General features: G+C 50.9%; 103 protein-coding genes (2 of these 103 only partly in view). 47 read left to right on the top strand and 56 right to left on the bottom strand.

Going from position 1 to position 115,343, the window contains the following annotated elements; translation table 11 throughout:
* From FMR86_RS09010 to FMR86_RS08985, 6 genes are all read left to right on the top strand, one after another.
* On the top strand, positions 1–2,062 hold the 3' portion of the coding sequence (locus tag FMR86_RS09010) for an acyl-CoA dehydratase activase (RefSeq protein WP_163350766.1). The gene continues 1,922 nt to the left of window position 1, outside the view; 2,062 of the gene's 3,984 nt are visible here — the last part of the coding sequence; its start codon lies off the left edge, out of view; it ends in the stop codon at positions 2,060–2,062.
* A gap of 21 nt (positions 2,063–2,083) precedes the next feature.
* Positions 2,084–2,683 carry a class I SAM-dependent methyltransferase gene (locus FMR86_RS09005; RefSeq protein ID WP_163350765.1) on the top strand — a complete coding sequence of 200 codons (600 nt, stop codon included), beginning with the start codon at positions 2,084–2,086 and terminating at the stop codon, positions 2,681–2,683.
* A 14-nt stretch (positions 2,684–2,697) separates the two neighbouring features.
* Positions 2,698–3,255: a flavodoxin family protein gene (locus FMR86_RS09000; RefSeq protein ID WP_163350764.1), complete on the top strand. Its 558-nt coding sequence runs from the start codon at positions 2,698–2,700 to the stop codon at positions 3,253–3,255.
* Positions 3,256–3,447: 192 nt separating this feature from the next.
* Positions 3,448–8,778, top strand: coding sequence for a transporter substrate-binding domain-containing protein (locus FMR86_RS08995; protein WP_163350763.1), 5,331 nt, complete (start codon positions 3,448–3,450; stop codon positions 8,776–8,778).
* Between the two features lie 3 nt (positions 8,779–8,781).
* Positions 8,782–9,861, top strand: a complete 1,080-nt coding sequence (locus tag FMR86_RS08990) for an HD domain-containing phosphohydrolase (protein WP_163350762.1) — start codon at positions 8,782–8,784, stop codon at positions 9,859–9,861.
* A gap of 10 nt (positions 9,862–9,871) precedes the next feature.
* On the top strand, positions 9,872–10,927 hold the full coding sequence (locus FMR86_RS08985) for a hybrid sensor histidine kinase/response regulator (RefSeq protein WP_163350761.1): 1,056 nt from the start codon (positions 9,872–9,874) through the stop codon (positions 10,925–10,927).
* Between the two features lie 11 nt (positions 10,928–10,938).
* Here FMR86_RS08985 and FMR86_RS08980 read toward each other — a convergent pair whose 3' ends face one another.
* Complete coding sequence (locus FMR86_RS08980; RefSeq protein ID WP_163350760.1) at positions 10,939–11,322, bottom strand: response regulator; 384 nt, start codon at positions 11,320–11,322, stop codon at positions 10,939–10,941.
* Between the two features lie 115 nt (positions 11,323–11,437).
* Here FMR86_RS08980 and FMR86_RS08975 point away from each other — a divergent pair, with 115 nt between their 5' ends.
* From FMR86_RS08975 to FMR86_RS08955, 5 genes are all read left to right on the top strand, one after another.
* On the top strand, positions 11,438–12,100 hold the full coding sequence (locus tag FMR86_RS08975; protein WP_163350759.1) for an HAD family hydrolase: 663 nt from the start codon (positions 11,438–11,440) through the stop codon (positions 12,098–12,100).
* 159 nt (positions 12,101–12,259) lie between these two features.
* Complete coding sequence (locus tag FMR86_RS08970; RefSeq protein WP_163350758.1) at positions 12,260–13,477, top strand: HDOD domain-containing protein; 1,218 nt, start codon at positions 12,260–12,262, stop codon at positions 13,475–13,477.
* A 1-nt stretch (position 13,478) separates the two neighbouring features.
* On the top strand, positions 13,479–15,113 hold the full coding sequence (locus tag FMR86_RS08965; protein ID WP_163350757.1) for an ATP-binding protein: 1,635 nt from the start codon (positions 13,479–13,481) through the stop codon (positions 15,111–15,113).
* A gap of 95 nt (positions 15,114–15,208) precedes the next feature.
* The gene (locus tag FMR86_RS08960; protein ID WP_163350756.1) at positions 15,209–15,613 is read left to right on the top strand and encodes a response regulator; all 405 of its coding nucleotides are present in this window, start codon (positions 15,209–15,211) and stop codon (positions 15,611–15,613) included.
* Positions 15,606–16,553 (top strand): response regulator, encoded by a 948-nt coding sequence (locus tag FMR86_RS08955; RefSeq protein ID WP_163350755.1) that lies wholly within the window; start codon positions 15,606–15,608, stop codon positions 16,551–16,553. Before FMR86_RS08960 ends, FMR86_RS08955 begins: the two co-directional genes overlap by 8 nt.
* 76 nt (positions 16,554–16,629) lie before the next feature.
* On the opposite strand, the gene FMR86_RS08950 is transcribed toward FMR86_RS08955, so the two are convergent.
* From FMR86_RS08950 to FMR86_RS08895, 12 genes are all read right to left on the bottom strand, one after another.
* Positions 16,630–16,956, bottom strand: coding sequence for a type II toxin-antitoxin system RelE/ParE family toxin (locus FMR86_RS08950; RefSeq protein WP_163350754.1), 327 nt, complete (start codon positions 16,954–16,956; stop codon positions 16,630–16,632).
* Positions 16,944–17,225, bottom strand: a complete 282-nt coding sequence (locus tag FMR86_RS08945) for a CopG family ribbon-helix-helix protein (protein WP_163350753.1) — start codon at positions 17,223–17,225, stop codon at positions 16,944–16,946. The genes FMR86_RS08950 and FMR86_RS08945 overlap by 13 nt, the downstream gene beginning before the upstream one ends.
* Before the next feature lie 57 nt (positions 17,226–17,282).
* Positions 17,283–17,954, bottom strand: coding sequence for a D-lyxose/D-mannose family sugar isomerase (locus FMR86_RS08940; RefSeq protein ID WP_163350752.1), 672 nt, complete (start codon positions 17,952–17,954; stop codon positions 17,283–17,285).
* A gap of 22 nt (positions 17,955–17,976) precedes the next feature.
* Positions 17,977–18,861 (bottom strand): PfkB family carbohydrate kinase, encoded by an 885-nt coding sequence (locus FMR86_RS08935; protein ID WP_163350751.1) that lies wholly within the window; start codon positions 18,859–18,861, stop codon positions 17,977–17,979.
* A gap of 82 nt (positions 18,862–18,943) precedes the next feature.
* Entirely contained in the window at positions 18,944–19,780 is an 837-nt protein-coding gene (locus FMR86_RS08930) for a carbohydrate ABC transporter permease (RefSeq protein WP_163350750.1), read from the bottom strand.
* Between the two features lie 3 nt (positions 19,781–19,783).
* Positions 19,784–20,902: a carbohydrate ABC transporter permease gene (locus tag FMR86_RS08925; RefSeq protein ID WP_163350749.1), complete on the bottom strand. Its 1,119-nt coding sequence runs from the start codon at positions 20,900–20,902 to the stop codon at positions 19,784–19,786.
* 61 nt (positions 20,903–20,963) lie between these two features.
* Entirely contained in the window at positions 20,964–22,226 is a 1,263-nt protein-coding gene (locus tag FMR86_RS08920; protein ID WP_163350748.1) for an ABC transporter substrate-binding protein, read from the bottom strand.
* 246 nt (positions 22,227–22,472) lie between these two features.
* A complete protein-coding gene (locus FMR86_RS08915; RefSeq protein WP_163350747.1) occupies positions 22,473–23,570 on the bottom strand; it encodes an ABC transporter ATP-binding protein in 1,098 nt (365 codons plus the stop codon).
* Positions 23,571–23,604: 34 nt separating this feature from the next.
* Positions 23,605–24,621, bottom strand: a complete 1,017-nt coding sequence (locus tag FMR86_RS08910) for an aldose epimerase family protein (RefSeq protein WP_163350746.1) — start codon at positions 24,619–24,621, stop codon at positions 23,605–23,607.
* Complete coding sequence (locus FMR86_RS08905) at positions 24,621–25,643, bottom strand: LacI family DNA-binding transcriptional regulator (protein WP_239057187.1); 1,023 nt, start codon at positions 25,641–25,643, stop codon at positions 24,621–24,623. The genes FMR86_RS08910 and FMR86_RS08905 overlap by 1 nt, the downstream gene beginning before the upstream one ends.
* A gap of 1 nt (position 25,644) precedes the next feature.
* A complete protein-coding gene (locus FMR86_RS08900; protein WP_163350744.1) occupies positions 25,645–26,973 on the bottom strand; it encodes a galactokinase family protein in 1,329 nt (442 codons plus the stop codon).
* Between the two features lies 1 nt (position 26,974).
* Positions 26,975–28,024: a UDP-glucose--hexose-1-phosphate uridylyltransferase gene (locus FMR86_RS08895; protein ID WP_163350743.1), complete on the bottom strand. Its 1,050-nt coding sequence runs from the start codon at positions 28,022–28,024 to the stop codon at positions 26,975–26,977.
* Between the two features lie 651 nt (positions 28,025–28,675).
* Between FMR86_RS08895 and FMR86_RS08890 the strand changes: the two genes are divergently transcribed.
* The 8 genes from FMR86_RS08890 (at position 28,676) to ade (ending at position 39,571) form a co-directional block, all read left to right on the top strand.
* Entirely contained in the window at positions 28,676–29,254 is a 579-nt protein-coding gene (locus FMR86_RS08890; protein WP_163350742.1) for an RNA polymerase sigma factor, read from the top strand.
* A 78-nt stretch (positions 29,255–29,332) separates the two neighbouring features.
* The gene (locus FMR86_RS08885) at positions 29,333–29,653 is read left to right on the top strand and encodes an anti-sigma factor (protein ID WP_163350741.1); all 321 of its coding nucleotides are present in this window, start codon (positions 29,333–29,335) and stop codon (positions 29,651–29,653) included.
* A gap of 194 nt (positions 29,654–29,847) precedes the next feature.
* Positions 29,848–30,510 carry a flagellar hook assembly protein FlgD gene (locus FMR86_RS08880; protein WP_163350740.1) on the top strand — a complete coding sequence of 221 codons (663 nt, stop codon included), beginning with the start codon at positions 29,848–29,850 and terminating at the stop codon, positions 30,508–30,510.
* Between the two features lie 27 nt (positions 30,511–30,537).
* Complete coding sequence (locus tag FMR86_RS08875; RefSeq protein ID WP_163350739.1) at positions 30,538–32,127, top strand: flagellar hook protein FlgE; 1,590 nt, start codon at positions 30,538–30,540, stop codon at positions 32,125–32,127.
* A gap of 246 nt (positions 32,128–32,373) precedes the next feature.
* Positions 32,374–34,461 (top strand): flagellar hook-associated protein FlgK, encoded by a 2,088-nt coding sequence (flgK, locus tag FMR86_RS08870; protein ID WP_163350738.1) that lies wholly within the window; start codon positions 32,374–32,376, stop codon positions 34,459–34,461.
* A 66-nt stretch (positions 34,462–34,527) separates the two neighbouring features.
* On the top strand, positions 34,528–36,018 hold the full coding sequence (locus FMR86_RS08865) for a hypothetical protein (RefSeq protein WP_163350737.1): 1,491 nt from the start codon (positions 34,528–34,530) through the stop codon (positions 36,016–36,018).
* A gap of 12 nt (positions 36,019–36,030) precedes the next feature.
* Positions 36,031–37,767 (top strand): flagellar filament capping protein FliD, encoded by a 1,737-nt coding sequence (fliD, locus tag FMR86_RS08860; protein WP_163350736.1) that lies wholly within the window; start codon positions 36,031–36,033, stop codon positions 37,765–37,767.
* Between the two features lie 103 nt (positions 37,768–37,870).
* Positions 37,871–39,571, top strand: a complete 1,701-nt coding sequence (ade, locus tag FMR86_RS08855) for an adenine deaminase (RefSeq protein ID WP_163350735.1) — start codon at positions 37,871–37,873, stop codon at positions 39,569–39,571.
* Here the strand turns inward: ade and FMR86_RS08850 are convergent.
* Positions 39,568–41,511: an aldehyde ferredoxin oxidoreductase family protein gene (locus FMR86_RS08850; RefSeq protein ID WP_163350734.1), complete on the bottom strand. Its 1,944-nt coding sequence runs from the start codon at positions 41,509–41,511 to the stop codon at positions 39,568–39,570. The genes ade and FMR86_RS08850 overlap by 4 nt on opposite strands.
* A gap of 210 nt (positions 41,512–41,721) precedes the next feature.
* Between FMR86_RS08850 and nifA the strand changes: the two genes are divergently transcribed.
* Positions 41,722–43,317: a nif-specific transcriptional activator NifA gene (gene nifA / locus FMR86_RS08845; protein WP_163350733.1), complete on the top strand. Its 1,596-nt coding sequence runs from the start codon at positions 41,722–41,724 to the stop codon at positions 43,315–43,317.
* A gap of 224 nt (positions 43,318–43,541) precedes the next feature.
* Here the strand turns inward: nifA and FMR86_RS08840 are convergent, their stop codons facing one another.
* From FMR86_RS08840 to nifH, 12 genes are all read right to left on the bottom strand, one after another.
* Positions 43,542–44,405, bottom strand: coding sequence for a hypothetical protein (locus tag FMR86_RS08840; protein ID WP_163350732.1), 864 nt, complete (start codon positions 44,403–44,405; stop codon positions 43,542–43,544).
* 218 nt (positions 44,406–44,623) lie between these two features.
* On the bottom strand, positions 44,624–45,889 hold the full coding sequence (locus tag FMR86_RS08835; RefSeq protein WP_163350731.1) for a radical SAM protein: 1,266 nt from the start codon (positions 45,887–45,889) through the stop codon (positions 44,624–44,626).
* Positions 45,890–46,033: 144 nt separating this feature from the next.
* Positions 46,034–47,392 carry a nitrogenase component 1 gene (locus FMR86_RS08830; RefSeq protein WP_163350730.1) on the bottom strand — a complete coding sequence of 453 codons (1,359 nt, stop codon included), beginning with the start codon at positions 47,390–47,392 and terminating at the stop codon, positions 46,034–46,036.
* A 198-nt stretch (positions 47,393–47,590) separates the two neighbouring features.
* Positions 47,591–48,952, bottom strand: coding sequence for a nitrogenase iron-molybdenum cofactor biosynthesis protein NifE (nifE, locus tag FMR86_RS08825; RefSeq protein ID WP_163350729.1), 1,362 nt, complete (start codon positions 48,950–48,952; stop codon positions 47,591–47,593).
* Between the two features lie 15 nt (positions 48,953–48,967).
* Positions 48,968–49,435, bottom strand: coding sequence for a GNAT family N-acetyltransferase (locus FMR86_RS08820; RefSeq protein ID WP_163350728.1), 468 nt, complete (start codon positions 49,433–49,435; stop codon positions 48,968–48,970).
* Between the two features lie 64 nt (positions 49,436–49,499).
* Positions 49,500–49,802: a ferredoxin gene (locus FMR86_RS08815; protein ID WP_163350727.1), complete on the bottom strand. Its 303-nt coding sequence runs from the start codon at positions 49,800–49,802 to the stop codon at positions 49,500–49,502.
* Between the two features lie 156 nt (positions 49,803–49,958).
* A complete protein-coding gene (locus FMR86_RS08810) occupies positions 49,959–51,098 on the bottom strand; it encodes a radical SAM protein (protein ID WP_163350726.1) in 1,140 nt (379 codons plus the stop codon).
* 112 nt (positions 51,099–51,210) lie between these two features.
* Complete coding sequence (nifK, locus tag FMR86_RS08805; protein ID WP_163350725.1) at positions 51,211–52,584, bottom strand: nitrogenase molybdenum-iron protein subunit beta; 1,374 nt, start codon at positions 52,582–52,584, stop codon at positions 51,211–51,213.
* A 12-nt stretch (positions 52,585–52,596) separates the two neighbouring features.
* Positions 52,597–54,234: a nitrogenase molybdenum-iron protein alpha chain gene (gene nifD, locus FMR86_RS08800; protein ID WP_163350724.1), complete on the bottom strand. Its 1,638-nt coding sequence runs from the start codon at positions 54,232–54,234 to the stop codon at positions 52,597–52,599.
* Positions 54,235–54,252: 18 nt separating this feature from the next.
* Positions 54,253–54,627, bottom strand: a complete 375-nt coding sequence (locus FMR86_RS08795; RefSeq protein ID WP_163350723.1) for a P-II family nitrogen regulator — start codon at positions 54,625–54,627, stop codon at positions 54,253–54,255.
* 1 nt (position 54,628) lies between these two features.
* Complete coding sequence (locus tag FMR86_RS08790; protein WP_163350792.1) at positions 54,629–54,976, bottom strand: P-II family nitrogen regulator; 348 nt, start codon at positions 54,974–54,976, stop codon at positions 54,629–54,631.
* A gap of 135 nt (positions 54,977–55,111) precedes the next feature.
* Positions 55,112–55,939, bottom strand: a complete 828-nt coding sequence (gene nifH / locus FMR86_RS08785) for a nitrogenase iron protein (protein WP_163294721.1) — start codon at positions 55,937–55,939, stop codon at positions 55,112–55,114.
* 327 nt (positions 55,940–56,266) lie between these two features.
* On the opposite strand from nifH, the gene FMR86_RS08780 reads away from it, so the two are divergent.
* From FMR86_RS08780 to nagB, 3 genes are all read left to right on the top strand, one after another.
* Positions 56,267–57,373 (top strand): LeuA family protein, encoded by a 1,107-nt coding sequence (locus FMR86_RS08780; protein WP_163350722.1) that lies wholly within the window; start codon positions 56,267–56,269, stop codon positions 57,371–57,373.
* Positions 57,370–58,236, top strand: coding sequence for a hypothetical protein (locus FMR86_RS08775; RefSeq protein ID WP_163350721.1), 867 nt, complete (start codon positions 57,370–57,372; stop codon positions 58,234–58,236). The genes FMR86_RS08780 and FMR86_RS08775 overlap by 4 nt, the downstream gene beginning before the upstream one ends.
* Before the next feature lie 102 nt (positions 58,237–58,338).
* On the top strand, positions 58,339–59,139 hold the full coding sequence (nagB, locus tag FMR86_RS08770; RefSeq protein ID WP_239057186.1) for a glucosamine-6-phosphate deaminase: 801 nt from the start codon (positions 58,339–58,341) through the stop codon (positions 59,137–59,139).
* Positions 59,140–59,146: 7 nt separating this feature from the next.
* On the opposite strand, the gene FMR86_RS08765 is transcribed toward nagB, so the two are convergent.
* The 24 genes from FMR86_RS08765 to FMR86_RS08655 form a co-directional block, all read right to left on the bottom strand.
* Positions 59,147–60,307 (bottom strand): 4-coumarate--CoA ligase, encoded by a 1,161-nt coding sequence (locus tag FMR86_RS08765; protein WP_163350720.1) that lies wholly within the window; start codon positions 60,305–60,307, stop codon positions 59,147–59,149.
* 3 nt (positions 60,308–60,310) lie between these two features.
* Positions 60,311–61,210 (bottom strand): beta-ketoacyl synthase chain length factor, encoded by a 900-nt coding sequence (locus FMR86_RS08760; protein WP_163350719.1) that lies wholly within the window; start codon positions 61,208–61,210, stop codon positions 60,311–60,313.
* Entirely contained in the window at positions 61,207–62,397 is a 1,191-nt protein-coding gene (locus FMR86_RS08755; protein WP_163350718.1) for a beta-ketoacyl-[acyl-carrier-protein] synthase family protein, read from the bottom strand. The genes FMR86_RS08760 and FMR86_RS08755 overlap by 4 nt, the downstream gene beginning before the upstream one ends.
* Positions 62,398–62,401: 4 nt before the next feature.
* On the bottom strand, positions 62,402–62,680 hold the full coding sequence (locus FMR86_RS08750) for a phosphopantetheine-binding protein (protein ID WP_163350717.1): 279 nt from the start codon (positions 62,678–62,680) through the stop codon (positions 62,402–62,404).
* On the bottom strand, positions 62,671–63,567 hold the full coding sequence (locus tag FMR86_RS08745; protein ID WP_163350716.1) for an acyltransferase: 897 nt from the start codon (positions 63,565–63,567) through the stop codon (positions 62,671–62,673). Before FMR86_RS08745 ends, FMR86_RS08750 begins: the two co-directional genes overlap by 10 nt.
* A gap of 15 nt (positions 63,568–63,582) precedes the next feature.
* Positions 63,583–64,740, bottom strand: a complete 1,158-nt coding sequence (locus tag FMR86_RS08740; RefSeq protein ID WP_163350715.1) for a DUF2062 domain-containing protein — start codon at positions 64,738–64,740, stop codon at positions 63,583–63,585.
* Complete coding sequence (locus FMR86_RS08735; protein ID WP_163350714.1) at positions 64,730–66,124, bottom strand: lipid biosynthesis B12-binding/radical SAM protein; 1,395 nt, start codon at positions 66,122–66,124, stop codon at positions 64,730–64,732. Before FMR86_RS08735 ends, FMR86_RS08740 begins: the two co-directional genes overlap by 11 nt.
* Positions 66,125–66,138: 14 nt before the next feature.
* Positions 66,139–66,615: an acyl-CoA thioesterase gene (locus tag FMR86_RS08730; RefSeq protein WP_163350713.1), complete on the bottom strand. Its 477-nt coding sequence runs from the start codon at positions 66,613–66,615 to the stop codon at positions 66,139–66,141.
* Positions 66,615–67,001: a 3-hydroxyacyl-ACP dehydratase FabZ family protein gene (locus tag FMR86_RS08725; protein WP_163350712.1), complete on the bottom strand. Its 387-nt coding sequence runs from the start codon at positions 66,999–67,001 to the stop codon at positions 66,615–66,617. The genes FMR86_RS08730 and FMR86_RS08725 overlap by 1 nt, the downstream gene beginning before the upstream one ends.
* A 3-nt stretch (positions 67,002–67,004) precedes the next feature.
* Complete coding sequence (locus tag FMR86_RS08720; protein ID WP_163350711.1) at positions 67,005–67,526, bottom strand: hypothetical protein; 522 nt, start codon at positions 67,524–67,526, stop codon at positions 67,005–67,007.
* On the bottom strand, positions 67,519–69,771 hold the full coding sequence (locus FMR86_RS08715; RefSeq protein WP_239057184.1) for an MMPL family transporter: 2,253 nt from the start codon (positions 69,769–69,771) through the stop codon (positions 67,519–67,521). The genes FMR86_RS08720 and FMR86_RS08715 overlap by 8 nt, the downstream gene beginning before the upstream one ends.
* A 141-nt stretch (positions 69,772–69,912) precedes the next feature.
* Positions 69,913–70,545: an outer membrane lipoprotein carrier protein LolA gene (locus tag FMR86_RS08710; protein ID WP_163350709.1), complete on the bottom strand. Its 633-nt coding sequence runs from the start codon at positions 70,543–70,545 to the stop codon at positions 69,913–69,915.
* Positions 70,533–71,030: a 3-hydroxylacyl-ACP dehydratase gene (locus FMR86_RS08705; protein ID WP_163350708.1), complete on the bottom strand. Its 498-nt coding sequence runs from the start codon at positions 71,028–71,030 to the stop codon at positions 70,533–70,535. The genes FMR86_RS08710 and FMR86_RS08705 overlap by 13 nt, the downstream gene beginning before the upstream one ends.
* Before the next feature lie 15 nt (positions 71,031–71,045).
* Positions 71,046–72,077, bottom strand: coding sequence for a radical SAM/SPASM domain-containing protein (locus FMR86_RS08700; RefSeq protein ID WP_163350707.1), 1,032 nt, complete (start codon positions 72,075–72,077; stop codon positions 71,046–71,048).
* Between the two features lie 16 nt (positions 72,078–72,093).
* The gene (locus FMR86_RS08695) at positions 72,094–72,492 is read right to left on the bottom strand and encodes a hypothetical protein (RefSeq protein ID WP_163350706.1); all 399 of its coding nucleotides are present in this window, start codon (positions 72,490–72,492) and stop codon (positions 72,094–72,096) included.
* Between the two features lie 44 nt (positions 72,493–72,536).
* Positions 72,537–73,289, bottom strand: a complete 753-nt coding sequence (locus FMR86_RS08690) for a lysophospholipid acyltransferase family protein (protein WP_163350705.1) — start codon at positions 73,287–73,289, stop codon at positions 72,537–72,539.
* A gap of 35 nt (positions 73,290–73,324) precedes the next feature.
* On the bottom strand, positions 73,325–73,579 hold the full coding sequence (locus FMR86_RS08685; protein ID WP_163350704.1) for an acyl carrier protein: 255 nt from the start codon (positions 73,577–73,579) through the stop codon (positions 73,325–73,327).
* The gene (locus FMR86_RS08680) at positions 73,579–74,805 is read right to left on the bottom strand and encodes a beta-ketoacyl synthase (RefSeq protein ID WP_163350703.1); all 1,227 of its coding nucleotides are present in this window, start codon (positions 74,803–74,805) and stop codon (positions 73,579–73,581) included. Before FMR86_RS08680 ends, FMR86_RS08685 begins: the two co-directional genes overlap by 1 nt.
* Complete coding sequence (locus tag FMR86_RS08675) at positions 74,787–76,283, bottom strand: NAD(P)/FAD-dependent oxidoreductase (protein ID WP_163350702.1); 1,497 nt, start codon at positions 76,281–76,283, stop codon at positions 74,787–74,789. The genes FMR86_RS08680 and FMR86_RS08675 overlap by 19 nt, the downstream gene beginning before the upstream one ends.
* Positions 76,283–77,500, bottom strand: a complete 1,218-nt coding sequence (locus tag FMR86_RS08670) for a beta-ketoacyl synthase (RefSeq protein WP_373682466.1) — start codon at positions 77,498–77,500, stop codon at positions 76,283–76,285. The genes FMR86_RS08675 and FMR86_RS08670 overlap by 1 nt, the downstream gene beginning before the upstream one ends.
* Before the next feature lie 27 nt (positions 77,501–77,527).
* Positions 77,528–78,250, bottom strand: a complete 723-nt coding sequence (gene fabG, locus FMR86_RS08665; protein ID WP_163350700.1) for a 3-oxoacyl-ACP reductase FabG — start codon at positions 78,248–78,250, stop codon at positions 77,528–77,530.
* Between the two features lie 72 nt (positions 78,251–78,322).
* Positions 78,323–78,496 (bottom strand): hypothetical protein, encoded by a 174-nt coding sequence (locus FMR86_RS20390; RefSeq protein ID WP_203544825.1) that lies wholly within the window; start codon positions 78,494–78,496, stop codon positions 78,323–78,325.
* Positions 78,497–78,563: 67 nt separating this feature from the next.
* A complete protein-coding gene (locus tag FMR86_RS08660) occupies positions 78,564–80,048 on the bottom strand; it encodes a diguanylate cyclase (RefSeq protein ID WP_163350699.1) in 1,485 nt (494 codons plus the stop codon).
* A 62-nt stretch (positions 80,049–80,110) separates the two neighbouring features.
* A complete protein-coding gene (locus FMR86_RS08655) occupies positions 80,111–82,426 on the bottom strand; it encodes a PAS domain S-box protein (RefSeq protein WP_163350698.1) in 2,316 nt (771 codons plus the stop codon).
* A 260-nt stretch (positions 82,427–82,686) separates the two neighbouring features.
* On the opposite strand from FMR86_RS08655, the gene FMR86_RS08650 reads away from it, so the two are divergent.
* The 3 genes from FMR86_RS08650 to FMR86_RS08640 all read left to right on the top strand — a co-directional run bounded on the left by FMR86_RS08650 (position 82,687) and on the right by FMR86_RS08640 (position 87,554).
* The gene (locus FMR86_RS08650; protein ID WP_163350697.1) at positions 82,687–83,844 is read left to right on the top strand and encodes an efflux RND transporter periplasmic adaptor subunit; all 1,158 of its coding nucleotides are present in this window, start codon (positions 82,687–82,689) and stop codon (positions 83,842–83,844) included.
* Positions 83,844–87,080 (top strand): efflux RND transporter permease subunit, encoded by a 3,237-nt coding sequence (locus tag FMR86_RS08645; RefSeq protein ID WP_163350696.1) that lies wholly within the window; start codon positions 83,844–83,846, stop codon positions 87,078–87,080. The genes FMR86_RS08650 and FMR86_RS08645 overlap by 1 nt, the downstream gene beginning before the upstream one ends.
* Positions 87,081–87,191: 111 nt before the next feature.
* Positions 87,192–87,554 carry a cupin domain-containing protein gene (locus FMR86_RS08640; protein ID WP_163350695.1) on the top strand — a complete coding sequence of 121 codons (363 nt, stop codon included), beginning with the start codon at positions 87,192–87,194 and terminating at the stop codon, positions 87,552–87,554.
* A 58-nt stretch (positions 87,555–87,612) separates the two neighbouring features.
* Here the strand turns inward: FMR86_RS08640 and FMR86_RS08635 are convergent, their stop codons facing one another.
* The gene (locus FMR86_RS08635; protein ID WP_163350694.1) at positions 87,613–88,605 is read right to left on the bottom strand and encodes an aldo/keto reductase; all 993 of its coding nucleotides are present in this window, start codon (positions 88,603–88,605) and stop codon (positions 87,613–87,615) included.
* 106 nt (positions 88,606–88,711) lie between these two features.
* On the opposite strand from FMR86_RS08635, the gene FMR86_RS08630 reads away from it, so the two are divergent.
* The 21 genes from FMR86_RS08630 to FMR86_RS08530 all read left to right on the top strand — a co-directional run bounded on the left by FMR86_RS08630 (position 88,712) and on the right by FMR86_RS08530 (position 109,161).
* The gene (locus tag FMR86_RS08630) at positions 88,712–89,602 is read left to right on the top strand and encodes a LysR family transcriptional regulator (RefSeq protein ID WP_163350693.1); all 891 of its coding nucleotides are present in this window, start codon (positions 88,712–88,714) and stop codon (positions 89,600–89,602) included.
* Between the two features lie 82 nt (positions 89,603–89,684).
* Positions 89,685–91,022, top strand: a complete 1,338-nt coding sequence (locus FMR86_RS08625) for a hypothetical protein (RefSeq protein WP_163350692.1) — start codon at positions 89,685–89,687, stop codon at positions 91,020–91,022.
* Between the two features lie 117 nt (positions 91,023–91,139).
* Complete coding sequence (locus FMR86_RS08620) at positions 91,140–91,394, top strand: hypothetical protein (protein WP_163350691.1); 255 nt, start codon at positions 91,140–91,142, stop codon at positions 91,392–91,394.
* Positions 91,391–91,552: a hypothetical protein gene (locus FMR86_RS08615; RefSeq protein ID WP_163350690.1), complete on the top strand. Its 162-nt coding sequence runs from the start codon at positions 91,391–91,393 to the stop codon at positions 91,550–91,552. Before FMR86_RS08620 ends, FMR86_RS08615 begins: the two co-directional genes overlap by 4 nt.
* 280 nt (positions 91,553–91,832) lie before the next feature.
* A complete protein-coding gene (locus FMR86_RS08610; protein ID WP_163350689.1) occupies positions 91,833–93,233 on the top strand; it encodes a B12-binding domain-containing radical SAM protein in 1,401 nt (466 codons plus the stop codon).
* 38 nt (positions 93,234–93,271) lie between these two features.
* Complete coding sequence (locus FMR86_RS08605) at positions 93,272–94,603, top strand: surface carbohydrate biosynthesis protein (RefSeq protein WP_163350688.1); 1,332 nt, start codon at positions 93,272–93,274, stop codon at positions 94,601–94,603.
* A gap of 216 nt (positions 94,604–94,819) precedes the next feature.
* Entirely contained in the window at positions 94,820–95,515 is a 696-nt protein-coding gene (locus FMR86_RS08600) for a formyltransferase family protein (protein ID WP_163350687.1), read from the top strand.
* 60 nt (positions 95,516–95,575) lie between these two features.
* On the top strand, positions 95,576–96,109 hold the full coding sequence (locus FMR86_RS08595) for a GNAT family N-acetyltransferase (protein WP_163350686.1): 534 nt from the start codon (positions 95,576–95,578) through the stop codon (positions 96,107–96,109).
* A gap of 140 nt (positions 96,110–96,249) precedes the next feature.
* Positions 96,250–96,810, top strand: a complete 561-nt coding sequence (locus FMR86_RS08590) for a class I SAM-dependent methyltransferase (RefSeq protein ID WP_163350685.1) — start codon at positions 96,250–96,252, stop codon at positions 96,808–96,810.
* Positions 96,807–97,805 (top strand): PseG/SpsG family protein, encoded by a 999-nt coding sequence (locus FMR86_RS08585; RefSeq protein WP_163350684.1) that lies wholly within the window; start codon positions 96,807–96,809, stop codon positions 97,803–97,805. The genes FMR86_RS08590 and FMR86_RS08585 overlap by 4 nt, the downstream gene beginning before the upstream one ends.
* The gene (locus FMR86_RS08580; protein WP_163350683.1) at positions 97,805–98,656 is read left to right on the top strand and encodes an amidohydrolase family protein; all 852 of its coding nucleotides are present in this window, start codon (positions 97,805–97,807) and stop codon (positions 98,654–98,656) included. Before FMR86_RS08585 ends, FMR86_RS08580 begins: the two co-directional genes overlap by 1 nt.
* Entirely contained in the window at positions 98,653–99,444 is a 792-nt protein-coding gene (locus FMR86_RS08575) for a WbqC family protein (protein ID WP_163350682.1), read from the top strand. The genes FMR86_RS08580 and FMR86_RS08575 overlap by 4 nt, the downstream gene beginning before the upstream one ends.
* Positions 99,434–100,498 carry an N-acetylneuraminate synthase family protein gene (locus FMR86_RS08570; protein ID WP_163350681.1) on the top strand — a complete coding sequence of 355 codons (1,065 nt, stop codon included), beginning with the start codon at positions 99,434–99,436 and terminating at the stop codon, positions 100,496–100,498. Before FMR86_RS08575 ends, FMR86_RS08570 begins: the two co-directional genes overlap by 11 nt.
* Positions 100,499–100,500: 2 nt before the next feature.
* Positions 100,501–101,403 (top strand): sulfotransferase, encoded by a 903-nt coding sequence (locus FMR86_RS08565; protein ID WP_163350680.1) that lies wholly within the window; start codon positions 100,501–100,503, stop codon positions 101,401–101,403.
* Positions 101,404–101,423: 20 nt separating this feature from the next.
* Complete coding sequence (locus FMR86_RS08560; RefSeq protein WP_163350679.1) at positions 101,424–102,101, top strand: PIG-L deacetylase family protein; 678 nt, start codon at positions 101,424–101,426, stop codon at positions 102,099–102,101.
* A 42-nt stretch (positions 102,102–102,143) separates the two neighbouring features.
* Positions 102,144–102,917, top strand: a complete 774-nt coding sequence (locus tag FMR86_RS08555) for a cytidylyltransferase domain-containing protein (RefSeq protein ID WP_163350678.1) — start codon at positions 102,144–102,146, stop codon at positions 102,915–102,917.
* A 10-nt stretch (positions 102,918–102,927) separates the two neighbouring features.
* Positions 102,928–104,064 (top strand): radical SAM/SPASM domain-containing protein, encoded by a 1,137-nt coding sequence (locus FMR86_RS08550; protein ID WP_163350677.1) that lies wholly within the window; start codon positions 102,928–102,930, stop codon positions 104,062–104,064.
* 42 nt (positions 104,065–104,106) lie between these two features.
* Positions 104,107–105,090 (top strand): UDP-N-acetylglucosamine 4,6-dehydratase (inverting), encoded by a 984-nt coding sequence (pseB, locus tag FMR86_RS08545; protein WP_203544824.1) that lies wholly within the window; start codon positions 104,107–104,109, stop codon positions 105,088–105,090.
* A gap of 2 nt (positions 105,091–105,092) precedes the next feature.
* The gene (locus tag FMR86_RS08540; RefSeq protein ID WP_163350675.1) at positions 105,093–106,796 is read left to right on the top strand and encodes a cytidylyltransferase domain-containing protein; all 1,704 of its coding nucleotides are present in this window, start codon (positions 105,093–105,095) and stop codon (positions 106,794–106,796) included.
* Positions 106,797–106,805: 9 nt separating this feature from the next.
* The gene (locus tag FMR86_RS08535; RefSeq protein WP_163350674.1) at positions 106,806–108,110 is read left to right on the top strand and encodes a DegT/DnrJ/EryC1/StrS aminotransferase family protein; all 1,305 of its coding nucleotides are present in this window, start codon (positions 106,806–106,808) and stop codon (positions 108,108–108,110) included.
* Positions 108,103–109,161 (top strand): hypothetical protein, encoded by a 1,059-nt coding sequence (locus tag FMR86_RS08530; protein WP_163350572.1) that lies wholly within the window; start codon positions 108,103–108,105, stop codon positions 109,159–109,161. Before FMR86_RS08535 ends, FMR86_RS08530 begins: the two co-directional genes overlap by 8 nt.
* 62 nt (positions 109,162–109,223) lie before the next feature.
* Here the strand turns inward: FMR86_RS08530 and FMR86_RS08525 are convergent, their stop codons facing one another.
* The 5 genes in view from FMR86_RS08525 to FMR86_RS08505 are tightly spaced (at most 21 nt apart) and all read right to left on the bottom strand, a layout consistent with a single transcriptional unit that may run on beyond the window.
* Positions 109,224–110,756, bottom strand: coding sequence for an SPASM domain-containing protein (locus FMR86_RS08525; RefSeq protein ID WP_163350673.1), 1,533 nt, complete (start codon positions 110,754–110,756; stop codon positions 109,224–109,226).
* A gap of 21 nt (positions 110,757–110,777) precedes the next feature.
* On the bottom strand, positions 110,778–112,724 hold the full coding sequence (locus FMR86_RS08520) for a sugar nucleotide-binding protein (RefSeq protein WP_163350672.1): 1,947 nt from the start codon (positions 112,722–112,724) through the stop codon (positions 110,778–110,780).
* A 14-nt stretch (positions 112,725–112,738) separates the two neighbouring features.
* Positions 112,739–113,806, bottom strand: a complete 1,068-nt coding sequence (locus FMR86_RS08515; RefSeq protein WP_163350671.1) for a radical SAM protein — start codon at positions 113,804–113,806, stop codon at positions 112,739–112,741.
* 12 nt (positions 113,807–113,818) lie between these two features.
* Positions 113,819–114,478, bottom strand: a complete 660-nt coding sequence (locus FMR86_RS08510; RefSeq protein WP_163350670.1) for a class I SAM-dependent methyltransferase — start codon at positions 114,476–114,478, stop codon at positions 113,819–113,821.
* A 4-nt stretch (positions 114,479–114,482) separates the two neighbouring features.
* On the bottom strand, positions 114,483–115,343 hold the 3' portion of the coding sequence (locus FMR86_RS08505; protein WP_163350669.1) for a transketolase family protein. Its footprint extends 60 nt past the window's final position; 861 of the gene's 921 nt are visible here — the last part of the coding sequence; its start codon lies off the right edge, out of view; it ends in the stop codon at positions 114,483–114,485.

Here is a 115,343-nt window from a genome sequence, read left to right as displayed (position 1 = left end):
GTTCACCCTGTTTCATACCTTTTTTAAAGAACTGGGTATGAACGTGGTTCTCTCCGAACCCACTTCCGGTGAAACCATCAGGCTGTCACAGGAGTACTCCCTTGACGAGACCTGTTATCCGGTCAAGCTGGTCAATGGACACGCTGCGGAACTGGTTGCGCGCGGAGTGGATTACCTTTTCTTTCCTGATCTTTTCACCGCTTTCCATCCCCATTCCAGGTCCCGTCAGACTTACGGATGCGCTTACATGCAACTGGCCTTCAAAATCGTCAGCGAGGCCATGAAGCTTGATGAAAAGAACATCAAAATGCTGGCCCCGACTCTGGCTTTCAGTCAGGGGCCTGAGTTCATGCAGTCCCAGTTCATGGCTCTGGGTAAACAGTTGGGTAAAAGTCCGGAAGAGGCCGGGGCGGCCCTTAAAGCGGGGATGGCGGCCTATCAGGGCTTGCAGCAGCGCATGAAGGAGCGGGGTCGCGAAACTCTGGCCTCCCTTGATCCCAATGCCAAGGCTTTTGTGCTCATCTCCAAGATCTACGGGGTGGCCGATCCGGTACTGAACATGGGTATCCCGGACAAGCTTGCGGAGCTGGGCTACCGGACCATTCCCCTTTTCGACCTGCCGGAATCGGACATTTTTGAGGAGCATCCCAATATGTTCTGGCCCTTCGGGCAGCATATGCTGGCTGCAGCAAAGCTGGTCGCCAAGCATCCCAACCTCTATCCCATCTTCCTGACCCACCACGGTTGTGGACCGGATACGGTTTTCTCCCATTATTACGGGGAAATATTCAAGGATAAACCTTCCCTGACCATTGAGGTGGACGAGCATTCTTCCAGTGTGGGCGTGCAGACCCGTGTCGAGGCTTTTGTGAACAGCCTGAACAAAGTGCCGGAACGTGAAGCTCTTGCCGTGGAAGAGTATGTGAACATGGGCAGCTCCGATCCGGTGAACATCATGACCGACTATTCGCGGCTTGGTGCCGGGCCGTTGCTGCTGCCGGATGTTTATCCTTATTCCACCATCGGTTGCGCCATGCTCAAGGCCAAGGGAATTGATGCACGGGTCATTCCACCCAGCTCAAAGGAATCCGTGGATACCGGGCGCAGGTTTTCTTCAGGGAATGAGTATTTTTCTCTGACCGCCCTGCTGGGCGAAGTGCTTTCCGGTCTGCAGAAGTACAATGGCAACGGAACCCGGCCCTCCGTGCTTTTTCCCCAGAACGAAGGTGCCGAAGTGGACGGGCAGTATTCCCGGTTCCTGCGTTGTGTTCTTGATCAGGAAGGGCTTGAGGATGTGCAGCTGATTTCACCGTTCATGGAGGAATTGCGTCTGCTCAAAGACAGGGAAGCTGAAAAGCTGTTTCTCTGCCTGCTGGCCGGGGATCTGGTGCTGCATACCCCGCTGGCATTACGGGCCGAGACCCTTGAGTTTATGGTCCGACTGGCCTCCCGCGAGCAGTTGGATATTGAGAAGCTGGAATCCACAGCCCGCATCGTCCGGGAAACCCTTGCCCGGCAGGATCATGACGGAGCCATCATGGCCATCGGCGAACCGCTGGTCCTATTCAAATCACTGCTCAACGACAACACCTTCGGCAGGCTGGAGGAGCAGGGTCGCAGGATCATTTACGCCCCCTTAAGCGAGTACCTCTGGAACCTCTGGTACGACTACTACAACTACAACAAGATCGATGCCGATCCATCCCTGCGCAGCAATATTGCGCTTTTCAAGGAATACATGGAGCGGGTTTCCGGTTGTCTCGGCGAGTTCAGCCATTACGAACGTGATTTCGGTTCGCTGAAGAAAATAGCGGACCGGGGGCTCGGTTACTATTCCGGTGCTTTCGGCCGTTATCGCGGAGCCAAGATTATGGATGAAGTTCCCGGCGTCAAAGGGGTGATTTCCGTAACATCCATGTACGAAAACACCGGAATCAGCCTCGGCATCCTCAAGGACCGCCTTGATGACAAGCCTTATGCCCCGATTCTCTCCCTGACTTTTGACGGCAACCGCAATGAGAATAACAGGCTCAAAGTGGATTCCTTTCTCTACAACCTTTAAATCGCTGCAAAGAGGTTTTTCATGAATAAAGAACATCATCCCGGAATGCGCTGCAAAGGCGGACACCACCGCCGGGGGCCGACCAGTTACGGCATGCATGATTCCAATCTGGTTTTCAAAACCCTCGGGCTGCAAACCGGATCTATCTTCCTTGATCTTGGTTGCGGTCCCGGAGATTACTCTGTCCACGCCGCCTGCGACGTGGGGCCTTCCGGCAGGGTTTACGCCCTTGACAGCAACGGTTCCATGCTGGAGCAGGTCAAGGCGCAGGCATTGGATAACGGATTGCGTAATATCAGGACATTTCTCGGCGACATGACCGGGAGACTTCCTTTTGAGGATTCCAGTGTGCAGACCTGTTTTATGAGCACCTCCCTGCACTGCATGAGTCTTGATGAGTACGGGGAAGCAATTTTCAGTGAAATCCACCGGGTCTTGGAATCGGGCGGACAGTTGGCCGTACTGGAGTGCAAAAAGGAAAAGACCGACTTCGGTCCGCCGCTGCACATGCGCATTTCCGGGGAAGAACTCAAAGCAGTGCTGGGACCGTTGGGGTTCACTGAATCGAACTATATTGATCTTGGGTTTAATTACCTGATTTGTTTTACTAAAGATAGATAGAAAGGAAATCGTACATGAAAATACTGAATCTTTACGGTTCGCTGAACGGGCAGACCGAGAAAGTGGCCCTTGAAATTGAAAAAGAAGCTGTCCGGGCAGGGCATGAGGTTTCCACCTTCAATCTCAAAAAAGAGGGTATCCTGTTTGAACTGCTCGATTATGATCTGACCTTTATAGGCTCCGGTGTTTATACATGGCTGCCGGGCAAGGCCGTGCAGGGCTGGATTGACCGACAGCTGATGCATGCCCGTGACAATAATCTGATCCTGCCCGGTTCTCCGCGTATTCCCGGTAAATTCGCCTGCGTATACTGCACCTACGCCGGACCGCATACCGGGGAGGCCGAGGCTGTCCCGGCCATCAAGTATATGGGGCAGCTTTTCGACCATCTGGGTATCACCGTTGCTGATGAATGGGCGGTTGTGGGTTCTTTTGTTCCAAAGAAGATGCAGCATTTCAATACTTCGGGCCGCCTCGGAGATATCGAGGGGCGTCCCAATGCCGATGACCTGAAGCAGGTTCGCGGAAAGGTGGCTGGGCTGCTCGGTTCTTTGGAGCCTTGTATGGTATAATGATTTAAGTCGTCTGTTGATACGTGGATATGAAGGCCGGAGCTGTTGAAGTTCCGGCTTTTTTTGTATTGAACAGTATTATAATTCAGAATTGTTTACATAAAGCTCACTATTGGCTATCTTTCCTGATATTTACTTTCCGCTTTTCTTTTCGCTCTTTATGATCTCCGTGCTTTCCGGGAGGATGTCCTGATGGTTTTGAATAGATTGTTAATTGCTGTTCTTCTTTTACTCTCCGCGCAGTGTGCATTTGCGGCAGAGCAGGATCAGCATTCCCTCTCGGTTGTTTATTGTGAAGATTGCCAGCCCTTTGAATTCCTAAACAGTGCCGGGGAGGCAGACGGTCTGATCATGGATTACTGGAAACTCTGGTCGGAAAAGACCGGGGTGAAGCTGGATTTGAAGCCTGCCCGGTGGAAGGATACTTTGCGTATGGTCCGCGAAGGGCAGGTCGATGCCCATGCCGGACTTTTTTATAGTAAAAAGCGGGATGAGTATCTGCAATACGGTGAAGCTTTGAGCCGGGGCGATACCCAGATATTTTACCATAAAGCATTGCCTGTGGAGAGCAATGAAGATGTTTCCCCATACCGGGTCGGGATACTTGCCGGGGATCTGTCAATTGATATCATGCGCGAGAAGCAGCCGGAGACCGTTCTGGCCGAGTATCCGGACTTTGAATCCCTTATGTCGGACCTTGAAAAGGGCAGACTCAAGGTCTTTGTTGCCGAAACCCTGATCGGTCTTTCCTATCTTCGGGAATATGATCTTATTTCTAAATTTCAGTATAAAACCGGGCAGCCCCTTTACCGTAATGATTGGCTGGTGGCTGTGCCGGAAGGGCGGGAGCAGATTCTTTCCGTTATCAATGACGGAATGGATAAAATCAGCGGCAATGAAAGGCAGGCTATCAATCGTAAATGGGTGGCTGCTGCAAAAGGACGCTCGCCCGACTGCCTGACCATCGCTCTTGACCGTGACTACCCGCCTTTTTCATTGCTCGGCCCGGACGGTGCCCCCACCGGATTACTGGTGGATTTGTGGAAGGCATGGAGTGCGCAGACCGGAATCCCAGTTAATTTCATGCCCGACAGCTGGGTCGGGACCATGGAGGCCGTCAGGAACGGCAATGCCGATATTCATTCCGGGCTTTTCCGCTCAAAGGACAGGAAGGAATTTCTTGATTTTTCCTACCCCCTGTTCAGGGTGGATACGTCCCTGTTCTGTAGGGAGGACCAGAAACAGCCCGGTGGGCTGGATAAGATGAACGGAAAGAAAGTTGCCGTTTTGGATGGTTCTTTTCAGCAGAACTATCTGCAGAAGAAATTTCCGGGAGTCGAAGCTGTCCCATTCCCGAATAGCGAGGCCATGGTCCTGGCCGTTTTGAAAAACAATGTGAATGCTTTGCTGCACGAGGTGCTTCCTGTGGAGGCGGAGCTGAGCGGCTGGCAGATGAAAGGGGCTTTGACCAAGGGAAAGGAACCTGTGTTTTCCAATTCCATCCGGGCCGGGGTGCTCAAGGGTAAACCGGAGCTCATACAGAAGATAAATGCGGGGTTTGAGCGGATTCCCTATCAGGTCTATGCGGATATTGAGAAACGTTGGATTTCTGACCCTGATGAATATTACTACTCTTTGGAAGACGATACTTTTAATTTGAGTCCTGATGATCTTAAATGGCTCGATAAACATCCGCAGATCACCATCGCCATCATGAATGCCTGGCCTCCGCTTGATTATGTTAATGATCGCGGGGAACCCGAAGGACTGGGTGTTGATTATGTGAACCTGCTCAACAAACGGCTGGGCAACAGGCTCAAGATTGTGCCCGGACCGTTCAAGGAAAATCTGGAGTCGGTCAAGGAGAAGCGCATCGACGCCCTCATGGATGTGACTCCCAAGAAGGACCGCGAACCGTATGTCCATTTCTCCGATCCTTATATGGTCATTCCCCATGTGATTGTGGGTCGTACGGACGGTTACGAGTTTAGCGATGAAAAGCAGCTGAGCGATAAAACCATTGCCCTTGAGCGCGGTTTTTTCAATGTGAAATATTTCCGGGATAATTATCCCATGGCGCAGGTAAAGGAGTTTCCGGATACCCTTGCGGCACTGGAAGCCGTCGCCCATGGTGAGGTAGATGCTTACGTGGGCAACAGGGCGGTGGCCGTCTACCTTATTGAACGCAATCTGCTTACCAATCTGGAAGTGCAGGGCAAGCTGAAGACAAAAGGTTCCGTGCTGGCTATCGGGGTGCGTAAGGACTGGCCGGAACTTGCCGCTATTTTTGACCGGGCCTTAAAATCAATCAGCCGTCAGGAAGAGCGTGAAATCCTGAAAAGGTGGACCGGGGAAGGCAATCAGCGCAGGGTGGAACTGAGTCGGGAAGAACAGCTCTGGCTGCGTTCCAGCCCGGCTGTCCGCTTTTGCGTAGACCCGGACTGGCTGCCCCTTGAACGCATTGATCCCGGTTCAAAACAGTACGAGGGAATTTCCGCAGACCTGTTGCAACTTGTGGCTGAGCGCACCGGGCTTTCCCTTGAGCTGGTGCCCACGGAAAAATGGAGCGAGTCCGTTGATCTGGTCCGGAAAGGCAAGACCGACATGCTGGCTGCGGCCAGTGAGACTGAAGAGCGTAAAGAATTTCTCAATTTTTCCAGTCCCTACATAAATCTTTCAGAAGTTGTTGTTGTCCGGCAGAATATGCCTTTTATTTCCAGTGTGGAAGATCTGGCCGGCATGCGTATCGGAGTCAGTGCCGGTAATGCTGCGCACAAATATCTGGAGACAAGTTATCCGCAGCTGAAGCTAGTGCCGGTGAACGGGGCCTTGAACGGACTTAAAATGGTAGCTGAAGGGCAGGTCGACGGTTACGTGGGGACACTGGAAGTGCTCGGTTACCTGATCAACCAGAACGGATTGTACAATCTCAAGGTCGCTTTGCAACTGCCTGTCACCCGGCAGCTCTGTTTTGCCGTACGTAAAGGGATGTCGCCGTACCTTATTTCTATTCTTAACAAAGGAATCGGCTCCATTACCGAAAGGGAATCCGAGGCGGTTATCCGCAAGTGGATCAGTTTGCGGGTGGAAGGCGGTTTGAATTTGTGGATGGTGGCCAAGATTGTCCTCGGCATCGGCAGTGTGGCCGGATTGATCCTTTTTGTGGTTGTCCGGGCCAACAGGCGTCTTGCCGGGGAAGTTCAGATGCGCATGGAGGCCGAGCAGGAGATGCTCAAGGCCCGTGACAAGGCCGAAGAAGCCACAAGGGCCAAGAGTGATTTTCTGGCCCGTATGAGCCATGAGATCAGGACACCCATGAATGCCATCATCGGTATGAGCCATCTGGTCCTGCAGACGGAGCTGACCGCCAAGCAGCACGATTACCTTTCCAAAATACGGGCCGGGGCCAATAACCTGCTGGGCATCATCAATGATATCCTTGATTTTTCCAAGATCGAGGCTGGAAAAATGGATATGGAAAGCATTCCTTTCCGGCTGGATGAGACCATGGACAACCTTGCCAATGTGGTTGCGGTAAAAGCCGAGGAAAAAGGGCTGGAGGTCCTTTTTCATGTCAGTCCCGATGTTCCCAACGATTTAATAGGCGATCCTCTCCGTCTTGGTCAGGTGCTCATCAATCTTGCTAACAACGCCACCAAGTTTACTGAAGAGGGCGATATTGTCATTTCTGTGGAAAAACAGGATGAGACTGACGACAGCGTGACCTTGTTTTTCTCGGTAATTGATTCGGGTATCGGCATGACCAAAGAGCAGATGGGCAGGCTTTTCCAGTCCTTTTCACAGGCTGACGGCTCCACTACCCGTAAATACGGCGGCACCGGACTGGGGCTGGCTATCTGTAAACGGATTGTGGAAATGATGGATGGCAGTATCAGGGTAGACAGCATGCCCGGCCATGGTTCCACCTTTGCTTTCACGGTTGTACTGGGCAAAGGGGAGAAAGCCTCGGTCAGCTATATTCCCGCTGCGGACCTGCGCGGCCTGCGTGCTTTGGTGGTGGATGATAATCCCACTGCACGGGCCATCCTTTCCGAGGCATTGGAAAGCATGAGCTTCAAGGTCAGTACCGCTGCTTCCGGGCAGGATGGGCTGGATATGCTTGAGCTGGCTTCCAAAGAAGGTGAGCCTTACGAACTTGTGTTGCTGGACTGGAAAATGCCCGGTCTGGACGGCATAGAAACCGCCCGCATGATTGAAGAGTATGCCGGGCAGAAACTACCTAAAATTCTGATGGTTACTGCCTACGGGCGGGAAGAGATTATGGAGCAGGCCAAAGGTGCCGGGCTTGAAGCCTATCTGATTAAGCCGGTCAACCAGTCGGTTCTTTTTGATACTATCATGGGTGTTTTCGGCCATGATGTTGAGCGTAAGACAAAACGGACTTTGCTTTTTTCTAAAGAAACTGAAGGCTTGAGTGATATTCGAGGGGCACGGGTTCTGCTGGCTGAAGACAATGAAATCAACCAGCAGATAGCAGTTGAGCTGCTTGAGAAAGCGGACATGGTTGTTGAAGTTGTCGACAACGGGCTGGAAGCAGTGCAAAGTGTTCTGCAAAATGAATATGATCTGGTGTTTATGGATATCCAGATGCCGGAGCTTGACGGTCTGTCCGCGGTTTCCCGGATCAGGGAACACGAAATCAGCGCAGAGGAATTGCCTGTTGTGGCCATGACCGCCCACGCCATGGCCGGAGACCGGGAAAAGAGTATTAAAGCCGGGATGAATGACCATATTACTAAACCCATCGATCCTGATCTGCTCATGGCGACTTTGGTGAAGTGGATTACTCCCGGACAAAGGGATCTGCCGGAAGGATATGTTTCCACTACGGAACTTAAAGAGCGGGAGCTTGCTGAAAACAGCCTGCCTCTTGATGGTCTGCCGGGTATCAATGTCAAATCCGGGCTGGTGAAGGTTTCCGGTAACCGGGAATTATACAGGAAACTGCTCAACCAGTTCCGGGCCAAATACCTCAGCTCAGTAGATGAAATCCGCGAACAGCTGAGGATCGGTGAAATTGAAACCGCCACCCGTACAGCCCATACCGTGAAAGGGGTGGCCGCCAATCTGGGGGCGGATGATCTGGCCCATGCTGCAGGTGAGGCGGAACGCGCCTTGCGCGGCGGGGAAACAGAATTGGAAGAGTTACTAATAGACATGTCCGGCCGGATGGATATTGTTGCGCAGGCTCTGGATGAGCTTTTGCCGGAAGAGGATGAAAATATTTTACGATCCGCCACTGAAATACAACAGGCGGAAGCATCCGGCGAGGGGCCGGATCCGGATGAATTGCAGGATAAGTTGCAACGTTTTGTTGTTCTGGTAGATGAGAATGTAGCGCAGGCCATGGAATTTGCAGCAGAGATAGAGAAAATGGTTTCCGGCACAGCTATGGCGGAATCTGTTGGTAAGATAGTTCAGGCCATGGATGATTTTGAAACAGATGAAGCCCGCGATGAAGCACGGGCTCTTCTTGATTCGCTAGCTGAGGAACAGGGGTAGGCTATGAAACAGGTACTTATTGTTGATGACACCGTGGAGAACTTACAGGTTCTTATGGAGGCCCTTAAGGGCGAATATGCCGTTGTTACCGCCAAGAACGGGGAAAAGGCTCTTGAACTGGCTGTGAATAAGCCCCGGCCGGACATCATCCTGCTGGATATCATGATGCCGGGAATGAACGGCTACGAGGTCTGCGAAAGATTGAAGGCCGATGTGCGCACAAAGGATATTCCGGTCATCTTCATCACCGTGCTTATGGAAGAAGAGGACGAGGCCAGAGGTCTGGCTCTTGGGGCTGTGGATTACATTGTGAAGCCTTTTTGCCCGGATCTCGTAAAGGCAAGGGTCAAGAACCAGCTGGATCTCAAGGAGCATAAGGATCATCTTGAAAGGCTGGTTAAAGAGCGTACCAAAGAGCTTGCTCTGGTCAAGAAGGTGACCATCGAATGCCTCGCCACTTTGGCTGAATGGCGGGATCCTGAAACAGGTGGGCACATTGCCCGGACCCAGAACTATGTAAAGATTCTGGCTGAACATGCCATGAAACGGGAAGAGTTCGCTTCCGAGCTCAATGAGGAATTGATTGAAACCCTCTATCTTTCCGCTCCGCTGCATGATGTGGGCAAGGTCGGCGTTGCCGATGCCATTCTGCTCAAGCCGGGGAAGCTTACCGATGAAGAGTTTGAAGAAATGAAGAAGCATTCCCAGTACGGTTGTGATGCCTTGGCCGGGGCGGAAAATACCCTTGGCGGAAACTCATTTTTGCATCACGCCCGCGAGATTGCTTTTTACCATCATGAAAAATGGGACGGAACAGGGTATCCCAAGGGAACTTCGGGTGAGGATATCCCCCTTTCCGCGCGGATAATGGCCATTGCCGATGTATATGATGCCTTGATTTCCAAAAGGGTTTACAAAGATCCTTTTCCGCATTCAAAGGCGGTAAAGATCATTGCCGAAGGACGCGGGACCCATTTTGATCCCCGGCTGACTGATATCTTTCTGGATATTCAGGAGGAGTTCAGGGGGATCGCCCTTGAGTTTGCTGATTTCGATGAGGAACGGGAAACCCTCAAACAATAAGGGAGCGGCTATGAGCGACAAGCCCACCGTGCTGGCAGTGGATGATACCCCCGAAAACCTGCACATACTCATGGACCTGCTCAAGGATGATTACGCCATTCTCGCTGCCAAGGACGGGGAAAAGGGACTGAAGCTGGCCCGGTCCAAGGATCCGGATATCATTCTGCTTGATGTCATGATGCCGGGCATGGACGGTTACGAGGTCATCAACCGGCTTAAGGCCGAAGAAAAGACAAAGGATATTCCGGTTATTTTCGTTACTTCACTGAATGAGGCCGGGGACGAGACAAAGGGGCTTGCCCTTGGAGCCATTGATTATATCACCAAGCCTTTCAATCCGGACATCGTCAAAGCCCGGGTCAGGAACCATCTTGAACTCAGGGAAGCTGTCCGTGTGCGTGAAGACGTGGAACGCATCATGCGCCATGACCTGAAATCTCCGTTAACCAGCGTGATCAGCCTGCCTCAGTTAATCCTTATGTCCGGTGAGTATGATGAGCATGTTAAATCCATGCTCGCCCGTATTGAGGATGCCGGTTACACTCTGCTTTCCATGGTCAATATGTCTACTGCCCTGTTTAAGATGGAGCGTGGTACTTACAGTTTTGTCCCGGAATCAATGGATATGGCCGCTGTGGTGCGTAAGGTGTTTATCGGGCACGAGGACACTGCCCAGATGCGCGGGATTGAGCTTGTTCTTGAAATTGAGGGAACTCCGGCAGGACCGGAGCAGGAATTTACTGTTTCGGCAGAGGAGCTGCTTTGTTATTCCATGCTGGCTAATCTGGTGGGTAATGCTGTGGATGCCTGCCCCAAGGGTGGGGACGTCCGGGTCAGTCTGCAGCGGATGGAAGGAGCTGTGCAGATTTCAGTGCGTAATCCCGGAGAGGTGCCGGAAGATATCAAAAGTCGTTTTTTTGCAAAGTACGCCACATCCGGCAAAGACCGGGGAACCGGGCTGGGAACCTATTCGGCAAAGCTTATCGCCAAGGCCCACGGAGGCAGTATTTCCATGGAAAGCGTTGACGGTGAAGTTGTAGTAGCTGTCACCATTCCTCAGCCATAAGGCGGCTGATCTCAGCTTGAGAAGACTTCCCGCAATTTTTTTTCAAGAGTGATTGGAGTGAAAGGTTTTACAATATAGTTGGTTACACCCGCGGACACAGCTTCCACAACCAGTTCCTGTTCCGCTTCGGCGGTAACCATGATTACGGGCAGTTTTTCATATTTCGGTATGGACCTGATTTCCCGCAGAAATTCCAATCCGCTCATTCTGGACATGTTCCAGTCCAGAAGAACCAGTTCGGTGGCTGCATTTTCCTTCAGTTTATCAAGGGCCATAAGCCCGTCTTCTGCATAATGCAGGTTGAAATATCCCAGCATTCGCATAATATCCGCGACGGTACGCCGCATGGCCTGATGATCATCAACAATCAGTATGGTTGCGCTTTTTGGCAGCATGTAAGTCTCCGTTATTCTCCGGCTTTTGCTGTGTTAGTTAACCTGTTTCGGACTTGAGAGCAATCCGTTGCCTTTAATTCTTTAAGAACTTTTAAAAAATGGTTTGGTCATAAATATGGAATGTACACTTGATTTCTCCGCTGTAATTTTTGATTTGGACGGCACACTGCTGGACACTCTTGGTGATATTGCAGCTGCCGCTAATTCCGCTCTTTCGCGCATGGGTTACCCAACCCATCCGGTGGATGCCTACCGGGGATTTGTTGGCGACGGCGCAAGGACGCTCGCCATGCGTGTATTGCCTGAAGATAAACAGAATCAGGAGGATTATGAGCTCTTTGTTCCTGTCTTGCTTAAGGAATTCGAAGAGGAACTGAACAAGCATGTTCGCCCCTACGGAGGTATCCCAGAAGTGCTGCGGGAGTTCCTTTCCGCCGGGAAGAAAATTGCCATCCTGTCCAACAAGCCGCACGAGTATGCCATTGAGGCTGTTAAGATGTTTTTGCCGGGAATAGATTTTTTCGCTGTCTACGGCGGACGCAATGACGTTCCGCTCAAGCCCGAACCGGACGCTGCGCTTGATCTTGCGGAAAAAATGGGTGTTTCTCCGCATCAGACCCTGTTTGTGGGCGATACTGACGTGGATATCAGAACCGGGGTCAATGCGGGGATGATTTCAGTCGGCGCAGGTTGGGGCTTCCGAGGTGAAAAGGAACTTGTTCAGGCCGGGGCCAACATTGTTCTGGACACCCCGGCAGATCTGGTTTCGCTGCTCTAAATTTTTGCCCGTAATCTTAAAAACAGTCTGGAAAGCCCATGGTGAACACCGTGGGCTTTTATTTTGTCAAAAAATTCTGATTACCCTTTTATCTTTGCTGTTATTTTACTATGCTGCTGGTTAGATGTGTGATCTGTTCAGTCTATACGGGGTGAGTATATGAAAGTTTTTGTAGGGGACATAAAAACAGGAATGCGTCTTTCTGAGGACGTGAAAGGTGCCAACGGCAGGTTTTTGCTGGCTGCGGGCACTGTCATTGAGGAACAGCATTTGCGCATTTTTAATATCTGGGGCGTCAGCGAGGTTGATGTTGATAGTGCGGGTGCTGAACAGGATGAAGAGCTGGACCCCGTAATATTGCAGATTGCCGGAGAATATGTAGACGGTCTTTATGCGCATGCTGATATGACAGTGCCGCCTATGAGTCTTTTGCGTGATGTCAGCCTGAAGCATTTTGCCGGTGAGCTTGAGAAAAACAATGACTTACCCCAGATTATTTCTACGGGTGTACTTCCTGAGATGCCGGAGGCCCCTCTTTACCCCAATGTGGGTGCTTTTTTGAAGAACGGTATTTCTTTCGTGTCGTTCCCGGATATTTATTACAAAATAGTAGAAGCTCTCGATGATCCCGGGACGACTTCTGAAAGTCTTGCGGATATTATCTCCAAGGATTCCGGTTTGAGTGCTAAACTGATCAGTGTCGTGAACAGCCCTCTGTATGGCTTCAGTCTGCCGGTGGAGTCCTTGAGCAGGGCAGTTTCCCTTGTGGGGACAAGTGGAGTGTGTCAGTTGGCTCTCAGTGTGTCGGTCATGGAGGCTTTTAAAGGCGGAGGCAACTCTTTGCTCTCCATGGCTTCTTTCTGGAAGCATTCTTTGGCATGTGCCGTTTTCTGTCGCATTCTTGCTGCACAGATCCCCGGCGTGTCTCAGGATAAATGTTTTGTTGCCGGGATGCTGCACGATATTGGGCTGCTTATACTGCTTGAACAATATCCGGTTCAGGTGGAGCTGACTTTTGTGTTGAGCAGGGAGCTTGGTTTGACCTGCTGTGAAGCTGAATCGAGGGTTTTCGGCTTTGATCATTGTGAGCTGGCAAAAGAAATTTTCGGGCTGTGGAATATTCCTCCCTCTCTTACGGCTGCAGTGGCCGGACATCATGGAGGAGAGCTGAATGAATTTTGTATTGAATCAGCTATCTGCTCCGTTGCAGACTCAATGGCTCTGGCAATGCAATACGGGGCTGACGGTCTTGGTTTTGTAAATACCCCGTATCATGGAGCTTGGGATGCTCTCGGTCTACCTGATGGTGCGGTTGTTACCACCATATTGAAAGCAAATCGTCAGATTGCGGATATCCTCGCTATTTTCGGAGGTTAGAGTGGACGATAAACTGTTGATCAATTTTCAGCGGCAGCAGATTAAAACTCTGCAGGAGGAGAAAGCCGCGGCCATGGATGCCCTTGATCTGGCCCGTGAGCTGGGCGGGATCGGCCTTTCGCGGGAGCAGCCTTCATTAGGAAAGTTGCTGTATGATATATGTATCCGCGCCAACCAGATGATTCCGTTTAAATCCTGTGCGGTTTACCTTGTTGATAGTGAAACACAAGATTTTGTTCAGGCGCGTTCCTATCCGGAACTGTCGGATAGAGGGCTGGAAAAGGAGGTTGACTCCTTGATTGCGGATCAGTCTTTTGCTTATGCCCTGCAGTCTGACGGACCTGTCTTTTTTCTTGATTCAACAGGAAACAGCCATATCCTGCTGCACTCGCTGGCCACTCCGTACCGGGTTCGGGGAATGTTCGTGGGGGAGATGCTTCAGAGCAAGGATGAAATTCTGGACACAACCTTGAAACTATTTTCCGTGTTTCTGCTTTCTGCGGTCAATGCCCTTGAAAACTGCGAGACCCATGAGTTCATGCGCAATCACAGCCAGGAGTTGGAGCGCAAGGTTCAGCAGCGGACTCTGGAGCTTGCTGATGCATATGACCGGATGAATGTCACTCTGGACGGCATGCAGGCCGGAGTTATGGTGGTGGAAGCTGAAAACCACAGGATTGTTGATGCAAATCCCAAGGCTTTGGAAATGTTTGGGATGGAATGGGAAGAGCTGATCGGGCAGGAGTGCTTTAATGTGATCTGCACTGCGTTCAGGGGCAAATGCCCTATTGTTGATCTTGGGCTGAAGGAAAAAAACGGGGAGTATGTTATCGAACGCAAGGACGGAATTCAAATTCCGATCCAGAAAACCGTCAGCCGGGTCATGATCGACGGCAAGTTGCATATGGTTGAAAATTTTATTGATATCAGCGAGCAGAAAAAACTGCTTGACCTGAAAGAGGATGTAGAGCGCATCATGCGCCACGACCTGAAAGGGCCGCTGAACGGCATTATCGGCCTTCCGGAAGTCCTGCTCATGGATGAAGACAACCCTCCGACTGAAAGCCAGCGCGAGATTCTGGAGTATATACAGACCTCAGGTTACAAGTTGCTGAATATGATCAACCTTTCTCTTGACCTGTATAAAATGGAGACAGGTACCTATGAGTACCGCCCGGCGGTGGCGGATATATACAGCACTGTCCATTCTGTTCTCAAGGATCTGGTTGAACTGAGTAATTATAAAAAAATTGTTTTCAAAATGCAGTTTGACGGAAAGGATGTGGGCGGTGATTTTTCTTTCAATGTCCGTTGTGATGAATTTCTGACCTATTCACTTTTGTCCAATCTGTTGAAAAATGCAGTGGAGGCATCACCGGCAAATGAAGCAATTACCTTTGCTGTGAGCCGTACTGCAGGAAAAATCCTTTTACGGATTCATAATATGGGCGAAATCCCGGAAGATATACGTGATACTTTTTTTGAAAAATATGTAACAGCTGAAAAGTCCGGAGGAACCGGGCTGGGAACATATTCAGCAAGGCTTATCACCGAAACCATGGGCGGAAGCATTTATTTTGAAACCTCCCGGGAAAAAGGGACTTCAATTTTCATTGAACTGCCGCTCATGGCATAAGAGACTATTATAATCATAAGTTGTTTGAAAATAAATGGTTAACGTGATACGTTTAAAAAGTGTCTTTTCGCAATTCCAGCCTGTGAGGTCGCGTAATGAAAATTTTGGTTGCTGAGGATGATTTTGCCTCCAGAAACTTCCTGCAGCTTTTTTTAAGAAAATACGGTGAAGTTGATGTTGCTGTGAACGGCGCAGAAGCTCTGGAGGTCTTCAAAGCCGCTACGGAGGAAAATGATCCATACCAGTACGTGTTCATGGACATTATGATGCCGGAGAAAAACGGACTGGATGCGGCCCGCGAAATCAGGGAGATCGAGAGGGAGTTCAAGGTTGTTCCGGCAAAGGAAAGTGTAATAATAATGGTAACTGCTTTGTCGGATGTTAAAACCGTATTTGAAGCTTTTAATAAAAGTGAAGCTACCGATTACATAACCAAACCCCTTACTGTTGAAATCCTGACAGCAAAGCTGAAGGAAATAGGATTGATTAAAGATGAGTGAAGGATTTGAACCGGATCTGTTTCTGACTGAATTTGTACATGAGTGCCGTGAAGCTGTTGAGCTGGCGGTTCAGGACGTGCTTAATCTTGAAGAAAAGCAGGATCAGGATTCCATAGACCGTATCTTCAGGGTTTTACACAGCATTAAAGGTAATTCTTCCATGATGGGCTATATGGATTTATCCAAGTTTGTCCATAAGGTGGAGGATGCCTGTTCCGATATCCGTTCCGGTCAAAGGGAGATCGATAGGGAAGTTATCTCCGTGCTGCTTAAGAGTTTTGATCTGGTGGAAGAGGCTTTTGAAGCCATATTTGAAGAGGGGCATGATAAGATTGATTACAGCGGCGGCTACAATTTGTTCGGTGCTGCCGGGGATTCTGCCTTAAAACCGCAATCCGCTTCTTCCGAACCTGCCATACCCGAGCCTGTAGAAAAGAAACAACCCGAAGCATCTGTCCCGGAAGGGAGCGTTGCCGAACCGGTTGAGCCTGTTGCCGAGTCGGCAGTAGGTGTAATTGAGGTCAGAAAAGATCCCACCGCGCTGATCGTTGACGATGATTTTGCCAACCGTAAGATTCTGAGTACTTTTCTGTCCAAGTATATGCCCTGTTATGTGGCAAAGGACGGTGTTGAGGCTATTCAGGCTGTTTCGGAAAGTCTTTCCGGTAATGCTCCCCGTTTCGATGTGATCATGCTCGATATCATGATGCCCAATATCGACGGGTTGCAGGCATGTAAAGCCATCCGTCAGATGGAGCGCGGCAGCAATGCTGATGCCTTCGGCAAAGAATCCAAAATTTTCATCGTCAGCAGTCTGGATGACGATAAGACCATCCACAAGGCTGTCTACGAGTGTCAGGCCGACAGTTATATTGTAAAACCGGTCATGTTTGAGAATTTGAAGAAGCAGTTGGCGCGTTTTAAGTTGATTGCGCCTTAAAGAGTGTTTGGAGCTGAGATAGTCCCGGAATGACATTGTTCATCCCGGGATCATTATTTATTGAAAAATAAAGATACTACTCAGTAAAATTTTTAGACAACATATCAAGCTCAAATCCAGCTTCTTTCTGATGGCGAATTGCTAACACCACTACTGGGCCAAATCCGTCATATCTGTACAAAGCAACATAACCTGTTGAACCGAAACCAATTATTTGTTCACGGAATTCAAGTTCCATGTTTTCAACTGGTCGTCCTGATTCAGGAAGTTGGGCCAATTGCTGCAAAGACCGAGCTATAGTTTTACCTACTCTTTGCGCTGCCTCGTTGTCTTTTGTGTGCAGGAATTGCCGAATACGTTTAAGGTCTTTTGTTGCAGCGGCGGAAAATATCAACTGTGGCATTCAGGTGCCGGTCCTTCGTCTTCTGTACCCCATGATTCAAGCCAGCCAAGAACTTCTTTGGAAGTCGCGTGAAGTCCTGTTTCCTGATAGTTTTGCCACGCTTCCAGTGCTTCCTGTTTATACGTTTCCCGTCTTTCCTCTCGCTCAACATATTGTTTGATTGCTTCGCGCATTAACCAGTGTGAAGAGCGTTGTTTTGTTTCAGCAAGTTTTTTTACCCTTGCTTTTATTGAACCATCAAGCTTGATAGAAGTTGGTGAAGTTTTCATTATTGCCTCCTGTAGTAAAAGGTAATACCTTTTGCTACCAGGCGCAAGCCCTTCCCCCTACACATACCGCGCATAATCAGTGACCAGAAGGTGGATCGGTTCCTCGTCTTCGTCCACTTCGGGAAAGCGGGGCATTGGTTCGTGGAAGCGGTTGTCGATATTGTCGTCATTCACTGCGCTGACTTCGCCCACCAGCACATCCCCTTTACCTTCCTCGCCGTAAAAACAGTGGTACATGCCCGGCTCAAGGCAGATGGATTCGCCCGGTTCGAGGATGATTTTTCCGCCCGGTTCAACTGTGCGCACAAAGCCGTCCACGCTGACTTCAAGCGGCTGGTCGGACATGGATTCGTCTTCATTGGAGCCGTACAGCTCGATAACCAGATTGCCGCCCGCGCGGTTGATGATGTCTTCGCGCTTGGACCAGTGGAAGTGCATGGGGCAGACCTGTCCCTCGCGCACGATCATGATTTTTTCCGCGTACGGTTTGGGATCCCCGGTCTGGAGATTGCCGTTGCGGATGGTGAACAGGATCAGCCCCAGCTTGTCGAAATCACCTTTGCCGTAGTCGGTCAGGTCCCAGCCCAGCATGTTGCGCACGACTTCGCTTTCGCCCTTGCCCTTCCAGTCTTCCGGTCCCCAGAAAGCCCATTTGGGCAGGTTGAATTTGTGCCCGGCGTAAAATTTTTTGGCCTTAACAATAAGTGCGTTGATTTCGCTTCTTTTCATGATCTTACCCTATATTGAAAATTTATTTTATAAGCTTAAATTCAGCCGGAATGGCAGGCATGGCCCCTTTGCAGGAGCAGACATGGGCGGCCAGTCTGTTGGCGTGTTCACTGATTTCAGAAAGTGAATGACCGAGCAGCAGGCCGATGGCAACAGAAGCGGTAAACGAATCTCCGGCCCCGATGGTATCGGCAATTTTTTTGACTTCAATTCCGGGATGCTCAACCTCGCCGTTTTCTCCGATGATCAGGCTTCCTTTACTGCCCCGGGTGAGCACCGAGCATTTCAAGTCAAATTCATCATGCAGTGTTATGAGCATGTCCCGTTCACTGCCTTCAAGCCCGAACATGGGCGCGACAACCGCTATCTCATCATCGTTCAGCTTGAGCACATCGGCTAGTTCGAGAGACTCGGCTATGATTTCTTTGCTGTAAAAATTCTGGCGCAGGTTCATGTCATACACCTTCAATGCCTGAGGTGCGGCGTCCAGAAAGGTTCGAATTGCTTTCCGGCTTATCTCGCTGCGCTGGGCAAGGGTGCCGAAGCAGACCGCATTCACCTGCGTTGCAAAGCCCATGGCTGCATCGTTCAGCTGCAGGTGGTCCCAGGCAATATCGTCCGGGAAAAAGTAAGTTGCCACGCCCTGCTCATCCAGACGGGCTTCCACGTATCCGGTCTCGTGTTCGCGGTCAATACTGACCCCGGAAAGACAAAGCTCCCGGTTCATGAGTTCGCTGCTGGCCCGCCGTCCGCGTTCATCATTACCCAGCGTGGAAATGGCTGCGCCGTCCGCGCCCAATTTGTTCGCATGGTATGCAAAATTGACCGGGGCTCCGCCGATTTCTTCAGAATCAGCCAGTACGTCAAATAATATTTCACCAAGTCCCGCTATGAATAATTGTTTCATGTTTGCCTCCGGCGGCTTAAACCCTTTTGCAAAAGGGTTTAAGAATCCCAAAACCTTTTATTAGGCTTCGCCGCTTTGTTTTTTACTCTTTCACTGATCCGGCAAGCAGTCCGCGGATAAAATATCTGCCGAGGAAAATATAAATCATGAGCACGGGAAAAGCGGCCATGATTGATCCGGCCATGGGCAGGTTCCAGCTAACGGCCTGCCCGCCTGCCAGCTGGGCCAGTCCCACGGTGATGGGGTTGTCTTCGTGGCGGGTCAGGCAGATGCCCCAGAGGAATTCGTTCCAGATCTGGGTAACCTGCCAGAGACTGGTGACCACGAAACCGGGGATGGACAGCGGGAAGACTATCTTTGTGTAGATGGAAAAGAATCCGGCCCCGTCCAGCCTTGCCGATTCCACCAGCGCGGTGGGAATCTGGGAGTAAAAGTTACGGAAGATGAGCGAAGTGATGGGCAATCCGTATACTACGTGGGCAAGAATCAGCCCCGGCAGTCCGCCGTACAGGTTCATGGCCCGCAAAGTCTGGAACAGCGGGATCAGGATAACCTGATAGGGGATGAACATGCCGAACAGGAAGAGGGTGAAAATCAGTTCGCTGCCCTTGAATTTCCATTTGGAAAAAACATAGCCGTTGAGCGAACCGAGCACGGTTGAAAGGGCGGTGGCGCAGACGGTCAGCACCAGCGAGCTGGCGATGTTGGACTTGAGCAGTCCGAAGGCCTGCGGAAAACTGGCCCAGTTGATTTCATCCGGCCATTCCCATGCGGTGGGCAGGCTGATATTTGCCGGGTCTTTCAGCGCGGTTACAATTGCCATGTAAGCGGGCATGAGAAAGAACAGGGCCAGCACGAAAAGTGAGCCGTAGAGCAGGACGGAGCCGGGGGTGATTCCGGATTTCTGTGTGGTACTCATGGTTTATCCCCTTCTCCTTTGCTTGTACTGGCCTATTACATAGGGAACGATGAATGTGCCCGCCACAAGGAAGAGCACGATGGCGATGGCCGCGCCCCGGGCAAAATCGTTGGCCCGGAAGGTGGTCATGTACATGTTCAGGGCCGGGTGCCCGGTCTGGGCGTTGTCCGGTCCGGTCATGGCGAAAATAATGTCAAACATTTTCAATGAGATGTGCGAGAGGATGATCACCGCGCTGATGGTGATGGGTTTGAGCATGGGGATGGCGACATGGCGGTAGTAGTCGGTGTTGCTGGCTCCATCGAGCATAGCCGCATCGCGCAGGTCCTGAGAAATTCCGTTGAACCCTGCAAGATACAAGGCCATGGTGTAGCCTGCGTACTGCCAGACTGTGGCAATGATGATGCCCAGTGTGGCGAGGTTGAAGCCGTGCATCTCTTCCATGAATAGAGCCTGAGGCAGGAGCGACCCGCCCAGCCATGCAAACGCACCTACAACCACACCGGGGCCGAGCCAGCGTTTGACCGCTTTTTGCGGATCGTCTTTGAGCACGAACAGCCCGACCATGATCAGGATGAAGGCCGCGATGTAGATGAGTATTTGTAAAATGTTCTGCCAGTTGAATTCAAGAATGGCCTTGGTGGAAGAGGTCCACTGGAAATCAAGGGCGTCGAATCCGAAGTAGGTGGGTAGCACATTGACCCCTCCCTGCGGAGCCAGCAGCCAACGCCAGATGGTACCGGATACGATGAAGGAAAGGGACATGGGGTAGAGAAATATGGTGCGCAGGACGTCTTCGCCTTTAGGCTTCTGGTCCAGCAGGATGGCGATGAACATGCCAAGGCCGATGGCCCCGGCCAGGAGCATGACCGAGTAGTAGACCGCGTTGACAAGGTCCTGCCTGAAACCTGCTGAAAGGAACCCGTTAAACAGGTCCACGTAATTCTCCAGACCGATGAAATTTTTCTGCGGTTCAAGGGCCATTGAGCCTGTGCCGCCCCAGTCGGTCATGGAAATCCAGATGGTATTGCCGATAAATCCGTAAACAAAGACGGCGACAAGGATAATTGACGGCAGAAGGGTTAAAAACGCCTTCAGCCTGTCCCGTGATGCTTCCTTCATATGCCACAAACCCCTTTTGGGACCGCGCCGGGAAGACCCGGCGCGGTTTGATTATAAACTGCTACTTGCCAATCTGGGCTTTGTCAGCCAGCTGCTGGCAGGCCATGGCGGTTGCCTTGGCATTTTTGGTCTTCAGGAACATTTCCATAACCTGTGCGAAGCCGCCCATGAAGGTTTCATTTGCTGCTGCGCCGTGGGCAAGGGATGCGACCACACGGTCTTTACCGAAGTCCTTGGCAGCGGACTGCAGGTAACCGTTGTACTTGCTGAGGTCGGTGTCCTTACGGGCGGAGATGGAACCCTTGAGGGGGTTGAAGGTATCACTGCCTTCCTTGGAGCCGAGCACTTTCAGCCATGCGATTGCGTTATCGCGGTGGGGTGCGCCCTTGGGCAGACCGAAGGAGTCTGCGAGGAACATGAATTCACCAGTGGTGTCAGGAGAAGCGGCCCAGCCGAAGTCTTTGCCGGGAGCCATTTTTTTGGTGGTAACCATGTAACCTGCGGCCCAGTCACCCATAATGTTGAAGGCTGCGCGACCATCAATAACCATATCGGTGGCCTGCTGCCAGGAAAGGGAAGCGGCATCCTTGTTGGTGTACTGCAGTACTTTACCGAAGAGTTCCCATGCCTTGATTACTTCAGGGCTGTTGAACTTCAGCTTGCCGGACCAGAGGGCGTCCCAGTTGTCAGCACCGAGGGATGCAAGAGCGACGGATTCCCAGAGATGGTTGGCAGTCCAGTTCTGTGCAAGTGCGAGGGGCACGATGCCTTCTTTCTGGAGTTTGGGAGCGATTTTCAGGAAATCATCCCAGCTTTTAGGTGCTTCCACTCCCCATTTTTTCAGGTTGGCGGGGATGTACCACATTACGTTGGAGCGGTGGATGTTTACCGGAACGGACCAGATACCCTTGTCAGTACCGATCAGCTTGACCAGACCTTCGGGAAAAACGTCCATCCAGCCCTGCTCTTTGAAGAGCGGGGTCAGGTCTTCCATGCGGTCGGACTTAACCCATGTTCCGATGAGTTCCTGACCTGCGTGAACCTGAAAGCTGTCCGGCGGCTCGCCGCCGAGCATACGGGTTTTCAGTACGGCCTTTGCGTTAACACCGGAACCGCCGGTAACGGTAGCGTCAATGACGTTCACATTGGGGTTCTGTTTTTTGTAGATGGAGATCAGAGCCTGCAGAGCCGGACCTTCATCACCTGCCCACCATGAGAAAATTTCAAGATCGCCTTTGAGTTCTTTGGCCTGAGAGACCTGCGGAACAGCCAGCAGCATTACCGCCGCGAAAACCAAGCATAATTTGATCAGGGACTGTTTCATGTTTCCTCCTAAATGTTAAAACAATCTACGTTATCCTTAAGCCTTTATAATTCGTCGCTTTCAGGGATCCTTCCAGTAAGTTTCTCACTAAACATTACTGTCGGCACAGAATTCCCCGCAAAGCGTCTTCAACTAGTACAAAACTCATAAATTAGTTGGCGAAGCCCTATCAAAAGTTTTTGAAGAGTCCAGAAAAACTTTTTCCAAAAAGTTTCTCTGGTCCCCGAAGGGCCGCCGGAGGCATTCTTAATACAATGCTTCTTTAGTTTCAGGATCGAACAAAACCATGCGGTCGAATTCGAATCCGATGGGTACGGTTTCGCCGGGATGGGCGATAACGCGACCTTCCACTTCGGCAATGAGTTCATTTTCACCGTCAATGATGATTTCGAGCAGGGAATGGGCACCGAGGATCTCGGATACTACAACCTCGCCACTGCACCACCAGTCTTTTTGCAACCGCTCAATGTTGTCGCCCATCTTGATGGAATCCGGGCGCAGTCCGGCCAGTACCGGATCTCCGTCTTTGAGGTTCGGTCCCTGATGATCCTGTACCGGGAATCTGGTGCTGCCTTTGACTACATAACGTTTGCCGTCGATGACCTTAATGGTTCCTTCAAGGATGTTCATGGGCGGGTTGCCGATGAACTGGGCCACAAAAACGTTGTTGGGTTTTTCGAAAACCTCTACCGGAGTACCCACCTGCTGGATGTAACCGTCCTTGAGGATGACAATGCGGTCCGCAAGGGTCATGGCCTCGATCTGGTCATGGGTCACGTAGATGGTGGTGGTCTTGAGCCGCATGTGCATCTTGCGCAGCTCCATGCGCATCTGGGTGCGCAACTGGGCATCAAGGTTGGAGAGCGGTTCATCGAAAAGGAAGACGTCCGGGTTGCGGACCATGGCCCTCCCCATGGCTACACGCTGACGCTGGCCGCCGGAAAGTTCCGAAGGCTTGCGGTGCAGGTAGGGTTCCAGTTCAAGGATTTTGGCAACATCATCGACCCGCTGCTTGATCTCGTCCTTGGATTTCTTGTGCATTTTCAGCGAGAAGCCCATGTTTTCACCCACGGTCATGTGCGGGTAGAGGGCGTAGTTCTGAAAAACCATGGCCACGTTGCGGTCTTTGGGGGAAACATTGGTGACCACCCGTTCGCCGATGGAAATGTCTCCGCCGCTGATGTCCTCAAGTCCGGCCACCATGCGCAACAGGGTGGATTTGCCGCATCCCGAAGGACCGACCAGAACGATGAATTCGTTGTCTTTTACGGAAAGATCCACACCGTGGATGACTTCCACTGAGCCATAACGCTTGATGACGTTTTTAAGTTCTACGTTTGCCATGCTTCATCTCGCCTTGTTCGTTTAAATTCTGCCGTTAAATAGGGCGGAACCTGTACTCGGTTGAATGATTGTATCTTTCTCCGGGATGTAAAATCACGGAGGGAAATTCGGGTCTGTTGACCGCGTCCGGGTAACCCATGGGTTCAATGCACAAGCCGCAGCGCGGCCCGTATTGCTGTCCGTTTTTCCCTTTGGTTCCGGCTGCGATACCGTCCGCAGTGTATAGCTGTACCCCGCGCTGGTTGGTGCTGATTTCCAGCTCCAGTCCGGATTCTTTGCAGCGGACAATGGCTGCCGGGCCATCCGCTAAGCTGTTTTTATCCAGAATGAAAAAGCGGTCCTGCACGGTTTTGCCCAGCGGTGTAAAATTACTGAAATCAGCCTCGCTGCCGCAAGTTTCAATTAGTCTGCCATCGGGGATGAGAGCTTTATCGAACGTAGTCGATTTTGCAGAAAAGATCTTCAATTCATGGTTGTCTATTTCATGTCCGCCCCCGTTCAGATTGAAGTAGGGGTGGTTGGTCATATTCAGCGGGGCGGGAGTGTCGCACTGCGCACGGTGGACGATGGAAAGGGAGGTGCTGTTTAAAGTAAAAGTGGTTTCAATACGCACATTGCCGGGGTATCCACCCATGCCGTCCTTACAGTGCAGCTCAAGAGTAAGTGAAGGGGACTTTGCATCCTCATTCTGCGCCAGAACTTTCCAGTTCCTCCGGTTGAAACCGTATTTGCCGCCGTGAAGGTGATTGCTGCCCTCGTTGCGGTCCAGTTGATATTTTTGTCCGTCCAGCTCAAAAGCTGCATTTGAAATACGTCCGGCAACCCGGCCGATGGTCGCGCCGAAATAATTCCCGTCAGTCATATATTCTTCAAGGGAATCAAAGCCCAGCACCAGATCGATGTTTTTGTCACCGACAGGGATTTCCAGCCCCGTCAGAGTCGCTCCGTAGGTGGAAATACGGGCTTTGCATCCGGTGCTGTTTTCCAGAGTGAAGAGCAGAACATCCTCCCTGTATGGAGTTCGGCCCCATGGCTTACTGCTTACGGGCATCACTTGGCCTCCTTGTAGCTTGAACCGCGGATGAGCAGTTCTGTATCAAGGGTGATGGTTTCCGGTCTGAAATTTTCTTTATCCTTAAGCTGTTTGAGCAGCAGGGTGGCTGCGGTTTTACCCATTTCAAAGGCGGGCTGATCAACGGAAGTCAGTCCCGGTTCAATGAGTGCGGATTCCGGTGAACCGGAGAATCCGGCAAGGGCCACATCTTCCGGGATACGCCATCCGGCCTCGCGGAATCGGCAGAATGCTCCTACGGCCACGGGGTCGTTGATGCAGAGTACGGCGTCCGGGGGATTGTCCATTTTAAGGTATGCTTCAGCTCCGGCTCTTCCGTTGCTGCCCCGGCAACCGCCGATGTTGATGTTCAGTTCCGGGTAAAAGGGAACGTTGTGGTTCTTCAGAGCCTGCAGGTAGCCGTTGAAACGCAGCCTGTTCATAGAAATTCCTTCCCGTCCGGCAAGGAATCCGATCCGTTTGTAGCCGCGGTCGATGAGGTGGGAGGTCATCCGGTAGGAGGCCCGGAAATCGTCAATGACCACTTTCCCGGTATCAAGCTCATCCACCACCCGGTCAAACTGGACCAGCGGGATTCCCTGTCTGATCAGTGAACGCATGTGGTCGTTGTTTGTGGTTTCAAGGGAGATGGCCATGAGCACCCCGGCAACCCGGTTGGCGGCCAAGGCTTTGGTGGTCATGATTTCGCGTTGCAGGGTCTCGTTGGATTGGCAGACCATGATGATATACCCGGCTTCGTAGGCTACTTCCTCAATGCCGCTGATGACTGTTGCAAAAAAATTGTGCCGTATTTCAGGTACGATAACCCCGATGACCATGCTGCTTTGTTTTTTCAGGCTCTGGGCGATGGGATTGGGCTGGTAGCCGTATTTCTCTGACGCTTCCATGACCAGTTTTTTGGTCTTGTCGCTGATATCCGGGTGGTCGTGCAGGGCGCGTGAAACCGTTGACGCGGAGATGCCCAGTTTGCGGGCGAGATCTTTAAGGGTCATATGTGCCATGCTATTTCTCCGCCCCGGCTTCAGGTATGGTAAGAAATTCATTGCCCGGCTGGCGGATGGACAGTTCAATGACTGAATTCATTCCAAAAGCTTTTTCCATTATCTGGGAATACCGGTGAAAATCAGATTCGTGGACGTATGCCTGAATGGTTCCGGCAAATCCTCCGCCGTGAACCCTGCCTACTCCGCGAGAGCCGAGAGTCAGTTCGGTCATGGCCAGAGCCAGCGGGATGGGCTGTCTTTTGGGTGCGCTTGGGCTGTAGCAGTTCTGGAGCAGGTCGCTGGAAGAATGGCCGGATTCTGCTACTAAGCGCAGGAATCCTTCCATGTCTCCTTCGTGCAGGGCTTCGGCCTGCTGCACGGCCCGTTCATCCTCGCCGAGGAAGTGGAAGAGTCGCAGTACAGCCCGGTCGCCGGCTGCTTCCCGGATTGCGTCTATGTTTTCCAGAATTTTGTGCATGGTCAGCCTCTTGGCCTGATCCTGCCCGCAACACTTGGCCCCTTGAAACATTTCTTCGGGGATAGCGGCATAATCCGGGGTCAGGTCGGCGTGGCTGCCTCCGGTATCAATGACGCAGAGTTTATACCCGGTTCCGTAAAATCCTTCTGTACAGCTTTCCGATTTGAAGCCCGGTTCCACACGGGTTACCCCCGGATTGACCGGATCATTGAAATCAATGGACAGGATGCCCTCATAAGAGGAGGCCATCTGGTCCATGAAACCGCAGGGCTTGTTGAAATGGATATTTTCCGCCTGCTTGGCCACAGTGGCGATTTCAAGGGGGGACACGACTTTCCTGTTGAAAAGATAACTGAAAATACGGCCCAGCAGCACCTCAAAAGCAGCCGAAGAACTAAGGCCCGCTCCGGCGGGAATGGTGCTGTGTACGCATGCATTGAATCCGCCGATGTTCAGCCCCAGCTTACGGAATCCATCGGCTACTCCGCGTACAAGTGCCGCACTTGTTTCATATTCTTCTTCGCGGGGTTCTGTGTCGGAAATGTCAACAATAATGGGGTTGTAGCCTTCGGAAAGAATGGTGACAGCATTTCCTTGAGCAGGAGAAAAAGCGGCAAGGCAATCTAGGTTTACCGCGGCGGCCAGCACGTGGCCGTGGTTGTGATCGGTATGGTTGCCGCCCATTTCCGTGCGGCCCGGAGCACTGGCAAAGCAGATCTCATTGCGTCCGAAATTTTCAAGCATCTGGTGCAGAAGACTTCCCATGCGCTCCCGCGACTCATTGATTCTGGCGCAGGAGTGAATCTGTCCGAAGACCTCATCAAAGCCGCCCTGATTCAGATGTGTACGGTAAGCATCAATTGAATGCATGCTATTCTCCCCGGTCCAGATAGTGTTCTTCGGGCAGGTCGCGCAGCTGTTTGGCACTTTGTTCGGCGGTGATATCCCGCTGGGGCATGCCCAGCATTTCAAAACCGACCATGAATTTTTTCACTGTGGCCGAGCGCAGCAGGGGCGGATAGTAGTGGATATGCCAGTGCCAGTGTTTGTTGTCTTTGTTTTTGGGCGGGCGTTGGTGGATGCCCATGGAGTAGGGGAAAGATGTCTCGAAAAGATTATCAAAGCGGATGCCCATGCGGATCAGTGCCTCAGCAAGATCGTCTCGCTGGGCCGGGGTTAGATCGACCATGGCACCCATGTGGGCTTTGGGCAGGAGCATGGTTTCAAAGGGCCAGACCGCCCAGAAAGGAACAAGGGCGACGAAGGAATCATTTTCGAAAATGATCCGTTTCTTGTTCTCAAGCTCCCGTTCCACGTAGCGGCAGAGCAGGCATTTACCTTTTTCAGCCAGATATTCCCGCTGACGTTTGTCTTCTGATTCCGGGATGACCGGGGTGGAGCGGGTGGCCCAGATCTGGCCGTGGGGGTGGGGGTTGGAACAGCCCATGATGTCGCCGCGGTTTTCGAAAATCTGTACGTAACCGATATCTTCGCGTTCACCCAGTTCGCTGTACTGTTCGCACCACGCATCCACCACCTTGCGCACCGCTTCCGGCTGCATGCGTGAAAGGGTCAGGTCATGGCGCGGTGAAAAACAGACCACCCGGCAGATGCCGCTTTCCGGTTCCACCTTAAAAAGGTTGTCCTCATCACAGAAGCCGCCCACGGATTCATGGAGCAGGGCGGGGAAATCGTTGTCGAAAATAAAAACGTCTTTGTAGTCGGGGTTGGATGCGCCCTGATTGCGGGTGTTGCCCGGACAGAGATAACATTTGTCATCGTAGGCAGGCAGTGTGTTTACGGCAGGTTTTTCCTGCTTACCCTGCCACGGACGCTTGGTGCGGTGCGGGGAAACCAGTACCCATTCTCCGGTTAGCGGGTTAAACCTCTTGTGTGGGTAGTCCTCGAAATTATTGCTCATTTCTGTTGCCTGTTTATTTGATTTTTCGAGTTTCGCAAACGATTGTGCAAACGTAACCGCAAACGTTTTCGGAAATATTGCCTTAATGGTTTTATCTTGTCAATAAACCGTAACAAAAAAGTCGCTTTCTGTTTTGGTTTTGGATGTAAGTAGCTGAAAAATAGTCGCTTTTATGGGGTTGTCGTCAAGTGTGATGCCAAGCCCGCTGCGGCTTTAATGTTTCGTAATTACCGGAAAATATTGCCTATTGAGATGCTACCTAAAGTTATATAAAGTGGATCTACAACCAGCCCGGCGGAATCCTTTTTCGCCGTTTTCAAACAAGCGTGACTTTTTTGATTTCATTCAAGTTCGAATACGTATCCCGTATTTACGGCATGAACTTACTTTGAATTCAGCTAAGCAATGGATTTATTGAGTAAGGGAGATGAGTCTTTAGCCCTCGGCAAAAAAAACTTTTGTCGATAACGTATTGGTTTAGCTTGTAAAAAATTAAGAACGGTTAATTTTTATCAAGTTTTGATTAAGACGATGGGGATGTTTCAGGTTTTTCCTGCGTATACAGTTATAAGACTGCCCATGGAGGCAATCAGCCTGTAATGATGAAGGGAAAACATTAAGAAGCATTAAAAAAGACAGCGGGTGATTGTTTTGACTCTTGAACATAAGTCAGTGATCAATGTTATTATAAAGTGTGCTGAAGGTGATAAATCTTCTTGGGATACTTTCGTAGAAAAATATTCCGGGATAATATATTTTACCATCAATAATACACTGAAAAGCAAGCTTCGGTATTGCTCACAACATCATGTTGATGACATCTGCCAGAATGTTTTTCTGCGTCTTGTACAGAATGATAGAAGTCTGTTAAAGCGGTATAATCCTGAAAAATCCAAGATTACAACATGGTTGATGGTCATTGCCAGAAGCGTGACCATGGATTTTTTGCGCAAGGGGGTATACTGTTTGGCCCCTTTGGACGATTTTATTAATGAGCTTGAAGCCCCTGCGGCCCCGGTCAAGGAAGGACTGGATATCCCGGAGCAGCTTCTTTCGCCCCGCCAGAAGCTTGTGGTAAAGCTTTTTTTTGAGGACGGGCTTGATATTTCTGAAATTTCCGAGTTTATCGGAATAAAGGAGCAGTCGGTCAGAAGTGCCAAACACAAGGCCCTGACCAAACTGCGCTCCTACCACGGAGTCAGTGGGGAGACTTATGCACTGACCCGTTAATGCGGATTCAATATCCGCAACAACCATTGCTGCCGGCGCACGGACGTTCCGGCGGAAACAACAACCAAGAGGTGTTCCATGGACGGAACCAAGCGTAATCTTTGCAATCGCACGGAGAAGGATATCCCTTTCGGACCTACTCCCGGTTGCCCTGAAATCGATGAGATATGCATGTATCTCGACGGCACTGCTTCCGAAGAATTGGTAAGCAGTCTGGAAGCCCATCTGGCGGATTGCTCTCCCTGCAGGAAGGCAGTCATGGAGATGAGGCGAAACCTTAACGGAGCGGTAGTCGCCCCTTTCGGCGGACACTGCACTGATAAAGCCAAGGAGCTTGTTCAGGAAAAAGATTCAGAATCAGATAATGACCAAAACCGGGAGTACAAGGCCATGGCGTGATAGAAAGACCTCCCTAACCCACTTCCTCTCACGTCTGCACGTTTAGGATACAGTAATCCCTTCATCAACTGTAGCCTTCCCGCCTTGTTTATTGCCGACTCCCGCTTATCAGGCTGATTGCCTCCTGCGGCACATAGTCTCGGACCGCGCACTTTGCGCCGGACCAAAACTGTTGTGCAGAACAGGAGGAAATCATGATCGACGCCACTACGTATTTAAATAATGTAACTAGAAACGATAAACCCAAGACTCCCAGCAAGGAGCTTGGGAAAGACGCGTTCCTGAAGCTTTTCGTTACCCAGCTCAAGAATCAGGATCCCGTCAACCCCATGAAGGAAAAGGAACAGCTTGCTCAGCTGGCCCAGTTCTCTTCCCTCGAACGCCTCACCAACATTTCCAAAGCCATGGAAGGGTTGGCCAAGACCGTCAACACCGTAATCGGACTCACGTCCACCGGATACATCGGTAAGACAGTCATGGCCAAGGGGTTCAGTGTGTCCAAAAAAGGAGCGGAAACCACTTCCGCGTCCATCAACCTGCCCGTTGCCTGCAAATCCGTTTACGTGGATGTTTTCGACAAAAAGGGCGCACTGGTGCGCTCTGTTGAAATGGGCAGCAAGAATGCCGGAAAATTTGATTTCAAATGGGACGGCAAAGATAAAGACGGCAAAGCCGCAGACGACGGTCAATACCGGATCGTGGTCCGTGCGGAAGCTCCCTCAGGAAAAAAAGTACTCGCCAATATTGAAGTCTCCGGAAAGGTCAAAGCCATTAATACGGCTGGCGGCCAGCATGTTCTGGAGCTTGAAGACGGCCGCAAGGTGCTCCTGTCCAACGTGACAAGAGTCGTCGCTTAACCACTTTTTTACCACAAGGAGATTCTCATGGGCTTAAAAGGATCAATGTTCAACGGTATCAGCGGCATCCGTGCTCACAGTCAGGCTATGACCATCATCGGTAACAACCTTGCCAACGGCAGCACTATCGGTTTCAAGGGCGCGCGCACCTCTTTTGAAGATGCCTTCTACAGCTCGGTCAACACCGGAGCCGGGGTCGGGCAGATGGGCCATGGTGTAGGCGTAGCCTCCATTTACGGCGATTTCAAACAGGGGCCGTTCGAACCTTCTTCCGAAGCCACCAATGTGGCTATCGGCGGCAAGGGGTTCTTCACCGTCCGTCATCCGGACACCGACGCCACCTTCTACACCCGCGCCGGTAATTTTATTTTCAACAAGCAGGGCGTGCTCACCGACCCCCACGGCTACGTGGTGCAGGGCTGGAAGGTCAATCCCAACTCCGAATCAGGCAAGCCGGATATTATCGGTACACCCACGGATATCAAACTGGACCGCTTCCAGTCTCCCCCGGTGCGTACTTCCGATATCGCCATGAACGTCAACCTCAGCTCCAAGGCCGAGGATAAGTGCGAAGTGACCGGACAGCCGTTTTTCTCCCTTCATCAGACCTGGAACGGCAAGAATGATCCGCCCATTCCGGCTGACCGCTACGCCTTCCAGAACACCATCAAAACATTTGATGAAAGCGGCACTTCCCATGATCTGACCATCTATTTCGACCCGGTAAAAAATGGTCAGGTTGTTCAGGATGCAGCTGGTAACAGGGTCTATGAATTTATCGTCACTGTTCCGCCCAACGAGGACGGCAGGACTATCGGCGGTACCGCTTTAAAAACAACCTCCGCGGCCGGGCTGCTCATGACCGGAACCATGACCTTCAACCCGCGCGGTGAAATGATCGGCATGAGTTCATTTTCCCTTACCGGAACACCCGCTGGTAGCCTTAAAAGCCTTACCAACTGGACTCCGTCACCCATGTCCGATGACGGCAAGCCCATTTTCACCGCCAACTTCCTCGGCAAGGCCAACGCAAACCTCGCCACGGACCCGGATGCCAACCCCATCACCCTTGATTTCGGGCTGACCAACGGCAGCAATCCGCCCACGTGGTCCACCCCGGTTCCCGCAAATGCTGCCGCGCTCGGTTCCAACCTCTCATTGGTTCCCAACTTCACCACACCCAAGCGCGGTGCATCCTATTCCACATCCTACGACACCGGGAATGCCCGCAATTCCCAGTCCCAGAACGGTTACGGAGCAGGGTTCCTGCAGGCCGTGGAAGTGGACCGGGACGGTGTGGTCACCGGGCGTTACTCCAATGGACAGGTGCTCGACCTCTACGTGCTCACCCTCGCCAACTTCAACAATCAGTACGGGCTGCGGCGCGAAGGGGGCAACCTCTTCTCCAAAACCCGCGATTCCGGTCCGGCCCTTACCGGACGGGCCGGAACAGGACCGTTGGGCTCCATCGCCTCCAACAAATTGGAGCAATCCAATGTGGACGTGGGAGATGAAATGGTCCGCTTGATCACCACCCAGCGCGGCTTCCAGGCCAACAGCAAAGTGATCACTACTGCGGACCAGTTGCTCGGCGAATTGATCCAGTTGAAGAGATAATTGATGCGCTACGCGCGATTTTTATGATCGCATTTCGCCTCCGGCGGCTTAAACCCTTTTGCAAAAGGGTTTAAGAATCCCAAAACCTTTTGTCAGGGCTTCGCCGTCTTTTTATTCGAAGGACGTCTTGATGCGCTAAGTGCGAAGCATACTAAAAAGTTTTGAGGGGATGGGGTCTGGGGAAGGGGAACTTTTCCCAAAAGTTCCCCTTCCCCAGCCGCCGGAGGCACTCCAAGGGAGTACCTTATGCTTGGTAATTTATTTTCCATAGGCCGCAGTGCCATGCAGAACGCCCAGACCGGGCTGACTGTTCACGGCAACAACGTGTCCAATTTAAAGACCCCCGGTTACCGGCGCAGATCGGTAATTCAGGATGAGAACATGTCGATCAGGGACGGTCGCTGGTCCATCGGTACCGGGGCGTCCATTGACAGCATCAGGCGAAACTTAAGCCAGTTCCTTGAGCGGGGCGTACTGGATAAAAGTCCGGAATTCTCCCGCTGGTCCGCGCAGTCCGGTAACCTTTCCATGGTCGAGAAATTCTTTGTGGAAAGCAAAGATGCCGGGATCAGCAAATCCATGTCCGACATGTGGGCCGCGTGGCAGGCTCTGGCCAATAACCCGCAGCTGGGTGCCAACCGGGTGGCCTTAGCGGGGGCGGCGGAGAAATTTTCCGCACAGCTCAATTCGGTGGTCAGTGACCTGCGCCGCCAGCAGGGGTTGATTACCGACCATTTGAAGCAGGAAGTGGGCAAGGCCAATGACGCCATCAAGGAACTGGCCCTGCTCAATAAACGGATCATCGCCGATCCCACTGACAACACCCTGCTGGACCGCAGGGATGTGGTGCTGCGCGGACTTTCTTCGCTGGTGGATATCAGCGTGCAGGAAGAAGCTAACGGGCAGGTCATTGTTTCACTGGGCGAAGGCCAGAAGCTGGTTGAGGGCGATAAAGCTTTTGAACTTAAATTTGAAGAAGGCGGGGTGCGCAATTCGCTGGTCCCCGGTTCTGCATTTAAGGATGAAGTTCATTTCAGCGGGCAGTCCGGCGAAGAACTGACCATTCAGGTGGTCAGCGGGGGGAATGCTTCAGGTGCGGCTCCGGCGGCGCAGTTCAAGGTTTCACGGGACGGCGGCAAAACATGGATCAGCAACCCGGACGGCAGTGAAAAGCTTTTTAATGCCGGGGGGCAGAATGATGCCGTGACCGTGGGCGGGGTAAAGTTCTGGTTCGGAAAAGCCGGGCAAAGTGCCAGTGCGGCCACTACCCAGCTCAAGGACGGGGACCGTTTTATCCTGACCCCGAAAAGCGAGGTGCGCTGGTATAAGAATACCTCCACCTCCGAATCCATCAGCCCTGTTCCCGGCAATGACGGTGAACGTCGTTTAAAGGGCGGCTCCATTGCCGGACTGCTTCGGGCACGCGATGAAAAGATCGGCTCCTACATTGATAAGCTGAATGCGTTTGCCAAATCCATGGTCTGGGAAGTTAACCGCGCCCACTCGCAGGGTGCCGGACTGACCGACCACGCCAATGTTCTCGGTTCTTACGGGGTGCGCGATGCTACCGTGCCGCTCTCCAAAAGTAATCTTCCCTACGCGGATAAGATGACTGCGGGCAGCTTCAGCATGGCTTTCTACAATGCCCAGACCGGGAACAAAGTCTCGGTCTCAGCCATTGATTTTTCCTCCATTGCTCCGGGAACAAAGAACTTCGATCCATCCGTACACTCTCTTGAAAACGTACGTGACGCCATCAATGCCAGCTTTCCCGGCAAGGCTCAGGCTGTGATTACCAACGGCAAACTTTCCATCAAAGGCGTCGGGGATAACCGCTTTCAGTTTTCCAACGATTCCAGCGGAGTGCTGGCCGGGCTGGGCATGAATACCTTTTTTGAAGGCAGTGACGCCGCTTCCATTCAGCTCCATTCCTCCATCAAGGCCGATCCTTCCAAAATCGCAGCCGCCCATGTGAACGGGGCCGGAGAAGTGAACAAGGGGGACAACTCTACCGCCCGCGCTGTGGCCGCATTGGCTGGAAAGAAAAATATCGGTTTCAAGTCCGGCGGCACAGTCAGCGAAACCAGCTTCAATGATTTTTATTCTTCTCTGGTGGCAACTATTGGGTCCGACTCGGCTGATGCCAAGGCCAATATGTCCATCTCCCAGACCGTGCTCAAAGGACTGGTGGACAAGCAGGAATCCGTGGGCGGGGTCAACCTTGATGAAGAAATGCAGCAGATCATGAGCTACCAGCAGTCCTATAAATCAGCGGCACAGTTGATCAAGACCGCCAACCAGATGTTCGACGTACTGCTTTCGCTGAAGAGCTAAAGCACACGTAAAAAAAATTTTTTTACGTAAACAAACAGTTTTATGGACCCAAAGCGGGGTACTTAAATGAGAATATCAACCAATCAGATTTTCAACATGTCGCTGGGCAACCTGAATTCAGCCATGAGTCGCATGGCCGAAGCTTCCATGCGCAACTCCGCCCAGAAGCGGGTTCTGCTGCCCTCCGATGATCCGGCAGCCATGGGCGGGATTATTAACTGCCGTTCTTTCGGGCTGGAGACCAAGCAGTATATCAAGAACATCAAGACCGCCACCAGCTGGCTGAGCCTTGCTGACGGGGTTCTGCAGCAGACCAGTACTGATATCGGGCGTATCAAGACCCTCGCCGAGCAGGCTGCCACCGGAACTCTTACCGCTGAGCAGCGTCGTTCCATCGGCCAGAACCTGCGTGGAATTATGGGCAACCTGCTCAATAAATCCAATACCGAGTTCGGCGGTAAATCCATTTTTGCCGGACATAAGCTGGATACCAATGCCTATGATCTGACCCTCTCCGCTACCACAACCGACCCCGCACTGCCTGCCGGGTCTGTTGTTGCGGTGAAAGGGGCTTCTGAGAGTTCCGTTGATGTGCGTTTCACTTCCGGCGGCACAGTGGGTACCGATACCATCACTTATAAATACAGCTCCGACGGCGGTAAGACATGGAAGAACGGGACTCTCAATCCCGGCGATACAGAACTTAATCTTGGTCCGGCCACCGTGGAGATGAAAAACGGAACAGCTGTTACTGAATTCACCGATGCAGGCGGAACCCGGCTTATCGTGCGTCCGGCTCTTGAATACAAGGGCGATGACAATGACGACCTTAACGTCATCAGATACGGGGATACGCAGGTTGACACCGCGGCGGACGGTAAATTTCATAGCGATGTGCTGGTGCGTATCGATAAGAACGGGGACGTGAACACTCCGCCCATTACTTATTCCTATAGCCTTGATAACGGAGCCAGCTGGGTCCATTCCAATGTTTCCGCCGACACCCGCCTTGAAGTTCCCGGCGGTTCCCTGACCCTGTCTTCCGGTGCCGGAAACACCTTCAGCAAGGGCGATCAGTTTGTGATCCGTCCCAATACCGCCGACCTGCGTCTTGATATCTCCCAGAGCCGTTCCATCCGGGTCAACAACATCGGTAAGGACATTTTCGGGGGAATTTATACAAAGCCCGGAGCAGCTAATCCCACTCCCTCCCCGGATGACAAAAACAGCAATCTTTTTGAGACCCTCGGCAGGCTGATCGGCTTTGTTGAGACCAACGACAAAAACGGCATCGGGAATTGTGTGGCCGAGCTTAAAAAGGTCCACGAACATGTGGAGATGCATGCCGCTGAAATCGGGGCGCGCATGAACCGGGCAGCCAGCGCGGAGAAGCTGGCTGAGATCCGCAAGGATAACAATACAGCCCTGATCAGCCGTCTTGAAGACGGCGACCTCGGTGAGCTGCTCAGTGAGCTGAACCAGAGCAAATTGATTTATGAGGCTGTGGCCCGCAGTTCGCGGATGATCTCTGAAATGTCTATCCTCAGTTACATCTAAGGGAGGGCGATCATGTCAGATGTAGGAACCGTCGGGGCACAGGTCTCCGCAGCAAAAACCACCTCCAGTTACTGGTCCGGCAAAACCAAGTTTGAAAAGCTCGGTAACGGGACCGATTTCGGGAAAATTGTTGAAAATACCGTTAAGCAGCAGGGTTTCCACCAGCGCAGGCTGAAAAACTGGAAAGCCCAGTGGGTGCAGAAGCAGAAAAGCCTCAAGGAACTCAACACCCAGATGGGTGAGCTAAGTACTGCATTGAAAAAAATGGACAGTATCGGTGAGTTCATGGGCCGGAAGACCTCTTCGTCAAACGAAGATTATGTGACTGCAACCGCAGACAGCTCTGCTCCGGCTGCACCGTACAGGGTTGAAGTAAAGCAGCTGGCTTTTAACGATATCTGGACCTCCAAAACGGGGTTTGCCGCTGAAAATTCGGTTGTTTCATCTACGGATACGAAACTCAGCATCAGTTGCGGGGGCAAGACCGCCAATCTGGACGTGCCGGCAGGGACAACTGTTCAGGGTCTGGTAAAGATGCTCAATGCCACTACCGAGCTTAAAGGCAGGGTGAATGTTGAGGCTGTAAAGACTGCAAACAACGATTACAGGCTTAAGTTCAGCAGTCTCAAAATGGGTGCGGATAACTGTATAACCTTCAACAGTTCAACAACCTTGCCTTGTCTTCAGCCTGCGTCCATGACCCACCTTCAGCAGGGGCAGAATTCAAAGATAAAAATCGATGGATTTCCCGAAGGTGCAGACAAATGGATAGAGCGGGACAGCAATACAATCACGGATGCGTCCAAGGGATTGACCTTGAACATAAAAGTGCCCACTTCGCCTAAGTGGGTTATGATTAATGTTTCAACTGATGCTGAAAAGGTAATTGAGAATGTTCGCGAATTTGTGAAGCAGGTAAATGTGGTCCGCAAGGCCTTGCGCGATATTGCCAAAGTCAATAAGGAAACCAAGGAAGGGGCGGTTCTGACAGGGAACTACGGTGTTCAGCTTGCCGCGCACAGGTTTAAGGATATTACCGCAACTCAGGGAAGCGGGTTCAATAATTATGATTCATCAACCGGGGCGGGAGACAAGTATAATACTCTCAGGACTCTGGGTATTGAAACTGATACAGATCAGAGTTCCCCTAATTTCGGTCTGCTCAAGATTGATGAAGAGAAATTTCAAAAAGCCATGAAGGATGACCCGGAAGGAGTGGCGAAGCTTTTTGCCGCTGACTATGAAGCCGGAACCAGTTCGCCCAACTTTGCAGTTAAGTCGCTGATCAAAGGGGTCACCAAGGCCGGATCTTATGAGGTTTCTTATACGGTTTCCGGCGGCAGGGTCACATCCGCCTTCATTAACGGCAAGGCTGCCCGGATTTCCGGTTGGGAAATAACAGCGGACGATATGGCCGGTATGGGTATGTCTATCCGGGTGGATAACAAAAATGATGGAACATATACCGGAACTGCGGGCATCAAAACCGGGAAGACCATTGAAATGATCGAGACTCTCAAAGATATGACCAATGCCAAAACCGGCATCCTGAACATCATCAGTGAAAACTACAGCGGCATCATCAAGAATATCGACAAGAAGCTTGATTATGAAAAGGAACGGCTGGATAAATTGGAGAGAAGCCTGAAAGCAAAGTACGCCCGTCTTGATGCCGTGCTGGCTAAGTACGGCGGCAAAATGCAGATGCTGCAAAGTCAGGTTGCCAAACTGGGAGGAGGTAAAAAGTAACCTCTTTTTTACCCGGCAAGGCTGTTATCTCCGGTAGAAAGGTGTTAAAATCAAGGCAGAGTCTTCATTTTACGCCTGCTATTATATCTGCCGGAGGTTTTTTATGTCGCTGTCTCAAATGATTAATCTGGCCCGTGGTAAGGGAAAAGCTGATCTGGTTATCCGCAACTGCCGGGTGGTCAATGTACTCAGCGGTGAGATTCATGAGGCTGATGTAGGAATTGCCGGGGGAGTCTTTCTCGGGTTCGGTAATTACAAGGCTGAACGTGAATTTGATGCCAGGGGCCGCTTCCTGCTGCCGGGGCTGGTGGAAGGGCACATCCATATAGAATCCACTCTGCTGACCCCGCCCCGATTTGCGCAGGCTGTTGCCGGGCACGGCACTGCCGCTGTGGTCTGTGATCCCCATGAAATTGCCAATGTGCTGGGGCGTGCGGGTATCGAGTATATGCTCAAAGCTTCCCGCGACCTGCCCGTATCTATTTTTTTCATGTTTCCTTCCTGTGTTCCGGCCACCGGGCTGGAAGATTCCGGTGCCCGGCTGCGGGCCGTTGATGTAGAGCATTTCCGGCGCATTTATCCGGAGCGCATTCTGGGACTGGCTGAAATGATGAATTTTCCCGGCGTGCTTGCCGGGGACCCGGAGGTCCTTTCCAAGCTTGAAGTTGCAGCGCGAAGCCCCATTAACGGGCATGCCCCTTTACTTTCGGGCATGGACTTGAATGCGTATGTTCTGGCCGGGCCGCGCAGTGACCATGAATGTTCACGCGTTTCCGAGGCAATGGAAAAATTGCGTGCGGGCATGCATCTGATGATGCGTGAAGGTTCCCTTGAGCGGAATATGGAGGATCTGCTCGATTCGGTGAATGAATTTAATGCGCAGAATATTTCCATTGTCACCGATGACCGCAACGTACTTGATCTGTGCGAGAACGGACATCTAGATTACGGGTTGCGCCGTGCGGTGGCTCTTGGCATGGACCCGCTGCGGGCGGTGCAGATGGTTTCCATTAATCCGGCCCGCTATTACGGGCTGGACGGTTACGGGGCTGTTGCACCGGGGTTCCGGGCCAATTGTTTTCTGGTGGATGATCTGAAGGATTTTGCTATCAATCAGGTTTTTTTAAGCGGCCTGCCCTTGGAAGAGTATAGTTTTGAAATTGCTAACGGTTTGCCCCCGCGCAGCTCCATGAATGTTGGCTTGCAAATTGATGAATCCATGTTTGAGCCGGATAAGGGCAGCGGAAAAATCAGGGTAATCGGAGTGACTCAGGGGCAGTTGCTGACTGAAAATCTGGAACTGGAGCCGCTGCTCAATGATGGCGTCCCCGTAGCTGATCCCGCACGGGATATCTGCAAACTCACGGTTATTGAAAGGCACCGGGCCACAGGCCATCATGCCACCGGATTTGTTAGGGGGCTGGGCCTTTCCCATGGAGCCATTGCCGGGACTGTGGCCCATGATTCACATAACCTGATTGTTGCCGGGATGAATAATGCGGACATGGTACTGGCCGCTCGTGAAACCGTTGCCATGGGCGGCGGCTTTGCGGTTGTGCGTGAAGGGAAAGTTCTGGCGAAACTCCCCCTGCCCGTAGCCGGATTAATGAGTGACAGGGGACTGGATGAAGTGGCCGACGGAGTACGCGGACTTGATTCAGCAACGCAGCAATTGGGTTGTTCCTACAATCCCTTTATGCTCATTTCTTTTCTGGCCCTCCCGGTAATCCCCAGCCTGAAACTTACAGACCGGGGATTGGTGGATGTGGATAAATTTGATTTTACCGGATTGTGGGTGGATTAACTCCGTTTGCCGCCATGGGGGTAATTTTCCAGCCTCCACATGGGCGGGCCGTCCCATTCTTTGCGGGCCGGGATTTTTTTTAATCCCTGTTCCACAAATTCCAGCCTCAGTTCTTTGAGCCGCTCGGGGCTGGGGCGGCCTTGTTGGTCGTAGCCGCGCAGTTCGTAATAGCGGCTTAAGTGTTCTTCGTGCTTTTGCAGATCGGCCTGACCTTCCGCACTGTCCCGGGTTTCCGGTTTCTGGGGCATGCAGTCATCCTTGCGGCTGGTGCCTTGGCGGATATTGAAAGCATGTTCCAGCGCGTATACGCGGTCCGCTGCCTGTTCCAGTTTTTCGGCGGTGTAATTTTCGCCTGTTGCTGCGGTAAGCAGTTCGGCCAATCCTTCAAATATCGGTTTTTTCCAGACCAGCGGCATGGCACTGATCCAGTTGTTCACCGCACCCTTGCAGCGTCCGATGCAGTCGGTGAGTGTTGTCATGCGTTCGCCCACGATTACTGCCGGGGCCGGATCGTCATCCACATTTTCCAGCAGTAGCCCCTGTTCCTTTAAGATGGGGAACATATCCGGGTCCGGCTGGCTGAAGGCCCATGAGCGTCCGCGCAGATGATCGGCCCCGCGGGTGGAGGTGGCGTGGGCCAGCGAGAAGACTCCACTGGGATAGGGCCCGCGCGATAACCCCTTTACATGGTAACAATAATCCATGGCCTGCCCGCCCAGCCGTTTGGCGAGGGTGTACATGCCTTCGGCCACCAGATTGCCCAGTCCCTGCCGCATGGCGGTACGATGCAGCAGTTCAATCTGGTCCGCGTGGTTTTCCCAGCTCAGGTCCAGTCCGTCGGTGAGTTCTTCATCCAGCAGGCCGCGGCTGTACAAATCCTTGAGCATGGCCACGGTATTTCCAAGAGCCAGCACATCCATACCGTAGATATCACAGATATTTTCCATTTCCATAATCGCCACCGGATCGGTGACTCCGCAATTGGTACCGAGACAGAAAATATTTTCATATTCCATGGCCTTGCCTGTTTCCCCGGCCCGGTTTCCCGAAGGGATACGGTAGTGGTCCTTGCAGCGCACATGGCAGCCGTGACAGCCGTGGCGTCCCTGCGAATATTGCTTCCATGCTTCGGGACGTAAATCTTCCGGGACATCTTTGCCTTCCCAGAATTTTTCGTAATTGCGGAATCCCGGCTCCCACATCATCATGCCGACGTGGGTGCCGTACTGCCCGACCATTTCACGCTGGAAATCGGAATTGCGGAAGAATTCGCGGTCTTCGGCGGCAAGCTTCTTGTAAGTATCAGGGTCAGCCAGCGAAACCCGTCCGCTACCCTTGACCACGATGGCCTTAAGTTTTTTGGAACCGAGTACCGCCCCGGAGCCGCGGGCCGCAGAAGCGTATTTATCGACCATGGTGGTCGCCACCCGGACCAGATTTTCCCCGGCCTGTCCGATGCAGGCCACACTGGCGGATTTGCCGTGCTTTTCGCGCAGGATATCTGTGGTTTCCCAGACTGAAAGCCCCCAGAATTCAGCGGCATCGCGCAGCTCAGCCCGCTCATCTTCTATTAGAAGATAGCTGGGGTGCCCCGCCTGCCCACGGATCACAATCTGGTCCAGTCCGGCCCGTTTCATCATGAAGGCCATTGCGCCGCCCGCATTGCCGTCACCGAGGATTCCGGAATAGGGGGAGAGTGTGCTGACTTCTACCCGGCTGGTCAGTCCCAGCGGGGTGCCGGAAAGGGGGCCGGCACCGAGGCAGTACACATTTTCCGGGCCGAGGGGGTCAATGTGCGGTTTTATCTCATTGAACAGCACCAGCGAGTTCAGTCCGCGTCCGCCGATAAAATCCCTTGCGATGTCAGGGTCAAGTGCTTTCCTTTTGATTTTTCCGCTGTCCAGATCAACCCGTAAAACCGATCCTGCCCAACCGTGCATAGAGCCTCCGCTGTTATCAGGAAATAATTCTCACTATTTAATGTATATCATGTTCATGGAAGCGGGGGCAACTTTTCCATTAATGTTCATTGTCAGATGGTAATTTACATAAATGTGAATGGATTCAAAAATGTATTTTGTTTAAAGTCTTGAAATAAAAGGAGTTGTCCTTGGTGTGCATAATGGCACTCCCTTTGCTTAACTTCAAATATGTATCCTTCACTGCACGGACTAAAGCTATCGGCGCTACTCGCTATCTGTCAGGCTATCGAGCAGGCGCTTGATCTCGAGTCCGCCCTTGACGGAGTGCTCAGCATTCTCTCAGAGAACCTGAGCATGAAGCGGGCGACAGTGACCCTCTACGACCCGGAAACAAGGCAGCTTTCCATCAATGCTTCCTACGGTCTTTCCCTTGAGGAAAAACAGCGTGGGGTTTACCGCCTTGATGAAGGGGTCACCGGGCGCATTTTCCAGACCGGAGAGCCGTACTACGTTCCCGACATCAGTAAAGAGCCGCTCTTCCTCGACAAAACCGGGGCCCGCAAGATTGAGCGGGCCACAACCGGATTTATCGGGGTGCCGATCATCCTGCACAGCGACCCCATCGGGGTGCTCAATGTGGACCGCATCTTCGGTGATGAAGTGGCTGCGGAAGAGGATGTTGATTTTCTGAAAATTGTGGCCACCCTCATCGGACAGTTCATCAGTCTCAACGAAAAAATTATTGAGCGCGAAGCTGCCCTCAAGCGCGAGAACACTTCCCTTAAATACCAGATTTCAAAAAAATCCAAGGGCCTTTACATTGTCGGGCAGAGTTCGGCCATGGTCGAGGTGCAGCGGCAGTTGGAAAAGGTCGCCCCCACCAAGGCCACAGTGCTGCTGCTCGGTGAGTCCGGGGTAGGTAAGACGCTCATAGCTAAGATTATCCATGAGCTTTCCGATCGCGCAAAGCATCCTTTCATCAAGGTCAACTGTGCCTCCATCCCGGAAAATCTGCTTGAATCGGAACTATTCGGTCATGAAAAAGGTTCTTTTACCGGGGCGGTCTCCACCCGTCCGGGCCGCTTTGAAGAGGCTGACGGCGGGACAATTTTTCTTGATGAAATCGGCGAATTTCCCATGGCTTTGCAGGCCAAACTCCTGCGCGTGCTGCAGGAAAAAGAACTGGAGCGTATCGGATCAAACAAGACCCGCAATATCGATGTGCGTATCCTCGCCGCCACCAACCGTGATCTCGGAGTGCTGGTGGAGCGCAACGAATTCCGGCTGGATCTCTATTACCGCTTGAATATCTTTCCCATCACCGTTCCTCCGCTTAGGGACCGCAAAGAGGATATCACCGGGCTGCTCAATCATTTTATCCAGAAAATGGCTGATGATTACGGGCGCAAGATGTTCTTCACCCCGGCGGCCCTTGATTCGCTAATGATTTACGACTGGCCGGGCAATGTGCGCGAAATGCAGAACCTGCTGGAACGGCTGGTGATCATGTCCGATTCCGAATACATCACCCTTGAGTTTCTCAAGTCCTACCTCGCACCGGGGCAGCGTTCAGTGCCCGGAAGTTCCGGCAGCGAAGTCAGTGCTCCTGCAGCAAACGACGCGCTTCCTCACTGCTCCTCGCTCAAGGAAGTGGAGCGCAATGAAGTGGTTGCCGCCTTGGAGCGCAGCGGCTGGATTCAGTACAAGGCCGCCGAAACCCTCGGGCTTTCCGCCCGGCAGATGGGCTACCGGGTCAAGCGTTACAGTCTTGAGTCCATGATTGCCGAAGGACGGGCGCGTTTGCGGCGCATGAAAAGGGCTTAACAAATTTCCTGACTGGCTATGTTGTGATCATAGGGATTACAACGGAAAAGAGAAACGGTCTTTCTGCATCGGGTGGAAAGACCGTTTTTTTCAGACGTCTTATAAAGCACCATCTGCGGCGTTGCTGCAAAAAAAGCTGAAACTCACGTATGTCTATATACGCTTCGTTTCAGCTTTTTTCTTGCGCCTTGCATCTGGTACCTTCTAAGACGTCTGAATAATTTTTAGTGATGGCAGGCTTTGAATGCTTTTCCTTTGTAATTGTATTCCCATGACTCGCGGAAAAGAATCTGGCGTGCTTCGGGGAATTCTTCCTGAATTACCACATCATGCCGTCCGGCGGGATGGGTCCACATGGCACTTCCGCCGCCCCATTTTCCGGGGATTTCCATAATGATGGTGTCTTCCTCGTCGGTGGGCCGCCAGTGTTTCAGCTGCTGGCCGTCGAAAATGGCCCGTCCGTCAGGCAGGATTACCACTGAAGCACCGGAAGGAGCCTTCCATAATCCCCAGGCCCAGCAGCCGCCGATATTTCTGAAAGTACCGCTGGTTCCCTTGTTTTTTGGGGAATCGTAAGGGGTGTCTTCTTTGCTGCTGTCTTCGGGGAAATTCCATGTTTTCAGTGAATGGCGAACCAGTTGTTCGGCTTCACGGTCATCATCGGGATAACTGCCCTGAAAAATGTAATTGATTCCGTTATGGCGGCTGGCAGCCAGCAGGGATTCAACTGTTTTGCCGTTGGCCTTACCTTCATATTCACGGAAAATTGCCGGGCCGCCGGAAACATGGCCCTTGGTTTCTGTCACTTTTTTATGCAGCGGAAAACCCTGCTGTTTCAGGGCGGTTGTCCAGTTATCCAGCAGATTTTTCAGCGGAATTTTATTTCCGGGGGTGACGTAAAGTTCAACACTGGCATCCAGTGAAGGGGAGATGCACTGCTTCACTCGGTTATCCCCGCGTGCGGCCTGATTGTCGCTCCAGCCGGGCGGGCAGTTTATGCCTTTGGATACGTCCTCGGCTGTGGCCGGTGCGATACTGAGAAGGGTGAATGTAAAAAACAGAAGTATGGTCTTCGCAGCTGCTTTCATTTGAGTGCTCCAATTTTATTTTCAACAAACATAATCGGTTTTGCAAAATTTTGCCAGAGAATGAAGTCTAAGTCAGGAGAACTTTGTTCGCGTTTATCAAAGGTGAAGCCCCGGCAAGAGCAACTTTGCCGGGGCTTCGCAGTGTAATTTATAGAAACGGAGCATTTCTATAAAATTTTATTTTGTCCATAAGCAGCGATCTGCTGCGTAAATTTATCCTACCCACACTTGGTTCCCGTTCCGGTACAGCAGGCGTCAGCGATAGAGCCGCGCCGTCCCTTATGGATATCCATGTTTCCGCCGCTGTAAATAGTCGTCAGCGCGTCCTCAATGAACCCTCCGATTACATGCGGCTGCACGCCGTTTTCAGCCAGCTTTACCTGCGGGGTTTCCCCGATGGCAGCCGCAAGCACTGCGCGACAGTCACTGAGCGTTGCTGCAAGGTCGGTCCAACGCTGCGGACCGCATCCGGCTTTAGGGGCGGGACGTTTCTCAACGAGCTTGAAACCTTCTCCATCTTCGGCCCAGATGTGGAATTCCCTTGCTTCGCCAAGATGCTGGTTGACCAGCATGCCTTCGCGGGAAGCAACCGCCACATACGGGCGCGGACCTTTCACATCAATGGGTTTCAGTTCGGAGCATGATTTCAGGGTGCCGCAGAGAGCCACGGATTTATCGTCGCCCAGCAAACCGACAGCGTCAGCACGGCAGCGGCGGCAGTGGGTCATCTGTTCAATGACTGCGCCCGCTTCCTTGCGCAGGGAGTTCACAAGCTTCTTTCCCGGTTCTTCAAGTTCAGCGAAAGGAGTCTCAGCTGTAGGTTTGAGCGGGATCATGTTCTGGATGTCCGCGCCCAGTTCCGCCGCCACGCGGGCTACTTCAGCTATGTGATGATCGTTGATGCCGGGGATGACAATGGAATTGACCTTCACGGTAATGCCCCGTTCCTTCAGCCCTTTGATAGCTGCAAGCTGGCGTTCCAGCAGCACTTTCGCGCCTTTTTCGCCGCGGTAGACTACCTTGCCGTCCTTGACCCATGAATAAATTTTCGCACCGATGGTCGGGTCTACCGCGCTGATGGTGATGGTCACGTGGGATACGCCAAGCTCCTTCAGGTCATCCAGATATGGCAGGATGCCCATGCCATTGGATGACAGACAGAAGATCAGCTGCGGGTGTTTTTTATTGAGCAGTCGCATGGTTTCCAGAGTTTCCTCCGCGTTGGCAAAGGGGTCGCCGGGACCTGCGATACCGGCCACGGTGATGCGCGGTTCTTTTTCCAGCACTGCGTCCATATATTCCGCAGCCTGAAAAGGTTTGAGCACACCGCTGGTCACGCCGGGACGAGATTCGTTCACGCAATCATATTTGCGGTTGCAGTAGTTGCACTGAATGTTGCACTTGGGGGCTACCGGGAGATGTACACGTCCACAGGAGCCTGCGGTTTCTTTGTTAAAGCACGGATGTTTGGTGGTATCTTTCATGGTATATCTCCTTTAAAAGAACAACTTATCTAATATCCAGCGATGAAGCCCAACTAAAACGTTTTGGGATTCTTAAACCCTTTTGGAAAAGGGTTTAAGCCGCCGGAGGCATACTCTTTCATAAAAAGCGCGTAGCGCATCAAATCACATGTAGCCGTAACCGACCGGGTTATCGGCCTGTTTCTTTTCGAGCATGGCGTTGACGATGAGGTCGAAAAGGTACTGCGTGCCCTTGTAGCCGAGAGTGGGGATACGCTGTCCGCCGAAGCGGTCATGGACCGGGAAGCCTACCCGGATGAGCGGGATGTTCCATGCTTTAGCGTAGCGGTAGCCTTTGGAATGGCCGATGAGCAGGTCGGGTTTGAGTCCCCCGGCCCGTTCGGCGATGTCGTGGAAATCAACGCCTTCGTGGATCTCCGGGGTGGTGCGGCCCACGCCTTCAGTTACGGCTGTGATGGCTTCAGCCATACCTTTTTTCTTGGCCCCGGACCCGGCAAGGATCACATCCACGCCGATCTCAGCCAGAAATGCGCACAGCCCGGTTACGAGGTCTTCCTCGCCGTAAACAACAGCCCGCTTGCCGAAGATGTATTTGTGTCCGTCCACGTAGGCATCGATGAGCCTACCCCGTTCGCGCTGGTAACGGGCGGGCATCTCTTTGCCGGAAATAGTTTCAAGGGTTTCGAAGAGTTTGTCGCATTCGCGGATACCCATGGGCAAACCGATACGGTGGTTGGTCACCCCGAACCGCTCTTCAAGGCTGGTTCCGCCGCTCTTGGTAGGTACACAGCGGCCCAGCTCGATGGTGGCAGCCGCGCCGGACATTTTCTTGATTTCTTCCACCGGAGTTCCGCCCACCGGAATCTTCATGTAATCTTCCAGTGCCGGACCATCGAGGGTTTCGGAAATATCAGGCAGGATGGTCGCCTTCAGGCCGAAGTCCTCGCAGATATCAAATAGGTGGCGCACATCTTCACAGGAAACTAGATTTGGCAGGATGTTCACATGTCCGTCGTTTTCCGCCTTTTCAGTGCAGAGCTGTTCGACCATGGAACGCACCGCGCCGTGCCAGCCGTCCATATGGGTGCCGTTGTAACTGGGGGTTGAAACCTGCACTATGTCCGGTAGATCAAGATCTCCGAATTCTTTGTGGAATTCATTGAGATACATGGGGACGTCATCACCGATGGTTTCGGTGAGGCAGGTGGTCGCCACACCCACGATCTTCGGCTCGTACTTCTTCATTACGTTCAGGATGCCCTTTTTAAGATTCGGGCCGCCGCCGTATACAGCGTGCTTTTCACCCAGTGCGGAAGAAGCGATATCCACAGGTTCACGGAAATGGCTGATCACATAGCGGCGCATGTAAGTGGCGCAGCCCTGTGAGCCGTGCAGGAAGGGAACGGAGCCTTCCACACCTCGAAAGGCCAGTGATGCGCCGAGAGGTGTGCAGAGTTTGCAGGCATTAGTGGTCGATGTATAATTTTTGCTTTTGGTAGTCATATTTGAACTCCTGTGCCTCCGGCGGCTTAAACCCTTTTGCAAAAGGGTTTAAGAATCCCAAAACCTTTTAGTTTGGCTTCGCCAGCGGCGTTCGTGAGTTTGTGCGTGAAATTAATTTAAACCCTTAGGGTTTCCAAAGGGGATTATCCCCTTTGGCCGCCGGAGGCGAAATGCGATCATCAAAAAGCGCGAAGCGCATCAAATCTGTTTCTTCGCTCTTCGAGGAACAAAGTTCCAGACCGGGCTCATTGCTGAAGCGTGAATTTCGCGGGCGAAATTGAGCATGCCTACGAAACCTTCCAGGGCTTCCTTGCGCTCGTGGTTGTGATCGCAGAATCCGACTCCCATCTTGAAGGCGATGGGCCGTTCTTTTACGCCGCCGACGAATATGTCCACGTCCTTTTCTTTAATGAATGCGGACAATTCCAGCGGGTTGGCGTCATCAACTAAGATGGTGCCGGGATCGGAGATGCGTTCCAGTTCAGCGTAATCTTCCTTGGTTCCGGTCTGGGAACCGACCATGACTACTTTCATGCCCAAGTGGCGGAAAGCCTTGAGCAGGGAGAAAGCCTTGAAGGAACCGCCCACGTACATGGCGACTTTCTTGCCTTCGAGATCTTTGCGCATGCGGGCCAGTTCGGGCATGAGCTTGGAGAGTTCGTCGCGGACGAGATCTTCCGTGCGTTTGACAATGTCCGGGTCGACATCCTTGAAGAAATCAGCAACCTGATAGAGGGAATCGGCCATGTCTTCGATGCCGAGGTAGGATACGCGCATAAAGGGCGTGCCGTATTCCTCTTTCATCATTTTTGCCAAGTCCAATGTCGCACCCGAACACTGTACAAGATTCAGGGCCGCCCCGTGGCTGCGCCCGATATCCTTCACACGTCCGTCACCGGTAATGTTGGCAACGACTTCCACCCCCATCTTTCTGAAATATTCGCGGATGATCCAGATTTCCCCGGCAAGGTTGAAGTCGCCCAAGATGTTTACGGAAAGAGGGGAAATGTCGGACGTTTCTTCGGTGCCCACCAGTTTGAACATGGCTTTGCAGGCGGCGAGGTAGCCCTCGCGCTTGCTGCCCTTGAAACCTTCGGACATGACCGGAAGTACGGGAATTCCTTTCTTCTCGCTCATCTTTCTACAGACCGCTTCAAGGTCATCGCCGATGATGCCCACAATGCAGGTGGAGTAAACGAATGCGGCCTTGGGACTGTGGCGGTCGATGAGTTCATCAAGGGCCGCTTCAAGCTTTTTCTCTCCGCCGAAGATTACGTCGGTTTCCTGCAGGTCGGTGGAGAATGAGAGGCGGTGCAGTTCCGGGCCGCTGGAGAGCGCGCCGCGGATATCCCAGGTATAAACTGCACAGCCGATAGGACCGTGGACCAGATGCAGGGCGTCTGCGATGGGGTATAGCACCACCCGCGAACCGCAGAAAACACAGGCTCTCTGGCTTACTGCCCCGGCGAGTGATTCCCGGTTGCAGGCCATGTCCAGTGCTCCCTCGCCCGTGCGGTGGATCTGGTCTTTGCGTTCTTCTAAAATTGTATATTCATTCATTGCTTTGCTCCGTTGCTATGCGTTCATCTTGCGAAGACAGATCAGGTTGGTTTCAGACCAGCCGATCTTTTCGTAGAATTTCAGGGCCGAGGTGTTTTCGCAGTCTGCCAGTAGTTGCAGCCGTGTTGCTCTTTGTTCTTCTGCGAATCCGAGAATGGCTTCCATAAGCATGGTGCCGATCCCCTTTCCCCGATGATCGCTGCGCACAACCACATCCTCCACTAGGATGGACGGGCCGCCTTCAGCAGTTGAGATTACAATCTGACCGGTGCACATGCCGACCACTTCACCCATATTTTTGTCCATATCTTCTGCAACAAGGATGCGTGCCCGGGGATTGCCCAGCAGCATCCTTAAACCCTGCATCTGTCTGCTTCCATCCACTAAAAAGTCCTTCTCGACGGAGAAAAGAGATTTCAGCAGATCGGTCATCGGAACCAGATCAGCGGAGTTGGCGTTACGGATATGAACTGTGGCCGGCATATGCTCCCTCTATGTTTTCCAAAATTCAGAAGCGTGAATTTTGAAATTTGAAGTATTAAGTTAATTAATCCAGCAGGTAATCTGCGCAGGGTTCTCCGTCTTCAAGGCCGTCGAGGATTTCGTCGATCTTTTCCTCTGAGTCCACACCCTTGAACCACCAGTTTTCCGGCTGGATCACGAGGATGGGACCGTTGTCACACTGCTTCAGACAGCTAGTGGCCACCACCAGAGCGTCGAGACCTCGGTCGATGGTTTCTTCTTCGATGTATTGCAGGAATCCATCGGTCTGCTTGTGGCAGATGCCTTTGGGGTCGCCCGCAGCGCGGAAACTCTGACAACAGATGATCATTCTTTCGGGGGTAGCCATATTTTTATCTCCTCAGATTATTTGATGCGCTTCGCGCTTTTTCTTGAAAAATTTGCCTTCGGCGACCCTGCCGGGGGCCTTAAACCCTTTGAAAAGGGTTTAAGAATCCCAAACTTTTTTAGTTTGGCTTCGCCGCTTTGTTTGTGACGACTCTGCTTACTTCTTGCACTTGCCTTTTTTGCCGCCGCCGTAGAGGACGTCGACAGTGCCTTCTACGTTTTCATCAGTCAGGATTATCCTGATGCCGTTGGCGGAAAGTACTTTTCTGGGATTCTTGCCAGCCGAGGCGCAGAGCAGCACGAAGCAGTCATCCAGCAGTTCAGCCAGCTTTTCCCAGCGGGATTCCCCGCCGCCCGGTTCCGGGGTCTCTCTTGTTTCAAGCAGGCAGGCCAGACCGTCTGCACGGGGGCCGAAAATCATGAGTTTATGGGCGTGACCCAGATGCATATCGATATCCATACCGCTGGAACTTGCCACCGCTACATTGGGGCGGCTTTTGCTAGGGCTGGGCATGGTACTTGATTTCGGTTTTTCCAGTTCAATGGATGCTCCACATCTGGGCCACGGCTCCATCAGTGCAATATGTTTTGCGGCGAGTTTACGGGCTTCTGCAATCTGCTCGTCACTCACTGCGGAAAATTCGTTATCTTCGGATTCAGTGGACGGGATGAAAGGAATCAGGCCCATGATATCCGCGTCCAGTGTTTTTGCTGCAATGGCAATGTGTTCAATCTGGTCTATGTTTTCGTTGTAAATTGTTGTGTTGACCTTCACGGTCAGTCCTGCTTCCTTGAATGCCCTGATAGCTGCGGCCTGTTCTTTCATGAGCAGCTTGCAGGCTTCGGGCAGGGGGACATTCTTGGTTGACGGGCGAATCCATGCATAGATTTTTTCGGCGGTAGCTGAATCCGCCGCGTCCACCAGAACAGTGATGTGGGAAATATTAAGTTCTGCCAGTTTTTCAGCGTACTTTTCGCCGTTTATACCCAGAGTAGTCAGGCAGAGGGACATGCGCGGGTACTTGTCGCGGACCAGTTTCAGGGTCTTGTAAGTGGCTTCGAAATTAGCCAGCGGATCGCCGGGACCGGTGATGCCCACAACTTTGATTTTTTTGCCGGATTCGATCAGCTCATCAAGCATATTCAGCGCATCTTCGGGCATAATTGCCGCAGGCTGTTTAGTCATGGGCGCAAAATTGGTTCTGCAAAAAGTTCTGGGAGCAACCGGAAGGTGAACACGGGCTACGGAAGCGCGGGCGGAAGGTCCGAAACAGGGGTGTGAGGATGAGGTAGTCATCGGTTTCTCCTTAAAAAGCGGCGAAGCCCTATTAAAAAGTTTTGGGATTCTTAAACCCTTTTTCCAAAAGGGTTTGAGGCCCCCGGCAGGGCCGCCGGAGGCCTACTGGTAATTAAAGTACGAGTTCGAATGTTTCTTCGGGGGAATCGCGGTCTTTGCGATCCAGCAGCAGTCCGAGAATTTTTTCCAGCAGTCTCAGGCCGCCCTTGTAACCCACGGTGGGGAAGTACTGATGCCCCTGACGGTCAGTGATGGGGAATCCCCAGCGCAGGAACGGTATGTCTTCGTCGCGGGCAATGTATTTGCCGTAGGAGTTACCCATGAGCAGGTCCACAGGCTCGTTCTTGATCCACTGGTGCATGAGGAACATGTCGCCCTTTGCTTTGACCTTGCATTCGTAAGGCATGTCGGCAGTGAGTTCCTTGATCCGTTTTTCGAACTTCTTGCCGGGGGTACCGGTAACGACGTAGACCGGGCACATATCGATGGAACGGAGGAATTCCACCATGGAAATGAGCTGGTCGGGATCACCGAAGATGGCGACCTTTTTGCCGTAGAAGTACTGGTGCATGTCGGAGATGAGGTCCACCAGCTGTCCACGCTCGTAGGAGATGGAATCGGGGATGGAAACTCCGGCCACAGTGCGCAGTACATCGATAAAACGGTCGGTTGCTTTCAGGCCGAAGGGCATATCCAGCACGGTACAGGGAACCTTGTGCTTGGAATCCAGCCAGCGGGCCGCGTCTGCGCTGCACCATTCACCGAGGGCGATGGTTCCGGTAGCCTGTCCGGATTCTTTGAGCTCCTTGATGGTCACGCCGCCATCGGGGAACATCTTGTATTCACCGCTAAGGGGACCGTTGAGCACACCGGAGGTATCCGGGAACATGGTGGTGTCCACGCCGATCATGGAGCAGAGACGTTTGATCTCTTCCATGTCGCAGGGTTCCACCCAGCCGGGGATGATGTTGACTTTGCCGTTCTTCTCTGAAGAAGGCTCAGCCAGCTGGGCCATGGCTTTAACCATGTTGGAGAAACCGGTGACGTGCGATCCCACGTAACTGGGAGTCGGTGCGCCGAATACGGTTTTACCTTCGGGGATCTTGCCGTCCTTGGTGGCCTTGGTGACGATCTGTTTAAGGTCATCACCGATGGTTTCGGAAAGGCAGGTGGTATGCACTGCGATCACTTCCGGTTCGTAAACCGTGAAGATGTTGTTGATGGCCTGAATAAGGTTGGCCTGTCCGCCGAAGACAGATGCCCCTTCGGTAAAGGAGCTGGTCGCTGCGGAAACGGGTTCTTTATAGTGTCTGGTCAGCATGGACCTGTGGTAGGCACAGCAGCCCTGTGAACCGTGGGAATGAGGCAGGCAGCCTTTGATTCCCAGCGCGGCATACATTGCGCCGATGGGCTGACAGGTCTTGGCCGGGTTGACGACCAGTGACTTGCGTTCTTTGATTTCTGTGGGTGTGTGTCTGAGTAACATGTCTAAATCTCCTTATTCCCACACGAAAGTGGCGGTGAGCTCGGGGTTTTCCTGCCACGGGGCCTTCATGTAGCTCCAGACCTTGCTGCCTACGAGGCGGTCGATTTCCTTGTAAAAGTTGATCGCGCCCTTGAATCCTGCGTATGGTCCGCCGGAATCGTAGCTGTGCAGCTGTTTCATGGGTACGCCCAGCTTCTGGATGGAGTACTTTTCCTTGATGCCCGCGCAGAAAAGGTCAGGTTTGAGCAGTTCCACCAGTTTTTCAGCTTCGTACTGGTTCAGGTCGTCAATAATGATTGAGCCTTTATCCATGTCCGGGTTCAGCCCGTCGTAGTGCTTGAATTCGTAGCCTGCATCCTCAAGTGCTTTGATCTCTTCAGGAGTTTTGCGCGGCTTGTAGTATTTTTCATCAGCTTCAACATCGAGCTCTTCAATGTTACGGGAGTCCGCGTCCACTTTGATGTCCGGGATTACACGGCGGCCTTCATAGTCATCGCGGTGTCCGAATTCGTAACCTGCGGAAAGGGTCTTCATGCCCATTTCATTGAACAGTTCCTGATAGTGGTGTGCACGGGAGCCACCGACAAAGAGCATGGCGGTTTTGCCTTCAGTGCGGGAACGCACGTCCTTGGCAATGGCTTCGACTTCGGGGAGTTCCTCGGCAATCACTGCTTCGATCTTGTCGATGAGTTTTTTGTCGCCGAAGTATTCGCCGATTTTACGCAGGGACTTGGCAGTTGCTTCCGCGCCGATGAAGTTAACCTTGATCCACGGGATGCCGTATTTGGTTTCCAGCATGTCGGCCACGTAGTTGATGGAGCGGTGACACATTACACAGCTGAGGTCCGCGTGCTGGGCCGAGGCGAACTGGTCATAGGTCGAGTTGCCGGAGAAGGTTGCGATGTTGGTGATGCCGCATTTCTTAAGGACACGGTCGATCTCGAAACCGTCGCCGCCGATGTTGTATTCACCGAGCAGGTTGATCTTGTATTCTTCTTTGCGCGGTTCTTCATTGGTTCCCACCAGATGGGTGAAAACTTCGTTGTTTGCGATATGGTGACCGGCAGACTGGGAAACACCCTTGTAACCTTCACAGGAGAAGGCAAAGACATTACAGTCGCCGAATTTTTCTCTCATCTTCTTGGCAACGGCGTGAACATCGTCACCGATCAGCCCTACCGGGCAGGTGGAGAAGATACAGATGCCCTTGGGATGGAAGAGGTCGTAAGCTTCCTGAATGGCTGCTTCGAGCTTCTTTTCACCGCCGAAGATAATGTCCTGATCCTGCATGTCCGTGGAAAAGCAGTAGGGCATGTAGTTCTCGCCGTCAGGGCCGGCAGAGGTCTGGTTGCGGCGGGTCAGCCAGGAATAGAATCCGCAGCCGATGGGACCGTGGGTGATATTCACGATGTCGCGGGTGGGGCCCATGATAACGCCCTTACAGCCTGCATAGGTGCAGCCGCGCATGGTGATGATACCGGGAATGGTTCTGACGTTGGCGACTATTTCAGGCGGTGCTTCGCTTTCGGTCGCTTCGTTGATCATAATCTGTTTGGCGCGCTTGCGGGCAACTTTCGGCGGATACTTCTTCAGAAGTTCATCCTTGATGTCCGCCGGGTCCCACTGCACCACTTTGGTCTTGCTACTCATAATAATTCTCCTGAGTGGTTAGGCGATGGACTTCGCGCCTGTTTCTCCGGTTCTGACCCTGACAGAGTCGCCTACGGGGCAGACAAATATCTTGCCGTCACCGGGTTTTCCGGTTTTGTTGACCTTGATGATTTCTTCCACCACTGCGCTGACTGATTCTTCGGGAACAACAGCTGTCAGAATGCGTTTGGGGTAGAGCTTGCCTTTTTCACCGAGGACTGCGGCGGCTTCTTCGTAGCCTTCTTCCGCGCCCTCAAGTACTGCAGCGTTTACAAAACCTTTTCCGCGGCCCTGTGCCTCGTGGGCGAAGAAAGCATCTATGCCCGCTTCGGTGAGGGCGTTTTTGGTGCGGTTCATCATGTTCATCCGCACAACTGCGATGACCTCTTTCATGCTAAGCCTCCTCTGCCGGGGCCGCTTCGTTTACACCGGAACTGATTGTGTAGACGTCTTCAACTTCGGTTACGAAAATTTTACCGTCACCGAACGCGCCTTTTGCGCCGGATCTTGCCGCGTCCATTACGGTGTTGATTACGAAGTCTTTATCTTCAGCCTTGACCACGCTCATGAGCATGGTTTTGGGGATTTCGTCGTAGGTTACTTCGCCGATTTTGATGCCGCGCTGTTTACCGCGGCCTGCAACGGAATATTTGGTTACTGCGGGGTAGCCGTTGTCCATGAGCGCGGCCAGTACGTCGTCCGCTTTTTCCGGTCTTACAATTGCTCTCACCATGATCATGATTTGTTCTCCTTATCTAAGATGCCTCCGGCGGCCCTCCGGGGGCTTAAACCCTTTTGCAAAAGGGTTTAAGAATCCCAAAACCTTTTATTGGGCTTTGCCGCTTTGGCTTGTAATTTTCGGGGGTATTTTAATTTTCTAAGCTTCCATCAGGCCGTAATCGAGGAGCAGCTGTTCCAGTTCTTCGATTTCCAGCGGGGTGGGTACGACGAACATTTCGTTTTTGTCGATGGCGTCGGCAAGGCCCATGTAAGCGGTGGCCTGCGGTACGCTGTCGTCCCATTCAATTACGGTTTTACGGTTGATTTCCGCGCGCTGTACGTCGTTGTCGCGGGGTACGAAGTAGATCATCTGGGTGCCCAGTTTTTTAGCCAGTTCTTCGATCATCTCTTTTTCGTTATCAACGTTACGGGAGTTGCAGATCAGGCCGCCGAGGCGTACTCCGCCGGATTCAGCGTATTTCATGATCCCTTTGCAGATGTTGTTTGCTGCGTACATGGCCATCATTTCACCGGAACAGACGATGTAGATTTCTTCGGCTTTACCATCGCGGATGGGCATTGCGAATCCACCGCAGACAACGTCACCGAGTACATCGTAGAAAGCGTAATCAAGGCCTTCGGATTCTTCGTATGCGCCGAGGTTTTCCAGCATGTTGATGGAAGTGATGATACCGCGGCCTGCACAGCCGACTCCGGGTTCCGGACCGCCGGACTCAACACACCAGGATTCACCGAAACCGGGTTTACGGATATCCTCAAGTTCCACGTCCTCACCTTCTTCACGAAGGGTATCGAGAACGGATTTCTGGGCCAGACCGCCCAGCAGCAGACGGGTTGAGTCCGCTTTGGGGTCACAGCCCACGACCATTACTTTACGGCCCATGGTTGCCAGTCCGGCTACAGTATTCTGGGTGGTGGTGGATTTTCCGATTCCGCCTTTTCCGTAGATTGCTACCTTTCTCATTTTTTTCCTCCATGTGGTTTGGATTAAATTTCGTTGTTGCTGACTCTCCTAAGGCAATCCGTGTGCCAAACGTGTTTTTACGTCTTAAGTGTTTGAAATAGTGGCTTAAAATATGGAGAATAAAGAAAAGTTAAGACCTGCGAAAAATGTAGATTACAGCTCAATGTATGTACAAAATTGTAGGAAGATACATTTTCGTAGGTTGCGTAAGGAGAGGGCGATGGGCAGGGATGTTATATAAATTAAGGTAGATAGAAGGATGTGTGATTTTGGCATTGTTCATGCTTAATGGATTTTGAACATTTAAATCCATATTGGAGCATTATTATGTTGATCGATACCACCCTGCGTGAAGGCGCACAGTTATTCGGGGCTTATTTCAATCTGGAAACCCGCAAGCGCATCGCATCCTCACTCATTTCCATGGGCGTTGATGAGATCGAGCTGGGCTGGGTCGGGCAAGATGATCTTGCTCCTTTCGCGGCCCATGCCCTTACTTTGGGCGGGGATACCGAATTAAGCGTCTGGTCCCCCTGCCGGGAAAGGGACATTGAGACTGCGGCGGAGCTTGGCCTCAAGCGCATCAATATTGGAGTTCCGGTTTCGGATCTGCACATTGAGAAGCGTTTGGATTCCGACCGGCAGGAGATTTTGCGCAAGCTGGCTGCGGCTGTGCGCAGGGCCAAGGAGTGCGGATTTGAATATATTTCCGTGGGCCTTGAGGATATTTCCCGTGCGGATGGCGACTTTGCCCTTTCCATGGCTTTGCATGCCGAGGTCTGCGGGACTTCGCGGGTCCGGCTGGCGGATTCGCTGGGGCAACTCACTCCCCTTGCCATGGAAAAACTGGTCAGGAAATTTAAAGCGAAGCTGAATATTGATATTGCCGTGCACTGCCACGATGATTTCGGTATGGCTACGGCCAACTCTTTCACAGCACTTGAAGCGGGTGCTGACTACGCTGACTGCTCAGTCATCGGCATCGGCGAGCGTTCCGGCATTGCCGCTACCGAAGAACTGGTGGCCCGGCTGGCCCTGCGTGAGGGCAACTCCCGTTATTCCACAACTGTGCTCAAGGAAGCCTGCATGCTGGTGGGAGCGGCGTCCAAGGTTGCCATTCCGCGCACCAAGGCTGTGGTGGGTACCGACATCTTTGCCTGTGAATCCGGGCTGCATACCCATGCCCTGAGTAAATCACCGGAGCTTTTCGAGCCTTACGATCCTGATTCCGTGGGCACTGCCCGCAAAATGGCTGTGGGCGGCAAGAGCGGACGGGCCGCAGTGCGCAATGCCCTTGATGAATACGGCATTGATTGCGGCACAGACTCACTTTCCACCCTCACCGAGGCTGTGCGTCAGCTTTCCCTGCGCCTTGAGCGGCCTCTGACCCGCAGTGAATTCATCAAGCTCAATGACGAGGAGGTTTACTCATGAACACCATGAGACGCACATATCTGACTGAAGCCGGGGAACTTGTAGCCCAGCACACTACCGACGATCTGCGCCGCAAAACCCTGCAGCCGGTACAGACCTATGCCAACGGCACAGTTAAGTCCCTGCCGCTGGAAGAGCGCACCCCTGTCTTCACCCCCTTGGGAATCGTTGAAGCTGAGCTGGTTACATTCTATAAGTCCGGGAAATTGAAACGGGTCTTTCCGCTCAACGGAAAGCTTTCCGGCTACTGGACACAGGAAGATGAAGGGAAGCTGGTTGATCCGTTAACCATCGATACCCCCGCAGGTCCGCTTACAGCCAGGGTTATCAGCCTTTGTTTTTATGAGGACGGAAAATTGCGTTCCCTGACCCTCTGGCCGGACGAAAACATCACCGTGCAGACCCCGGTTGGTGCCATCAAGACCCGCGTGGGCATCAGCTTCAGTCCGGGAGGCCGCATCCGTTCCCTTGAGCCTGCCCAGCCGACCCCGCTTAAAACCCGCATCGGCAAAATCACCGCCTTTGATTCCGATGCTGTGGGCATCAACGGCGATCTGAATTCACTGGTCTTTGATAATGAAGGGCAGGTGGCATCACTTTGCACCAGTTTAAGCATGGTCAGCGCGCGTCATTATTCCGGGGCGGAATTTATTTTTGTACCTGAATCTCGGGAGTCCCTGTGTTCGGAAAGCGAGCAGGAAATGGTCCCCATGCGCATGCTTTTTGATGATCAGGGCATGGAAATCAGCGTGACCCCTGATGCGGAGCCATCCTACGTGGATTTTGCGGAGTATGAAATCAGCACTGCGCCGTACCTGCCGCAGCTGGATAATTTGTCCAAAGGTTTAATCTGTTCGGTCTGATGCGGGTGAAAGATTTCTTGTCGCCGGGTAATTTCATCCCTTGTCCGCAAGCGTTCTCTCCGTTAATCTGTTCATATTTTGTTCGGATAACTCAGGGAGCGCATGATGAGATTGATTCCGGTTCAGGAAAATCCCGGCTGGTGGGCGGCCCATTATATTGCCCGCAAAATCAATAGTTTTTCGTCTGAAACGGGAAAGCCGTTTGTGCTTGGTCTGCCCACAGGCGGGACACCGCTGGGCATGTACCGGGAACTGGTCCGGCTGTATCAGTCCGGTGAAGTAAGCTTTAGGAATGTGGTCACCTTTAATATGGATGAATACGTGGGGCTGCCGGAAGGTTGTGAGCAGAGCTATCGGCATTACATGTACGAGAATTTTTTCAAGCAGGTGGATATCCCGGAGGAAAGTATCAACCTGCTTGATGGCAATGCGGCATCCCTTGAGGATGAGTGCGCCGCTTATGAAGAGAAAATGCGCAGCTATGGCGGGGTTAATCTTTTTGTGGGCGGAGTGGGGATAGACGGCCATATTGCCTTTAACGAGCCGGGGTCATCGCTAAGTTCCCGCACCAGAATCAAGACCTTGACCATTGAGACCCGCAAGGCCAATTCAAGGTTTTTTGGGAATGATTTCGAAGCTGTTCCTCGCTATGCCCTGACCGTGGGAGTGGGGACTCTACTTGATTCCGAAGAGCTTTTGGTGCTTGCTTCGGGACTGAATAAGGCTCTGGCGGTTTCTTATGCAGTGGAGGGGGCGGTTAATCATTTGTGGACTGTTTCTGTCCTGCAATTGCACCGTAAAGGTATTCTGGTCTGTGATGATGAGGCTACAATGGAGCTAAAGGTTAAGACACTCAGGTACTTCCAGCAGATTGAGTCTAAAAATTTGCTGGACCCCAAGTAGCCGTTATTCACCAATCACAAAGTTTGCCCATGTCTGAAACGGGCAGTGCCGGGCCGAAATCATATTTTCCGGGCATCTCGAAACGGGAAAGTTTATCAATCACCAGATTGCGCAGTTCTTTTTCAAGGGCTGCGTTTTCTGTTTCAGATGCTGGAACTATGAAAATTTTCAGCCGCTCGCCTTCTTCCGGGCGCATGAGCCGTACGGAGCATTCTTTTACCTTCGGCAATTCCCGGAATATTTTTTCCACCCGGGCAGGATAAACATTGATCCCGCCCACTTGTACTGCCTTGTCTGTGCGTTTCAGGGGGCTGAACCGCTTGCCCTGCCACTGCAGATTGTCCTGCAGTTTATGGGAACGTCTGGTCCCGTCCATAGAAGTTCGTACGATTGTCGAATCCCCGGTATTTTCCCAATGGTCCAGCAGACTGTACATTTGCGCCGGATCATGGCGATAGCCCACGCCTCCGGTTTCCGATGAACCGTAGACTTCGGTCATGCGGGCCAGTCCCTGCGCTTGCAGGCCGGTGATGGTCTGCGCCGGGCAAGGGCCGGTGGAAGTGACCCCGAAAACATTTTCCGGGAAGCGGCAGTCCAGCTTTTGCAGCTTGTTCCAGAGCAGGGGAAAGGCAATGATCAGATCTCCGCTGCGCATTTTTTTGATCTGTTCCGCACCGGGCAGCGGTGGCCAGTATTCAACCGGGATATCGAGGGCTTTGGGCAGCAGGATGGAAAAGAGAAAGCCGTAAATGTGGTGCCGGGGCACAAAGCTGACGATCTGTTTGCGGTCAGCAAATAGTTTGGCAAGGGAGTGGATTTCCTGTTCAAGGTCCGCGAAATCGGATTTGGCAGGCACAGGAGTTCCGGTGCTGCCGGAGGTGAAAAAAGTCAGGCTGTGCGGCCTTCCATTTGTCTGCTTGAAAACTCTCTCAGCCATTCGGGCGATGGAATTCCCGTAGAGCTGTGCCGGATCAACACCGAATTGGGTGGCGATCCGTTCAAGAATTGCTTCCGGATTCTGGAATATACCGTCACCGGGGATGAAGCCGTCAGCAAGGGACTGGCCTTGGCAGAGTTCAAGTTTCCGGCTGTAATCCATTTCCGCCAGCAGGGCGGAGGAGATCATTTCCCCTATGTCCTGTGTGGTAAGTGTAAGTGTTGCAGACATGGATCAGCTTTGCGGGGTCAGGGAAATCAGCCCGAAGTTGTTACCGGTTTGTTCGATACAGCAGCTTTGCTTTTTCTGCATGGTTGCTGCGACCAGTTCCGCTCCTGCTGCACATGGCATGTCGGACTGCTGCGTTGCTTCAGCTGAAATATTCAGTTTTGCCAGTCTGTCCAGTGATTTGGCAGGGGTCATGACCGCTTCGGGCAGTTCTTCTTTTTGCAGTTCACGTGCGGAAAGAGTTGTGAATTCCAGAGTGCCGTATGCAGATCCATCTGTATCTTCAGCCGGGCCGAGCAGGAAAAAACAAGCCCCTTCACCCACCGGGACAAACTCTCCCGTATGTCCTTTTCTCACCAGCAGGCGGCGGGTATTGGTTTCCAGCAGGGGAGTTTTTTCATCCACCAGTCCGAGGAGTACCTTTTTTACCCGTCCTTCAGCCAGCCAGCATCCGGCAGTTTGCAGTCCGGCCATAAGCGGTCCGTGCAGCTGGCAGATCGTTGTGTAAGGCTTGGGATTATTTAGGAACACGGACATGGTCGCAGCCGGGATATTGTGTACTGAATGGGAAAATGCCAGCGGGGAGGCGCAACCCGCCCCATGGTCGATGATGGAATCCAGAAATTCGAAGATGGTCTGCGAGGGGCCGTACCCGGTGCTGATGACAATCCCCATGTCTTCCGGCAGGGGTAGCGGTGTTTTCAGGTCTTCCTGTACTGTTCCTGCTGTGTCGTGCAGGGCGCGGCATCCGGCCAGCATGGTCATGCGGGTAAAATGGTCCACCCGGCGCAGACGGCGGGCCGCGAAATAGGTGTTCAGGTCGGAGGTATCGACGGAGTTTCCGGCGTCTGCCAGCGTGTGGTCAGGCAGGGCTGTGCCGATTCCGTGCAGGGCCAGTCTCATCATGCTGCCCCCTTTTTGAAAACAAGAGCGGAATTATTTCCGCCGAAAGCCAGTGAATCGCTGAGTGCGTACTTTGCGTCAATGGCGGTTTTTTTGCTGACTGGGATTGCTTTAGCCCCTTCGGCTGCTTCATGGAAGCCACTGGTGGGGGGAAGCAATCCGTTTTGCAGGGACATAACCGTCATCACCGCTTCCACCGCCCCGGCTGCACCGAGAGTGTGTCCGGTGAAGCCTTTGGTTCCGGTGAACGGGGTTGTTGGGAAAAGTTCGTTGATGACCTGCCCTTCAATGCGGTCATTGTTTTCGGTTCCGGTGCCGTGGACATTGATGAAGCCGATTTCGGATGCGGAAATTCCGCTGCGTTCAAGGGCATCTCTTACGGCCTGTTTCAGTCCGCTGCCTTCGGGATGCGGGGCGGTGAGGTGGTGGGCATCGCAACTGGTCCCGTAGCCCATGACCTGAGCTATGGAATTCAGTTCAAGTTCCTGCATTGTACTTTCGCTTGCAAGGATGAGTACTGCCGCGCCCTCGCCGAGATTGAGACCCTGCCTGTCCTTATCAAAGGGACGGCAACGTTGCGGGCTGGTGATCATCAGCCGTGAGAATCCGGTGTAGGAAATTCCGCTCAGCGCGTCCGCGCCCCCGGCAATAACCAGATCGCAGAGTCCCAGCCTGATCCATGAAGCCGCAATACCGATGGCATCAGTACCGGAAGAGCAGGCGTTGGTTACGGTCTGTACCGGGCCGTTGAATCCATATTTCTCTGCCACTGCCGCAGCAGGGTTGCAGTGCAGGTAGCTTTCAATGACCTCAAGGTCCGGTTCATTGCCTTCGCGCCATTTCTGGTAAAAGGATTTGAAGTTGAGCGAAGCCCCGGTGGAAGAGCCGATGCAGGTGCCTATTTTCAGATTGTCCAGCTTGTCCGCAGTCAGTCCGGCCCGGGCCAGTGCTTCATCCACAACCGGGAAAAGCAGTTGCATGGTTTCGGTCAGCGGGGGATTTTGTTCCTGTCTTTTGATCCATTCCTGCGGCACAGCGAAAACAGGGGATTGCATGGTCTGGTCGTATGAAAAACCGGGCGCAAAAACAGGCTGGACATCCCCATGCAGCATGGTTTCAAAACATGCACGGGTATCCTTTCCGGCGGCGCAGATACAGCCATGGCCGCAGATGCTGACGGGACGGTCCATTCTTCTAAGCCTGTCTTTCCTTGATGAAGTCCACAAGGCTGTTCACGGATTGAAAAGCAGCCTTGCCTTCTTCCATGTTCTTGATTTCCACATTGAAATTTTTCTGGACCAGCACCACGATTTCCACCGCGTCCAGCGAATCAAGGCCGAGGCCTTCCCCGAAAAGGGGGGCGTCATCTTCGATTTCGTCTACGCTGACGTCTACAAGGTTGAGCTCTTCGATGAGCAGCTCTTTAAGTTTGGTGTGCAAATTTACCTCGGTATAAAGAATTGTTAATTCCACATGTTGTAGAAATTGTAGAACTGGTAAGGGTTTTCCTGACAATACCTTTCCAGTTCAGCGGAAAATTTCTGGGCATAGGGGACAAATGCTTCAGCCCCGCGCACTTCCCCTTTGCCTGTATCTGCGGGTAAGTGAATTATTTTTGCGACCCGGAAAATTCCTTCCCCTGCTTTATTACGAGTGGAAAAAACCACGGCAACAGGTGTTTCTGTTGTTGCCGCGATTTTGAACGGGGTGATGGGCAGTTCGATTTTTCCACCCAGAAAATCCACCTGAACATTGTGCCTGCTCTCGCCCATGGTCCGGTCCCCGTTGATGCAGAGCACCGAATTCTCCCGCAGGGCGGTGAGCATCTCAAGTGTTCCGCCCATGGGCGCAGCCGGATTGATGACCGTGATTTCCTTCCATTTAAAGGAATGTTTGTCCACGTTTCCGCGCTCCATGAGCATGACCACGGCCTTTGGGGCGTCCAGAAAATCGAGGTAGGAAAAACCCATCTGCCAGCAGCCCACATGCCCGGTGAGCAGGATCAGCCGTTTGTGCTCGGCGTATAGCTCCTGCAGGCAGTTCTTGTCTTCAGCAGAGCCGATGGCTTTGAAATCACCCAGTATGCGCAGTACCGCCCGGTCCACCAGCATTTTGCCGAAGTTCCAGTAGAGCAGAAAAGTGTGCTGTTTTTCGCCCAGCCATGCCTGCGGCCCGAATCTGCGGCGGATATATTCGGCGGGCCTTTTGCTGACACCGGGCAGCAAACTGTAAAATCCGACCACAAAAAAGAGCAGCCCGTAAGCTCCATGTCTGCCCAGAATGCGGATTATCCCGTAAAAAATATTATGGAAAAATGCGGGTGCCAGACTTCTGCTGGACCATTTCTTTTTCTTTTCCATGCCGGATGCCCCGAATTACTGCTGCGGTTTCATATCTAAAAAACGTTTAATGGTAAACGCCATAATGTAAATCGCAATTCCTATAATTATGGCGAATAACGGCCCCAGCACCAGCGAACCCAGCACCCACTCGTAAAAACGGTCCAAAGCCTCGTAGCCCAGCGTCTGCAGTGAAATTTCGGTCAGGAAGCGGTCATAGCGCAGGTAGTGTCCTGTCTCGATGCACAGGGCCGGAACCAGCGGCGGAATGCACAACTGGCTGACCGCCAGCCCGGTGATTTTGCTCAGCCGGAAGAATCCGCAGAAAAGGATGATGGCAATGGAATGCATGGCAATGAGCGGCAGGGTGCCCAGCAGCATTCCCATGGCCCCGGCGATGGCCAGATTGAGCGGGGTTTCATCCTTGGAGAGCAGGATGCGCAGCGAACGCAGGGGGTGGATGGGGGTGATTTTGCCTTCATCATCCTTATCGTACTGGCGGTGGGGCACCGGAACAAAAGAGCGCATGGTCAGCCGGGTGTTCAGCATGGAGATGCGCACATTATCCTTTATGGCGTCAAAGTGGGAAACCCGTTCCTGCGGGTCGGGATAGTGAACTTCAATGGGCAGGTCTTTGAGATCGTATCCGGCCCATGCTGATTTGACCAGAATCTCTACCTCAAAGGCGTAGCGGGTCTCTGAGGTTTTGGCCACTTCGAAAATTTCCAGCGGGTAGGCCCGGAATCCGCTTTGCACATCACTGAGTTTGATTCCGGTCTGGACCCGCAGCCAGAAATTGGAAAAGCTGCGCCCGAACTTTGAAGCACCGGGCACATTTTGGCCCTGAAAATTTCTGCTGCCCACGAAAATTGTTTCGGGAGACTGCTGTATGGCTTCGATAAAAGTCGGTATCTCTTCCGGGAAATGCTGCCCGTCGGCATCAATGGTGATGATGTGGGTTTTGCCCAGAGCGCGTGCTTTTTCCGCAGCGGTGAGGATGGCCTGACCCTTGCCGAGATTCTCATCATGGCTGATCAGGGTCAGGTCAAGGTCGCCGACTTCTGCCGGACCGCCATCGGTGCTGCCGTCATCCACGATGAGCACTTCGCCGTAATTCATGGCCCGCCGGGCCACATCTCGCAGGGTTGCGCCGTGGTTGTAGACCGGGATAACGATCAGCGGTTTAACCTGCATGAGCGGAACCTGCGGTTGGTTGAGAAGATATTTTATTTGCGGGCTGGTCATCAAATTTTATCAATTGATCCCAGAGAATTCCCCGGAATCCGAATTTTTTCATAATGTTAATGCGTTGCTGTCCTTCATCCGGAGGGAAGAGCCTGTCTCGGCGTTTCTTGAATCCCTGCATCAGGGCCGCGTTCATTTCGTCTTTATCGAGCCGGGGTGAGAAATAGTAGAAAGGTTCAAGCAGCGATTGACCGGCCCGGATTAAACCCTCTTTAACTGCTCTTGTAAAGAGCGGAGTCCCCTCGTGCAGCCGGATACCGGAAAAGGGGAAAACCACGCAGCTTTGCAGGGAATTCATGTTCTTGATTCCCTCACGGACCGTATCCATTGTTTCGCCGGGGCCGCCGAAAATCACAAAATGGGCGCAGGGAATGCGTTGGGTCACACATTTTTCATTGAATTCTATTACTTCGCCGAAATTAAAGCTCTTGTGCAGCCCTTTGAGGGTGGTGTCGCTGGTGGCATCGGTACCCACTTCCATGGCCTGCAACCCGGAACGTTTGAGCAGGGCAAGCTCGTCATCTTCAATGGGGCCGGGCTGGAAAAATCCGCACCAGCTGATTTCAATTTCCCGGCGTACTATTTCTTCAGCCAGCAGCAGGTAATGACCTGCGCGGTCATTGAGTACGGAGTCGGTGAAAAATATGTTGTCAGCCCCGTAGTTGCGGAGCATTTCCAGTTCGTCTGCCACCTCGCTTACCGGGCGGACCCGCATTTTGCGTCCTTCCAGATAGGGGTAGGTGCAGTATGCGCAACAGTGTTCGCATCCTCGCTTGGTCTGTACATTGATGACCCCGCTCTGGGCAATGTAGTAGCGCAGCAGCTGCGGTTCCCAGCGTGGAACAGGGATTTCGTTTCCGGGGATGCCCTGTTCCCTGCCGTAAATCTGCTCTGCAGCCCTGCCTGCTTCCAGACGTCCGATAAGCTCGACCATCTTCCGTTCTCCTTCGCCCACAATGCCGTAATCAGCCCCGGTGAACTCAAGTATTTCTTCCGGCAGCAGGGAGAATCCGGCCCCCCCGGCAATGACCGGGATTCCGGCCTCTTTCAGCACATCCACAATGAGCTTGGCCTTGTGGATGTATTTGTTGCTGTGCGAGGTGAAAGAATCCACATTATCCACATTGCGGATGGAGATTCCCGCGTAATGCGGTGCGGCTCCGGTCAATGAGGAACGCAGATGTTCAAGGGAGTTTCCGCTGGCCAGCATATCGTACTGGATGACTTCATGCCCGGCGTCCTCCAAAGCTCCGGCAATGACCGACATGCCGATGGGATAGACCGGATACGGCTCGACATTGGTATTTGCGGAAATAAGGAAAATTTTGGCCATCAGTATGTCCGGACCTACTTGCCGTGCAGGGTCTGCAGGTTGCCGTTTTGCCACTTTTCACAGAGTTCAGCAAAGAAATCAGGCTGGTACATCATCAGTTCATCGTCTTTAACAAAGAGCTGTACCGTGCATCCGGTGGTGGCTTTTTCCCCGGCAGCATCGCGGATGATGAATTCGTAGTTCATGCGCGCGGCTTCGGTCCAATGAAGCAGGGTTTCAATGCTGAAAGAATCCCCGAAACGGAGGGGTTTGATGTAATCCACCTGCATTTTTTTGATGGGCGCGGCCACCTGATAGCGGTAGAGATCCATGTAACCGATGCCGTAGAGGTCGCCCAGCGCGGTACGTCCGTCTTCGAAATAACTGGGGTAGCGACCGTGCCAGACAATATTCATGGGGTCCACTTCCTCGAAACGGACTTTGCGCTTAACCACATGGCGCAGCGGTTCCGGAGCTCCTTGGATTTTTGGAAAATATGATTTGCGGGCCATTAGAGTCCCTCCGGTGCGAAGATAAGCTGGTAGGTGGCGGCGGTATCACCTTTCACGGCAAGTGAGCAGATGGAAATATGGTTCAGCCCTTTGGTTTTGATGGATAATTTCAGTTCAAGTTTTTCCATAGGGCGTATCGGACGCAGGAATTTGCAGCGGGTTATGGATTGCAGGCTGAGTTTTTCAGCCGGGAACTCGCGCTTAAGGGCTTCCATGGAAGAGGTCTGGCCGAGCATGGTCTGGATCACTCCGGGCAGGATGGGATTGCCGGGGAAATGTCCGTCAAAACCGGGGAATGATTCCTTGAAAATGTATGTCCGCGTGTATCCTGCATCGGATTTTTCAAGATCGCTGCAGCTCTTGGAAATATGTTCGGTGAGTTCCATGGGTCAGGAATCCTTTTGCGTTCCGGAGTTGAGAAAAAGCTCAAGGGTGTAGTTGCCCTGCGGATCGCTGATGACGGTATGGGCGGCAAATTCGCGGTTGCCGATAATTTTACTGCCCTCGGTTACAATGTTTGATCTGGAGGAAGCAGCGGATTGCGGGGCGAGATACATCGCATAAATGCAGCGCATGGATTCATCGTAAAAAGGTGGAATCATGCGCAGGAAGGGGGAGCTGAAAAGCTTTCTTGATTTAAAACCGCTCGCCCCGTCAGCAATTATTTCAGCCACCAGCAGTTTCATGCCCATATCGTTCATCATGACCACCCGTGCTGTTTTCTGCTCTGGTTTGAGTTGCAGCATGCCGCGCAGGGGCAGCCGTTTATCCGCAATGGAGAGTACCCCGGAGTGTTTCAGCAGATAAGTGGATGAATTTTCGGTTTTAGCAGGGACGGTTGTGCTGCGTGATGCGCATCCGGTCATAATTATAAAGACCAGCAGGAGCAGCAGAAGTTTGAGCTTACACACGTCCTTCCCCCTTCAGTCTAAGCAATTGCGGCAGCACGAAAACCGCGCAGCACAGGGCTGCGCTGATCCCGATTGCCACCGTTGCTCCCAGCGAATGCAGGGAGGGATGCTTGGCAAATACCAGAACCCCGAAGCCTGCCAGAGTGGTCAGGCCCGATATTTTGACCGCTTTGACGGTCCATACGGAGGGTGTTCTTATTTCCTGAAAAACCATGAAGATTCCGTAATCCGCTCCGAGGCCGATGACAAGCGGTAATGCCACAATGTGAAAAATATTGAGCGGGATCTGCAATATTCCCAGCAACCCGAAGGTCACCGCCACCCCGAAAACTGCCGGGAAAAGGGCTAATGCTGCACGGCGAAAATTGCGGAACAGGCTGAAAATAAGCAGGGTGACCATAATCCCGGAACAGCTGATGAACTTGATGATGTCCCGTTTCATTTCATGTTCCAGTGCTGATTTGAAGCGGGATTGGGAAACGAGACGCACGCCCAGTTCTTTTTCTTTTTGCGGGGTGTAGTAATCAAGCACCTGTTCATTGTCCGGGAGCAGGGTGATGATTTGTTCTTCAGCACTATTATCGCTGACAGGGAGAAACATTTTAGCCAGTGAAGTCAGCGGACCGGAGCGGAAAATTTTGGCATTCAGGTTTGGTGCAGGACTATAAATGCGATTAATTGCCGGGGTGAATGCATGGGCTGTAAAGCCGATTTTTTTTGATTGCTGAGTAAGATCGTGTTCAATTATTGATTTTCTGCCATCCCAGAATTCGTCCCAGCGCAATCTGTTTTTCTGGGCCGTTATGGCAGAAGGAAGCACGGGTGCGATGCTGACCGCCTTCATGTCACTGAGGTTATTACTTATGTCAGCCCATGCTTTTTCATTGTTATGCAGGGCTTCGTCCATTGTTTTTCCGTAAGCAAAGAGCATGGAGCTGGAGCGCATACGGCCCCATTTGTCCTGAAAATGTTCTTCGGTGCGGGATAGATCACTGGAAATGTAGCCCAGATTTTTAAGTTCAGTGTCAAAATTATTGCTGAATGCGGCTGCAATTGAGACAACAAGAATAATAAAAGCAGTCGCGAGGAGGAGTTTTTTATGGCCTGTTTTTTGGAATGCAGGCTGATTTTTTTGCTGGTCGGGAAATGAATTGCAGAAGCGGGGCACAAAGATCAGGGCATAAACGCCGGCCGCGACTATCCCGGCTACGGAAAATAAAGAAAGCTGGCGTATGCCCGGAATGCCGGAAATATACAGGGCGGTAAAGGATACGCAGGATGTTGCGGCCCCGAAAAGTACAGGTTTGCCGACCTTGCGCAGGGCTGCGGGCTTATTCTGCGGCTTTTCTGCCAGCGCAAAATAGGTGTGCACCGCAAAGTCAATGGAAATGCCCATGAGCACTGCCCCGAAACCGATGACGATTGCCGACATATCTTTATAAATGAACGCGCAGCAGCCCAGTCCGGCCATGATGGCCACTCCGGGCGCAAGGAAGATTGACAATGCCCCCCGGTTGCGCAGGGCCAGAAAAAAGAGCAGGGACAGCGCGCAAAGAGAAATAATTGAGACCGTAAAAATGTCCCGTTTAATGACCGAGCTGTTGGCTGCGGTGTAGCTGTGCCCACTGATCATTTCCATACGGATGTCAGTTTCACTGAGTTTGCTTTTTGCTAAAACGCTCGTCTTTATTTGTTGAAAACGGTCCAGAAGCTTGGGACTGTTTTTGGAATCGGTCATGGGAATGTTTGAGTCGGCTACGATGAGCAGTGCATTTTTTCCGGCAATAAAATATTGCCCGGAGCTTATTCTCAGGCGGGGCAGATTCTGTAACGAACTGATTTTTTGCAGGTATATTGAGCGCAGGTTAAGCGGGTCAGCAGCGAGTGTTTTGCGCATGCCCATTCCGGCCGGGGATATCAGCTGTTTTTTTGTCTCGTTTAAATTGTTTTTTATTGCTTCTGTAGTGGTTAATTCATGCAGTTTTTTCAGGTCCGCTTGCGTTGTCAGGCTTGGTGCCTGTTGCAGTAGAAAATTAATGACCGCGCGTGGATCAATTTCGGAATTGTCTTGCACTGAAAGCAGTGGGGTGTTCATTCTGCGGGCGAAATCTCCGGCAATTTCAGTGAGTTTTTGTTCTTCAATCCTTTTACTGGATATGGAAATGAGTACTTTCCCGGCCAGCGGTGCCTTTTGAAGTAGTTCAAAATCGCGTTTGATTTCACCATTTTCTCCACTGGGAAGCATGGCTGAAATGTCTTCGGAAAAAGAAACCGAGAGCAGTGGGACAGAGCAGAGCAACAGGAAAATTAGAAGAATAAGTGCGCTTTTAATGGAAGTTTTTCTGAACTCTGATGTGCGACTAAGTGGGGTGTGGGAAATCATTTTTTACTCTTTTAAGAAGATTTCCTGCGCTAAATTTTGGTTCAAGTGCACGTTGGAAAAGATGATTTTTGTGTAATCTCCGCCCGGTTCGTGCAGTTCAATGGACTTGAGGTGGCTGGCTTCTGGGGCAAAATAGATGCGGATCAGGTTTAAAAATTGTCTGGTCTTGCCGGATTTCGGGGTCAGTTCCATCACTGCCGGGGAATATTTTGTGACTTTAATGGAGTAAAGGGATTGCAGCCATGGGATGTTCATGGTCGTCCAGGCCATAATCTGCTCAGATATAATTGCCATTTCCGGGGAAGTTTCCGTGTTGAACAGGCTTGCTTTCTTGTCTGTCCCGTCCCATTTGAGGCCCGTTTGTCCTTTGAGCAGGAATCCGGAAACAAAAGGGGTAGTATATTCCCAGCGCAGGTTTTCCGGGCGCGCAAAGAAGAATCTGCCCTTGGATTCCATTACATCGGCAAAAAGTTTAATATGGCTTTGCTGGGTGAAGTCGCTGCTGATGGTGGTTATTGATTGTGATTGGGCTTGCAGCTTTTTCAGAAAATCAGCTTGCTTGTCAGCAAAAACATTACCCGCCGAGAGAATCAGCAGCAGGAATGCCAGCAGAATTGATTGTTTTAAAGCTGCCATGAGGATACGGTTTCCCCGGATTTTAATTGCGCTGCCAGTTCGGCCATGGATTCATCCTGCGGCACGAAGAGCTTGATTTTTCCCTCGGCAAGAACGTTGCCTTCCCGGCTGACACTGCCTTCCACAACGGCGAACCCGTCAAAATCACCCACAGTATGTACGCTGATCAGCAGTTCACTGCTCTGCCATCTGACATATCTTGGTTGGGGGATGATTTGAAACTTTTGTACTCCCACCAGATAGCCTTCCGGTACGGGCTGCCCCAGTGTTTGCAGATGGTATCCGCAAACAGCCGCGTAAGTCTGCGCCACCAGTTCAATGTAAAACGGTTCCAGCACCTTGCCGTCCGGCCCAAGGGCAAGTGATTCTGTGGAAAGGTCGGCCAGTGCTGTTCCGCTTTCCTGATCGGCAGTGAGGATACTGTCGATAAGTAACATTTGCCCGCGGTGGGGGAGCAGCTTTTCAGCCTGCATGGGAAGTTGCATTGATGACTCCGGAAATTAGTTGCGCCAGCAGAGCGGGTCGGATGAAAGATAGTCGCCGTTCAGGTGATGGGCCATGCCACGGCAGCCGTAGCATTCAGTATTTAAATCGCAGCTTTTACACGGTCCGGTAATGGTCTGGCGGATGTTACGCAGATTGTTAAACACATCACTCTGGTCGATGATTTTATGCAGCGGGTCGGTGCGCAGGTTGCCTGCGGAAATATCCACTCCCGGACAGGGAATCACATCCCCGGTGGTGGTGATGGTGCAGGAATAAAAATGCCGTTTACAGGAAAATGCGGCCACGGGCGGTTTCGGTTCCCAGTCTATGCCGAATTCCTCACGGTCAATGCGTGATAGTTCGTCAAAGAGTCCCCCGATTTTTTCCGGGCTTAAGGCCAGCTCCACATGGTCTTTGGCCCGTCCCTGATCAGTGATGGTTTCAAAATAGGGGATAATATTGCGGCTGCGCAGCCAACGCCACATCTCCGGAATTTCCGTGAAATTCTGGCGGCAGATGATGGTCTGTGCGCCTATGGGAATATTTCCTGCGGCGTACCCGGCTTCCAGCAGGTTGTTTAGTCCCTCGCGGATTGCTTTGTGGGAATTTTTTTTTCCGGCCAGCAGGTCCTGTGTATTCGGATCAAGGCTGTTGAATTTTACCACCGGCTGCACGCCGAGTTTATATAATTCAGTTGCGATCTCCGGGGTGATGCGGGTGCCGTTGCTGAAAAGTTCCATTTCCAGACCGAGTCCGTGGATGTAGCGGATGACATCCATAATGCGGGGGTAGAGCATAGGCTCCCCCCCGCCAAGGATGATGATTTTACGCGCGCCGAGGTCCCGGCACTGGTTTACAGCGTCGGTAATCTCATCAAAGTCCAGCTCGTTTTTGAGCTTTTCACCGGATGCGGCATAGCAGTAAATACAGCGCAGATCACAGACCCGGCTGAGTTCCAGTTCTGCGGTGAGCAGCTGTTTGTTTTGCAATGCGGATTCAATTTCAGCCCCGGTGAAGGGGCTGCCCCAGCAGCGGTTGGAATTCATTTTTCGTTAATCCGGTTTAGTTCAGACGACTGAGTTCGAGGTTGATGGAGTTGGCAAGATTTTTAATCCAGGCATTATAGTTGCTGTGGATAACATTGCCCTTGTGTTTCAGGTTGGTACTGTCTTTGTAATTGATGCTGTAATTTTCCGGGGTGTAGGTAATATCCACAATGGCCTGATGTGAACGGATGTTCAGGGTGGCGACAAGGTGTCCGGGAGCAACGTCGCTCATCTGCCAGCCACGGTCATACCCACCTCTGATGATGGCATTTTTTACCTGTTTCATGGTGAGATGTGTTTCGTTGGGGGTTGCGATGGGGGCCAGTTCAATGTTCTGGATGGGGGCGGTTCTGCATCCGCCGAGAAAAAGTGCGCAGGCAACCAGTACAAAAGCAACAATACGGAGATTTCTCATCTGTAACTTCCTCGTCTTCATAGTTAAATTTGTGAAAATCGCTGTTACGCTTCCTGATTCATTTCGCGAATGCAGGAAATCATAGTGCTTTTAACCGCACGACGCAATTCAATATGTGCGTTATGCTTATTTCGGAAATGTTCCGGATGAATGGGTTCAAGAATTTTGCTGCGGACTTTTGTCGGGCGGATCAGCATCCCGCCGCGCGGCAGCATGCGGTAGGTTCCTGTTATGCAAAGCGGTACCACCGGAAGTCCGGTCTGCATGGCAAGGTGGAAGGGGCCGGAATGGAATCGTCCCAATCTGCCGTTTTTGCTGCGGGTCCCTTCGGGAAAGAACATGAGCGTGGCCTTTTGGTCCACTGCTTGTCGTGCCTGCTTGACAATATTATCCAGATCGTCTGTTTCCACGTTTATGTAGCCCGCAAGTTTCATGTAGAATCCGTAAAATGGAATCCTGAACGGCCAGTTGCGCACGGCCATGCAGATGTTCTGCTGCGGCTGGAATGAAACAAGGTAGGGATCGAAAAATGATTCGTGGTTGGCGACAATGATGCACGGCGAAGGCAGCTCCCGCTGCTCCGGCCATTTGATGTCTGCAAACAGGGATAGCAGTTTTGAACTGGTCCAGCCGTAGTACCAGATCATCCTGCGCAGGGTTTCCGGTTTGTCCCATTTCAAAACACGGGTGAAAAACAGGTAACAGAGCGGCGATATTACTACCCCGGTCAGGGTCCAGAGAATTATGCTCAGGTATATTCCGGCGTTGATCCAGATGAGTTTTACAAACGTGGGCATGGGTGAGATTGGGGGAGAAGGCAAAGCCGCTTGAATTAAGCGGCTTCGTCTTTTTTTGCGAGAATGAAAGTGTGCAGGTCACCGAGGGTGCGGATGGATTTAAAAGCTTCATCCTTCTTGATTTTGATCCCGAATTCCTGCTCCAGAACGATAACCATGTCCACAGCGTCGAGGCTGTCGAGGTCAAGGTCGTCCTTGAAGGCTGCTTCGGGAACCAGCTCATCCATCTCCAGCTCGAATTCATCGGCCAGAGCGGAGTTGATGCGTTTAATTATTTCTTCATCTGTCATTATGCTCTCCTCAATACAAGCGATGTATTGATACCGCCAAGGGCGAAGTTATTTTTCAGCGCATATGTAATTGGTCTTTTCTGCAAATGCAAGGCGTTGTTTAAAACAGAACATTCTTCAGCTGGGTTGCGCAGGTTAGCCGTGGGAATAATTGTACTTTCCTGCATCATACGTATTGTCGCAATGGTCTCGATTGCGCCGCTGGCGGCCATGGTGTGGCCCAGATGTCCTTTTAAACTGCTTACTGGGGGCTTGCCTCCCAGCAGATCGGCTACGGCCTGTGCTTCGGATGCATCGCCCTGCAAAGTCCCGGTGGCATGGGCGTTGACGTAGTCGATGTCTGTGCCTGATATTCCGGCATCTTTTAATGCTTCGGACATGCTGAGGGCAATGGCATCCGCACTGGGGGAAGCCATGTTGCTGCTGTCGCACAGGGAGGAGAAACCGCTGATCTCCGCCAGAATTTCAGCTCCGCGCGCTGTGGCATGCTCATAGCTTTCCAGCAGTAATATTCCGGCCCCTTCGGAGCAGACAATGCCGTCCCTTTCGGCGTCAAAAGGCCGCGATGCGGTTGCAGGATCATCTTCCCCGGAAGTGGAGGCCGCTTCGATAATGTCGAAAGTACCCACGGTCAGCGGGTGCAGTTCATCAGTGCCCCCGCAGAGCATGACATCCTGCTTTCCTGCGGCAACGGCTTCCGCAGCCAGTCCGATGTTCTGGCATCCGGTGGAACAGGCCGCCGAGGCTGCGATTACCCGCCCGCTGATGTTTAAAAACTGGGAGAGGTTGGCGGCGGCGCTGTGGTTCATGATTTTGAAAAATTCGGTGCTTTTGATGGCTTCAAGGGAATTCTCAGGCAGATAGAGCTTGAAGAATTGTTCCAGAGCCTGCGAACTACCGGTGGTGGAGCCCACGGACAGCCCGGTCCGCCCTCCGCTAAGCGTAGCTTCATCAATCCCGGATTGTTCAATGGCTTCCAGAGCGGCCAAAGCTGCGAAAATGGAAAGATTGGACATGGTCCGCCGGGCCTTGCGGGGGATGGCCTTGGCGTTCACTTCCGGGACCCTCCCGGCAATACGCGGACGTAGACCTTTCACCGCGTCCAGTTCTTCCATGCGGCTGATGCCTGAACGTCCGGCAACAAGTCCGTTCCAGAGTTTTTTCACTCCGCTGCCCAGCGGGGAAATTGCCCCCATTCCGGTAATGACTACGCGTTGTAAATGCATTGAAGTTCCTCGTGGATTTTTTCGTGTCCGCAGATGAAGCCGCAGGTCAGATAAGCTGATACCACCGCGCCCATTACCCCCGGTGCGATGATGGATTGCCCGGCCAGCAGCAGCCCTTTGATCTTGGTGGCCGGAAGGGGATTGTATTGCGAAACAGTGTGCGCGGCCCCGTACATGCTGCCGAATGGGGACTGGCAGTAATCGCGCAGGGTCAGCGGGGTGGCTGCGTCAATAAATTCTACTTTTCCGAGCAGTTCCGGGCAGCGTTTAAATACCTGTTTTTCAAATTCAGCCATGACTGCAGCTTTAAAATCCAGATAATCCTGCGGTCTGTTCTTCAGGCTTGAATCCTTCCACTTGCTGAATTCTGTAAAACTGTAGGGCATGATGGCGGTTACGCTCTGTTTCCCGTCACTGTCGAGAGTCTGTCCGGCGGAAAGGAATATTGCGTTTTCGGCCATTGCGGTTTCTCCGGATAAGACCTTTTCGTAATCTGATTCCGGCCAGAGGTAGATGTTGCGCCCCTGCAGTTCTTCAACCGGATTTTCGGCAATGCCGAAAAGGATCAGCGCGGAGACTGTTTCCTGCAGTTCGTTGATTCTGCGTTTGTATACCGGACGGAAAGCTCCGTCTTCCACACAGCGGAGCATGGCCGCAGGATGGGCGGACCAGATGCAGATTCTGCCTTTTAACTCCGTTCCGTTATCCAGCAGCAGGGATTTGAAATTTTTATCTTCATCATGGTTGATGCGCACTGCTTTCTTTTCGCAGAAAACATCCACCCCGTGTTTTTTCAGCTGCTTCTGGTAGGCATCAACAAGTGTTTTGCCGCCGCTTTCAACAGTATGTGAAGAACGGAAATATGATCCGGCCACAAGGGCGTGGGTGGTCAGCATGGCCTGCCGGGGCGGGGTGCCGTAGAGCAGGGTGTGGCAGCAGAGCAGATCTTTTAATTCCTGATTGTCAGTGATGGAATCAAGGTAATCTTTCAGCGATCCGTTGTCGTCATGGGCGGCGGATTCCAGATTGAAATCCAGCTTGAAATTCAGGAAGGACGATGATTCAAAGATGGTTCTGATTTGATCAAGATATTTGTCGATGGCTTCTGTTTCAGCCGGAAATTCACGGTGCAGTGTCCGGCGGACCCGTTCATAGCCGTGGGGCAGGCAGATTCGTTTTTTTTGCTTTTCAAAATGGAAGCAGTCGCAGCCGTCTTTATCGAAAGGTATTTTGATCAGATCATCGCTGATACCCAGATGTTTGAAATATGTATCCAGCGGATCTTTGTCACCAAGTCCGCCGATGAGATGGACTCCGGTTTCAAAATGGACGCCTTTCCTGTTGAACCCGCGCACCGTGGGACCGGGCAGGGGAAAAGCTTCCAGCAGTGCTACTTTGTATCCCTGCTTGGCCAGCAGCAGGGCCGAGGTCATGCCGGAAATCCCGGCACCCACAACTATGTGATCGTATGCAGTCATCAGAATTCAAGCACAAGGCAGGAGTTTGTGCCGCCGAAACCTGCGGAGTTGAGCAGTGCCTTTTGCGGTGGGCGAAAGTCGGTTTCAGTGAGGATGTTCAGCCCTGCCGTATCGTCATCGCCCCCGCTGAAATTAATGTTCGCTGCAGTGAATCCGTAGCGGTTCATGAGCGTGGTGTAGACCACCTGACTGGCCCCGGACATCCACAGTTCGTGTCCGGTCATGGATTTTGTGGAGGATATGCGCGGACTGTTTTTGTGCAGGTCCGGGCCGAAAAGGGTCTTGATGTTGGCGGCTTCCGCTCCGTCCCCTGCCGGGGTGGCGGTGGCGTGGGCGCAGATATAATCGATATCTGCCGGGGATAATTCGGCTTGCTGAAGTGCTTTGGCCCCGGCCCGTGCCAGACCTTCACGTCCGGGAACTGAAATATGTTCGCCGTCCGATGAAAACCCGTATCCGCTGACCGTGCCCAGGATTTCCGCTCCGCGTTTTTCGGCCAGATCGTAGCGTTCAAGCATGATGGCAGCGGCCCCGCCGCTGGGTACCAGCCCGTCGCGGTCTTTATCAAAAGGGCGGCTGGCCTGCTCCGGGTTGTCGATTCGGGTGGAGAAAGCCCCAAGTCCGTCAAAGCTGCACATGGACTGCCAGTTCACTTCCTGCGCCCCGCCGCAGATGATCCGCTCCTGCTGGCCCATGGCAATGAGTCCCATGGCCTGACCCACGGCATGTCCGCCGCTGGAACAGGCCGAACTGATGGTCCACGCTGCGCCGCGGGTCTTGAAAAGGGTGTTCAGGTTCATGGTCACACAGGAGGTCATGGAACGGAAAACCGCGCCGCTGCCGATGAGCGAGGTTTCGCCCCGTTCTTTGAGCAGCTCCACCTGATCAAGGGCGGCAATGCAGCTTGAATCGCAGCCGAAAATCAGTCCGCTTTCATCATTGTGCAGATCATCTTCGCCAAGGCCGGATTGGTTAAGGGCCTGTTTTGCGGCCGCGTAAGCCTGTACCGCGAAGTCGGGCATGGTTTTGCGCTGCTTGCGGCCCAGCCATTTTTTGGCATTGAAATCCTTGATGACCCCGGTCAGCGGGCTTTCAAAGCCGAGCCTGATCCGTTCTTCATCAACAGCAATGCCGGAACGTTTGTGTTTGAGTGCTTCGGCAATGGTTTCAAGATCCGAACCCAGAACCGATACGGCTCCGATTCCTGTGATAGCCACTTTGTACAAGGAAAGTACTCCGTCGGATTAGGTATGAATTCCGCCGTTTACAGCGATGGTCTGCCCGGTGATATAAGATGCTTTGTCGGAGCAGAGAAATGAAACCACTCCGGCTACTTCTTCCGGGGTGCCCAGCCGTTTCAGGGGGATCTGGCCTTTGATCTGGTCTACGGGCAGTTCGGCCACCATGTCTGTTTCAATGAAGCCGGGGGTAACCGCGTTGACCAGAATGTTGCGCTTGGCAACTTCCACGGCCAGAGAGCGGGTGGCTCCGATGAGTCCGGCTTTGGCGGCGGAATAGTTTGTCTGTCCGGCCACACCTGTTTCACCGGAAGTGGATGCGATGTTGATGATCCTTCCGGTCCGTTTACGCAGCATGCGTGAAACAACAGGCTTGGTTACATTAAAGAATCCGCTCAGGTGGACCTGCAGCACCTTGTTCCAGTCATCGGAAGACATCATCATCATGATGGAATCGCGGGCGAATCCGGCGTTGTTAACCACGATGTAGGGAACCTCCTCCTGCAGGAGAGGGGAAAGAGCAGCTTCCACTGCATCTTCATCTGTAACGTCAAACTTGAGCAGGGTGCAGGTGCGGCCCATCTCATTGATGGCTGCGGCTGTTTTTTCCGCGCCCTCGTCATCGCTGCGGTAATTGAGCCAGATATCGTAGCCGTCTTCAGCCAGTTGCAGGGCTATGGCTGCGCCGATGCCTTTGCTGGCCCCGGTGATTAAAGCAATTTGTGACATATTTTGTCCGGGAAAGTCGTTTAAAGCAAAAAGGGGCTCAGGGCCCCTTGTCTGCGAAATTATGTGTTAAAATTACATGTTGTCGTCTTTGGAATTCCGGCCTTCTTTGTAGCCTTCATGGAATTCGCCGGGCATTTCCTTGACTTCCTTGACAGCCTGACCTGTGGCCTTGCCGATTTTTGCACAGCCAAGGGAAGAAACCATAAGTGCTGCAATGATCAGTGCAGCTGCGATTCTGGTGACCATATTTCCTCCAGCATGTTTTTATGTTGTCACTAACTAATCCGGTCTTTTAAAAAATGTCAATTCTGGATTATAAGGCGCAGCCGGTGAGTACTGCCAGTCGGTTGCGTCCCTTTTGTTTGGCTTCGTAGAGGGCGGCGTCTGCTGTTTCAACCATCCGGGCCGGGGTTGTCAGCTGCCCGCTGCTGACCGCAAGACCGATGCTGATGGTCAGCCAGTGTGTTTCCCCGTCATGCTCAAATGGTGTAGATTCCACCGTGCGGATCAGTCTTTCCCCGATGGCGGTGGCTGTTTCGTGATTTGTTTCAGGAAGGATCAGGGCGAATTCATCACCTCCCAGCCGGGCCAGCAGATCTTTGATGCGCAACTGTCCTTCAATGACTTCTGTCAGGTGGCAGAGTCCTTTGTCTCCGGCGGTGTGCCCGTATGTGTCGTTGAGCTTCTTGAAGTGATCTATATCAAGAAAAAACAAAGAAAAAGGAGATCCTACGCTTACGGAATAATCAATAAATTCCTGCAAGCGGTGTTCGAAAAGGCGACGGTTGGTCACCCCGGTCAGCGGGTCGGTAACCGCTTCCTTCCGCAATCGCTGTTCTTCCCGTTTGCGTTTGCGTATGTCTATTAGAATCCCGGCCAGCTGTTCGGGTTTGCCGTCCTCGCTGCTGCGCAGGTTACCGATAAGTTCTACCCAGCGCAGGTCTCCGCAGTCAGTAAATAAGCGCAGATCAAAGCGGAAAACACCCTTGCGGTCTCCGCCCAAATAACTGCGGGCTGAAGCGAGCAGGGGACGGCGGTCCTGCGGATGGATCATGTGCAGGGCTTTATTCAGGGAAAACCGGATGTTATCCGTGGGCACCGGTACTGAGTGCAGCAGTTCCGGTGAGCACCAGATCTGTCCGGTCTTGAAGTCGAATTCCCAGACGCTGCTGTCGGTCAGTTGTTTAAGAATGCTGAACTGCCTGCGTTTTGCGCTGAGCCGGTCACGCAGCACGGCATTTGAAATAAGGTATCCGGCGGTTTTAAGCAGGGCAATTTCCACATCCGACCAGTCATAAGCCCTTTCGCAATCGTCAAACCCGAGGGTACCCCACCATTGATCTTCAACCATGACCGGGATGGTCAGCATGGATTTAATTTTCTGAATTTCCTGACTGTCTCTCAGCCAGCCCGGTTCAAGCTGTTCAGTGATCATCTTCTGCCATTCACCGCGCAGCCTGCTTTGGATGGTCTCCCGGTATTCCGGGCGGTCTATCTTGTTGGTGAACATACTGAACATGGGCATATCCAGTTGTTTGTAGCGCGGCGCGGCAGCCCATTCGAATGTGTAGTTCTGGGTGATGTGCGTATCGGTGATTTCGATGGTCTGGAAAATCCAGACCCTGCTGACACCGGTTGCCCGGCCAAGGGCCTCAAGAAGATCGTTTACTCCGTCCGGCCAGCCCTTGCCCGCAGTCAGTTCTTCAGCACTGCGGGCAATTGCCGAAAGAACTGCGGAATTGGACCCCTCTTCATAAGAGGTGCCGATGTTTGAAAAATTGCCTGTATTTATACCCATAAAAATCCGTAATTCAGTCAGGTTGCTTGTTAGTCTGGTCTACGCAATTGCCGGATATGATCTCAGCTGAGTTGCAATATTTTAAGGATTACCTTGCGCAGCTCCTCTTCTTCCACCGGCTTGGCAATGTAATCGTCCATCCCTTTTTCAATAAACTGGTCTCGGTCACCCTGCATGGCGTAGGCGGTAATGGCGATTATGGGGATTCGTTTGTTGTGCGCCCCCGCCTCCCCCATACGGATGGCTTCTGTTGCTTCAAGGCCGTTCCTTACCGGCATCTGCACATCCATGAGTACCAGATTGAAATCTTCGTAGAATAATTTATCCACAACCTGTTGTCCGTCAGTGACTGTTTCCACTGTGAACCCGAGCTGTTCCAGATACCGTTTGGTGTAAAGCCTGTTAATCTTCTCGTCTTCTGCCACAAGAATCCGGTATTGCTCGAAAGAAGAGATAATTTTCGGTTCGGCGTCTCTTTCTTCGGGGAAAAGTTTTTCGCTTTCCGGCAGGGCAAAAGGAATGGAAACATGGAAAGTAGTGCCCTCGCCGGCAGTGCTTTCAATGGAGATGCTCCCGTCCATCAGTTCTACCAGCCTCTTGCAGATGGAAAGTCCCAGTCCGGCCCCCTGATACTGGCGGGTGTATCCCTGATTTACTTGAGTGAAGGATTGAAAAAGCACATCCATTTTGTTTTCGGGGATGCCCACTCCGGTGTCTTCCACCGAGAACAGCAGATGGCTCTTCCCGTCGGAAAAATGGGGCAGTAGGATCGCATCAATCACAACATGTCCATCATGGGTGAATTTCAGGGCATTGCCGACAATATTGGTAAGAATCTGCTGTAGTCGTGCTGAATCACCGATTACGGTGCGGGGAAGGTCCGCGGCCAGTCTCAGCTCCAGTTTGACCCCGGAATGGCGCGAGGTGACTTCGAAAAGCTCGAAGACATGCTTCAGCTCTTCTGCCGGATTGAATTCCCTGTAGCAGAGGGAAAGTTTGCCCGCTTCCACCCGGGCCAGATCAAGAATGTCCGAAAGAACGTTGTTCAATCTTCTGGAAGCCTGCATTGCCGCGTTGATGTATTCGCCCTGCTGTGCCGGAGGCTCATCTGCGTCCATGAGTTGCAGCATGCCCATGATCCCGTTCAGCGGGGTGCGGATCTCATGGCTCATGTTAGCCAGAAATTCAGATTTAGTATTGCTGGCTGCTTCTGCTCTTGCCCGCTCCTGCTCAACCCGTTCAAGAGCGTTTTTGAGTTCTGTCACATCGCGGACAATGCCTTCCACTCTGACAGGATTGCCCTTTTTGTCATAAAGGGGGACGTTGCTTTGCTGCAGCCATTTTGTTTTACCGTAGCGGTCAATGATACGGTATTCCACAAGGGGTTCCATCTTTCCGTAGGCCATATCAAGCCATTGCTGGTGCATGAAATCCTGAAAATCGGGATGGATCAGGTCAAAGAAAAATTGGGAATTTTCATAAAAAGTTCCGGGCGGAAAACCGGTTATGTCCAGACAGGAAGGGCTGACGTATTCAAATTTTTTGTTCGGTACTGAAAAGCGGTAGATGAGGTCTTTGGAATTTTCAGCGATGGTCTTGAAGCGGGACTCGGTTTTGGCCAGATTTTTTTCCATTTGTCTGCGGGCGGTGATGTCTTCCAGTGAGGCGATTACTTCAGTGGGATTTGCCCCCTTTTCCACCGGGTTGAATACTGCCCGGATATAGCTGGTTTTGTTTCCGGTTACAGAGGTATAAAAATCTTCGTATTCTGATGTTTGGCCTTGCGTTGCTTTTTTTACGGCGGCACTCATCTTGGGGTTGCTGTGCCTGATGGAATTGAAACCGATCAGCTTTTCTTTGTCTGCCCCCATGAGTTCGATAAATTTTCGGTTGCAGTCAATGATGGTTCCGGTTTTGTCAAAACGGATCATTCCGTGCGGAGAGTGTTCAAAAATGAGGCGGTGGCGGTGCTCACTGTCGCGCATCTGCTCTTCGGCTCTTTTACGTGCGCTTATATCCCGCAATGCTGTTACGCGAAGAGTCTTCTCCCCTTCATGAATAGTGCGGCCCTGTATTTCGCAGTGAAAGGTTGTTCCGTCCTTGCGCAGGGCCGTGACCTCATACGGTTCTTCATAGTTGTTCAGGATATTTTGTATAACCGTTTCCCGGTCTTCGGGGACAATCCACTCGGTCCCGGCCCGGCCGACTGCTTCATCGTCAGTATAGCCGAACATACGCTGGGCTGTACTGTTTTGCTCAAGACAGATCCCTTTGTCTGAAATGAAAATTGACTCGAATGTCGCATCCGCAAGCCTGCGATATCGTTCTTCGCTGTACTCCAGCTCTTTGGGTGTATTTTTTATTTCCTGATCTTTCATCTGTTCTCCGAAAAGATATTTACACTCAAGCTAATGGGAAACATTGGCACGATACAAAAAAAAGCATGTATTGTGAATTAGTTGTCGCTTTTTTTTCTTAATAGGTGTCCAATTGGAAATGCATTGTTTTTGTTATGCCAAATGATTGTAATTGAAACAGCAGGTTAAGGATTGTATAGGTGATTTAATAAGGGAAAAATTGGATTGTTGTCTGATATTTATATCGTCTGTTTATTATACAGATCGTTCCGGAGCTGGTTATGACTAAAAAATGTATTCTTGTTGCTATGTTGGGTGCAGTTATAATGCTTCTGGTGCTCTGGATGAGTGGTTCATTCAAGTCCGGGGTGATTGAACAGGGACGTATCGTCTCAGCCCGCAGCGGGGATGCTCCCGCGCGTAGGGCTGTTGCCGAGCTGGTCTCTGTTCCGGTTGTTTACGAAGCAGTTGGGACTGTCCGTCCTGAGACTGAAGCTTCCATTGAAGCGCAGGTTACCGGAAAGGTGCTCAAGGTGCTGGTCCGCTCCGGGCAGAAGGTGCGTAAGGGCGACAAGCTTATCGTGCTGGACAACAGGGAATTCAAGACCCGTCTTGAAAGCGCACAGCAGGGTCTTCAGTCTGCGCAGGCTGCCGAACGTCAGGCCCGTGAGGCCATTAATGCGGCCAAGGCTGAGTCGGATACGGCCACGGCAACGTGGAAGCGGATGAAAAAACTTTTTGCCGACAAGGTCGCCACGCAGGACGAACTTGACCGCGTGGAGGCAAATTACCTTAAGGCCAAGGCTGCACTGGCTCAGGCCGGGGACGGTCTGGATGCTGCTTCTGCCGGAGTCAGGCAGGCCCGTAAGGGTGTGGAAGGTGCGCGGATCAACCTCGGCTACACCGCCATAACCGCTCAGGCAGACGGCGAGGTGGCCAAGCGCATGGTCGAACCCGGTGATCTGGCTTTTCCCGGCAAACCGCTCATGCTCATTCAGACCGGGGGTGCCCTGCGTCTGGAGGCCCTTGTTCGTGAGGGCGTTATCGGGCAGGTGCGCATCGGACAGAAGCTTGGGGTGGACATTCAGGCTCTCGGCGAGCGGGCCGAAGCAGTGGTGGAGGAGGTAGTTCCTTCTGCTGATCCACTGACCCGCACCTTTCTGGTCAAAGCCGGGCTTGATCCTCTGCCCGGACTTTATCCCGGTATGTTCGGGCGGCTGCTCATTCCCGTAAGCGAGAAGGAAGTTGTGCTGGTTCCGGCCAAAGCTGTTTCCCGTGTGGGGCAGCTTGAAACCGTACTGGTGCAGAGCGGCGAAAACTGGGAGCCGGTTTATGTGCGCAGCGGTGCTGGGCACGGCAGCAAGCTGGAAATCCTATCCGGGCTTAGCGGCAATGAAACCGTGGGCTTTGGACTTTCCGCAGCCGGAGGGCAGCAATAATGTCTGCTCCAGCAAATCCTGAACAGGCACAGGGGTTGATCGCATCGGCGGTCCGTTTTTTTCTGCATTCCAAGCTGACTGTGGTGCTGGTTATCGCTGCGCTTTTGCTGGGCGTGGCTGCTGTGCAGCTGACCCCGCGTGAGGAGGAGCCTCAGATTGTAGTCCCCATGGCCGATATCATGGTGCAGGCTCCCGGCGCCGGAGTGGAGGAGATTGAGAAGCTGATCACCACTCCGCTGGAAAGGATTCTCTGGCAGATTGACGGGGTGGAGTATGTTTACTCCGTTTCCCGGCGCGATTCTTCCATGGTTACAGTCCGGTTTTATGTGGGCGAGGACCGCGAGGAATCCCTGATCAAACTGCACAACGCCATTGCAAAAAACACAGACATGGCCCCGGGGATTGTCTCAAACTGGGTGATCAAGCCTGTTGAAATTGACGATGTACCCATTGTGGCCCTGACCCTTTATCCGGCTGATGGCCGGGCTGATATTTCTGATTTTGAATTGCGCCGGGTGGCTGAAGAACTGGTTTCCCGGCTGGCCGAGGTGGAAGACCTTTCCCGGGTTTCCCTTGTCTCCGGGCGTTCCCGTGAGGTGCGGGTGGAACTGCTGCCTGAGCGCATGGCCGGATTCAATATTTCCCCGCTGGAAATCGGAGCGGCTCTCCAAGGTGCGGACCAGTCCGCAGTGGCCGGATCAGTGCTTTCGGGCAACCGTGAGATCATCGTCTCCGCCAATTCTTTTCTCGAAGATGCGGCTGATGTGCGTAATCTGGTGGTCGGGGTGTTCAATTCCCGCCCGGTCTATCTGCGTGATGTGGCTGAAGTCATCGATGGCCCGCAGGAAGCGGATTCATATTCGCGGATCGGTTTTTCTCGCATGTACCTGACGCAAACCGGACAGGACCCGGAACAGGGGGCCCGACCAGCGGTGACCATTGCCTTTTCCAAGAAAAAAGGGACCAACGCGGTCAAGGTGGCCGAGGCCGTGCTTGAACGCATGGAGCAACTGAAAACGGCTATCCTGCCTGCCGGAATCGAAGTGGAAGTCACCCGCGATTACGGCAAGACCGCAGACGCCAAGGTGGACGAACTGCTCGGTTCGCTGGGATTTGCCGTGATTACGGTGGTCGTCCTGCTGGCCCTGACTCTCGGCTGGCGCGAGGCCGCAGTTGTGGCCCTTGCCGTGCCGATCAGTTTTTCGCTGGCCCTGTTCGTCAACTACCTGCTCGGCTACACCATCAACCGGGTCACCCTGTTCGCGCTCATCCTTTCCCTCGGTCTGGTGGTGGATGATCCCATAACCAATGTGGACAACATCCAGCGGCATATCCTCATGAAAAAGAAGAAACCGTCCGAGGCAACCCTTGATGCGGTTTCCGAGGTCCTGCCCCCGGTTATCATGTCCACACTGGCAATCATTGTCTCGTTTGTGCCGCTATTTTTCATCACCGGGATGATGGGACCGTACATGGCGCCCATGGCCGCCAATGTGCCGCTGACGGTGACTTTTTCCACTGTCTGCGCCCTGACCATTGTACCGTGGCTGGCTTTTCGGCTGCTCAGGAATCTGCAGCCCGGAGATCTGGCTGCCGCATCCGGGACGGGCCGTATTGAGTCCATGTATACCAAGGTAATCACCCCGTTTCTGGAATCCCGCGCACGTCGCTGGATGCTGATGGGGGTGATTGTAATCGGGCTGGTTTTTTCCATGGCTCTGGCCGGACTGCGGCTGGTGCCGCTCAAGATGCTGCCCTTTGACAACAAGAATGAATTCCAGATCGTCATCGACATGGATGAAGGTACACCCCTTGAACAGACCGACCGGGTGGTCCGTGAGCTGGAGCAGGTCCTCAAAACCGTGCCTGAGGTGACCAATTACGTGACTTATGCCGGAGAACCCTCGCCCATGGATTTTAACGGGCTGGTCCGTCATTACTATTGGCGCGAGGGCGGCCATATGGCCGATATCCGGGTTAACCTTGCGGACAAGTCCCTGCGTGAAGAGCAGAGCCACGCCATTGTGCTCCGTTTGCGTAATGAATTGGAGCAGGTGGCTTCCCGTAATAAAGCCAATATCAAAATCGTGGAATCCCCACCCGGACCTCCGGTGATTTCAACCATTACCACCGAGGTTTACGGGGCCGAGGACCGTCCCTATTCCGCACTCATTGAAGGGGCAGAGCAGATTGCGCAGGCCATGAAACAGGAACCCGGCGTGGTGGACATCGACACTTCCACCGAGGCCGGCCAGACCATGGTCGATTTTGTGCTCGATAAGGAAAAGGCGGCCCTGCACGGGGTCAGTGCCCGTGACGTGGTCAATACCTTGCAGATGGCCCTTTCGGGCATGGTTCCGGCTACGGTGCACGAGCAGGGCGAGCGCAATCCCCTTCCGGTGCGGCTCATCCTGCCGCTCTTACGCCGGGCGGATGTGTCCTCTCTTGAACAGCTAAAGGTTCGGACCATGGACGGCAATTCAGTTCCGCTGGCCGAATTGGGGACTCTGGTTGAAATCAGCCGCGAACAGCCCGTTTACCACAAGAATCTCAAGCGCGTGGTCTACGTGTTTGCGGAAATGGCCGGGCGCGCTCCGGGTGAGGCCATCATCGACATGCAATCCCGGTTTAAGCAGGACCCGCTGCCCCCGTTTATCTGGTCCGACTGGGCCGGAGAGGGCGAGTGGCAGATCACGCTTGATGTCTTCCGTGACCTCGGACTTGCCTTTGGCGCGGCCCTGCTGGGCATCTATATTCTGCTCATTGTGGAAACCGGATCATTCGGCATGCCGCTTTTGATCATGTGCGCCATTCCGTTGACCCTGCTGGGCATCATGCCCGGATTCTGGCTGCTTAATGCGGTCAGTGCCGGGACCGTACAGGGCGTGGTCGGTGAAGCTTTTGCCGATCCGGTATTTTTCACCGCCACCGGCATGATCGGCATGATCGCGCTGGGCGGTATCGTTATTCGCAACTCGCTGGTGCTCATCGACTTCATCCGCAAGTCCGTTGCCGAGGGCATGGACCTCAAGGCTGCAATTATCAAATCCGGTTCAGTGCGGCTGCGGCCCATCGCGCTCACTGCGGCAACCACCGCCCTCGGCGCATGGCCCATTACCCTCGACCCGATCTTTTCCGGTCTGGCATGGGCACTCATCTTCGGGCTTTTTGCCTCCACCCTGTTTACGCTGCTGGTTATTCCGGTGGGGTATTATGTTTTTGAGAGGGAAAAATAAACGAAGTTGACTTACATCATATAATTCCTACTCTCTTTGTGTGAAATATAAGCCGTAGGGGTTGAGAAAATCAACCTGAATATAAAACGACCCATTTACATGGAGGTTCATATGGCTGACTTCGAACTTAAGGATCTTACTAACGTAACCATAAAGAATATTGACCATAACAAGGTACTGAACCTGACCGATCTGGTTGTCTACCAAGAAGGGCAGGTGGTCAGCAGGACCCTTTCACAGGTCAAGCAGATTTCCCTGACCCTGTTTGCTTTTGATGCCGGGGAGGGGATCAGCACCCACAGCGCGCCGGGCGATGCCATGGTGCAGGTGTTGGACGGTGTGGCCGAAGTGACCATCGGCGATGATGTCTTCAACGTTGGCGCAGGTGAATCAATCGTCATGCCCGCGAATATTCCCCACGGCCTTGAGGCCCGCGAGCGGTTCAAGATGCTGCTGACTTTGATTAAGCAGTAGAATTAAAGTTTCGGAAAGAATTAAGGCCCCTTGCGCGATTGCGGAAGGGGCCTTTTCATTACAAATTCACACCCTTCATGCCCTCATCCGTATAGCGGTTGCCCTGCACTTTATGTGTTGCAAGTATTCCTTCAATGGCGGTGAGGTCATCACTGCTCAGTTCAACCTGAACAGCACCGATGTTTGAATCAAGGTTCTTTATTTTAGTTGTTCCGGGAATAGGGATGATGTTCTCGCCCTGTGCGCAGACCCATGCCAGCGATAGTTGGGCCAGTGTGCAGCCCTTGCTCTTAGCAATCGGGCTTAGTGCCTCAGCAATTGCTTTATTGCTGTCGTATGCTTTGCCCTGAAAACGGGGCAGCAGATTCCGGAAGTCGGTTTTATCTTCCGAGGGTTTCCAGTTGCTGAGCAACCCCCGGCAGATGGGGCTGTAAGGCACAAAGCTGATTCCCAGTTCACGGGTCAGGCCGAGTATTTCCTGTTCCGGGTCGCGGGTGAGCATGGAATATTCCGATTGCAGGGCCGAAAGAGGGTGTACTGCATGGGCCTTGCGCAGGGTTTCCGCTGAAGCTTCGGAAATACCGATGGCCCTGATTTTACCCTCTTCCACCAGCTTGGACATTTCACCGACGGTTTCTTCAATGGGCGTGTCAGTATCCACCCGGTGGATGTAGTAAAGGTCAATGTAGTCGGTTCCCAGCCTGCGCAAGCTCTCATGGCAGGCTTTGCGGATATATTCCGGCTTTCCGCTGATGGTCCGGGCATACTCTCCGTTTTCACGCACAATGCCGAATTTGGTGGCGATTACCGCTTCATCCCTGCGACCGTGCAGGGCTTTTGCCAGCAAATTTTCGTTGTGGCCGTCGCCGTACATATCAGCAGTATCAAAGAAATTAACCCCCTGATCAAGGGCGTGATGGATGAGTTCGCAGCCTTGCTTTTCCGAGGTCGGTTCGCCGTAAAATTCACTCAAGCCCATGCAGCCAAGGCCGATGGATGAAATTTTGATTTCGCTGTTGCCGAGTTCTTTTAAAGCTATTTTTGCAGACATATCTATCTCCGGTTTGGTGTTGCTGGATGAGCGTATTAATATTTCCGGGAAATAAATATGTCGAATATATCTTTTTGATCAGAGTAATATCTGGTAGATATTACTGATGGAAACAAGACAGCTTAAATATTTTTTGGCCGTGGCTGAGGAATTGCACTTCGGGCGTGCCGCCAAACGGCTTCATATCTCACAACCCCCACTCAGTCAGCAGATAATGAAATTTGAGGATGAGCTGGGAGTGAAACTTTTCAAGCGCAACAAACGTTCTGTGTCCCTGACCGCAGCCGGGGAATCATTGCTTGGGGATGTGCGGCCCATCCTGCGTTCCATTGAACGGGCAGAAGCGAATCTGCAGGACGCCGCATCCGGACAGGGAGGCCGACTCAGGCTTGGATACATAGGCCCGTCCCTTGAGCTTCTGGCTGATATTGTGCGAAAATTTAAGGAAGAGTTCCCCGGTGTAAAATTAGGATTGACGGAAATGTTCACCAACGAGCAGCTTGCCGCTCTGCGCAGCGGGGAAATTGATGTCGGCGTGATGCGTCTTTTCCGTCATGATGTCGCAGATCTTGAGTGCGAGCTTTTTTACCGGGAATCTTACGCACTGGCTGTCCCTGCCGGGCATCGGTTGTGTGGGAAGAAGAGTGTGGATATATCCGAGCTGGCCGGGGAGCCTTTTATTTTTTTTCCGCGCGAAAGTCAGCCCCGGCTTTATGATGAATGGATGAGGGTGTTCGCAGATGCCGGATTCGTGCCGGATGTGGTGCAGCAGGCGGCTAGGAAAAGTGCCACCGTAGCCCTTGTGGCTGCCCGGATCGGCATCGGTATTGTGCCTGAGAGCATGGCCCGCCGAAAACCGCATGGGGTGGTTTTCAAAAGGTTGACCGGAAAATTTCCGGCTATTGAACTGCATCTGGTCTACATGAAATCGTCAGACTTTCCGGCCATAGGGAACTTGATTGACACTGCGCGTGCGCTTGTTCCACGTTTGAGTTGAATCCATAGTGTCCTTGCAAAGAGGTGACCGGAAGTTTATACGCAGTTTTATGGTAAGCATGAGTACATTTAAGGAAATGCGAATGGAAAAGTTCAGTTATATAGGACGTCCTGATGGTATCGGCAACAGACTGGAAGAAATTTTCAAGCTTGAGTGTCTTTGTGAACAGACCAATTCACAGTGTGAATATATCTGGGTGAATCGTCAGGCATTCAGGTCGTATGATTTTCTGTTCAGAGCCGATAATGTGCACCTTGTTGCGGAGCAGGAACCGACATATCCTGTACAGGATTCTCTTCCCAAGGTTGTCGGTACCCGTTCAGAGTATCTGAAGGCTGCCCGAAAAATCATACCTAATTTCGACATATCCTTTGCTACAGAAGTTTCTCCTGTGGGAATTCATATTCGCGGTACTGACAGAATAAACGATGAAACTGAGCATCCGCATTTTATGAGAAGTTATAATGAACTTCTTTTGTATATGCTTAATACGGTTTCCCTGCTGAATGAGAGCAGACCGGAATATGTTTTTATTGCTTCCGAGTCTCCAGCCCTGCGTAATTTTTTTATAGATCACCTGCATGAGTCAATAACTGTCATTGATCCTGTCTGTGCTGCGGATGTTCCCGAGGAGTATAAAGATTTTTTTGCTCTTACTCTATGCAGTGAAATATGGATGGTCTCTAAGTTTTCTTCGTTTTCCATTGTTGCATCGCTGCTGGGGGATATCCCGCTGAATACATTTTTCACTGACGGGAAAGTTGCCCAGAGATATAAAGCAAAATTTAAATACCATAAATTATGTTCGGATTCAGAGGCTCTTAAAGATGATTCTGACTGCGGTTGCAATGTGCAGTCTTCGGGAATTGCTCCTTCCATGAAGTTAAGTCTGGGGCTGAATACTTCAATGAAGTCCATTGGGTATACTTCTGTGAGTCTTGAAGGAGAACCGGATATTGTGGATGACGCTCAAGAGCTCTCAAAAATTCCAGACGAATCCTGCGAAAGGATAATCGCAAGCCATGTGTTGGAGCATTTCGACTATAGCGGGCGGGCAAGTCAGCGGGTAACAAAAGCTATCGAAATTCTACGTGTCTGGCATTCTAAGCTGGTTCCGGGGGGGATGGTTTATATTTCTGTCCCGGATTGGGAAAAACTGTTCGCTGTTATGATGAACTATAAAGATAATTATTGGGATATTGAGGATACTCCGTTTATCGACCCCATCGGCCCAATCTTCGGCGGCATGGAGACAGCTTACAATACCCACAGAATGCTATTCAATTTCAGCTGTCTTAAGCATTGCCTTGAACAGGCAGATTTTACAAATGTACAGCCTGTTGAAAATGTTGCTCTTTTTACCGGATTTAACGGTTCGGCCAGACATTGGAGCAGCATTAATGTTTGCGCCATCAAATAGATGGAAGTGAAGTTTGAATTCAAGTGTTAATCATGAGACTGAGATTTGTATTCAGGCTTTGCGCGGTTTATTTCAGGGGTGTATTTTGATCTCACATGCAAACCAAAGGAGGTCACTATGGCTCTTGGAAGAATAGTTGTTTTTGCAGCCGGTGCTACAGCCGGCGTTCTGGCTGGTTATGCTCTGAAATCTGAAAAAGTCCGTCCCGCAGCAGTGTCCACTGTAAAAGCCGGGCTTAAGGTTAAGGACTGGTCTGTAAAACAGTACGAAATCATCAAGGAAGATGTGAAGTCTCTGGCTGAGCAGGCCAAGGAAAAGGGCAGTGCCCTTGTTTCCAATGAAAGCAAAGAGACCGCGGAGGAAAGTGCATGAGTACATTAGCAAGAATCGCACTCTTCGGGGCCATCGGCACACTTCTTTTCCTGCCGCTGGTTGTCAAACGCAGGCATCGCCACCGTCATCGCCACGGCAGCCCGGCCCTTGTCCGCTCCGGCGGTAAAGGCGGCGGTGGAGGTAAAGGCCGCAAGTAGCTTAACTGCCAAAGGTATTTATTAACAATCAAGACCTGCTTCGTTAGCGAGGCAGGTCTTTTTTTATTGCTGATGGGGCAAGGGGAAAAGTTCTGTTTATGCTTTAATCTCAGCCTTGCAGCAAGGTTTTGCATTTCTGTTATGTTTCGTTATTTTTGTAAGTAGGGGGGCTCCTTGAATTTTCCCTTATCTTTCGTTAAATAGATCATACAGTTCTATGAAGGGTTCGGAATGATAGAAAGAATATAGGCCTTTCAAAATATATAAGAAGAGATTTTTCATGACCAATAAGATTAAACGCATTGCTCTGATTCAAGTTACCCGCCCTTTTGTAGCACGCCCTGAAATCGGTCTTGGGACTGGATACCTGAAAGCATACATTGAACACAGGTGGCCAGGGCGTTTTTCTATTGATATTTTTGATTCTACTGATGCGTATAATGTTGTTCTGGCAAATGTTGAATCCTATGATTTTGTAGGTCTGTCATCTGTTACGCAGCTCTACGGCGTGGCAATTGATATTGCAAAGAAGCTGAAAGAGGCCAAGCCGTCTATTGTGATCAACATAGGCGGAGCGCATATTACTGCAATACCGGAATCTTTGGATCTGGCATTTGATACTGCTGTCTTGGGTGAGGGGGAAATTAGTTTTTCAGATTTGGTTGATGCGGAAGACAGAGGGCTTTCCCGCAGTGAAATTTTATCTATTCCGGGGATTGCAGGCAGGAATGAAGATGGGTCTTTGAGCATGGGGCCCAAACGAAAATATATTTCCAATCTTGATGATATTCCCTTTCCCATTAGGGATATATTCAATAAATATAGAGCCGTACCAAGTCTAATTACTTCCAGAGGCTGCCCCTATGACTGTGAATTCTGCACAAACAGGATAATGTGGACCAGATCTGTAAGAAGACCCCAACCCAAACGGGTTGTCGATGAGATTTGCCATTTAATGGAGCATGTTGAAGATATACGGGTAATTGTTTTTCGTGATGATATTCTTTTCCTGACTACAGAATACCTGAAAAGAGTCGTTTCACATGCAATGAAGTATGCTCCTCAGGTGATTGAGATACCGAAGGTTATTTACTCTCATGTAAATGTTATGCAGGATCCTGAATTTGTTATGTTGCTTCAGGAGTTTGGCGTTGTGAAAGCTCTTTGCGGTTTTGAAAGTGCTTCTGAACGTATTTTGAAAATCTTAAAATCAGGTCGAGTCACAACCGAACAAAATCAGAAAGCCATTGATGTGTGTCACTCTCTAGGAATGGAGATCGGTGGCAACCTGATTATCGGCACTCCGTACGAAGATCGGCAGGATCTTATTGCAAGCTATGAATTTGCCAGTAAAAACGTTCAGGATGGAAAAGTAGGGGCTTTTTCAACATCCATTCTGACTCCATTTCCCGGGAGCAAATACTGGGACTCTTTTGTTGGTCCCGATTTTGATCCTCTAAATTTCAACTGGGGATGTTTGGATGAGTTGGCTTTTTCTACGTATTGGCAGGATACAAAAGGGGGGGGACATATAGAAGACTGGTGGAAAAAGCGCAATGAACAGGGCAACCCGTATCTGGGTAAATTGCCTGAATATGAATTCCTGCAATTGGTAGATAAATATGAGCCGCCACTGCTGGCAGCTCAGGAAGAATATCTCAGGAAAGACAAGAAGTACTAAATCAGGCCGAACTTGACTTCTGAGGGGGGCCATATAGTATGAGCGTTATGGATACTATTAAATATTTATATCTTTCAACTGAAGTCAGTGCAAGGGAGTTCGATTCAAAGATACTGCTTGCCCTGCAGGCCTTACGAAATGGATATACTTCTGTTGTCGGGGAAGACCATTTTTTTTACCGAAATATTGAAAAACTTCCCCCCGGCGTCCTGTTTGAAAAATGTTTTACTGCCGATCATTATGACCTGATCATAAAACCAGCCAGCGAACGCGGTTTTATTGTTACCGGTATTGACGAAGAACAGTTGAACAGTTTCAAAACACCTTTCATGCATCGAAGAGCCTATCCTGAAAGTCTTGAAGCGGCTACAGCAGTATTTACATGGGGAGATCATCAACTATTGAAGATGATGAAAGAGAGGCCTCAATATAAGTATAAATATATAAAAGCCGGGTCCCCCAGAATAGATCTTTTGACTCCGCAGGGATGTGAATTTTATAGACCTCATGCCGAGGCCTTAAAGAAAATTTTTGGCGATTTTTTGCTGGTAAATCTGAATACCCATGTGGAGCATCTCGGCGGAAATGAGTATGCGACCAAGGCTGTTGTGGCTACAAAGGTCGTTGACATGCATAATCCTGAAGAGATAAAATTTTTGGAGAATTTGTTCACCCGGGCCAGCCTTGTCTTACGTGAACTGCTTAACGTGGTAAGCTATTTCGGTGAGAATCACCCTGAGGTTACTGTCATTATCCGTCCCCACCCAGCTGACAACGGTCAGGAGTTAGCCCGCTTTGTTTCACAATACGATAATGTCAAAACTATTTTCTACGGCCCTCCCGAACCATGGTTGCAGGCATCAACCCTTTCTCTAAGTTCCGGTTGTACTACTTCCTTAATGTCAGTCATGATGGACCATCCAACTATTAGTTATATACCTCCTTCCGTTGCCGATTACTCGGACCGACACATAGCAAACGTTGTTTGTCCTATTGCGGAAAGCCGGGGTGCGGTTGTGGATGCATATTTTAAGACTCTTGCGGGAGAAACTGAATGGTTTACCTCCCATATTAAAACTACCGCAGCCATCAGGGAAAAGTTCACTGAGTTCTCTCCTGATAAATTGTCTTCCGTCACGATGATGGAACACATTGAAAAACTTTATGTTGAGCGCGGCTTTAGTAATGAAGAGAGGCTTGACTGTAATGCTCTGGATTTATCCTACGGAGTGTCAAACTATAAATTTCCGATGGTTTCCCTTGGGGATGTGCAGGAAATGGCTGATCGAATGATCAAATGTTTTGATATCCCAGTGCAATGCCGGGTTGAAGAGATCAGGCCGAGGGTTTTTCTTTTTTCGGCTGAATAGCTTTAGCGGTGATGTGATCTTTTAGACGAAGAATTTCTAAATAAAAAAGAAATAAAAAAATGCGAAAAACCCGCTGTGCAGAATGTATGGCGGGTTTTTTTTGAACTTGCCGATTTATCTGGTTTTGGAATATGAACAATAGATGAAAGTGTCGGAGGTCTCGAAATGATTTTGTCATCTGTTGCTGCTTAGGGAATGTAGCGGGAATTAGTAATTTTGCAAAAAAAATACAAAGTTAATCTGCTTGGACAGGGCTTAAATCGCCACGGCTGGGAGCCCATAAAAGAAATCTTGCGGCAATCCGGAGCTGAGTGTCTAATGTTTAATCATCATGAAACATTACCTGCGGAGAGCGACTTAGTCATTCTTCTTGGTTATGACCGGATAGTTCCTAAGGCACAGATAAAGCAGCCATCAAGGGGAACAATACTGTTTCATTCAAGCGACCTTCCGGAGGGGAGAGGCTGGGCCCCCATATATAACACCATCGCAAGAGGGCTGCCTTTGACCCAGACTTTGTTGTTTGCGGAAGAAGAAATTGATTCAGGTGATATTATTGCCAAAGCCCGCTATCCGTTGAGCGGCAATGAGACAGAAAGCGAAGTACGTGACATAGATGATGCTTTGACCGTTTTTTTACTTAAAAATAAAATTTCAGATATTCTGTCGGGAAAAATAAAAGCTCAAAAACAGGATAAAAATCCCTTTTCGTGGTGGGATAGACGTACCCCTGCTGATTCTGAAGTTTTTGTTGATGACAACACACTTCGAATTTTAGACCATGTAAGGGCTCTTCCCGAAAAAGCTCCTGCCTTTGTATATATTCGTGGAAGAAAATTTTTTCTGAGACTCGAACCCGAAGACAATGCCTATGGTGTTAAGAGCGGGTTAATCGAACTGGTGGCGGATTGATTTGGATTGTTTTCGGTATGTAAGACGTTCTTCGTATTGGACAGACCATGGGGAATTGCAATGAGTTATTTTATAACAGGCACTAAGGTCGGATTACGCGGTTTATCGCTGGACGATGTAGATGGCAACTGGTTTTCGTGGTTTAACAACCCTGAGATTACAAAATATATGTATAACGGAAGTTATCCGAACACCCGGGAAGGATTGATAAAATTTTACCAATCAACCTGTGTGGACAATTCTGCCCATCTGGTTTTAGCTATCATTGATATTGCCAGCGGAGCACATGTGGGAAATCTGGGTCTTCACCGCATAGATCATCTTTATCGCAGGGCAGAATTGGGGATTGTTCTGGGAGAAAAAGATTTTTGGGGAAAAGGTATAGGCAGTGAAGCCTGCAAACTGATCTGCGGTCACGGTTTCGCACGTTTTAATCTGCATAAGATTTTTTTGAGAACAGAATTTGAAAACGTGGGTGCCATCAGGGCTTTTGAAAAGGCCGGATTCAGTCAGGAAGCCGTTTTGAAAGAGGAAATATATCGGGATGGGGCGTTTCGGGACAGTGTGTATATGTCCTGTTTTTCACCTTATTAAACCTTTGAGTTTGGCAGGAATAACATTTGAGGACAAATTACAAAAAAATTTCCAAATCTGAAATCAGAGCAGAATATAATGCGTCTGCAAAAGAGTTCAATTGTGATCATGAGAGAGGCAAATGGGGGAGCCGCGCAAGTATGACCGGACGCTTCCACACTCTTTTCGATCTTATAGACCTTTCCGGCGTAAATCGTTGGCTTGATATCGGATGTGGACCGGGAACTCTTTTTGAGCAGGCTTTGCAGGCCGGATACGAGTTTGATTTTCTCAAAGGGGTCGATATCTCATCTGAAATGATCAAGGTCGCCAAATCTAAAAGACTGTCCGGTAATATTGAATTCTCTGAAGAAGACCTGGAGTTGTCTCCAGGTCCTGTGAAATTTGATTTTGTTTCCATGATCGGTGTGCTGCAGCAGTGCGCTATAAAACCTGTAGATGCTTTTAAGTCCGTTGCTCAAAAAATGAATCCGGGGGGCCGTTTCTTTTTCACAACCAAGCACATAGGCTGGGTTGAATTTACTTCCGGGCGGCTTGAGCCGGAAAGAGGTCATTCATGGTTTTCTATGCCTGACCTTAGGGACGGATTGGATGAAGCTGGTTTTTCAATTCTGCATGAAGGCGGGCTTCTTCCTGTTGAACGAAAATTTGTCTCCCCGGAGGATTCGCATACGGTTTATTTTCTAGTGGAATTAAAATGAGTTTCTCGACTATTCATGTCATTGCGGAAGCGGGCAGTTCAATCGGTTATGGACATTTAATGCGTACTGCGTCTCTCGCCCATAATTTAAAGTTAAAAAATAACGCGGACATAGTTTACTGCTCATCTGCTGGGAGCGATCTGAGCTCTATTTCCGAATATTGTGACAAAATAATTCTTACCGATGATAAGCGCGAATGGGAAACCATTCCTCCGGGAAGTCTCGTTATTGTTGATGGTTATGATAAAGGGGCTAAACTTTTGACAACGCTTGGAGAGCGCAACATCTTCAGGATAGCCTATGACGATGCAGGAATCAGGGGAGTTAACCCTTGCGAAGTGCTTGTGTGCGGCATGCCGGGAGAGAAGGCCGGACGTTATACAACTCCGGAAGGTTGTGTCCGCTGCATCGGTCATGAGTACGCATCTATCAGAAAAGATATTCTTTCCCTGCGCGAAGCCGGGAACATCGATACTGGCAATGGCACTATCCTGATAACCATGGGCGGCAGTGACCCTGGTGATGTTACTGCCACATGCGTTGAAGCTCTTTCGGCAGGAAATTATCCGCTGTCAGTAGTGCTTGGTCCCGGATACAAGGGAAAGGCCGAAGAGTTTGCAGGTTCCGGCAACATTTCCTTTTATAGAAATCCCGTTAATTTTCCGGAAATGATGGCCGCCTGTACTCTTGCCCTGTCAGCTGCAGGAGGAACTTCTCTGGAACTTGCCTGTCTGGGTAAACCCATGGCCTTAATATCATTGGGTAAAGATCAACTCGATAGCGCAGTGACATTACACGATCGTCATGCGGCAAAGCATTTGGGATATTTTGCGAATATCTCAGGAGAGAAGATTCGCAGTGAAATTTTTGATTTGATGAATGATCCAGCCCGGCTCATTGAGATGGGGGAAAGGGCTGCCAGTTTTGTAGACGGTAAAGGTCCCGCCCGATTAGCCGATATAGTTTTACGAGAGTTTACAAATTGGAGTCTGTAATGAGAATACTCGATGCTGAAGTGCATACGCTCCCTCCTGAGTGGTGCACGGATGCCTATGCGCCTGAAAGCACTGAAAATATAATCCTTCCGGCAATGTATGAACACCCCCAGAGGGACAAGGCTCTTGCCGGAGCCCATGAGGAAGGATTATTGGCTGAAATGGAGCGGGTCGGCGTGGACGGAGCCGTGATTATGGGACTGCCTTGGAAAAGTGCTCAACGTTGTGAACGGAATAATGAGTATGTTGCGCAGGTTTGTGCCCGGAACAGTAAAAAATTCAAGGGACTGGGTATACTCCCCCCCCCTGAATCAGAAGTTCCCGAGCATGCGGTACTCCGGCTTAAAGAAACTTACGGTTTTACGGGAATAAAGGTTATCCCTTCATGGCATGGCTATAGACTGGACTCATCTATTTTAGAGCCGGCTTTAGCCCTGATGGAAAAGGAAGGTTTGGTTTTGATGTCTCATACTGACCATCTTTTTTTAAATCCGCAGGACTCCGATACCGCATATTCCTTGCTTGAAGTTGCCAGACGCCACCCCGAATTGAAAATATTCTGCCCGCATTTAGGCGGTCTTTTGTGTTTATATGCCCTCCACGCCCCCATAAAACCGGCATTGAAAAATCTTCTTTTTCTGGGCTCTGTGTCTGCTACGCCGCAAATGATTTCCTTTGCCCAGCAAAGTATCGGAGCGGACGCTGTTTCTTTTGCAACGGATTTTCCATTTAATATGGAGAATGACATGTTCTCTGTGGTAAATGATTGCAAAGATCTCCCAATGGATACAGATACACGCGAAAAATTTTTTTACGGTAACCTTATGCGTTTTCTGGGATGGGAGATATGAAAATTATTTCAGGCCACCAACCGGTATACATGCCCTGGCTCGGTTTTTTTCATAAAGTGGCGCTGGCGGATATATTTGTGGTTATGGATGATGTTCAATATCTGCAGCAGGACTGGAATAATCGCAATTACATTAAGGGCGGGCATGGTCCGGTGCGGCTGACTGTTCCCGTAAGTTTAAAAAAATCAAAAAGCAAAATAATCCGTGACATAAAAATTCAATCAGAAGGTGACATAGAAGCATCAAGTCACTGGCAAAAAAAACACTATCTTTCCATCCGCTCATGTTATGCAAGGGCTCCTTTTTACTCCGAGCACGCAGAGTTTATTGAAAATCTTTTCCTGAATAAAAAATGGGAATGGCTGCATGAGTTAAATTATGAAATTCTTAAATATATGCTGGGATATCTGGGACTGGAAACCGAACTTGTCATAGCGAGCGAATTTGGTTTCCAGGGAGTGAAGTCCGACCTTGTTCTGGATCATTGCCTGAAGCTGAACGGGAACATCTGTGTTTTGGGCATGCATGGAAAGGATTATATTGATTGCGACTCTTTTTTCAGAAAAGGGATCAGCCTCCACTTTCAGGATTATGTCCATCCGCGCTATGATCAACTGTTCGGTGAATTCGAAAGCAATCTTTCAACACTTGATGTGCTGATGAATGCAGGAAAAAACAGTTTAGAGATTCTCCGGTCAGACAATGTTACCAGAAGTGAATTGTTAGACGCCGTCAATAAATCCGAAACACCAATAGTTTATACCCGCAGGTCAGATCATGAAAAATAAACTACATTTCGAAATTGAAGATAGGAAAAGCGGTCCCGTATATCTTATCGCTGAGATAGGAATCAACCATGGCGGTGATTATGCGTTAGCTCTGGAAACAATAGATGCGGCAGTTGGAGCCGGTGCTGATGCTGTAAAATTCCAGAGTTTTAAAGCAGATGAATTCATGTCAGATAAAGATCTTTTGTATTCTTATGAAGAAAACGGCGTAGTCGTGCGTGAGTCGATGTATGACATGTTCAAGCGTTTGGAACTGCCGGTTGAATGGCACATGGATCTTAAAAATTATGCTGAGTCAAAAGGGGTTGATTTTCTTTCTTCAGCGGCGGACAAAGCCTCGGCCAACCTTCTTGTGGAAATGGGAGTCTCGGCTATAAAATTGGCCTCGGAAGATCTTATAAATTACCCGCTTTTAAAACACATAGCTACCCTGGGGCAGCCTGTGATACTATCAACAGGAATGGCTGAGGAGTGGGAAATCGAAAAAGCACTTGATGAACTTGCTGCTGTCGATGTCATGCTGCTGCATTGCGTATCCCTATATCCGACACCATTGAACCAGGGGAATCTTTTACGCATCAAGTCGCTTAAGAAGAAATTCGGCAAAGTTGTGGGTTATTCTGACCATACTATGGGGATTGAGGCTGCGGAACTGGCTGTCGCCCTTGGTGCCGTTTGTGTGGAAAAGCATTTTACTTTAGATAGGACCCTTCCGGGTCCGGATCATTCTTTTTCTTGTACTCCCGATGAGTTAAAAGAATTGCGTGTCCGGCTGGATCGTGCTGTTGATATGCTTGGAAACGGTGCCTTTGCGCCGGGAGAGGAAGAGTGCAAAGCCCGTCTTGATTTCAGGCGAAGTATTGTGGCTGCGAGGCCGTTGAAGGCGGGGACAGTCCTTTCCGAAGATGATCTGCATTTGCAGCGTCCGCACACCGGCATTCATCCTGTTGAAATGGAGAAACTGGTTGGCCGGAAATTGTCGGTGGATGTTGAGGAAAGGGAGCAGCTGTCATGGAATTTTTTAGCTGACGACCTCCGTAATGGACAACTATAGGTATGCGAACCATGCAAAAGAATCGGATGTTTATTTTTGGACCAGCCAGAAGTGGTACAACTTTGATTTCCAACTTGCTTTCCCAGCACGTGAACTTGCACATACTTGTTGACAGCATGCTTTATCAAAAAACAAAACGCGCATATGAAATGCTGGCCAGAAAATGTTCTCTTGACCCCAAAAAACCTGACGTAAACGTCCCGCTTAGTTATCAGCAAACAAAATATATTGTTTCCATGGTCATGTTTTGGCTTTTGGATATACAATATGATCTTCCTCTTCGGGATGGGGTTTACGGCTCATGGCTGAAAACATATCGAGAACGGGTAGATCCTTATCCCATATTGCAAAAAGCTAAAACAAAGCCGCTGACCATACGTAATCTGCTGGATGAGCTTTGGCTGCAAATGGCTGGAGAATTGTCAGAAGAAATTACCTGTTATGGTGAGAAAACGCCTTCTAATACGCATTGTGCTCGTTGGGTCTTAGCAGCTTACCCAAATGCAAAAACAATTATGGTAGTGCGTAATCCTTACACAAATATTGCGTCAATATATAATCGCTCTATACCTCAATATGATCTTCCACACGCAGTACATACGTATTTGAAATTCTATAAAACACTGTTGAAGATAAAAGATTTACCGAATGTTAAAGTTATTCACTATGAGGACATTATCAACAATTTAGTTGAGACCGGAAATGAGATGTTTTCATTCCTCGGCCTGTCCCAGCATATTCTCGAACCGATATTCGAACCGGTGGCAAGAGTTGACTATGTGGGGTCTGAAATAACAAAGGACAAGGATAATAAACTCAAACAGGTGTTTAATGCGGAACAAAAAAAATATATTAGAGAGCATTGCGGTCACATCTTTGATACTTTTTATCCTGCCGAGATTTAAATAACGAAAGGAGATGCATCGTGAATGAAAAGGCTTTGATTGTAGCAGCACACCCGGATGATGAGGTTCTGGGATGCGGTGCGACCATAGCCCGGCATGTTGCAAAGGGCGATGTCTGCCGTATTGTAATACTTGGCGGAGGTTTGAGAGCGCGTGGAGCTATCGACAGTGAGCAATTGGGCCTTTTGCGAAAACAGAGCAAAGAAGCCGCTGCAGTTCTCGGAGTTGAGGAGCTGGAGCATTATGACTTTCCTGACAATGCAATGGATACTGTTTCTTTGCTTGAGATTATTAAGGTCATTGAAAAGCAGATAGAGCTGTTTGCACCCTCTGTTATTTATACCCATTTTCAGGGCGACCTCAATGTTGATCACTCCATCACTTCCAGAGCTACCGTTACTGCCGCCAGGCCTTTTGCTGGAAGCAGTGTAAAAGAAGTCTGGTCCTATGAGGTCCTTTCATCAACAGAATGGAATTTCCAGAATATTTCAGACTCTTTTCATCCTCAATTATTTGTAGATGTTAAAGATTTCATGGCCCAAAAGATACGGGCGATGAAATGCTATACTTCCGAGTTGCAGGAGTATCCTGCCCCGCGAAGTGTGGAGATGATCGAAAATCTTGCCGCGCGCAGAGGGACTCAGTCGGGATGCCATGCCGCGGAAGCATTCCAATTGCTTTACAAAATATGTCGGTAAGTTGTATGTGCAGGACATAATTTTAAATTGGTAGTGAGGGTTATGAAATATCCTAAAAATATGGATATAATTGTTCAGGCACGAATGGGATCTACCAGGCTGCCGGGTAAAATAATGCAGCAGATTATGGGAAAACCCATGATCTGGTATGTTTTTAAGCGGTTAGAAGGGTGCAGGTCTGTAAGGCATTGTATTTTATCAACCTCGACGAATGAGCAGGACAAAATTGTCGCCGATTGGGCTGCCAAAAATGATATAAAATATTTCAGGGGAAGTGAAAGTGACGTACTGCTTCGTTATGGCGATACTGCAAAACACTTTGGTTCCGAACATATTATGCGGATTACAGGAGACTGCCCTCTCGTCGACCCCAAAATTTGTGACGACATCGCAGAGTATTATTATGCGGAAAATTTAGAATATTGCAGAACATCAGATGACTTTCCCCACGGGCTGGATTGTGAAATCTTTTCCAGGTCCGCACTGGACCTTGCATGCAGAGAGGCCCGGACGGAATCTGAAAGAGAGCATGTGACTACTTATATGAGCCTGCACCCAGACAGAATTAGACAGAAAACATACCAGAATGATAGTGATACTGTTGCAGGCGACTTGCGCATTACAGTGGACTACCCTGAGGACTTCACTGTCATCCGGGAAGTGCTGGAGCACCTGTTCCCATCCAACCCTTACTTTTCTTGTTCTGATATAGTTCTATTGCTGGAAAACAATCCGGATGTTGCGAAGCTGAATTCAAAGTACACTAGAAATGAATCATATTTAAATGAACTAAAACGTGACGGCCTGATTTCCTAAAGGAGTTTTTATGAGTGATAAAAGTCTTGTAGCTGGCTTCGAAAAAGTTGTTGAACGATTTTTAAATCAGGCTGTTTACTCTGCTTCCCCGGATTCAGAGAGTCCTTTTTTTCCCCGGTTAATCCATATTGAACCAACTAATATCTGTAATTTGCGCTGTGTCCATTGCCACCACCATCTTAATGAAAATGGAAAGCCCTCCTATAAACGTAAGCAAGGCATAATGGATATGGATCTTTATAGATCCATCCTTGATGAAATCGCTCCCTTGGGATGCTCGGTCACTCTTGATACTCAGGGTGAACCTTTGTTGCATCCTGCTATTCTCGAAATGGTAAGAATGGCAAAAAGCAGGGGGATGTATACTTCATTAATAACTAATGCCACCAAACTGAATGCTGAAAAAGCAAAATCCCTGATCGAGATGGAGTTGGACAGGATTGTTTTTTCTTTTGATGCTGCAGACAAGGATGTATACGAATCCATAAGGATTCGTTCGGATTTCAACCCTACTTTGCGCAATATCCTGCGATTCATGCAACTCAATGAGTTGCATGAACACAAGACCCATGTCTGCATGTCCATGGTGCATCAGGAACGCAACTGGGATCATGTTGAGGAGTATAAAGAGTATTTTTCAAAGCTTCCTGTTGATAAAATTTTTATAAATCCGATGCTGAATCTTTGCGGTTCGGCCGGGACTTCTTCTGAAATAGATCTTGCTGAACTGGCTCCTGAATCCAAAGAAGACTGGCCGGTATGCCGCATACCCTGGGAAAATTTAACAGTTAACTGGGACGGGCTGGTTACTGCCTGTCCAGTAGACGTAAATGTTGTTGCTCCCGTAGGGGATGTAAACAAGTCCAGCCTTGTGGATATTTGGAACTGCGAAAAAATGCGCAATTTTCGCAATGCTCACTTAAATCGTCGATATGAGGGTATAGAAACCAACGGTCCTCTTTGCTCGGTTTGTAACTGTAAGTTTGATTCTGAGTATGACCTGAGTCGGTACAGCAAATACGCAGTAAAAGCCATTGCCCGGGAGGCTCTTCATTACGCCAAATATCTGGGTGAAAATGTAGAAGTAAAAAGAGATATGGGGAATCAGGACTTTCTCGAGTTTGAGTTAAAACGTCTTGAGCCTTAATTCAGAAAAAATGCTGCCGGATGCAGCCTTCGGAGAATGGAAATGAAGCTGGATGGAAAAACTATATTGATAACTGGGGGCACAGGATCTTTTGGTAGAGCGTTAATCGATATCCTGCTTTTAGAATCCAATGTAAAAAAAATAATTATTTTTAGCAGGGATGAATTGAAGCAATGGGAAATGGCTAACAGCTACAGTCCTGAGCAGAAACAACGGTTACGTTTTTTTCTTGGAGATGTCAGAGATTCCAAAAGGCTTTACCGGGCTCTTGACGGTGTGAATATTGTTATTCATGCTGCTGCCTTGAAGCAGGTTCCTGCTGCTGAGTATAATCCTATTGAGACAATAAAAACCAATATCAATGGAGCATCAAATCTTATTGATGCCGCCATTGATACGAAAGTTGAAAAGGTTATTGCTCTTTCAACAGATAAAGCCGTTAACCCCGTGAATTTGTATGGGGCAACGAAGCTGTGTTCCGACAAGCTGTTTGTTGCGGGCAATGCTTACGTAGGCCATGACAAGACAAAATTTTCAGTTGTCAGATATGGAAACGTACTTGGAAGCAGGGGGAGTGTGGTTCCTTTATTCCGGGAGCGCAGCAAGTCAGGTCGTCTTCCTGTTACAGATACCCGGATGACACGGTTTTGGATTACTCTGGATCAGGCCGTCAGGTTTGTACTGAACAGACTTGCGGATATGCAAGGCGGTGAAATCTTCATACCTAAAATTCCCAGCACCTACATTGTTGATCTAGCCAAGGCGATTTGTCCGGAATGCAAGATTGATATCATCGGCATAAGGCCCGGAGAGAAGCTCCACGAAGTGATGATTCCTGAAGATGAGTCCCGCAATACCTATGAATTTTCAGACTACTATGTGATCAATCCTATTTTTGAGGGTTGTAATAAAAGGTATGAGGGAAGTGTTTGTACAAAAGTTCGCGATGGTTTTCAGTATTCCTCAGATTCCAACGAATGGTTTTTGACTGGGGAGGAGCTGAAAGAAACCCTTAAGCAGATATAATAATGACTGAATTATCAAAGGTAGGCATAGTCGTTGTCGCGCGTATGAATTCCAGCCGTCTGCCGGGAAAATCCATGGCGGATATTCTGGGTATCCCCAGTCTTGAGCATTTGCTGATACGGCTGGAGCGGTGCCGCTCGGTCTCTAAAATTATAGTGGCCACTACTCAGGATGATTCTGATGATCAGATTCAGGAGACTGCTAAAAAAAGAGGGCATTTGTGTTTCCGGGGAGATGCGGACGATGTTCTGGGACGAGTGTGCGGGGCTGTGAAGATGGCGGATCTTGACATTGTCGTCCATGTCACCGGCGATTGCCCTATGGTTGATCATGAGCTGGTGGATGAAATCATTGCCTTTCGGGAGAGCACCGGAGCTGACTATGCCATACTTGACCCGGACTATTTTCCCAGTGGATTCGATATAGAAGTATTTAAAGCTGAGTCATTATTTGATGTGGAAAAAAAATATTCCGACCCCTGGATTCGCGAGCATGTGACGGAACCTTTATATACCAGACCGGATGATTATTATGCGGAAAAAATGCTTCCGAAAGGGGAAATACCGTATCCTCCGGTCAAATTGTCTATTGATACCCCCCAAGAACTGGAAGTGGCTCAAGAGGTTTTTGCAGGCATATATCACGAGAATAATGACTTTTCCATAGACGATGTGTTTGCTTTTCTGGAACGCACACCTGAGCTGAAAAAGAAAGCGACTGTTTTTACAAAAAAGAAATACAGGGCCGGAGTTGTCGGACTGGGCCGGGTGGGTTTTCTGGATAGCCAGTTAAAGAAAAAAACTTTTTCCGTGAATACGCATGTCGCGGCATATCTCCGGCATGGTTCAACCAAGCTGCATGCTGTCTCAGAGAGCACCTCCCATTTATTGGAAAAATTTTCAGATCAATTGCAGATCGAAATAATCACTCCGGACGCTGCCGGGATGTTTGAACAGGGCAATCTGGATATTGTATCAATAGCGACTCCCCCTGAGAACCAAGCTGCTTTGGTCGAACTTGCTGTTGAGAGCGGTGTTAAGGCTATTTGGTGTGAAAAACCTTTTACCCTTAATCCGGAAGAAGCCAAGGCCGTATGTGAATTGTGTGAAGAACAAGGTGTGATTTTAGCCGTGAATCACTGGATGCGTTATTCTTCTGTCTTTCGTGAAATGAGGGATTTCATCTTAAGTGACGGCCTTGGGCAGATAGAAGCAGTGAGGATTCATTATTGCAAGGGGGCCGGAAACAGCGGTTCCCACGCTGTGGATTTAAGCAGATTCTTTTTTGGAGAAGTTGTGTCTGTTGTTGCGGCAAGCTGTACTCCTTTGGATACGGGCGATGCCAATATTGACGGCGTGCTTTTTATGGAAAACGGGATCAGAGTCCATTTAACAACCAGCGACTACAGGAATAATTTTTTCTTTGATGTGGATGTCGTCGGCACCGGGGGACGCATAAAAATTGAAAACAATAATGTTTCACAATTCAGGTTTGAGAATGGATGCAGTGTTGAAATATCACCATCTTTCTCCACGGAAATAGGGGAGCCTTTTCTTGCCGCAGTTGACGAACTGGTCAATTGTCTGCACGGCTTTTTAGAACAACCTTCCTGTACCGGTGAAGACGGATGGAGAAATACAGCCGTAGTGGCTGCCTTGCGGAAAGCATGTACCGCAGATAATTATTTTCAAAAAGTATTGTATTAGGTGGCAGTTATGGAAGAATTGGCTATTCTTGGCGGAAGACCGGTAACGGAAAAGAACTTCAACAACTACAATACAATAGGTGAAGAGGAGAAGGAGGAAGTTCTTGAAGTTTTAGATTCCGGAGTGCTCTCGGCGTTTATAGCTTCGCCCGGAGATTTTTTTTTAGGCGGGGAGAAAGTCCGCAAATTGGAACAGGAATGGGCGGATTATTTCTCAATAGCCCATGCGGTTTCCATGAATTCCGCAACTTCGGCCCTGATTGCAGCGATCTCTGCATGCGAAATCGGTCCGGGAGACGAAGTAATAGTGCCGCCCTTAACAATGTGCGCAACAGCCACAGCGGTGCTTGCAAATAATGCCGTACCTGTTTTTGCCGATGTTGACCCTGAAACAATGAATATTTCTCCTGCGGCAGTGGAAAAACTGGTCAACAAGCGTACTAAAGCCATCATGGTGGTTCATCTTGCCGGATTTCCATGTGACATGGATGAAATCATGGCAATTGCCGGGAAGCATAATCTTTATGTTGTCGAGGATAATGCTCAGGCACCGGGGGCTTTGTATAAAGGGGAATTTGCGGGCTGCATCGGTCATATTGGAGTCTTCAGCCTGAATTGCCATAAAACCATCCAGAGCGGCGAGGGAGGGATTGCAGTAACAAATGACAGTGATCTTGCCCTTAAATTGCAACTGGTAAGAAACCACGGTGAAAAATGCGTGGCGGGAGTAGGCCTTGAGGGAAAATTTGACCATATTGGTTATAATTTCCGCATGACCGAACTTGAAGCTGCTGTGGCAATTCACCAGTTGCGAAAACTGGAGTACCTGAATGATCGGCGTATCAAGCTTGCAGACTACCTAACCGAACGTCTCAATAATGAATGCTCTTTTATACGCACCCCTTGCAAAGCAGATGACCGGACGCATGTCTACTATATTTACCATATGCAATATGATGAAAAAGCAGCAGGCATTCCACTGGATCTTTTTGCCAAAGCGGTTCAGGCGGAAGGGATTCCTTTATATTCAAGGTGGGGAAGCCCGATTTACACCCTGCCTGTGTATCAGCGTAGAAATGCATACGGGAATGGAAACTGTCCGTTCGAGCCTCCATATCATGACAGAGATGTCTCATATCCCACAGGCCTGTGCCCGAATGCTGAGCTTTCTGAAGAAACATCATTATTCATGTTTGCTGTGGTTAGATGGCCTCAGACAACAGAAGATATGGACAATGTTGTTTCTGCTATCAATAAGGTTGTTACGCATAAAGAAAAACTTTTACAGTTAAGCGAACACGTCACTTGTGAGTAGCCGGAAAAAGATACTTATAGGTTCCGGTTTTCCCGGGGGCGCAGCTTGTCTTGCGCCTGTTGCTGCGAGCATAAAAAGGACCGGGGCCTATGGATTGTCCTGTGTGTGTACTGCCTTAAGTAAGGGGACCTTTGAACTGCTTAATTGCCCTGCGGAAATTTGTTCATTTGAAAATGACAGGGATGCTTTCAGGCTTGTCGAAGAAAAAGATCCTGCACTGCTGATCTCAGGCCTTCTCGGAGAGTTCGAGACTTCAATGGACTACAGGCTGCAAAGAGCTGCCCGGAACCTTAAAATTCCGGTTTTGACAGTACTTGATTCGTGGATGCATTTGCCGGAACGGTTTGTGCGAAGCAAAGACGGATCAGGATTTGAATATCTCCCTGATATGATCTCTGTTATGGATCAAAAGTGTGCGGATAAATTAGTGCACCACGGTATACCATCTGGCAACATCGCAGTGACAGGGCATCCGATTATTCAATATCTGAAAGAAAAGATTTACAAGCCGTCTTCCTTCACAAAAACAACCTGGGTTTTTTATTCTGAGCCTCTCTCTATTGTTTATGGAGACACGCTCGGGACAGGATTTAACGAAGTCGAGGCCTTCTCAATGGTTATAAAGGCAAGCCGGAATGAGCAGAATACCCCGCGAATTCAAGTAAAAGAGCATCCCCGACATTCCACATTGGAGAAAACAGGCTGCCTTGAGAATCCACAGGTTGAACTTGTGGACATCAATGCAGACCCCTATCAATTAATATTTGATGCAGATATAATTTTCGGCATGTCCAGTTCTTTGCTCGTGTGGGCTTTTTTGCTGGGAAAAAAAGTAGTCCCCATGCTTCCCGGAGGAGACAGTGACTGGCAGGATATGAATATTTTGATTCGGAGAAACTATATCCCCAATGCCAATACACAGGATGCTCTTAAAAAAATATTAGATTCTGAAATAGATTCTAGCTTGCAGGATAAATTGCGAGCAGAATTGTTCTGGCACCGCAACACAGCAGATGAGTGTGCAGATCTGGCTTATTCTCTTTTAAAGTAGCTAGTTGAAAACATTCCATATGTTGACTCCGTTGCGCCCATCAAATGAGCAGAAACAGTTTATTATTTCATGCTGGCCCGGATCATGTCCGCCACAGTGCGTTTTAGATCGCTCAGGTTGGTAATCGGGGCAAGCGGACAGTCTTTGCAGACCGGATCGTTTATTTCTCCGGTGATCAGCTGTCTGCGCAGCTCGGTGAAGCGGGATGTATGCATGGCTTTACGGAGTGTGGTTTCTTCATCCACCCGGCCCATGATTTCATCGCGCAGATGGCAGGAACGCAGATCCCCGTTCTCCATGAGCAATGGAGAATTCCACGGACGCAGGCAGAAACGTGTACTCTTTTTGTCCGGAACCGGTCCCTGAGCCTGCGCATTCTGATTTTTTTCATTGGCGGTACAAGAAGAATCAATGCCGAGCGGAGGAAAACGCAGGTCGTAATCCAGCAGCACCTTGGGGAAGAAATGTTCTTCCTCGCTGAGTCCGGCGGCCTTGATTTCTTTTACCAGTTCAGCTGATTCTTTGGATAGTTTATCCCAGAGCGGGCCGCATTTGCCGTTATGGATTCTGATTTCATGGTCTGCATACTGCTGATGGAATTCATCGGCATGGTCAACAACCCAGCCGACCATATAGTCCATGTTGAAAGGCTCAAGACGTTCAGGGAGCCTTGAATCGCGCGGACTGAGGTCGAAGACGGCCATTTCATCGGAATCTTGGATAATGTATACCTTGCTGATTTCTTTGCAGATTTTGCAGACACAATCGTCATCAATTGTTCCCTCAAACTCGCTTAGAGTCTCCGGATAAATCATGATCGGGTGCAGATGGCAGTTATGGGCCAGCAGACCTTCGCCGGGAATTGACCAGAACATCTGCGAAGGCCAGCCGCTTGATTTTTCTGATCCCATAGTGGCGTTGTGGGTGTCCGGATGCAGGTGGTCCAGAGCCAGATCGACCAGTTCTCTGGATTTGATGGGAGCTTCTATGCGCTTTGCAGTGAAAAAAAACCGGCGCATGAGCGGCTGGAACTCTTCTTTGAGAACACGCACGCTTGCGAGCATGATAGCGGTATAGCCTTCAGCTGCCCGGCGGTACAGGGTGTGGAATGTGTTCTCCGAGAAAACCGCGTCCGGGGTGAGAACTACAAGTCTTGCTCCCTCTTCATGTGCTTTGCGTATGGCGTGTTTATGGGCCAGAATCATGAATCTGTATTTATTTTTGCTTTCTATTATTTGCCAGTCAACAAGATAGAGCCGGATATCCATGATCTGGGCCAGCTGTTTATAAGCGGGGGATTCTTCCAGGGCCGGACGATCTTCCGGGGTGGTATAAATTATATAGGTTGAGCGGGATTCGGTATTTAATGATTCAATGTTTCCGGCACCCAGCTGGGTAGGCAGTACGTCATTCACAAACATGGAGGTGAATTCTTTGCCGAATACAACAATTACAGTGTGGAAATAAATTTTTCCGGGAGCTTTCTGCTGTCCGTTTTTTTCGGTTCTATGGCATGGAAATACGTCCATGTCCGCATTGTCATATGCCTGCCGCAGAGCCTGTTGCTTCAGGGATTCGTTCTCATTGTGGTGCATGTGATCTCCGTAAGATCCTTTTTATTCATCTGAAATTAAAAAATCAATAAAAGGGTGTTCTGCCTGAATCCGCTTTGCGATGTGTGTCCCCAGTTTTTTATTAAAGCCCATTACCACTACTGCCCCAGCCGGAATATCTGCCGGACTTATAATGGGCAACCCCATGTGTCTTTGTCCCTGTTTGCCCGGATCTTCGTCAACGAAAAATGAGACATTGCCTTTGAGGACCGCACCCAGCCATGTCCCGGCCACAGCGGTTCCGAAAATTCCTGTTTCCTGTTTAGTACTTATTTGCTCTGCTTTACGGGCCAGTTGGTCAAGCCAGCGGAGTTTTTCTGCCAGACTTTGTATTGCGGTTCCCTGCTTCGGCCGGATTTGGCGTCCATTTGATTTGCGGGCGGTGAATCCTATTTCTTTAGTCAGCCATGGGTCTGTTTTCGCAGTGATCTTCAGTCCTGCCTGCGCAGCCATAAATTCCAGTGTTTCCGGTGTGAAGTGGGAGCAGTGGTCACAGACCATAAGATCAAAGGGGTTGTCCGCAAATGATGAGGTATGGATCATTATCTGCCCGCCCTCGCGTAAAAGCCCCCCAAGCTGTTTGAGTACGTCGACCGGATCAACAAGATGTTCGATCACATAGGTCATGGTGATCAGATCAAATTTCTGCCCGATGTTTTTCAGCGGACCTGAGTAGAAGCTTTGTACTCCCTGCAAATGAAGTATTTCTTCTCTTTGTTCCGACTGTTCGTGTCCATAGAGATTCCATTTGGGGCGGCGCATATGAAATTGTTGCAGCAGGGAGCCGTTGCCGCAGCCCACATCAAGCACGGAGCCTTTCTCCGGCAAGGACAGGGCTGAAATAAGTTTGTCCATCAGGATTCCGCTACGGGGGCTGCCTTTACCGTGCTCATCAAAGATCAGCGGCTCATTCCCGGCACTCAGCGGATACATTTCATATCCGGAATAAATGCCGTTGATATCTTTGAACCATTGGGGGGAAAGCTTCTTCTGTGGGTGTCCGCACTCCTTGCAGATCATGAATTCTCCTGCCCGCGGCCACGGCTTGCAGTCCGAAGTTATGCCGGGAAAGGAATTGTATTGTTCAAAAAAACGGAGTTCAGTGCTTCCACAGAGCAGGCAGCGGCGGCAAAGCAGTTCCTCAATTACCTGCTGCGCATGGGGAAATTTAAACCCGATCAGCTCTTCTGTCTCTGCTGTCTCCAGCGCAGAGTGTTTCGGGCAGTAGTTCAGAAAATTCATGCAACTGGCAGGCTCAATCAGTGTGTTGTCGAATCCGGCCTGTGAGCACAGTTTACGTCCGAATTCAAGATAGCTGATTTCCTGCGGGCCGGAACAATGAAATATGCCGTCTGCGTCCGCTTCCATAATCCGGCAGCACCCCAGTGCTGCGTCTTCAAAAAGAACCGGGGCTATGCTCAGGTCGCTGAAGGGAGTGATTTTATTCCCTGCGGCAAGGTCATCCAGCCAGCCGGAGATGAGCGGGGTCTTGCGGTCCAGAAGTTTGGTCAGCCGCACAATGGCCGTCTGTCCGGGGAATTTGCGCAGGAAATTTTCCACATCGGTTTTCTGGCGTCCATACTCCGTAGCCGGGCAGGTGGACTCTTTCGGGGCGGGCATAGCTTTTTCCCCGTCAAAAACAGCGGTACTGGAGGGGTAGAGTATCTTAGTTCCTCGTTTGAGCAATGCTTTGCATAGTTCTATGGTCCGGTCCACATTGATGGTCCGGGATTCGGGATGATCTGCACACTCCCTGTAACCTGAAATTCCGGCTCCGATCACTGCCCAGTCAGCATTGGGTAGATTGGTGAACTTTGGTTCATCTTTTAGTTCGAAATGGATAAGCACCGGATTTTTGCGCGAAGTCTGGATAACTTCATGCCCGTTTTGCCGGATTTGACCGGCAATCGCATTGCCTAGCGAACCGTCTCCGATAACCAGAATCTTCATCTATAAAAAAACTCCTAGACAAAAGGCAGGTGGTCGGGGTTGACGTTGAGGTATTCGTGGATGAGTTTGTTGGTCCGGTTGGCTACACAATGGTGTTTGCAGTCCCGGCCGGGATTGATTTTGTAGAATTTATCCGGGTTGCCCTGCCAGAAATCTTTGAAGCTCTGCTCGGCTATGGAACCCAGCACTCCGGAATCAAGGTTGTAGGCTTTATCGTGGCAGGTGTAGACCCGCTGGTCAGCACCGATAACCGGCTGAATCTGGAGGTTGGGGCACCATGTGTACGGTTTGCCGAATTTTTCATCCAGTTCGTGGTAGGCATCAAAAATTTCACACTCTTTATCATGCAGATCTTCCTTGGCCCGCTGGGTCTGTTCCTTGATTTTGCCGAATACCGGAGCATGGTAGCGATTATTCTCGTGTCCGTCGTTACTGACCACGCAGGGAGAGAATTTAATGCTATCCACCCCCGCATCTTTCAGTTTACTGCCCATTTCATAAACATGGTCGGCATTATCGCGGTTGATGATATAGCTGACGCCCAGAAAGCATTTTCCGTTCAGCTTTTTAAAATTTTTAATATTGTCCATGACTTTGGAAAATTCATCTTCCGGCACGGAGCGGAACCGGGAATAGCTGGGGCCGTCCCAGCCATCCATGGATATTCTTATCCACGTGCCCATGGAGGAAAATATTTCGGCAATTTCGTCCCTGAGCAGTCCGCCGTTGGTCAGTGTGGCAATGCTGACACCGCCCTCGGCAAGGTCACGGGCGGTTGCGGACAGCTGCGGGTAGCAGAGCGGTTCTCCGCCGCCGCTGAAGGTGACCGCTTTTACGCCCATATCAATACAGTCGGCTACGATTTCTTTCATTTTCAGGGTCGGGATGCGGTCGGCAATGGACATATCCTGCCCCAGCTGCAGTTCCGGATTGCGGTAGGCACAATAAGAACAGCTGTGGTTGCAACCGTTGGTGGGTTTTATGCGGATGTGGATGGGAGCTTCAACCCGGTCTGCTTCGCGGGGCAGGGAATCGAGCTTGTCCTGATAGTGGAAAATTTTCAGATTGGTATAAAGCTGCATTGTGTCTCCGGTTTATTCAAAATAGATGAATTCGTAATCGCCGCTGTAGCTGAAATTTTTAAAAATCCATGTCCATTCTTCTTTACTGAAAAACGATTCGCAGGTCAGGGCCCAGCATTGCAGGTTGAATAATTCCTGCTCATTGCGGAAGCTTTCCACGCACAGAAATTTATTTTGCGCGACCCTTTCCATTTCTCCAAGTGCTTTTTTGAGATTAAAAACGGGCAGATTGTGCAGAGAGTTGATGGAAATCACCAGATCAAATTCCCCGTCCGCATATGGATACGGTTCTTCGGCCCGGTGGGTGAACAATTTGTCCCGGATTTCATCTTTGGCCCCGGCCAGTCCATGTCTGGAAATATCAAAGCCGTGCACATCCATGCCCAGCTTATGCAGTTCATAGAGCAGGAATGCTTTGCCGCAACCAACATCCAGAATGCGGGAACCTTTTTGCAGGCCGTATGTCTCGATCAACCCCTCTGCCACCGGAGTCCAGTATCCTTCAATATAGCGGTAGCCGCCATAGCCGTAGCGGCGGTCTCCGTCCCAATAGTCAAATTCATATTCTTTGGCCTTGAGCATGCATTCCACTTTGGAATCGTTCATACGTTCCAAGTAATCGCGGTTGGTGGAAGTGTGCAGCGGGGTGATCAGGTTGAGTTGTTTTGCCATAATTTTATTTTAAAAGTTTTTTTGTTTCTACAACAATATTTTCAGCGGTCAGCCCGTTATGGGCGAAGTGCTGCAATTGAGAGCCGTAGTTTTCGCTGAAGGAATCCGGCAGCCCGATCCGTTTCATGCGCAGCGGGTTGGGCAGGCAGGCTTCAGCGAGGATTTCCGCCACTGCGCTGCCGAGTCCGCCGAGCACGGTGTTTTCTTCTACGGTGATTACCGCCCGTGTTTCCCGCGCTTTGGAGACTATGGCTTCGGAGTCCAGCGGTTTGATGGTCGGCAGATGCAGTATTGAGGCTTCTATTCCTTGCGCGGCCAGCAGATCTCCAGCCTGTTTCATAATTCCCAGCATGACCCCGCAGCCCATGAGCAGCACGTCTTTGCCTTCGCGATAGGAGTATGCCTTACCGAATTCGAAAGATTTTTCTTCGGTGACAATGGGGTCGTAGCCTTTGGCAAGGCGTATGAAAATCGGTCCCTGATGATCGAGGGTGTGCGGCATGAGCCGATTCATTTCCTTGGCATCTGCCGGGGAAAGTACGGTCAGGTTGGGGATGACCCGCAGGATGGAAATATCTTCGGTGGCCCAGTGTGTGGGCCCCAGCGGGGCGTAAACCAGTCCTCCGCCGTTTCCGATGAATCGCACATTGAGGTTGTGCAGGCAGGCATCGAGCAGCAACTGTTCATAGCAGCGTCTGGTCAGAAAACTTTGGATGGTATTAATGTAGACCACCTTACCCTCATGAGCCAGCCCGCAGCCCATGCCCACAGCGTGTGCTTCGGCAATGCCTTCCATGAAGAAACGTTCCGGCATCTCTTCCTGAAAATGAGAGAGGGTACCCGCACCGAGATCCGAGCCGATAAA

This window comes from Desulfovibrio sp. JC010 (assembly GCF_010470675.1).
Classification (GTDB): Bacteria; Desulfobacterota; Desulfovibrionia; order Desulfovibrionales; family Desulfovibrionaceae; genus Maridesulfovibrio.
Note: the sequence above shows the minus strand (reverse complement) of the source record. Positions and strands in the feature narration are given on the sequence as shown.

Excerpts from the sequence above, each read along its gene's own strand:
- flgK (WP_163350738.1), top strand. The coding sequence starts at position 32,374 with ATGCTTGGTAATTTATTTTCCATAGGCCGCAGTGCCATGCAGAACGCC.
- FMR86_RS08630 (WP_163350693.1), top strand. The coding sequence starts at position 88,712 with ATGGAAACAAGACAGCTTAAATATTTTTTGGCCGTGGCTGAGGAATTG.
- nifH (WP_163294721.1), bottom strand. The coding sequence starts at position 55,939 with ATGAGAAAGGTAGCAATCTACGGAAAAGGCGGAATCGGAAAATCCACC.
- fliD (WP_163350736.1), top strand. The coding sequence starts at position 36,031 with ATGTCAGATGTAGGAACCGTCGGGGCACAGGTCTCCGCAGCAAAAACC.
- FMR86_RS08990 (WP_163350762.1), top strand. The coding sequence starts at position 8,782 with ATGAAACAGGTACTTATTGTTGATGACACCGTGGAGAACTTACAGGTT.
- FMR86_RS08695 (WP_163350706.1), bottom strand. The coding sequence starts at position 72,492 with ATGAGAAATCTCCGTATTGTTGCTTTTGTACTGGTTGCCTGCGCACTT.
- FMR86_RS08605 (WP_163350688.1), top strand. The coding sequence starts at position 93,272 with ATGAGCGTTATGGATACTATTAAATATTTATATCTTTCAACTGAAGTC.
- FMR86_RS08595 (WP_163350686.1), top strand. The coding sequence starts at position 95,576 with ATGAGTTATTTTATAACAGGCACTAAGGTCGGATTACGCGGTTTATCG.
- nagB (WP_239057186.1), top strand. The coding sequence starts at position 58,339 with ATGATGAGATTGATTCCGGTTCAGGAAAATCCCGGCTGGTGGGCGGCC.
- FMR86_RS08820 (WP_163350728.1), bottom strand. The coding sequence starts at position 49,435 with ATGCCGGCCACAGTTCATATCCGTAACGCCAACTCCGCTGATCTGGTT.
- FMR86_RS08705 (WP_163350708.1), bottom strand. The coding sequence starts at position 71,030 with ATGCAACTTCCCATGCAGGCTGAAAAGCTGCTCCCCCACCGCGGGCAA.
- FMR86_RS08935 (WP_163350751.1), bottom strand. The coding sequence starts at position 18,861 with ATGAAACAATTATTCATAGCGGGACTTGGTGAAATATTATTTGACGTA.
- FMR86_RS08745 (WP_163350716.1), bottom strand. The coding sequence starts at position 63,567 with ATGGAAAAGAAAAAGAAATGGTCCAGCAGAAGTCTGGCACCCGCATTT.
- FMR86_RS08540 (WP_163350675.1), top strand. The coding sequence starts at position 105,093 with ATGACTGAATTATCAAAGGTAGGCATAGTCGTTGTCGCGCGTATGAAT.
- FMR86_RS08910 (WP_163350746.1), bottom strand. The coding sequence starts at position 24,621 with ATGCCCGTAAGCAGTAAGCCATGGGGCCGAACTCCATACAGGGAGGAT.
- FMR86_RS08515 (WP_163350671.1), bottom strand. The coding sequence starts at position 113,806 with ATGCAGCTTTATACCAATCTGAAAATTTTCCACTATCAGGACAAGCTC.
- ade (WP_163350735.1), top strand. The coding sequence starts at position 37,871 with ATGTCGCTGTCTCAAATGATTAATCTGGCCCGTGGTAAGGGAAAAGCT.
- FMR86_RS08700 (WP_163350707.1), bottom strand. The coding sequence starts at position 72,077 with ATGAATTCCAACCGCTGCTGGGGCAGCCCCTTCACCGGGGCTGAAATT.
- FMR86_RS08635 (WP_163350694.1), bottom strand. The coding sequence starts at position 88,605 with ATGTCTGCAAAAATAGCTTTAAAAGAACTCGGCAACAGCGAAATCAAA.
- FMR86_RS08755 (WP_163350718.1), bottom strand. The coding sequence starts at position 62,397 with ATGGACCGTCCCGTCAGCATCTGCGGCCATGGCTGTATCTGCGCCGCC.
- FMR86_RS08865 (WP_163350737.1), top strand. The coding sequence starts at position 34,528 with ATGAGAATATCAACCAATCAGATTTTCAACATGTCGCTGGGCAACCTG.
- FMR86_RS08975 (WP_163350759.1), top strand. The coding sequence starts at position 11,438 with ATGGAATGTACACTTGATTTCTCCGCTGTAATTTTTGATTTGGACGGC.
- FMR86_RS08640 (WP_163350695.1), top strand. The coding sequence starts at position 87,192 with ATGGCTGACTTCGAACTTAAGGATCTTACTAACGTAACCATAAAGAAT.
- FMR86_RS08850 (WP_163350734.1), bottom strand. The coding sequence starts at position 41,511 with ATGCACGGTTGGGCAGGATCGGTTTTACGGGTTGATCTGGACAGCGGA.
- FMR86_RS08510 (WP_163350670.1), bottom strand. The coding sequence starts at position 114,478 with ATGGCAAAACAACTCAACCTGATCACCCCGCTGCACACTTCCACCAAC.
- FMR86_RS08775 (WP_163350721.1), top strand. The coding sequence starts at position 57,370 with ATGAACACCATGAGACGCACATATCTGACTGAAGCCGGGGAACTTGTA.
- FMR86_RS08945 (WP_163350753.1), bottom strand. The coding sequence starts at position 17,225 with ATGAAAACTTCACCAACTTCTATCAAGCTTGATGGTTCAATAAAAGCA.
- FMR86_RS08815 (WP_163350727.1), bottom strand. The coding sequence starts at position 49,802 with ATGGCTACCCCCGAAAGAATGATCATCTGTTGTCAGAGTTTCCGCGCT.
- FMR86_RS08765 (WP_163350720.1), bottom strand. The coding sequence starts at position 60,307 with ATGTCTGCAACACTTACACTTACCACACAGGACATAGGGGAAATGATC.
- pseB (WP_203544824.1), top strand. The coding sequence starts at position 104,107 with ATGAAGCTGGATGGAAAAACTATATTGATAACTGGGGGCACAGGATCT.
- FMR86_RS08780 (WP_163350722.1), top strand. The coding sequence starts at position 56,267 with ATGTTGATCGATACCACCCTGCGTGAAGGCGCACAGTTATTCGGGGCT.
- FMR86_RS08880 (WP_163350740.1), top strand. The coding sequence starts at position 29,848 with ATGATCGACGCCACTACGTATTTAAATAATGTAACTAGAAACGATAAA.
- FMR86_RS08655 (WP_163350698.1), bottom strand. The coding sequence starts at position 82,426 with ATGAAAGATCAGGAAATAAAAAATACACCCAAAGAGCTGGAGTACAGC.
- FMR86_RS08725 (WP_163350712.1), bottom strand. The coding sequence starts at position 67,001 with ATGGAACTCACCGAACATATTTCCAAGAGCTGCAGCGATCTTGAAAAA.
- FMR86_RS08715 (WP_239057184.1), bottom strand. The coding sequence starts at position 69,771 with ATGCTTCCCAGTGGAGAAAATGGTGAAATCAAACGCGATTTTGAACTA.
- FMR86_RS08960 (WP_163350756.1), top strand. The coding sequence starts at position 15,209 with ATGAAAATTTTGGTTGCTGAGGATGATTTTGCCTCCAGAAACTTCCTG.
- FMR86_RS08675 (WP_163350702.1), bottom strand. The coding sequence starts at position 76,283 with ATGACTGCATACGATCACATAGTTGTGGGTGCCGGGATTTCCGGCATG.
- FMR86_RS08535 (WP_163350674.1), top strand. The coding sequence starts at position 106,806 with ATGGAAGAATTGGCTATTCTTGGCGGAAGACCGGTAACGGAAAAGAAC.
- FMR86_RS08905 (WP_239057187.1), bottom strand. The coding sequence starts at position 25,643 with ATGGCACATATGACCCTTAAAGATCTCGCCCGCAAACTGGGCATCTCC.
- FMR86_RS09005 (WP_163350765.1), top strand. The coding sequence starts at position 2,084 with ATGAATAAAGAACATCATCCCGGAATGCGCTGCAAAGGCGGACACCAC.
- FMR86_RS08950 (WP_163350754.1), bottom strand. The coding sequence starts at position 16,956 with ATGCCACAGTTGATATTTTCCGCCGCTGCAACAAAAGACCTTAAACGT.
- FMR86_RS08980 (WP_163350760.1), bottom strand. The coding sequence starts at position 11,322 with ATGCTGCCAAAAAGCGCAACCATACTGATTGTTGATGATCATCAGGCC.
- FMR86_RS08730 (WP_163350713.1), bottom strand. The coding sequence starts at position 66,615 with ATGGCCCGCAAATCATATTTTCCAAAAATCCAAGGAGCTCCGGAACCG.
- FMR86_RS08615 (WP_163350690.1), top strand. The coding sequence starts at position 91,391 with ATGAGTACATTAGCAAGAATCGCACTCTTCGGGGCCATCGGCACACTT.
- FMR86_RS08875 (WP_163350739.1), top strand. The coding sequence starts at position 30,538 with ATGGGCTTAAAAGGATCAATGTTCAACGGTATCAGCGGCATCCGTGCT.
- FMR86_RS08830 (WP_163350730.1), bottom strand. The coding sequence starts at position 47,392 with ATGACTACCAAAAGCAAAAATTATACATCGACCACTAATGCCTGCAAA.
- FMR86_RS08620 (WP_163350691.1), top strand. The coding sequence starts at position 91,140 with ATGGCTCTTGGAAGAATAGTTGTTTTTGCAGCCGGTGCTACAGCCGGC.
- FMR86_RS08920 (WP_163350748.1), bottom strand. The coding sequence starts at position 22,226 with ATGAAACAGTCCCTGATCAAATTATGCTTGGTTTTCGCGGCGGTAATG.
- FMR86_RS08840 (WP_163350732.1), bottom strand. The coding sequence starts at position 44,405 with ATGAAAGCAGCTGCGAAGACCATACTTCTGTTTTTTACATTCACCCTT.
- FMR86_RS08735 (WP_163350714.1), bottom strand. The coding sequence starts at position 66,124 with ATGGCCAAAATTTTCCTTATTTCCGCAAATACCAATGTCGAGCCGTAT.
- FMR86_RS08900 (WP_163350744.1), bottom strand. The coding sequence starts at position 26,973 with ATGCATTCAATTGATGCTTACCGTACACATCTGAATCAGGGCGGCTTT.
- FMR86_RS08585 (WP_163350684.1), top strand. The coding sequence starts at position 96,807 with ATGAGTTTCTCGACTATTCATGTCATTGCGGAAGCGGGCAGTTCAATC.
- FMR86_RS08660 (WP_163350699.1), bottom strand. The coding sequence starts at position 80,048 with ATGGGTATAAATACAGGCAATTTTTCAAACATCGGCACCTCTTATGAA.
- fabG (WP_163350700.1), bottom strand. The coding sequence starts at position 78,250 with ATGTCACAAATTGCTTTAATCACCGGGGCCAGCAAAGGCATCGGCGCA.
- FMR86_RS08525 (WP_163350673.1), bottom strand. The coding sequence starts at position 110,756 with ATGCACCACAATGAGAACGAATCCCTGAAGCAACAGGCTCTGCGGCAG.
- FMR86_RS08985 (WP_163350761.1), top strand. The coding sequence starts at position 9,872 with ATGAGCGACAAGCCCACCGTGCTGGCAGTGGATGATACCCCCGAAAAC.
- FMR86_RS08795 (WP_163350723.1), bottom strand. The coding sequence starts at position 54,627 with ATGAAAGAGGTCATCGCAGTTGTGCGGATGAACATGATGAACCGCACC.
- FMR86_RS08835 (WP_163350731.1), bottom strand. The coding sequence starts at position 45,889 with ATGAAAGATACCACCAAACATCCGTGCTTTAACAAAGAAACCGCAGGC.
- FMR86_RS08970 (WP_163350758.1), top strand. The coding sequence starts at position 12,260 with ATGAAAGTTTTTGTAGGGGACATAAAAACAGGAATGCGTCTTTCTGAG.
- nifA (WP_163350733.1), top strand. The coding sequence starts at position 41,722 with ATGTATCCTTCACTGCACGGACTAAAGCTATCGGCGCTACTCGCTATC.
- FMR86_RS08685 (WP_163350704.1), bottom strand. The coding sequence starts at position 73,579 with ATGACAGATGAAGAAATAATTAAACGCATCAACTCCGCTCTGGCCGAT.
- FMR86_RS08520 (WP_163350672.1), bottom strand. The coding sequence starts at position 112,724 with ATGAAGATTCTGGTTATCGGAGACGGTTCGCTAGGCAATGCGATTGCC.
- FMR86_RS08650 (WP_163350697.1), top strand. The coding sequence starts at position 82,687 with ATGACTAAAAAATGTATTCTTGTTGCTATGTTGGGTGCAGTTATAATG.
- FMR86_RS08645 (WP_163350696.1), top strand. The coding sequence starts at position 83,844 with ATGTCTGCTCCAGCAAATCCTGAACAGGCACAGGGGTTGATCGCATCG.
- FMR86_RS08915 (WP_163350747.1), bottom strand. The coding sequence starts at position 23,570 with ATGGCAAACGTAGAACTTAAAAACGTCATCAAGCGTTATGGCTCAGTG.
- FMR86_RS08625 (WP_163350692.1), top strand. The coding sequence starts at position 89,685 with ATGGAAAAGTTCAGTTATATAGGACGTCCTGATGGTATCGGCAACAGA.
- FMR86_RS20390 (WP_203544825.1), bottom strand. The coding sequence starts at position 78,496 with ATGGTCACCAGAATCGCAGCTGCACTGATCATTGCAGCACTTATGGTT.
- FMR86_RS08690 (WP_163350705.1), bottom strand. The coding sequence starts at position 73,289 with ATGCCCACGTTTGTAAAACTCATCTGGATCAACGCCGGAATATACCTG.
- FMR86_RS08885 (WP_163350741.1), top strand. The coding sequence starts at position 29,333 with ATGGACGGAACCAAGCGTAATCTTTGCAATCGCACGGAGAAGGATATC.
- FMR86_RS08565 (WP_163350680.1), top strand. The coding sequence starts at position 100,501 with ATGCGAACCATGCAAAAGAATCGGATGTTTATTTTTGGACCAGCCAGA.
- nifE (WP_163350729.1), bottom strand. The coding sequence starts at position 48,952 with ATGAATGAATATACAATTTTAGAAGAACGCAAAGACCAGATCCACCGC.
- FMR86_RS08550 (WP_163350677.1), top strand. The coding sequence starts at position 102,928 with ATGAGTGATAAAAGTCTTGTAGCTGGCTTCGAAAAAGTTGTTGAACGA.
- FMR86_RS08555 (WP_163350678.1), top strand. The coding sequence starts at position 102,144 with ATGAAATATCCTAAAAATATGGATATAATTGTTCAGGCACGAATGGGA.
- FMR86_RS08810 (WP_163350726.1), bottom strand. The coding sequence starts at position 51,098 with ATGACTACCTCATCCTCACACCCCTGTTTCGGACCTTCCGCCCGCGCT.
- FMR86_RS08955 (WP_163350755.1), top strand. The coding sequence starts at position 15,606 with ATGAGTGAAGGATTTGAACCGGATCTGTTTCTGACTGAATTTGTACAT.
- FMR86_RS08710 (WP_163350709.1), bottom strand. The coding sequence starts at position 70,545 with ATGGCAGCTTTAAAACAATCAATTCTGCTGGCATTCCTGCTGCTGATT.
- FMR86_RS09000 (WP_163350764.1), top strand. The coding sequence starts at position 2,698 with ATGAAAATACTGAATCTTTACGGTTCGCTGAACGGGCAGACCGAGAAA.
- FMR86_RS08680 (WP_163350703.1), bottom strand. The coding sequence starts at position 74,805 with ATGCATTTACAACGCGTAGTCATTACCGGAATGGGGGCAATTTCCCCG.
- nifD (WP_163350724.1), bottom strand. The coding sequence starts at position 54,234 with ATGAGTAGCAAGACCAAAGTGGTGCAGTGGGACCCGGCGGACATCAAG.
- FMR86_RS08895 (WP_163350743.1), bottom strand. The coding sequence starts at position 28,024 with ATGAGCAATAATTTCGAGGACTACCCACACAAGAGGTTTAACCCGCTA.
- FMR86_RS08610 (WP_163350689.1), top strand. The coding sequence starts at position 91,833 with ATGACCAATAAGATTAAACGCATTGCTCTGATTCAAGTTACCCGCCCT.
- FMR86_RS08995 (WP_163350763.1), top strand. The coding sequence starts at position 3,448 with ATGGTTTTGAATAGATTGTTAATTGCTGTTCTTCTTTTACTCTCCGCG.
- FMR86_RS08590 (WP_163350685.1), top strand. The coding sequence starts at position 96,250 with ATGACCGGACGCTTCCACACTCTTTTCGATCTTATAGACCTTTCCGGC.
- nifK (WP_163350725.1), bottom strand. The coding sequence starts at position 52,584 with ATGTTACTCAGACACACACCCACAGAAATCAAAGAACGCAAGTCACTG.
- FMR86_RS08575 (WP_163350682.1), top strand. The coding sequence starts at position 98,653 with ATGAAAATTATTTCAGGCCACCAACCGGTATACATGCCCTGGCTCGGT.
- FMR86_RS08740 (WP_163350715.1), bottom strand. The coding sequence starts at position 64,740 with ATGCAGGTTAAACCGCTGATCGTTATCCCGGTCTACAACCACGGCGCA.
- FMR86_RS08580 (WP_163350683.1), top strand. The coding sequence starts at position 97,805 with ATGAGAATACTCGATGCTGAAGTGCATACGCTCCCTCCTGAGTGGTGC.
- FMR86_RS08570 (WP_163350681.1), top strand. The coding sequence starts at position 99,434 with ATGAAAAATAAACTACATTTCGAAATTGAAGATAGGAAAAGCGGTCCC.
- FMR86_RS08925 (WP_163350749.1), bottom strand. The coding sequence starts at position 20,902 with ATGAAGGAAGCATCACGGGACAGGCTGAAGGCGTTTTTAACCCTTCTG.
- FMR86_RS08940 (WP_163350752.1), bottom strand. The coding sequence starts at position 17,954 with ATGAAAAGAAGCGAAATCAACGCACTTATTGTTAAGGCCAAAAAATTT.
- FMR86_RS08930 (WP_163350750.1), bottom strand. The coding sequence starts at position 19,780 with ATGAGTACCACACAGAAATCCGGAATCACCCCCGGCTCCGTCCTGCTC.
- FMR86_RS08760 (WP_163350719.1), bottom strand. The coding sequence starts at position 61,210 with ATGATGAGACTGGCCCTGCACGGAATCGGCACAGCCCTGCCTGACCAC.